General features: G+C 29.6%; 95 protein-coding genes, 2 rRNA genes and 1 other annotated feature (2 of these 98 only partly in view). Of the genes, 30 read left to right on the top strand and 67 right to left on the bottom strand.

What is annotated here, in order from left to right:
* The 3 genes from AACK87_RS02125 to AACK87_RS02135 form a co-directional block, all read left to right on the top strand.
* A protein-coding gene (locus AACK87_RS02125; RefSeq protein ID WP_338973009.1) for a lipoprotein crosses the window boundary here: on the top strand, positions 1–557 show its 3' portion. It extends 496 nt beyond the left edge of the window; the window shows 557 of its 1,053 coding nt (coding positions 497–1,053); its start codon lies beyond the left edge, outside the window; the stop codon is at positions 555–557.
* A gap of 125 nt (positions 558–682) precedes the next feature.
* A complete protein-coding gene (locus tag AACK87_RS02130; protein WP_338973011.1) occupies positions 683–1,660 on the top strand; it encodes a hypothetical protein in 978 nt (325 codons plus the stop codon).
* 143 nt (positions 1,661–1,803) lie between these two features.
* Positions 1,804–3,582 carry a PTS transporter subunit EIIC gene (locus AACK87_RS02135; RefSeq protein WP_338973013.1) on the top strand — a complete coding sequence of 593 codons (1,779 nt, stop codon included), beginning with the start codon at positions 1,804–1,806 and terminating at the stop codon, positions 3,580–3,582.
* Positions 3,583–3,647: 65 nt separating this feature from the next.
* On the opposite strand, the gene AACK87_RS02140 is transcribed toward AACK87_RS02135, so the two are convergent.
* Positions 3,648–4,331 (bottom strand): lipoprotein, encoded by a 684-nt coding sequence (locus tag AACK87_RS02140; protein WP_338973015.1) that lies wholly within the window; start codon positions 4,329–4,331, stop codon positions 3,648–3,650.
* A gap of 337 nt (positions 4,332–4,668) precedes the next feature.
* Between AACK87_RS02140 and AACK87_RS02145 the strand changes: the two genes are divergently transcribed.
* From AACK87_RS02145 to AACK87_RS02200, 12 genes are all read left to right on the top strand, one after another.
* Complete coding sequence (locus AACK87_RS02145; RefSeq protein WP_338973016.1) at positions 4,669–5,523, top strand: hypothetical protein; 855 nt, start codon at positions 4,669–4,671, stop codon at positions 5,521–5,523.
* A gap of 274 nt (positions 5,524–5,797) precedes the next feature.
* Positions 5,798–7,264 (top strand): CoA-acylating methylmalonate-semialdehyde dehydrogenase, encoded by a 1,467-nt coding sequence (locus AACK87_RS02150; protein ID WP_338973018.1) that lies wholly within the window; start codon positions 5,798–5,800, stop codon positions 7,262–7,264.
* The gene (iolB, locus tag AACK87_RS02155) at positions 7,264–8,079 is read left to right on the top strand and encodes a 5-deoxy-glucuronate isomerase (RefSeq protein WP_338973019.1); all 816 of its coding nucleotides are present in this window, start codon (positions 7,264–7,266) and stop codon (positions 8,077–8,079) included. The genes AACK87_RS02150 and iolB overlap by 1 nt, the downstream gene beginning before the upstream one ends.
* Positions 8,080–8,095: 16 nt before the next feature.
* A complete protein-coding gene (gene iolC, locus AACK87_RS02160) occupies positions 8,096–9,073 on the top strand; it encodes a 5-dehydro-2-deoxygluconokinase (protein WP_338973020.1) in 978 nt (325 codons plus the stop codon).
* On the top strand, positions 9,057–10,967 hold the full coding sequence (gene iolD / locus AACK87_RS02165) for a 3D-(3,5/4)-trihydroxycyclohexane-1,2-dione acylhydrolase (decyclizing) (protein WP_422397199.1): 1,911 nt from the start codon (positions 9,057–9,059) through the stop codon (positions 10,965–10,967). The genes iolC and iolD overlap by 17 nt, the downstream gene beginning before the upstream one ends.
* A gap of 22 nt (positions 10,968–10,989) precedes the next feature.
* The gene (gene iolE, locus AACK87_RS02170) at positions 10,990–11,886 is read left to right on the top strand and encodes a myo-inosose-2 dehydratase (protein ID WP_338973023.1); all 897 of its coding nucleotides are present in this window, start codon (positions 10,990–10,992) and stop codon (positions 11,884–11,886) included.
* Positions 11,887–11,907: 21 nt separating this feature from the next.
* A complete protein-coding gene (gene iolG / locus AACK87_RS02175; RefSeq protein ID WP_338973024.1) occupies positions 11,908–12,918 on the top strand; it encodes an inositol 2-dehydrogenase in 1,011 nt (336 codons plus the stop codon).
* 64 nt (positions 12,919–12,982) lie between these two features.
* A complete protein-coding gene (locus tag AACK87_RS02180; RefSeq protein WP_338973026.1) occupies positions 12,983–14,548 on the top strand; it encodes a PTS ascorbate transporter subunit IIC in 1,566 nt (521 codons plus the stop codon).
* A 217-nt stretch (positions 14,549–14,765) separates the two neighbouring features.
* Positions 14,766–16,070 carry a hypothetical protein gene (locus AACK87_RS02185; protein ID WP_338973028.1) on the top strand — a complete coding sequence of 435 codons (1,305 nt, stop codon included), beginning with the start codon at positions 14,766–14,768 and terminating at the stop codon, positions 16,068–16,070.
* Between the two features lie 64 nt (positions 16,071–16,134).
* Positions 16,135–17,460, top strand: coding sequence for a hypothetical protein (locus AACK87_RS02190; RefSeq protein ID WP_338973030.1), 1,326 nt, complete (start codon positions 16,135–16,137; stop codon positions 17,458–17,460).
* Between the two features lie 14 nt (positions 17,461–17,474).
* Complete coding sequence (locus tag AACK87_RS02195; protein ID WP_338973032.1) at positions 17,475–18,071, top strand: hypothetical protein; 597 nt, start codon at positions 17,475–17,477, stop codon at positions 18,069–18,071.
* Positions 18,072–18,073: 2 nt separating this feature from the next.
* Positions 18,074–18,613 (top strand): hypothetical protein, encoded by a 540-nt coding sequence (locus tag AACK87_RS02200; protein ID WP_338973034.1) that lies wholly within the window; start codon positions 18,074–18,076, stop codon positions 18,611–18,613.
* A 22-nt stretch (positions 18,614–18,635) separates the two neighbouring features.
* Here AACK87_RS02200 and AACK87_RS02205 read toward each other — a convergent pair whose 3' ends face one another.
* Positions 18,636–20,924: an MOLPALP family lipoprotein gene (locus tag AACK87_RS02205; protein WP_338973036.1), complete on the bottom strand. Its 2,289-nt coding sequence runs from the start codon at positions 20,922–20,924 to the stop codon at positions 18,636–18,638.
* Between the two features lie 67 nt (positions 20,925–20,991).
* A complete protein-coding gene (locus AACK87_RS02210) occupies positions 20,992–23,229 on the bottom strand; it encodes an MOLPALP family lipoprotein (RefSeq protein WP_338973037.1) in 2,238 nt (745 codons plus the stop codon).
* 108 nt (positions 23,230–23,337) lie between these two features.
* Here AACK87_RS02210 and AACK87_RS02215 point away from each other — a divergent pair, with 108 nt between their 5' ends.
* From AACK87_RS02215 to AACK87_RS02240, 6 genes are all read left to right on the top strand, one after another.
* Positions 23,338–28,485: an ABC transporter permease gene (locus AACK87_RS02215; protein WP_338973039.1), complete on the top strand. Its 5,148-nt coding sequence runs from the start codon at positions 23,338–23,340 to the stop codon at positions 28,483–28,485.
* A 67-nt stretch (positions 28,486–28,552) separates the two neighbouring features.
* The gene (gene yihA / locus AACK87_RS02220) at positions 28,553–29,146 is read left to right on the top strand and encodes a ribosome biogenesis GTP-binding protein YihA/YsxC (protein ID WP_338973041.1); all 594 of its coding nucleotides are present in this window, start codon (positions 28,553–28,555) and stop codon (positions 29,144–29,146) included.
* A 71-nt stretch (positions 29,147–29,217) separates the two neighbouring features.
* A complete protein-coding gene (locus AACK87_RS02225; protein WP_338973043.1) occupies positions 29,218–32,100 on the top strand; it encodes a cation-translocating P-type ATPase in 2,883 nt (960 codons plus the stop codon).
* A 19-nt stretch (positions 32,101–32,119) separates the two neighbouring features.
* Positions 32,120–32,291: a binding site (T-box leader), on the top strand.
* 33 nt (positions 32,292–32,324) lie between these two features.
* Complete coding sequence (locus tag AACK87_RS02230; protein WP_338973045.1) at positions 32,325–34,958, top strand: valine--tRNA ligase; 2,634 nt, start codon at positions 32,325–32,327, stop codon at positions 34,956–34,958.
* 42 nt (positions 34,959–35,000) lie between these two features.
* Positions 35,001–35,549, top strand: coding sequence for a hypothetical protein (locus AACK87_RS02235; protein ID WP_338973047.1), 549 nt, complete (start codon positions 35,001–35,003; stop codon positions 35,547–35,549).
* The gene (locus AACK87_RS02240) at positions 35,518–37,575 is read left to right on the top strand and encodes a ComEC/Rec2 family competence protein (protein WP_338973049.1); all 2,058 of its coding nucleotides are present in this window, start codon (positions 35,518–35,520) and stop codon (positions 37,573–37,575) included. Before AACK87_RS02235 ends, AACK87_RS02240 begins: the two co-directional genes overlap by 32 nt.
* A gap of 36 nt (positions 37,576–37,611) precedes the next feature.
* On the opposite strand, the gene rpsT is transcribed toward AACK87_RS02240, so the two are convergent.
* Entirely contained in the window at positions 37,612–37,857 is a 246-nt protein-coding gene (gene rpsT, locus AACK87_RS02245; RefSeq protein ID WP_338973051.1) for a 30S ribosomal protein S20, read from the bottom strand.
* A gap of 117 nt (positions 37,858–37,974) precedes the next feature.
* Here rpsT and holA point away from each other — a divergent pair, with 117 nt between their 5' ends.
* The 4 genes from holA (at position 37,975) to AACK87_RS02265 (ending at position 42,109) form a co-directional block, all read left to right on the top strand.
* Positions 37,975–38,928, top strand: a complete 954-nt coding sequence (gene holA, locus AACK87_RS02250; protein ID WP_338973053.1) for a DNA polymerase III subunit delta — start codon at positions 37,975–37,977, stop codon at positions 38,926–38,928.
* A gap of 21 nt (positions 38,929–38,949) precedes the next feature.
* The gene (locus AACK87_RS02255; RefSeq protein ID WP_338973056.1) at positions 38,950–40,386 is read left to right on the top strand and encodes a hypothetical protein; all 1,437 of its coding nucleotides are present in this window, start codon (positions 38,950–38,952) and stop codon (positions 40,384–40,386) included.
* A gap of 82 nt (positions 40,387–40,468) precedes the next feature.
* The gene (locus AACK87_RS02260; protein WP_338973058.1) at positions 40,469–41,116 is read left to right on the top strand and encodes a SprT-like domain-containing protein; all 648 of its coding nucleotides are present in this window, start codon (positions 40,469–40,471) and stop codon (positions 41,114–41,116) included.
* A 90-nt stretch (positions 41,117–41,206) separates the two neighbouring features.
* Positions 41,207–42,109 (top strand): hypothetical protein, encoded by a 903-nt coding sequence (locus tag AACK87_RS02265; RefSeq protein ID WP_338973059.1) that lies wholly within the window; start codon positions 41,207–41,209, stop codon positions 42,107–42,109.
* A 154-nt stretch (positions 42,110–42,263) separates the two neighbouring features.
* On the opposite strand, the gene coaE is transcribed toward AACK87_RS02265, so the two are convergent.
* The 20 genes from coaE to AACK87_RS02365 all read right to left on the bottom strand — a co-directional run bounded on the left by coaE (position 42,264) and on the right by AACK87_RS02365 (position 60,766).
* Entirely contained in the window at positions 42,264–42,845 is a 582-nt protein-coding gene (gene coaE / locus AACK87_RS02270; protein ID WP_338973062.1) for a dephospho-CoA kinase, read from the bottom strand.
* 26 nt (positions 42,846–42,871) lie between these two features.
* Positions 42,872–44,314 carry a hypothetical protein gene (locus AACK87_RS02275; RefSeq protein WP_338973064.1) on the bottom strand — a complete coding sequence of 481 codons (1,443 nt, stop codon included), beginning with the start codon at positions 44,312–44,314 and terminating at the stop codon, positions 42,872–42,874.
* A 33-nt stretch (positions 44,315–44,347) separates the two neighbouring features.
* On the bottom strand, positions 44,348–45,388 hold the full coding sequence (locus AACK87_RS02280) for a hypothetical protein (protein WP_338973066.1): 1,041 nt from the start codon (positions 45,386–45,388) through the stop codon (positions 44,348–44,350).
* 22 nt (positions 45,389–45,410) lie between these two features.
* Positions 45,411–45,692 carry a hypothetical protein gene (locus AACK87_RS02285; RefSeq protein WP_338973067.1) on the bottom strand — a complete coding sequence of 94 codons (282 nt, stop codon included), beginning with the start codon at positions 45,690–45,692 and terminating at the stop codon, positions 45,411–45,413.
* A gap of 79 nt (positions 45,693–45,771) precedes the next feature.
* Positions 45,772–47,238, bottom strand: coding sequence for a polysialyltransferase family glycosyltransferase (locus tag AACK87_RS02290; RefSeq protein WP_338973068.1), 1,467 nt, complete (start codon positions 47,236–47,238; stop codon positions 45,772–45,774).
* A 7-nt stretch (positions 47,239–47,245) separates the two neighbouring features.
* The gene (locus AACK87_RS02295) at positions 47,246–48,544 is read right to left on the bottom strand and encodes a DNA polymerase IV (protein WP_338973071.1); all 1,299 of its coding nucleotides are present in this window, start codon (positions 48,542–48,544) and stop codon (positions 47,246–47,248) included.
* The gene (locus AACK87_RS02300) at positions 48,537–49,367 is read right to left on the bottom strand and encodes a TlyA family RNA methyltransferase (RefSeq protein WP_338973073.1); all 831 of its coding nucleotides are present in this window, start codon (positions 49,365–49,367) and stop codon (positions 48,537–48,539) included. Before AACK87_RS02300 ends, AACK87_RS02295 begins: the two co-directional genes overlap by 8 nt.
* Positions 49,368–49,376: 9 nt before the next feature.
* Positions 49,377–49,970 carry a hypothetical protein gene (locus tag AACK87_RS02305; protein WP_338973075.1) on the bottom strand — a complete coding sequence of 198 codons (594 nt, stop codon included), beginning with the start codon at positions 49,968–49,970 and terminating at the stop codon, positions 49,377–49,379.
* Positions 49,971–49,979: 9 nt separating this feature from the next.
* Positions 49,980–51,617 carry a 1-deoxy-D-xylulose-5-phosphate synthase N-terminal domain-containing protein gene (locus tag AACK87_RS02310; protein ID WP_338973078.1) on the bottom strand — a complete coding sequence of 546 codons (1,638 nt, stop codon included), beginning with the start codon at positions 51,615–51,617 and terminating at the stop codon, positions 49,980–49,982.
* A gap of 18 nt (positions 51,618–51,635) precedes the next feature.
* Positions 51,636–51,854: an exodeoxyribonuclease VII small subunit gene (gene xseB / locus AACK87_RS02315; protein WP_338973081.1), complete on the bottom strand. Its 219-nt coding sequence runs from the start codon at positions 51,852–51,854 to the stop codon at positions 51,636–51,638.
* A gap of 6 nt (positions 51,855–51,860) precedes the next feature.
* On the bottom strand, positions 51,861–53,132 hold the full coding sequence (gene xseA / locus AACK87_RS02320; RefSeq protein WP_338973084.1) for an exodeoxyribonuclease VII large subunit: 1,272 nt from the start codon (positions 53,130–53,132) through the stop codon (positions 51,861–51,863).
* Positions 53,133–55,460, bottom strand: a complete 2,328-nt coding sequence (locus AACK87_RS02325) for a hypothetical protein (protein WP_338973087.1) — start codon at positions 55,458–55,460, stop codon at positions 53,133–53,135.
* An 11-nt stretch (positions 55,461–55,471) separates the two neighbouring features.
* A complete protein-coding gene (locus tag AACK87_RS02330; protein ID WP_338973090.1) occupies positions 55,472–55,870 on the bottom strand; it encodes a transcription antitermination protein NusB in 399 nt (132 codons plus the stop codon).
* A gap of 20 nt (positions 55,871–55,890) precedes the next feature.
* Positions 55,891–56,814 (bottom strand): lipoprotein, encoded by a 924-nt coding sequence (locus tag AACK87_RS02335; protein ID WP_338973093.1) that lies wholly within the window; start codon positions 56,812–56,814, stop codon positions 55,891–55,893.
* Positions 56,815–56,934: 120 nt separating this feature from the next.
* A complete protein-coding gene (locus AACK87_RS02340; protein ID WP_422397201.1) occupies positions 56,935–57,813 on the bottom strand; it encodes a deoxyribonuclease IV in 879 nt (292 codons plus the stop codon).
* A 66-nt stretch (positions 57,814–57,879) separates the two neighbouring features.
* Complete coding sequence (locus AACK87_RS02345; protein WP_338973098.1) at positions 57,880–58,776, bottom strand: riboflavin kinase; 897 nt, start codon at positions 58,774–58,776, stop codon at positions 57,880–57,882.
* Positions 58,777–58,793: 17 nt separating this feature from the next.
* Positions 58,794–59,036 (bottom strand): hypothetical protein, encoded by a 243-nt coding sequence (locus AACK87_RS02350; RefSeq protein ID WP_338973100.1) that lies wholly within the window; start codon positions 59,034–59,036, stop codon positions 58,794–58,796.
* A 12-nt stretch (positions 59,037–59,048) separates the two neighbouring features.
* Positions 59,049–59,786 (bottom strand): SDR family oxidoreductase, encoded by a 738-nt coding sequence (locus AACK87_RS02355; RefSeq protein WP_338973103.1) that lies wholly within the window; start codon positions 59,784–59,786, stop codon positions 59,049–59,051.
* A complete protein-coding gene (locus tag AACK87_RS02360) occupies positions 59,779–60,069 on the bottom strand; it encodes a hypothetical protein (protein ID WP_338973106.1) in 291 nt (96 codons plus the stop codon). Before AACK87_RS02360 ends, AACK87_RS02355 begins: the two co-directional genes overlap by 8 nt.
* Positions 60,062–60,766, bottom strand: a complete 705-nt coding sequence (locus AACK87_RS02365; protein ID WP_338973108.1) for a hypothetical protein — start codon at positions 60,764–60,766, stop codon at positions 60,062–60,064. The genes AACK87_RS02360 and AACK87_RS02365 overlap by 8 nt, the downstream gene beginning before the upstream one ends.
* Before the next feature lie 95 nt (positions 60,767–60,861).
* On the opposite strand from AACK87_RS02365, the gene plsY reads away from it, so the two are divergent.
* On the top strand, positions 60,862–61,728 hold the full coding sequence (gene plsY / locus AACK87_RS02370; protein ID WP_338973111.1) for a glycerol-3-phosphate 1-O-acyltransferase PlsY: 867 nt from the start codon (positions 60,862–60,864) through the stop codon (positions 61,726–61,728).
* A gap of 23 nt (positions 61,729–61,751) precedes the next feature.
* Here the strand turns inward: plsY and AACK87_RS02375 are convergent, their stop codons facing one another.
* From AACK87_RS02375 to AACK87_RS02405, 7 genes are all read right to left on the bottom strand, one after another.
* Positions 61,752–61,970: a YneF family protein gene (locus AACK87_RS02375; RefSeq protein WP_338973113.1), complete on the bottom strand. Its 219-nt coding sequence runs from the start codon at positions 61,968–61,970 to the stop codon at positions 61,752–61,754.
* 49 nt (positions 61,971–62,019) lie between these two features.
* A complete protein-coding gene (tkt, locus tag AACK87_RS02380) occupies positions 62,020–63,996 on the bottom strand; it encodes a transketolase (RefSeq protein WP_338973114.1) in 1,977 nt (658 codons plus the stop codon).
* Between the two features lie 86 nt (positions 63,997–64,082).
* Entirely contained in the window at positions 64,083–64,301 is a 219-nt protein-coding gene (locus tag AACK87_RS02385) for a DUF896 domain-containing protein (protein WP_338973117.1), read from the bottom strand.
* Between the two features lies 1 nt (position 64,302).
* The gene (locus tag AACK87_RS02390) at positions 64,303–65,259 is read right to left on the bottom strand and encodes an ROK family protein (protein WP_338973119.1); all 957 of its coding nucleotides are present in this window, start codon (positions 65,257–65,259) and stop codon (positions 64,303–64,305) included.
* 12 nt (positions 65,260–65,271) lie between these two features.
* The gene (gene yqeH / locus AACK87_RS02395) at positions 65,272–66,453 is read right to left on the bottom strand and encodes a ribosome biogenesis GTPase YqeH (RefSeq protein ID WP_338973121.1); all 1,182 of its coding nucleotides are present in this window, start codon (positions 66,451–66,453) and stop codon (positions 65,272–65,274) included.
* Entirely contained in the window at positions 66,440–67,027 is a 588-nt protein-coding gene (locus tag AACK87_RS02400) for a YqeG family HAD IIIA-type phosphatase (RefSeq protein ID WP_338971112.1), read from the bottom strand. Before AACK87_RS02400 ends, yqeH begins: the two co-directional genes overlap by 14 nt.
* A gap of 62 nt (positions 67,028–67,089) precedes the next feature.
* Positions 67,090–68,013, bottom strand: a complete 924-nt coding sequence (locus tag AACK87_RS02405; RefSeq protein WP_338971114.1) for a hypothetical protein — start codon at positions 68,011–68,013, stop codon at positions 67,090–67,092.
* Positions 68,014–68,108: 95 nt separating this feature from the next.
* Here AACK87_RS02405 and AACK87_RS02410 point away from each other — a divergent pair, with 95 nt between their 5' ends.
* Together AACK87_RS02410 and AACK87_RS02415 are read left to right on the top strand one after the other, a co-directional pair.
* Positions 68,109–68,960 (top strand): hypothetical protein, encoded by an 852-nt coding sequence (locus tag AACK87_RS02410; protein ID WP_338971117.1) that lies wholly within the window; start codon positions 68,109–68,111, stop codon positions 68,958–68,960.
* 14 nt (positions 68,961–68,974) lie between these two features.
* Positions 68,975–69,472 carry an isochorismatase family protein gene (locus tag AACK87_RS02415; RefSeq protein ID WP_338971119.1) on the top strand — a complete coding sequence of 166 codons (498 nt, stop codon included), beginning with the start codon at positions 68,975–68,977 and terminating at the stop codon, positions 69,470–69,472.
* 34 nt (positions 69,473–69,506) lie between these two features.
* Here the strand turns inward: AACK87_RS02415 and arcC are convergent, their stop codons facing one another.
* The 7 genes from arcC to rpsU form a co-directional block, all read right to left on the bottom strand.
* Positions 69,507–70,439: a carbamate kinase gene (gene arcC, locus AACK87_RS02420; protein ID WP_338971121.1), complete on the bottom strand. Its 933-nt coding sequence runs from the start codon at positions 70,437–70,439 to the stop codon at positions 69,507–69,509.
* 60 nt (positions 70,440–70,499) lie between these two features.
* On the bottom strand, positions 70,500–72,086 hold the full coding sequence (locus tag AACK87_RS02425) for a YfcC family protein (RefSeq protein ID WP_338971124.1): 1,587 nt from the start codon (positions 72,084–72,086) through the stop codon (positions 70,500–70,502).
* An 83-nt stretch (positions 72,087–72,169) separates the two neighbouring features.
* Complete coding sequence (argF, locus tag AACK87_RS02430; RefSeq protein WP_338971126.1) at positions 72,170–73,165, bottom strand: ornithine carbamoyltransferase; 996 nt, start codon at positions 73,163–73,165, stop codon at positions 72,170–72,172.
* 28 nt (positions 73,166–73,193) lie between these two features.
* On the bottom strand, positions 73,194–74,381 hold the full coding sequence (locus AACK87_RS02435; RefSeq protein WP_338971129.1) for an arginine deiminase: 1,188 nt from the start codon (positions 74,379–74,381) through the stop codon (positions 73,194–73,196).
* A gap of 121 nt (positions 74,382–74,502) precedes the next feature.
* A complete protein-coding gene (gene ruvB / locus AACK87_RS02440) occupies positions 74,503–75,459 on the bottom strand; it encodes a Holliday junction branch migration DNA helicase RuvB (protein WP_338971132.1) in 957 nt (318 codons plus the stop codon).
* Positions 75,440–76,015, bottom strand: a complete 576-nt coding sequence (ruvA, locus tag AACK87_RS02445) for a Holliday junction branch migration protein RuvA (protein ID WP_338971135.1) — start codon at positions 76,013–76,015, stop codon at positions 75,440–75,442. Before ruvA ends, ruvB begins: the two co-directional genes overlap by 20 nt.
* Before the next feature lie 70 nt (positions 76,016–76,085).
* The gene (gene rpsU, locus AACK87_RS02450) at positions 76,086–76,250 is read right to left on the bottom strand and encodes a 30S ribosomal protein S21 (protein ID WP_025251067.1); all 165 of its coding nucleotides are present in this window, start codon (positions 76,248–76,250) and stop codon (positions 76,086–76,088) included.
* 154 nt (positions 76,251–76,404) lie between these two features.
* Here rpsU and coaBC point away from each other — a divergent pair, with 154 nt between their 5' ends.
* Positions 76,405–77,577 (top strand): bifunctional phosphopantothenoylcysteine decarboxylase/phosphopantothenate--cysteine ligase CoaBC, encoded by a 1,173-nt coding sequence (coaBC, locus tag AACK87_RS02455; protein WP_338971144.1) that lies wholly within the window; start codon positions 76,405–76,407, stop codon positions 77,575–77,577.
* Between the two features lie 9 nt (positions 77,578–77,586).
* On the opposite strand, the gene AACK87_RS02460 is transcribed toward coaBC, so the two are convergent.
* From AACK87_RS02460 to udk, 18 genes are all read right to left on the bottom strand, one after another.
* Positions 77,587–79,470, bottom strand: a complete 1,884-nt coding sequence (locus AACK87_RS02460) for a PTS transporter subunit EIIC (protein ID WP_338971147.1) — start codon at positions 79,468–79,470, stop codon at positions 77,587–77,589.
* Between the two features lie 77 nt (positions 79,471–79,547).
* Entirely contained in the window at positions 79,548–79,685 is a 138-nt protein-coding gene (locus AACK87_RS02465) for a hypothetical protein (protein ID WP_338971150.1), read from the bottom strand.
* Positions 79,686–79,816: 131 nt separating this feature from the next.
* Positions 79,817–80,776, bottom strand: coding sequence for an L-lactate dehydrogenase (locus tag AACK87_RS02470; RefSeq protein ID WP_338971153.1), 960 nt, complete (start codon positions 80,774–80,776; stop codon positions 79,817–79,819).
* Positions 80,777–80,900: 124 nt separating this feature from the next.
* Positions 80,901–81,560 (bottom strand): deoxyribose-phosphate aldolase, encoded by a 660-nt coding sequence (gene deoC / locus AACK87_RS02475; RefSeq protein ID WP_338971156.1) that lies wholly within the window; start codon positions 81,558–81,560, stop codon positions 80,901–80,903.
* Position 81,561: 1 nt separating this feature from the next.
* Positions 81,562–82,542 (bottom strand): Gfo/Idh/MocA family oxidoreductase, encoded by a 981-nt coding sequence (locus tag AACK87_RS02480; RefSeq protein ID WP_338971159.1) that lies wholly within the window; start codon positions 82,540–82,542, stop codon positions 81,562–81,564.
* The gene (locus AACK87_RS02485; protein WP_338971162.1) at positions 82,535–83,152 is read right to left on the bottom strand and encodes a hypothetical protein; all 618 of its coding nucleotides are present in this window, start codon (positions 83,150–83,152) and stop codon (positions 82,535–82,537) included. Before AACK87_RS02485 ends, AACK87_RS02480 begins: the two co-directional genes overlap by 8 nt.
* Positions 83,115–84,269, bottom strand: a complete 1,155-nt coding sequence (gene nagA, locus AACK87_RS02490) for an N-acetylglucosamine-6-phosphate deacetylase (RefSeq protein WP_338971164.1) — start codon at positions 84,267–84,269, stop codon at positions 83,115–83,117. The genes AACK87_RS02485 and nagA overlap by 38 nt, the downstream gene beginning before the upstream one ends.
* Before the next feature lie 98 nt (positions 84,270–84,367).
* The gene (locus AACK87_RS02495) at positions 84,368–85,114 is read right to left on the bottom strand and encodes an ABC transporter ATP-binding protein (RefSeq protein WP_338971167.1); all 747 of its coding nucleotides are present in this window, start codon (positions 85,112–85,114) and stop codon (positions 84,368–84,370) included.
* Positions 85,115–85,130: 16 nt separating this feature from the next.
* Positions 85,131–86,789 carry a hypothetical protein gene (locus AACK87_RS02500; protein ID WP_338971170.1) on the bottom strand — a complete coding sequence of 553 codons (1,659 nt, stop codon included), beginning with the start codon at positions 86,787–86,789 and terminating at the stop codon, positions 85,131–85,133.
* 22 nt (positions 86,790–86,811) lie between these two features.
* Positions 86,812–87,315, bottom strand: coding sequence for a hypothetical protein (locus AACK87_RS02505; protein WP_338971173.1), 504 nt, complete (start codon positions 87,313–87,315; stop codon positions 86,812–86,814).
* A gap of 161 nt (positions 87,316–87,476) precedes the next feature.
* Positions 87,477–89,102: a hypothetical protein gene (locus AACK87_RS02510; protein ID WP_338971175.1), complete on the bottom strand. Its 1,626-nt coding sequence runs from the start codon at positions 89,100–89,102 to the stop codon at positions 87,477–87,479.
* Positions 89,103–89,195: 93 nt separating this feature from the next.
* On the bottom strand, positions 89,196–90,446 hold the full coding sequence (gene scm1, locus AACK87_RS02515) for a motility-associated protein Scm1 (protein WP_338971178.1): 1,251 nt from the start codon (positions 90,444–90,446) through the stop codon (positions 89,196–89,198).
* Between the two features lie 13 nt (positions 90,447–90,459).
* A complete protein-coding gene (locus AACK87_RS02520) occupies positions 90,460–92,655 on the bottom strand; it encodes an AAA family ATPase (protein WP_338971181.1) in 2,196 nt (731 codons plus the stop codon).
* Positions 92,656–92,982: 327 nt separating this feature from the next.
* Positions 92,983–95,475 carry a DNA topoisomerase IV subunit A gene (gene parC, locus AACK87_RS02525; protein WP_338971183.1) on the bottom strand — a complete coding sequence of 831 codons (2,493 nt, stop codon included), beginning with the start codon at positions 95,473–95,475 and terminating at the stop codon, positions 92,983–92,985.
* A 14-nt stretch (positions 95,476–95,489) separates the two neighbouring features.
* Positions 95,490–96,479 (bottom strand): hypothetical protein, encoded by a 990-nt coding sequence (locus AACK87_RS02530; RefSeq protein ID WP_338971185.1) that lies wholly within the window; start codon positions 96,477–96,479, stop codon positions 95,490–95,492.
* 22 nt (positions 96,480–96,501) lie between these two features.
* The gene (gene parE / locus AACK87_RS02535; protein ID WP_338971186.1) at positions 96,502–98,442 is read right to left on the bottom strand and encodes a DNA topoisomerase IV subunit B; all 1,941 of its coding nucleotides are present in this window, start codon (positions 98,440–98,442) and stop codon (positions 96,502–96,504) included.
* 83 nt (positions 98,443–98,525) lie between these two features.
* Positions 98,526–98,993 (bottom strand): hypothetical protein, encoded by a 468-nt coding sequence (locus AACK87_RS02540; protein ID WP_338971187.1) that lies wholly within the window; start codon positions 98,991–98,993, stop codon positions 98,526–98,528.
* Complete coding sequence (gene udk, locus AACK87_RS02545) at positions 98,993–99,631, bottom strand: uridine kinase (RefSeq protein ID WP_338971189.1); 639 nt, start codon at positions 99,629–99,631, stop codon at positions 98,993–98,995. The genes AACK87_RS02540 and udk overlap by 1 nt, the downstream gene beginning before the upstream one ends.
* Before the next feature lie 92 nt (positions 99,632–99,723).
* On the opposite strand from udk, the gene AACK87_RS02550 reads away from it, so the two are divergent.
* Positions 99,724–100,731 (top strand): hypothetical protein, encoded by a 1,008-nt coding sequence (locus tag AACK87_RS02550; RefSeq protein WP_338971191.1) that lies wholly within the window; start codon positions 99,724–99,726, stop codon positions 100,729–100,731.
* A 27-nt stretch (positions 100,732–100,758) separates the two neighbouring features.
* Here the strand turns inward: AACK87_RS02550 and AACK87_RS02555 are convergent, their stop codons facing one another.
* The 11 genes from AACK87_RS02555 to AACK87_RS02605 form a co-directional block, all read right to left on the bottom strand.
* Positions 100,759–103,419 carry an HAD-IC family P-type ATPase gene (locus AACK87_RS02555; RefSeq protein WP_338971193.1) on the bottom strand — a complete coding sequence of 887 codons (2,661 nt, stop codon included), beginning with the start codon at positions 103,417–103,419 and terminating at the stop codon, positions 100,759–100,761.
* A gap of 116 nt (positions 103,420–103,535) precedes the next feature.
* Positions 103,536–105,035 (bottom strand): lipoprotein, encoded by a 1,500-nt coding sequence (locus AACK87_RS02560; protein WP_338971196.1) that lies wholly within the window; start codon positions 105,033–105,035, stop codon positions 103,536–103,538.
* A 125-nt stretch (positions 105,036–105,160) separates the two neighbouring features.
* Complete coding sequence (locus tag AACK87_RS02565; protein ID WP_338971198.1) at positions 105,161–105,730, bottom strand: lipoprotein; 570 nt, start codon at positions 105,728–105,730, stop codon at positions 105,161–105,163.
* A gap of 144 nt (positions 105,731–105,874) precedes the next feature.
* Positions 105,875–107,743 carry a hypothetical protein gene (locus tag AACK87_RS02570; RefSeq protein WP_338971200.1) on the bottom strand — a complete coding sequence of 623 codons (1,869 nt, stop codon included), beginning with the start codon at positions 107,741–107,743 and terminating at the stop codon, positions 105,875–105,877.
* A gap of 272 nt (positions 107,744–108,015) precedes the next feature.
* Positions 108,016–108,612, bottom strand: a complete 597-nt coding sequence (locus AACK87_RS02575) for a lipoprotein (protein ID WP_338971203.1) — start codon at positions 108,610–108,612, stop codon at positions 108,016–108,018.
* Positions 108,613–108,803: 191 nt separating this feature from the next.
* Entirely contained in the window at positions 108,804–109,385 is a 582-nt protein-coding gene (locus AACK87_RS02580; RefSeq protein WP_338971205.1) for a lipoprotein, read from the bottom strand.
* A gap of 194 nt (positions 109,386–109,579) precedes the next feature.
* Positions 109,580–110,170, bottom strand: a complete 591-nt coding sequence (locus tag AACK87_RS02585; protein ID WP_338971207.1) for a lipoprotein — start codon at positions 110,168–110,170, stop codon at positions 109,580–109,582.
* A gap of 262 nt (positions 110,171–110,432) precedes the next feature.
* Positions 110,433–112,259: an ABC transporter ATP-binding protein gene (locus AACK87_RS02590; RefSeq protein ID WP_338971209.1), complete on the bottom strand. Its 1,827-nt coding sequence runs from the start codon at positions 112,257–112,259 to the stop codon at positions 110,433–110,435.
* 75 nt (positions 112,260–112,334) lie between these two features.
* The gene (locus AACK87_RS02595) at positions 112,335–113,012 is read right to left on the bottom strand and encodes an HNH endonuclease (protein WP_338971211.1); all 678 of its coding nucleotides are present in this window, start codon (positions 113,010–113,012) and stop codon (positions 112,335–112,337) included.
* Positions 113,013–113,073: 61 nt separating this feature from the next.
* Positions 113,074–113,181: ribosomal RNA gene (gene rrf / locus AACK87_RS02600) — 5S ribosomal RNA — on the bottom strand.
* A 111-nt stretch (positions 113,182–113,292) separates the two neighbouring features.
* Positions 113,293–115,343: ribosomal RNA gene (locus AACK87_RS02605) — 23S ribosomal RNA — on the bottom strand; it runs 863 nt beyond the window's last position.

Below are 115,343 nucleotides of genomic sequence, written 5' to 3' on the forward strand. Positions count from 1 at the left end.
AAAAGGGATTGAATGTTTTACCAGCACTGACATTATTAATGGAATTTGTGGGGGACAGAAATCGTGCGCTTGAATTAGTTGTTGATGTTGTGGCTAAACTAAGTTTTAACATTGGTCTTGCGGGAATTATTCCTGGAAATCCGGCCACAAAATGAGTTACAATATCAGAAGATAACGCTTCTGTTAAGTTAGTTGAAAATGGTTTAATGGAAGGACAAATCATTTTTAAATATAAAAAAAATGTAGATAATCGTCCAGAAATTGCCGATTTGATAAAAGTAACTGATCTAGGAAAATTATCAACCAAAAGTGATGAAGATATCATTAAAGCTGTTTATAAAGCAAATGTTAAGACCCTTAAAAAATATGGTGAAGCAGAAATTCTAGATGCACTAGAGGTATTTAGTGAAAAGGACAAAACATATGTTCAATTTAAAGCTGGAAATAATAAATTTAGAGGTCACGATCCAGCATCATTTACAATTATAAACACAAATTTAGCTTCAGAAGATAAGTTTAGGGAAGAGGATTACCAACTTCCAATAACATTCTCATAGAAATTAGATACCAATTATATTAATCAAAAAATCTATTTATTAGCTAATAGGCTAAATAATAGTTTTTTTTAAAAACGTTAGAACACTTATTAGTTCAGAAACTTATAAGTTAGAGGAGAAAAAACATGAAAAAATTATTAGGAATATTAGCAACTTTGGGGCTAACAACTGCAACTGTAGGAACTACAATTGCATGTGGAAATAACAAAACAGAAGAGCCCGATAAAATATCATCAGGGGATTTAGGTGATGAAAAAGTAATTAGTGTTAGAAATGTTGTTGTTGATAGAAACGTAAGCAAACAAGAATTAATTGCCCAAGGAGCTGATAACTCAAAAATAACAAGTCAAGGAATAGTTGATGGAATTAACTATGCAAATAATACAGCTTTAACAGTTGATGATATTGAAATAGAATTCAACAACGAAGCCAAAACAATGGCTATAATTACTGCTAAATCTGACTCAAAATTTAGCGGAACAGTTAATATGTATTTAAACTTTGATGTAGATATTCAAAATATTATTAAAAAAACAGACATTGGTAATATTTATATTTCAAAAGAAGTTTGAGACGATAAAACCACAATCACCTTAGCAACTCTATTAGCTGAGTTTATTGGAGATCGAAATCCTATTTTAGAAGGATTAGCAGATCAAATGTTTAAATTATCAATGAGTTCGCTATGAACTCCTGGTTTGATAGAAATTGGTGAAGATGTAATCACTTTTAATTTTGACAAACTAGATGATGCCACTTGTTTTATCAAGGGTATTGTTAGTGTGAAATTTATTTACAATGATGATAATCGTTTAACAATCAAAGAAGCTGTTACTCAAACTGATTTAGGTAAAATTGCTAACAATCAAAAAGAGACTATTTTAAAAAGAGTTTATGAATTAAACAAATCAAATATGAAACAAATTACAGAAGCTGATTTTATTAAATACACAATTGTAGCAAAAGAAGAGGGTGAACCAAAAAACGACTATATCCAATTTTTAGCTGGTACAAGCTTATTTAAGGGTCATGATGACACAGCAGCCCAACTTATTGGTCTAGAATTAGAAGATATTCACTTACCAATAACTTACACAGTTTAATACCAAAATCACCCTTAAAGGGTGATTTTATTTAATTTTATATATTTAATATAAATAAATGCTGATAATTTTTTCTAATTAGGATAAATTTGTTGATAAAAATATCTTATATGGTATATTAAAAAAGAAAGGAAATATTATTTATGTCAAAAGCAGAAATTTTAACAGATGATAAGACCTTAGTAAGTGACAAAAAAGTTGCTGAAAAGAAATTATCATCAAAGTTGGCAAAAGCAAATTCAGGCCAATCAAGTTGAAATAAATTTTTAAGTCTTCTTCAAGAACTTGGTAAAGCACTACAATTCCCAATTGCTGTGCTACCATTTGCAGCGATTTTAAATCGTTTTGGAGCCTTAGGAATTCAATTTACAACAGATGCTGCTGGTGAAATCACAAACCAAGCAGGTTACTGAATTTCGTTCTTTTTCCAAGCACCGGGGGGGGTTGTGTTTGATAACCTACCGTTGCTATTCGCAATCGGGGTGGCTTTTGGTTTAGCCAAAGATCACCGTGGTGAGGTCGCCTTAATTAGTACTGTATTTTATCTAATTATTGTGGCAATGACAGGAGCAGAAAGAAGTCTTCCTGTGGCAATTTATAAAACTTTATTACCATTTGAAGCAGCAGATGGGACTAAGTTCTCTAGCCTATTCTTTGTACCAGTCTACAAAGAAGGCGCTATTGTTGGGGGAGCTTATGTTTTAAGTGTTGGAGTTCTTGGAGGAATAGTTGCTGGATGTTTATCAGCATATCTATATAACCGCCTAAAAGAAATCGAATTACCTCAAGCATTATCGTTCTTTTCAGGACGTCGTTTCGTACCAATGGTGGCTATGGTTGTTGCCATGGGGGTTGCATTGGCTTTCGCTATTGTATGACCATGAATTCAATTCGTATTAATGAAATTTGGTAATTTAGTTGCTGATCCAACTAAACCAGAAGTAGCGGTTCCTGGAACTGCAATGTTTGCAGCACTAAACCGTTTCCTATTACCATTTGGACTACACCAAATTTTAAACACATTCTTCTGATTCCAATTACCAATTAAAGGGGTTGTAATTGACCCAATTACTGGTAATGCTGGAACAAATGAAATTTGAGTAAGTGGGGATATTAATGCCTTCACCAAAGGAATTGAAGGATCTGGATTATTCCAAGGTGGTTGATTCCCAATTATGATGGGTGGAATGCCAATGGCAGCCGTGGCCATGATTATGGCTGCACCAAAAGAAAAACGTCAACAAGTGGCTGGTTTCTTGGGTGGGGTAGCAGCAGTTTCATTTATTAGTGGAATTACTGAACCAATTGAGTTCTCATTTGTATTTATTGCACCAGTTCTATTTGGAATTCACGTTGGATTAAGTGCGGTATTCTTTGCAGTATCAACTGCTATGAGAATTCAAATTGGATTTGGATTTAGTGCCGGATTAATCGACTACATTGTCTCGTTTGCTCAATCGTGAGGATTCTCACAACACAATACTGGAGCATTCAGAGTATTATCAAACCCATTAATGACTTTAGTATTAACAGCAGGAGCTGGAGCAACATACTACTTTATTTTCTACACTGTGATTGTTAAAATGAATATTCAAACACCAGGACGCGAAATCGAAGTTGATGGAGCAGCACCAGTTGCTTATGTAAAAGCTGAAAAAACTAAAGGTAAAAAAGACTTTACTGCAAAAGCAAATGCTATTATTGAAGCTTTAGGAAGAGATAACATTGAAATTGTTGATAACTGTACAACTCGTTTACGTTTAACTTTAAAAGATGTTAATGATCCAAAAATCAATGATGCAGCAATTAAAGCAGCAGGGGCCTTTGGTATTAAAAGACTTGGGGACAAATCAATGCAAATTGTTTTAGGACCCGATGTTCAACAAGTTTCAACAAAAATGAAAGAATTATTGGACAAATAAAAAAAGTGGTTTTTACCACTTTTTTTATTTAGAAGAGTTATTTATATTTTAGTTATTATTATTGTTTAGTGATGGGCATAGTCCCCATAGCTATTGTGAGTGTGGTAAGTTTCATATTTAACAACAACTTCACCAACAGCTAAATTAGCATCTAGGGCAATAATAGTTGATTGTTGATTATTATTTATAACTCCTTCACGAGTATCCACGAAGAAGTATTGGAAGCCTAAGTTTCCAATTGTGGTTGGATTTTTCTCGCGAATTTTTTCTCACAGTTCATGAATACGAGGAGCCTTATCAAATCCAGCTCCAAATCTTCCTAGTTCTTTATTAACAATAAGTTTTTGAATATCCAATTTTTCACTTTTATATGGTACAAGATTATAGGTTACTTTGATTTCTCCGGTAAAAGAGTGAGCTCCCGGCTCAGCAATCAGGGTTGCACTTTTTGTTGTACTATCAACATTAGGTTTAAATTTCAAATCTTGAATTGATAAAAATCTTTTAGTGTAACCTTCTTTTTCAGGTTCTAAATCCGGATTCAATTTTTTGATTCCAATGAAAATTGAATATAGTTCCGGGGGAGCGTAAGTGTGTTTAACTTCTAAATCTCCTAGATCTAAAGTTTTAACCGCATCACTTAATTGTGTTTTACCTCTACCCTCAACCTTTGTTTGACAAGCTGTTACAGTTAATACTGGAGTTACTGTCAAAGACAGAGCTCCAAACATTGCTAATAACTTTTTCAAATTAGCCTCCTTCTTTTAAAAAATATTCAGTAGTAAAACTTTCTCCATCTTGTCATTACTGGTTAACAGTTATGCTAACTCAAATATATTAACATCTTTATTTCAAAAGGGAATAACTATATGAAACTTTTTGAATTTTTTTTGAAATATTTTTTAAATTATATTTAGTTATCAAATTATTTTTATCTTTTTTATTCTAATTTTTTAAAAAAATATTTTTTAAAATTAAAGAATATTTCTCAAAATATACTTAAAAAATATTTTTAGGTTAGTAGTTGTAATTTATCTTTTTTTAATAGTGTATAATATACTTGTATATAAAAAAAGGAAAGCGACTATGAATAAAAAAGTACATTTTAAAGAGTATCAAAAATTTATTAAACAATTCCAAAAAATTAGTTTTACCAACTTAATCTTATTTATTTGTGACTTGATCATATTTTCTGTTATTTTTACAGGATTCATTTTAGAAGTGAGTAGTATTTTAGATTCTAGTAATGGGGAAAAAACTGTGGCTTACGTAGTTTTAGTTTTATCATTTTATATTTTAATCAAGTTCACGATTACTAATTTCTTTTACAATAATATTTATTTTGTGAAACTGCACATCTATAATAAAGAAATTGTGATTGACGATGTCAAAATCGAGAAGAATGAAAATATTTGCATGACTCCATTTTGATTTTTAACAATTTTAATTTTAATAAATATTTTTTCAACTATAATAATAAATTATCAAGCAGATACTGCTTTTGAAAATAAACCAATTATTTCTGCTTGTGTTTCGACAATGGCTAGCATTTTACTAATTCCATCTTTTTCTGCAATTCTAAATAAGGTGACTGAAATCAAAAAACCAGTAGTTAACAATTATACAAACCTAGTCAAGCAACAATTCGTTAGCTTTGAAAAAATATTTGAAAATTATGAAGAATCAGAAAATTTTGAATTTATTAATTTTAAAGAGCTTTCGCTGCAAAGTAAAAAGGGTATTTTCCTAATAACTAAAGATAAAAAAAATAAATCAGAATTTGAAAAATTTAATAAAGAAATTATTGAAATCTATGATATCATCTGAAAGAAATATTATCAGCTTCTGTACTCAACTAGAAATATTAACTCCAAAAGCAAAACACAATATTTGATTGAGAGACAATTTGATAGTATTTTTATAAATTTCTTAGAATGATAAAAAACGTTATTTTCTTTAAATAATAACTTGTTTATAATGAGTTATTATTTTTTTTACTTGGTAAATTAAGGTAATATATTTCTGCCTTTAGAATTTAATTTAGAAATAATTTTTAATTTCATTGACTTTAAATTTTAAGGTGTTATTCTATTTGTAAGGATGAATCCGGTATGAATATCAACCTAATGTTGTTATTTAAAAGATTCTTCTAAAGATTTCAGATTAGAAGAAATAAGATTAGTAAAGTTATTTATTGATTGAATCGAGGTTTTCTATGAAGGATTTTACCATTGTTGATAATTATATTAATGGTAATTTAGTAAAAAATAATAAGGATAATAAATATTTAGATTTGATTAATCCTGCCAATAAAAAAATTATTGGAAAAGTTATCTTATCTGATAAAGATGATATAGAAGAAATTATTTCTTTTGCAAAAAAAGGTTTTAAAGTTTGAAGTAACTATTCAACCCCGAAAAGAGTTGAAGTAGTTTTAAATTTTTTAGAACTAGTTAGAAAAAGTAAGCAAGAACTAGCTGAAATAATAACTATTGAAAATGGCAAACCAATTTTTGAGTCATTGGGTGAAGTTCAAAGAGGAATTGAAAGCATACAACACGCAGTTACTACAATGAATTTAGCAATGGGGGATTCGTTAGGAAATATTGCGACGGGAGTTGAGGCTACTAGCTATAATTACCCAATAGGGATAGTAGCGGGTATTTGTCCTTTCAATTTCCCAATGATGGTCCCTTGCTGGATGTTTCCACTAGCAATAGCTTTAGGTAATTGTTTTGTATTAAAACCTTCTGAGAAAACTCCACAACTTAGTTTAGAGTTGGCTCGACTATTTACTAAAGCTGGTTTACCTGAGGGAGTTTTAAGTATTCTAAATGGTGGCAAAGAAGCTGTGGATGCAATCATTGAAAATAAAAATATTAAAGGTATTTCTTTTGTTGGAAGTAAAAGAGTTGGACAATACATTTATCAAAAAGGATCTGAAAATTTTAAAAGAGTGCAAGCTTTAACAGGAGCTAAAAATCATTCTATTATTTTAAAAGATGCTAATATAGACCATGCTGTTGATCAAATTCTTAAATCAGCATTTGGTTCTGCGGGTCAAAGATGTATGGCTTGTTCGGTTGTAGTTATTGAAAATCAAGTTGCTGATGAATTTTGTCAAAAATTAGTTACCAAAGCTAAGATGCTTAAAATCGGAGATGGTTTGGTAAAGGATACAACTTTGGGTCCTATAATTAGTGAGCAAAGTTTGAACAATATTTTGAAATATATCGAAGAAGGAATTGCTCAAAAAGCGAAACTGATCTTGGATGGTAGAGAAGTTATGGATGATAGTGGATACTTCATTGGGGCAACTATTTTTGATGAAGTCACAAGTGAAATGAGTATTTGAAAAGAAGAAATATTTGGTCCGTTACTATCTATTGTTAGAGTTGATAATTTACAAGAGGCCATTGCAATCACAAATGAATCAGATTTCGGTAATGGTGCTTGCTTATTTACAAATAATGCTGCTTCAATTAGAACTTTTCGTGAAAATATTGATGCTGGTATGCTTGGAATCAATTTAGGAGTTCCTGCACCGATTGCTAGTTTCCCGTTTTCTGGATGAAAAGATTCATTCTTTGGAACTTCGCACACAAATGGTAAAGATGGGGTAGCTTTCTATACCAGAAGAAAAGTTGTCACAGCACTTTTGAATATTGGTAAAGCCAAATAATGAAAAAAAATTTAATTCACAGGAAACCGAATCAATCTGAGTCAAGTTTTTTAGAATTACATAACATAGATATGGAAAATTCAAATTTAAAATATATTGAGTTTAAAGTCATCAAGATGAGAAAGGGACAAAAATGATCTTTTTCAAACTACAGTAATGAAGTTTGCGTAGTTATTTTAGAAGGGCAATTGAAAATCAGAAGTTCAAAAGCTAATAAAGTATTTTCCTTATCACGAGCAAAAGGGGTTTTTACAAAAATTCCAAGTGATAGTTTGTATGCCGGAGATAATGATGAATTAAATTTTGATTCGAAAAGCGATTGTGAATTTTTAATAGCAATTGCTAAGGCAATTAAAAGTCTTGAAACAGTATTAATAAAATCTAGTAGCGTCAGAATTGAAAAAAGAGGGAAACATGGTAATTATAGAACAGTTTTTAATATTTTAGATGATCAAAGTGAAGTTTCAAGTAGCCTAATAGTTGTTGAAGTTTATACAGATCACGGAAATTGAAGTAGTTACCCACCCCATAAACACGATACCTTTATCGAAAATCAAGAAAATATTTTAGAAGAAACCTATTTTCATAAAATAAGTTCTAAGAGCGGATTTGTGTTGCAAAGAATTTATGATAATGGTAAAAATGACAATACTTTTGTGGTTAAAGATGGGGATGTCGTTCTTGTAAAGAGTGGTTATCACCCAGTTTCTGTCCCACCAGGATACAATTCTTACTATCTAAATATTATGGCAGGACCAATTAAAAAATGAAATTTTACAAATGACCCTGACCATGAATGAATTATTTCAAAATAGAATTAAGAGGTTAAATATGAGTGAGTTAGATATAATAACTTTTGGTAGAGCTTGTATAGATTTAAATTCAATAGAAGTTAATGTACCCATGGAAGAAACAAAAACTTTCGCTAAATATGTGGGGGGATCACCTGCAAATATTGCCATTGGATGTGCTAATTTAGGATTGAGAACTGGTTTTATTGGAAAGCTCTCAAGTGATCAACACGGTCGCTTTATTAATAATTATTTAATGGAAAAAAACGTAAACACAAGCGGTGTTGTTTGAGATCGTGATAATCATAAGAGTGGTTTAACTTTTACAGAAATTTTAAGTCCTCAAGAATGTAGTATAATGATGTATCGTCAAAAGGTTGCTGATTTATTTATTAAACCCAGTGAATTGGATGAGGATTTTATCAAAAGCGCTGGGATAGTTTTAATTTCTGGCACCTCATTAAGTAGTAGTCCCTCAAGAGAAACTGCCTTAAAACTCTTAGAAATTTGTGAAACAAATTTTATTCAGGTTATTTTTGAATTAGATTATCGACCATATAGTTGAAAAAATGATATTGAAACTTCAATTTACTATAATTTAGTTGCTAATAGATCGCAAATAATTATTGGCACTAGAGATGAATTTGACAAAATATTTTCAAAAAATAAATTAACAGATTTACAGATTGCTGAAAATTATTTAAATCAAAATTCTCATTTAGTTGTAATTAAACACGGAGAGCAAGGATCAAAAGCCTTTCTAAAAGATGGCACAATTGTTCAAGCTGGAGTTTTTAAAACCAAGATATTGAAGACGTTTGGAGCGGGAGATTCTTTTGCATCAGGTTTTATTTATGGTTATATCAAAAATGAAACAATCAAAAAATCTTTATTAATGGGTAGTGCTGCAGCATCCATTGTTGTTGGCTCTCATAGTTCATCAGATGCATTACCAGATTTAAAAGCTATTAAGGAATTTATGATTTTGAATGAAGGTGAAATTAATGAAGTTAGTTAAATTAACAGTAGGACAAGCGATTATTAAATTCATCGATAACCAATATCTTTTATTTGATGGGGTAGAAACCAAATTTGTTGAAGGGGTTTTTAACATTTTTGGTCACGGTAATGTTTTAGGTTTAGGAATTGCTATGGAAGAATCAAATCATTCTTTAAAAGTAATTCAAGGAAAAAATGAACAAGGAATGGCAAATGCTGCAATTGCTTTTGCCAAGGAAAATTTACGTCGAAAAATATTTGCTGTGACAACTTCAATTGGACCAGGATCAACAAATCTAATAACAGCTGCGGCAACAGCTTTTGTAAATAATCTTCCGGTTTTATTATTTGTTGGTGAAACATTTTCATCTAGACAACCAGATCCTGTACTACAACAAATTGAAGTTGAACAAAGTAATTTGATCACGGTTAATGATTGTTTAAAACCGGTGTCAAGATATTTTGATAGAATCTATCAACCTCAACAATTAATGTCGGCTTTAATTAGAGCTTTTGAAGTTCTCACAGATCCAAAATCTCAAGGACCAGCAACTATTTGCTTACCCCAAGATGTGAGTAACAAATATTTTGAATTTGAAGAAAGTTTTTTCAAAAAACGAGTTCACTATATGAAACGTGTGATTCCTGATGATTTTGAAATAAATAAATTTGCACAAATAGTACAGAAATCACAAAGACCTGTAATTACTGTTGGTGGGGGAGTTAAGTATTCTGACGCCAGTGAAATTGTTATGCAAATTAGTGAAAAATTTAATATCCCTATTGTTGAAACCCAAGCGGGTAAATCCGCCGTCCCCTATAATTTTTTAAATATCTTAGGGGGAGTTGGGGTGACTGGTAACCAAATCGCCAATGAAGCAATTCACAAAGCAGACTTAGTCATAAATTTAGGAACGCGACTAACTGACTTTACAACTAACTCCAAAAAGTCATTTTCCAACACGAATGTTGAAGTAGTTAATGTGAATATCAACAGATTTCAATCCATGAAAATAGATGGTTTTAGCGTAGTTGGCGATATTAAAATAACCCTAGAAAAATTGCTAAACAAAATTCCGAATTATAAAAGTCAATATGATGATCAAATCTATAAATGAAGAGCTAATTGGGCTCAAGAAATAGAAAGAATTGAAAATTTAAAAGAAAATTTTCAAGAACTGATTCAAATTGAAAATCATTTTGACGAAGTTAAAATGAAGGATTATTCAAATAGTTTATCAACTATGTTATCTCAGGCACAAGTGATAGTTAAATTGAACAAGTTACTCCCTGACAATAGTATTGTTGTTGGTGCGGCCGGTAGTTTACCTGGAGATTTACAAAGATTATTTGAAACAAAAATGAAAAACGGATATCACATGGAGTATGGTTATTCTTGCATGGGCTATGAAATAGCTGCAGCCCTTGGGGTTAAGATTGCTAATCCAGATAAAGAAATTTTCGCTTTTGTTGGTGATGGTAGTTTTTTGATGCTGCATACTGAATTGGTGACAGCTTTACAATATAACTACAAGATAAATATTTTGCTATTTGATAACTCTGGTTTTGGATGTATAAATAATTTACAAATGGATATTGGTGGTAAAAGTTTTTGTACCGAATTTATCAATTTTGAAAATCAAATAATGAATATAGATTATTCAACAATTGGAAAAGGATACGGACTTGAAACTTTTAAAGTTAACAAAATTGATAATCTAGAAACCGTTATCAATCAAGCTTTGAATAGTTGCAAATCAACATTGATAGAAATTAAAGTACTTCCCAAAACAATGACCAAAAATTATGGGGGATGATGACATGTTGGAGTCCCTGAGACTAGTAACAATAAGGATGTTAGTTTAGCTAATAAAAAAATTAATGAAGAACTAGAAAAAATCCGTAAATATTAGTAAGGAAAGTAGAGGTTATTTTATGTTAAATAACTACGAAATTAAATTAGCTATTGCTCCAATCGCATGAACCAATGATGACATGCCTGAGTTAGGAGCGGAAAATACTTTTGAACAATGCATCAGTGAAATGGCTTTATCAGGTTTTCAAGGAACTGAAATAGGAAATAAATACCCAAAAGATCCTGAAGTTTTAAAAAGATTTTTAGAACAAAGAAACCTGAAGGTTGCTAGTGCCTGGTTTAGTGCCTTTTTAACAACCAAAACGTTTGAAGAGGTGAAGATGGACTTCATTAACCACCGAGACCACTTACATCAATTGGGTGCTAAAGTTATTGTTGTGTCTGAGCAAGGCCATAGTATTCAAGGAGATTTCACCAAAGCAATTTTTAACGATAAGCCAATTTTTTCAGAAAATGATTGAAAATTATTGACAACAGGACTTGAACTTTTAGGTGATTTAGCTCATGAAAAAAATATGGAAATAGTTTATCACCATCATATGGGTACAGGAGTGCAAACAACAAGTGAAATTGATCGCTTGATGCGTGAAACCAATGAGGATAAAGTTAAACTACTATTGGACACAGGACACTTGCTTTACTCGGGAGAAAATCCCTTTGAAATATTTGATAAGTACTCACATCGAATCAAACATATGCATTTTAAAGACATTCGTTCAGATAAATTAGCTCTGACAGTGGAGAAAAAACTGAGCTTTTTAGAATCAGTAAAGATTGGTGTTTTCACTGTTCCAGGAGATGGAATCTTTGATTACAAACCATTTGTGGAAAAAGTTAAGGCTGCTAATTATCGCGGTTGAATAGTGGTAGAAGCAGAACAAGATCCAGCCGTTGCCAATCCCTTTACGTATGCGCTTATAGCTAGAAAATATATGAAAGAAAATTGTGATATTTAATTTTCAAGAGGAGGAATTAAAATGAACAAAAATATTGTAGGAATCATTGGCTTAGGCCGAATTGGAAAACTTCATTTTGATAATATAATTAATTATCAAGGAGTCGAAATAAGATATGTTTTTGATGCTTTTGCAACTGATTTAAATGATTATCTAAAAGATTATCCTAACGTTAAAGTTGTTAAAGACTATGAAGAAATTCTAAATGATAAAGAAGTTAATGTGGTTTTTGTATGTACACCAACCACAACCCATTCAGAGATCATCATTAAAGCTGCTAACGCTGGTAAAAATATTTTCTGTGAAAAACCGATTAGTTTTTCAGAAGAGGAAACATTGTCAGCTTATGAAGCTGTTGAAAAAGCTAATGTAAAATTTCAAATTGGTTTTAATAGAAGATTTGATAAAAACTTTATGGATGCAAAAAAAGCAATTTTGGATAACAAAATTGGGGAACTACATATTTTGAACATTACTTCACGTGACCCTGAACCCCCAAATTTAGATTATGTTAAAAAATCTGGGGGAATTTTTATGGACATGTCAATTCATGACTTTGATATGATAAGATTTATCTCAAGCTCTGATGTTGAAGAGGTTTATGTAAATGGAGCTGCTCTGGTTAATCCCGACATTGCCAAAGTGGATGACATTGATACAGCACTAATTTCGCTGAAACTTAAAAATAAAGCAATTGGTTCAATTGATAATAGTCGTCAAGCAGTATATGGTTATGACCAAAGACTTGAAGCTTTTGGTAACTTAGGTAAAGTAAATGTTAAAAATAATTTACAAGATAACATTTGTATCGCCAATAGCGATAGTGTTATGTCAGCCAAGCCTCAATGATTCTTCTTGGAACGTTACAAAGAAGCTTATATCCTAGAAACAAAATTATTTTTTGAAGCTGTAAGTAACAATAAAGAAACTTGTCCTAATTTCTTAGATGGAATTAAGGCACAAAAAATTGCTAAAGCTGCAAAAGCATCACTAATTAGTGGTAAACCAGAAATAGTTGAGAATGTAGATTAATATTTTTCAAGTTAGTTGGTTATCACACAACTAACTTTTATTCGTCTCGGCGTAAAGGAGTTATATGAGTGAATTTACTTCGTTTCTAAAGGACTTCTTTGGGTTTCCTGCAATTTTAATAGGTATTTTTGCCTTATTGGGAAATCTGTTGCAAAGAAAATCTTTTACAAAATCGATTGTATCAACTCTAACAGCTGCTCTTGGATTTTTGATTCTACAAGCAGGTGGAGGTTTTATATCCGAAGTTCTGGTAAAATTTTCTTCGGGTTTTAAAGCGCTATTTGGGATAGAAGGGGTTTTACCAAACTCTGATCCTCTAGCAATTAGTATTTTAGCCACAGTAGCTGATGTAGCGACAATGGCATCATTTATGTTATTGATTTCGATCATTTTAAATGTTATCCTGGCTAGAGTAACAAAATTTAAATATATCTTTTTAACAGGTCATCATGCTTTGTATTCTTGTGTTGCCTTAGCGTTTTTATTTAAGGTAGCTAATATTAGTATTTCCACAGACTGGTGATATTACATAATTGTTGGTTCAGTTATTATTTCCCTTTATATGTTATTAACCCCAGCGATGACAAGCAAACAAATGCAATTCTTAACTAAGTCAGATAAAATTTTTATTGGACATAGTAACTCGCTTGGTTTTGCAATTGCTGGTCAAATTGGTAATTGGGTTGGAAAAATCAAAAAAGGAAATGTTAAATCAACAGAAAATATTAATTTTCCAAAATGGCTTTCTGTTTTTAAACATTCAGCTGTTTCGGTCACCATAACGATGTTTATTTTGTTCTCAATAATTTACTTTTCTCTATGAGCCACTCAGGGCCGTGCAGTCATGGAAAGTATTGGAATTTTACAAAAAGGAGAATCACCAATAGCGTTAGTATTCATCTTATCCCTAAAATTTACAGCTGGATTAGAAGTATTAATGTTTGGAATTCGATTAATGATAGGGGAGTTAATGCCGGCTCTGGAAGGAATTAGTAAAAGATTTATTCCAGGAGCTCGTATGGCAGTTGATTGTCCAGTAGTGTTTAATTACGCCCCCACAGCAGTTTTGATCGGCTTTCTAAGCAGTTTAGTCGGGGGCATTGTTGGATTTGGAATATCAGTTGGACTAAATAGTGCCGCTCCCGCTGTTATAAGTGCGGTAATTATTCCAGGAATCGTGCACCACTTTTTTACAGGTGGGACAGCAGCCACGTTTGCTAATGTAAATGGGGGAATAACTGGAGCTATTTTAGGATCCTTTACTAATGGTTTGATAACAACTTTTGTTCCAGTTATGTTTTTAGCAATGCAATCAAGTTTTAATTTCAATTTCCAAGAAGGAAATGCGCTATTATTTGCTGAAACCGATCATACAATATTTGCAACAATTGGTTCGTTTTTGCAATGAGCCCCCGCAAAATGAATTGTTTTGGTATTAGCCTTTATTGTTCTAATATATTTGGTGGTTGATGGAGTTATTCATGAAGTCAAAGATCGTAAGATCAACCCAGATAAATACTTAAAAATCAAAGAAGAACGTTTAGAGGAAAAAACTAAATTCCTAAATGAAAGAAAACTTCTCAGAGATGAAAAGAAAAAACTGCAGGAGTTAAAAAAAATTAAGAGATAGTTATTAACTCAAAAAATCTTTCACTTTTTGTGAAAAATTTTTGTAATTTCTTAAGATAATCATCAAATAGAAAAGAAGCCTCAAAATTGAATAATTTGGTTTTAATTTTATTTACTTATTTTGTTTAAGGTGTTATTCTTGTCAAATAGCAAGTTTGGAAAATGGACTTTTTATCGTTATTTTGGTATAATTATCAAAGATATTATGAGGTGACAAAATGTTAATAAATAAAATAATTGCAAGGAATTTCATAACTCCTGGTATAAAAGAATTAAAATTTAATCAAAATGGTCAGTTGGCCAATGCAACAGCTAAAAAAGACAAAAAGGATGTTGTTTCACAACTACTAGATATTGTAAACGGTGCTTGATATAGTTACACCATTTCTTTTGAAAGATTTTACCCAAAATTTTCTAAGATAACTAAGAATATGGATTTGGAAATTGATTGTTTAATTACTTTGGATGACACTGAAATGGAACAATTTAATATTCAATTGAAATCTGATGGTATGAAGCCAATTGAATCAACAGAATTCATGTTTAAGATCAAGGTTTATTGACCTTACATTTTCCCGGTTATAATCTTAGAACCACTAACATTTAAAAAGGAAAAACAAATAGTTTTTGGAAGTCACTATTCAAAATTTATTAAGACTAATTTAACAAAAAAAGAAATCCTTGCTGGAGCCGGTATCAATGCCGTGGCTCAATTTAGAAAAAAATACTTTAAATTAAAAGAACAACCAGTTTCTAAAATTTTAAGAGATCAACATTTAGAATTCTTAAAGTTAATTAGAGCAACGTTCACATATGATAATAAATTTATTGGCAAATTAGCCAGATTAGTTTACAATATCGATGATGGTGATATTTTAAACTATGCTGATAATCCTGAGTTTTACTTAAATCATAAAAACATTAGCAGCTGATTAAATTCTTTCCAATTGTTTATAGATTATCCTGAATTTAAAATGCATTTTTTTGAAATGGTTTATGAATTCTTCTTGGTTGATTTACAATGACTTTACTCAACTAGAACTATTAATAATGGTTATGAAATTCAGAAAATCTTATTAGACAATAATGCAGCCCATGCTATAGACTTTGTTAAATATGCTAAAATATTTAATGGAGAAATCCCTTTAAGCGAACGAAAATTGAGAGCTGAAAAATATGAGCAAAAACTATTAGAAGAAGCAATCGTTGATGTTGATTTTGATGAAAAATCAATTCAATTACTGATGAATTACAAGTTCTTAAGTCATCGCCAAGACAGGTTGCTAGAAAAGCAAGCACTTTTCAGTCCAAGAGGTAAGGGTGAAGTTTTAAATAACGCTATTGTTAATCAAGAAATTAAGGGTGATTGATTTGCCCAAAATAAATTATCAACAAAACTTGGAATTAATTATAAGGTGAATGAAACCGAATTATTATTTGCAAATAAAAATAAAAATAAAAATTCTTCACCAATTGTTGAAGAGGAAAAGGATTTTGTATTTGACTCAAAATTCTTTGATTAAAATTTTAGCAAATTTAAAGGCGATTAATTTCGCCTTTCTTAATTAATAGAAAGTTGAAAACTATATGAGTAATAAAAAAGATATAAACGAAAATGATTTACTACAAGACATTGATAGAGAAAAATTATTTAGTGAAATCAATGATAATAAAATGAAAGATTCGGATAAAAGTAGCTTTGTTGAAGCAATCATGGGCAATTATTTTTTAGATAACGACAACATTAACTTTTTAGAAGATTATGGTTATGGATTTTGAAAATATTTAGATAATGAAAAATGTATTTGCCTTAGTGATAAAAAATTTAAGGATTGCTGTAAGAAAAAGATGAAGAGACAAAAAGGATTTGAATTTGTCTCTTTAGTAGAGAGTCTTGATTCTGAAGAGACTTATAAAAAATATCTAAGTGATGCTAGTGTAAATTTAAATAAAATTATTGAAAAAAATATTCAAGAATCTAAATGTTCATTCCCAGATTGTGATAAAAAAGCTATTGAAAATTTCTTATACGATTTTAGCAATATAAAAAATAACTATCTTTCAGTGGTTAAAAAAAATATTTTAGATACAAGATTTACTATGGGAGAAAATTTCTTTCAACCAGTTGAGTCTGAGATGTTTAGTTTCTTTGGGTTTTGTGAAGAGCATGATAATTTAACATCATTGGAAAGTCTTAAACTAGATCTTAATTCAAGCCAGTTATCAATTGCGATGTTTAATTACAGAAATCTAGCATACAAAAAAAGTCGTCTTGAAAATTTTTATCAGACAATTTATGAGGAATTTATTGATAACTATTTAAATGTTTCAAAAGAGGGTTATCAAGCGATGATGGTATTCAAATTAAGAAGAACCATTAATTCAATCTTGGCAATCAGAAATATGTTTGAAAAATTAAAAGAAGCTATTAAAAATAATGATTTTAAAGAATTCAATTTCCAAAGTTTTGAGCTAAAGAAACAAGATAATTTTGTAGTCAGGGACCTGATTTATTTCCAAGTTACTCCAAAAAGTTACACAGTTATTAATTCAGTAAATAACCCCTTAATAAATGAGGATATCGCCTTAATTAGTTTATTTCAGGTTAAGAAAAGCTCGATTGTCCAATTTATGTATTTAAAAAGATCAAGCAAAATTGAAAGTTATTTTCAAGAATGAAAAGAAATTAACGAAGATAAGTTGAATAATTTAGAAAGTTGAGTTACCAACAATGCTCTAATTCTTACTGACAATATACTAATTTCTCAAAAAATGTGATCAAAGCTATCTCATGAGGACAAAATACTATATAGTGCATTAAATAAATTTAGATTTGAGAATCCAAAGCCTGGTCAGGAGTTTATTAAAATGAAATTCTTCGCTGGTTTTCAAAAGGGGAGTAATTTTTTCTAAGAGGGGACTTGTAAATGTCGTTTAAATGAATAACCTTAACAGTATTAATCGTTTTATATGTTTTTGCCTTGGTTATCACAGGAGTTTTAGCTTTAAGATACCAAAAAAAACATAAAAAATTTAAGACTGTAAATGAGCAAATGATAATTCTCCTAAAAGATGCAGAAAAAGAATTTTTAACCTCTAAAAACAGTTATAGTTGTAAATACCCGTTGCCAAAAAATGAGGATTTATTATTTCAAACAGAGAATGTTTGTGGCTTTAAAAAAAGTGTTAAAAAAAGGGAAGATGAAGATTTTTATATTAAAGCTGAGTTTTTTTTGGAAAAACAAACAATGAAAGAAAATTATTCTTTAAAGAATAACAAGTATAAGAATTTTGATTTTCAAGGAGAGTTAATACTTTCAAACTTTAGAATGCTGCTACAAAATGAGGATGGCTTTTTACAACTACCAATTCAAGATATTAAAGAAGTTAAACCAATGGTTTTTAATGTAAATTCAAATTATCAAATTGGAATATTTTTATTGACTGAGAAAACAGATTATAAAATCGTAACTGAAAATATGCAACTTTATTACTTTTTGAAAAAAATATCTAAGGAGGATTAATCTTGGATCAAAATCAATTGTTTGCCTTGAGTGGTTTAATACTTTCAATACTAATTTCTTTAGTATTTTTGTTTTTTTGAGTTAATTTATATATGAGATTATTACAAGTGAGAAAACTTAAAAATGAAAATGAATATTTCGTCAATGTTAATTTAAAAAGGATGGTTCTAATAATAGTGCCGGTCATCATGGTATTGCTATTAATTTTAATCACAGTTTTTTCAGTACTATTTTTGAGAAGTAAAACAATGATTTTCAGCTATTTATTTCAGTTTATTTTCCTAGGTTATGTTATCATTATGATTTGAGAGATTATTTTGATTTCTAAAAAGGGCAATTCGCTTGAGATTGTAAAGACTGCAAATTGATTAATTTTAGTTTCGGAGATAATTGAAATTAAAGATATTGTTAAGGTTGAATTTGATTTTCAACATAAGAATTTAATCTTTAAGATAAAAGTAAGCGAAACTATGAATAGGGAAGTTAAGGTTAGTTATATAGCAAATTTAAAAGATAGTTTTCATGCTGATTTAAGACAGTAAAAAAAGTACTCTATGAGTACTTTTATTGTTTATAAATACTTTTAATTGTTCAAAATGAAGAATTTTCAATTGATTCGGTTAGTGCATCTTTTTGAATAAATCCAAATTTATAATAAACATATTGCTTTGGAGCCAATCCTTTAGAATTATCATCAGATTTAGAGTATCTTAAAACCAATTCAATTTCTGGTTTCTGACCAACAATGTAATTCATTTCACTAATTTCAGTTATTTTAAATGATTTAGAAAATAATATTGGTAGATAGTGCTCTCTTTCCAAAATTGCTGAATATTCATTTGAATAAATAAACATTTTTTGTAAACCTTGAACAGTATTTTTTAAGGTTGTTCCGCTATATTCATTTTTAGATTTATCGTCTGACAACAAGTTTTCAAGTCCTTCGTAAAACGACCCCTTTTTAAAGTTTTCATTCTCCAAATTTGGCATTCCTAATAGTTCAGGGATCGATATCTTAGAACCAGGATTTGAAACACTTTTTAGATACCAACCTTTATTCATGTTTAATTTAATTAAAGCGGGTAGGGTTTGGATTTTAAAACTATTACTTTTTTGACCTTTATCATCAATTCTTTCATCCAAGGCGTTGTAAATCAAGTATTCTTCTTTTAAAGTTTCGATTAAATCCTTGATTTTTAAAACATTTAAAGTATTAAAATATTTTTTTCCTTCAGTGTCATAGTTATTTGCTACTTTCGCAAAAAGGTCAGTTATTTTCATCTGTTCGATGCTAATTAATTCTTTTGGTAAATTAAAGTTAAAAACTGTTGCAATTTGTGAAATTTTGTTATTTAATAAAGATCTAAGATTTGCAAAATTAGCTTTGCTTTCCGGGGGCAACTCTATTTTTAGTAATTGCAAAACCATTTCCAATAAATTTCCTGATCAAAGATTTTCAAAAACAAATTTAAGATTTTTGGCAGCAATATCTCCCATTCCCGGTGCTGAGCTATTGATAATTGCTACAACTCCTGAATTTATTGTAATCTGTGATTGCGATCCAAGTGCATCAAATACATAAGTAACAATCCTGTCAACAGGATTTTCAACTATTACTGTAGATTTAGATGCTGCAAATTTTGCGACTGAACTAGATAGGGCGTTTGTAATTGGTACAAAACCGTCCACTCGAGCTTGCCTTTTAAACAGGGCATTTAAAGTGGTTAATTTATATTCCTGCTTATTTTCGACTTGAAATAAAATCGAGAATAATCTTTGAATCCCATAACCATTGACATCTTTTTCAGGATCGGGAAAGAAGCTCTTAATTACTTTGGTTATCTTTTCCAAATCCAAAATTCCGCTAGCGTCAAAATCACTACTTCTAACTTTTTTCAAAATTATCAAATTTTTATCTTTGGCACTAAAAATGTGGTCTGAATCTGTTATATTTTCTACATTTAGATTGCAGTATTGATAATATGATTCCAAGTGTTTTAAAATAACCAGAATAGCATTTACTAATTTTGAAATTACATAAATTAAATCACCATCTGAAATACTAACTTTTTTTGATCCTCTAATTATTCCGTCAAAAATATTTGTTAAAATATTTGTTGCATTTGAACCTTTTATTTTGATCGGTGTTGTGGAAGTGAGTTCTTGACCGCCATCTAACATTATGCTTGTATTAGTCATTTTAGCTAGAGCTAGAGTAATTTGATTAATAGAGTAGTTAATGGCAAATTGTTGATTTTGACCCTCTAAAGCTTTAAAATCAAAAATTTCACCAATGGCATTTATGTTATTTGCTGTCATAATTTTACTAAAATTCTGGTACATTGATTCATTTAAAATCCCGCCTATAGCATCGCTTGTTAAAATCGTGGTAAGTGTGCTAGCGGTTTTTTGATTAAAACCACCACCAAAAACAACTAAAATAGTACTCATTAAGCCACTAATTGTATTAGCAAAAGCACTTTGAGGTGTTTTACCTTTTATATTTTGAACATTATTATTTTCATTGGTTTCATTTATAAAATTATTAAAGTTTGTATTTTTTCCGAATGTTGAATTTAGGACTTGTGAGAAGTTTGTACTTTTATTACCATTGTAGTTTTTTAATAAATCTCCAGCCTTTGAAGATTTATATTTACCCATTGTGTAGTCAAGATTAATATCTTCTTCTTGATTTAATATTAATGCGCGACCATAGTAGCTAAAAACTTCTGCTAATGATTTTACTTCCTTACTAACCTTACTAACCTTTGAAAAAGCTTGACATGCAATTACTGAAGTTGAAGTACTTGTTACAATTGCTAGCGTTCCTAAAATTGACAATAATTTCTTCATTAAAATTCTACCCCTTATTAAATTATTATAGCACTTAATTTTTATAAACTATTAAAAAAATAACATATTAGTGTTTATTTTTCATTCCAATCATTTCCCAAAATTTAGAAATATTATATTTTTCGTCTTTAATTTCGTGTGTCTTAAAGGCAAAGTGATATAGGTGGACTTTTTTAGTAACAGGTGAAGTATACTCAATATCATATTCAATAATCTCTTGATCTGTTTCAGAATTCAAAGAAATTAGGTTGAATTGTTTAAAATTACCCGAGTCTAAATAGGGGGTAAAGACTTTTTTATAAACATCCATCATTTCATAACTTACAAAATTTAGAATTTCAATTATTCCAGTTAATGTTTTTCTAAAAAATAGTCCCGAATAGTCGCCATTACCTGATTTATCATCTAAAATATTATGCAAGCTACCAAAAAGGGAATTATCAATAAGTGTCTGGTTTTGCTTATCAAACCCAAGAAATAAACTAATGTCCATCTTTTTGCCATCTTTTTGAACATATCATCCGGGATTGACTAATAGATTTAAAATTAGCGTAATACCACTTTGTTTTTGGTTGTTGAATTGCACCTCTCCTAGGGCGTTATAGGCATAATCCTCTTGACCTAGAACTGTAAAAATTTTCTTGATATCATTTAGGTTAATCTCAACTTTATCTAAACCTTCATAATTTTTTCTAAAAGCAATTACAGCATCTCTCAAAGAAATATTTATTAGAGATTCTAATACCAAAGGTAGTTCTAAGCCAAATAGACTCAAAAGCTTCTTCAAAGGAGTTTTAAATATTTGATTTAAATTTTTTATGCCATCTAGAACATTGCTGTCCATTGAGTCGGCAAATAGGCTTAATAAATCTTTGATTATTGTTCCTGAGTAAAGTTCGTTAAAAATGTTATTCATTTTTTTAACGATTTCTGGATTTGTTAGGGTTTCATGAATATCTGGTGCAGCGGCTTTGATCAAATTTAAAGTAATTTGATTGAAACCAAATTCTGCTCCATTTGTTGTGGCGATTACTATTTTGTAAATTAAATTATGAATTGCTCCTTTAATGATGCTTGGTATTCCTTCAATGTATTTTAAACCCTTTCCAATACCAACAATTAGTTGAGAATAACCTTTATTAACGATGGAATTCCCAATTAGTGAATATTCATGTCTATCTAAATTATCAACTTTAAACAACATTGTCAGTAATTTTTGAAATCCAAATCCATTTAAGTTAGTTGAATTATCATCGAAAACATCATGAAGTATATCAAGAAGATATCTGAAATTTATTGTACTGTTTGTATCAAAGTTTTTACCACGAACATCATTAACAATTGTTAAATCGCTAATTTCATTTCCAAAAAGATTTAAGTGAGATTGAGCTCCAACATTAACTGTATTATCATATTCTTCAAAAGCAGCGATATATTTAACCATAATAATTAAACTTTTAATTATGTAAGAAATTGCAGGTACAATATTGTTCATATCAACTTCAATTTTTGTTTCCCCAGAAATTATGCCACCAATTATTTTTTCCATAACATAAGTTGCATCTCCGGTGTTTTTTGAACCAGTTTCCGGGAAAGGTGTAAATAAAGTTAATTTTTCATTTGAATCAGGTTCTATTAAAGTGTCTTGACCCAATAATTGCGCTAATCCGATTGTTAGTGAATTAACTGAGTAGTCAATTGCTTGTTGATTAGTTTTCCCAACTAAGTCATCAAAATCAAAAGCTCACTCTAATTTACTCAAGGTTTCAGCATTCAAAAATTTACTAATTGTCTCAATTAATTCTGGAGTTAAAACACCTCTAATAGCTTCACTTTTTAATAACCCTTCAATAACTGTGGCTTCTTTGATTCCAAAACCATTTTTAATTGCCAACACCAGAACATTTAAAATTGAACTAATTTGATTAAAAGTATCATCTGTAAATGATCTTGAACCACTCAAATTTAACCCATTTGCGTTTAAATTTGAGAAAAATTCCGGGTTGGGATTGTTGCTGTTAAAGGTATTTTTAAAAAGAGTTTTCATTAATGAGTTATTATTGGCATTCAGGTTAGGCATTAATGTATTGATTTTTTGATTAGCATAATAATCCAAGCTATCATTAATATTTATATTTTCCGCATCACTTAATACATAAGATTGGCTAACAAATTTTGTCACTTGTGCTAAAGTAAATTTTGATGTATTTTTATTAATTTCACCAGTAAGTACGCTACAACTTGTAACAATAACTGAACTAGAAGCGATTGATGTGACTCCCAAAATTGATAATAATTTTTTCATTTTCTTGACCCTCCACTTTTAAGTGTTTTTAATATATTACACTAAATAGTTGTATTTTTTTGCTTATTATATTAAAATATTTTAGATTAAAAGAGGGTTCAATGGGCAATGAAAAACACGAGTAGAGGAAATAAAAAATTATTTTTTAAGCAAAGTTTTAAAAATATCTTCAAATTTAGAGTTCAATTCATAATTGTTATTGTTTTAACTTTCATGTCTACAATGATTTTGACTGTTTCAATGGGTATTACTTCAATTATTAGAAGTAATCACAATGAGATAGTTAATACAGGAAACAAATTTGATTACGAGTATCAGTATCAATTTCAACAGAAAAGAAGTGCTGAGGGGCCAAATGAAACAATCCCTTTAAACGACTACATAAATTCAGATTTTTCAACTTTTAATAATGATGTTGACGGTTTTGGAGAAAAAAAATCTGAAAACGCCTTTAATTTCCTTCTTAGTTCAGATCCAAAAGTTAAAGCAGAAGAAGAAAACTTTTTGATTCGATTTTATAAAAGTGAACATTTTCAAGAAGCAGTTTATAATCTTTTCTATTCGAATGCCAATGGTATTACTGATGACATTTTAAACTACGACTTCAATCCAAATAAAGGTACCCCCGAATATAACAATAAAAATATTTTTTACAAATTTGATAATAAATTTCTAAACGCTACTTTAGTTGGTTTAAAAGAAGAATATGCTAAAGATTTGGGATGTAATCCAAATCAAAAACCATTGGATTACACAAAATATACAGCAGCTGGAATGTATACGCAAAAATTTGGTTGTTCATGATTGGAAGAAATTGAAAGTGATAACGGAATGAAAGTATATATGAATTATGCTTTTCAAAACTTAATCAAAACTAATTTTGTTCATTTTTCAGACTATGCTAATTTCTACATGAATAAGATTTTAGATGAATTGGCACTAAGCGGTAAAACTCCTAGTTTTACTGCAGTAAATGATCTTTGAAAAATTGAAAATCCAGGTTTTGATTTAGTTCAAACTTCTTCGGCAAAACCTATTACAAAAGAGCAAGCAGTCAATCTAACCGAACTTTTCTTCGAATATATTTTAGGTTTTCAAACAACGATTGAAAAGACTAAAAGCATTCCAATTAAAAAAGAATTTTTAATTTCTGAACATGGATTATGAGTTAATGAATTATCGATTTCCTCATTTAATGAAGACAATAAGGTTGAAGCGGGTAAACAATTTTTATCTTCACAAGTTGATGTTTTTAAATTCGGAAGACGTGGGCAAGTGAACTTAATGGTAGTTTCTACTAAAGATAATATGCTTGTTTCTCATAGGTGACTAAATGACCACTCGACAATTACAGGTCTTAACGAGGATGATGTAAGTAACACAGCAGCAATGGACATTGATCACAATTTTTATAGTTACCCTAGACAATGGGATTTTGAAAATTATATTCAAGATTCAGCTCCGATTAAGAGTTCTATGTTTTTATTGCACCAAAAAAATACAGCCGAAATAGTTGATTTTGATGCCAATATTAGAACAGAATTGTTCTATTTTGACAATGAAAGTCAGAGTAAGTTTAGAGCTGTGGTCATAAATGAAAAAGAGCCTGACTCTAATTTAACAATAATTAAAGGTAAAATGCCTAGATCAAATAACGAAGTTGCAATATCACAACAGTATGCCAAAAGAAATAACTTGAGAATTGGAAATTTAATCTCAATTGGAGGAACTACTGTTATTATTTCTGGTTTTGCCACTGATAAATATTCGTTTTATCCAATGAGCGATAAGGATGTTCCACTTCCTGATAATAAAAATGGTGTGGTAATTTATGGTTTTAAAGGAACAATTGGACAGATTGGGACACAAGGATTTCAAAACTATATTTCAAATTACAACACAGTCTTTTTAACTAACAAGGGTAATGAAGCAACTAAAAAGGATCGCAGCAACTTATACAGTGCTTTACTATCAAATGAACCAAAGAGAATGGGGCAGTCATATAATTTTATTAAAAGCTATGCAGATTCTCCAATCAAAAACGCAGATAAAGGAATTGGTAGATACAGTTCTCTATACCCAATTCGTTCATTTGAAGATTCAAATTTTAGCTTAAATTGAACCCTTTATTCAAGTGTTATCAGATTGTTTAATATTTTTACCATCGCTTCAACTATGATTATTGCGGCTATTTCACTTGCTGCGATTGCTATTGGTATTAGTAAAACTATCAAATCTAATATGGGTCAAATAATAAATTTAAAAGCTTTGGGAGTTCGTTCTTCTGAAATTGGTTTCTCATACCTTGTTTATGGATTCTTGGTAATTGCAACAATTCCAGTTGCTTGATTTGTGAGTTCATTGCTACAAATCCCGCTATTTAATATTTTCGCCAATTACTTTTCTGCTCCGTATAATTCGGTTCACTTTTATTGATTACCATTATTGATTAGTGTCATTATTCTAGGGGGAGTAGCTTGCCTAGTATCTTACTTAAAAACAACTTCTTTAACTAAAGGCAGTGTTGTTGAGTTACAAGAAATGAAAGATGAAGTAAAGAGATCTAAAATTATTGATAAAATTAAAAATACTTGATTTAAAAATGCTTCATTTTCAAAACGATTTAGTATTGATATTGCCTCAACAGGTTCGCGTCAAACGTGAATGGTGGCTTCGACTATTTTTATTTCCTCATTCTTTATTGGTGGAACGCTAGCATTACCATCGATTGCCATTAATTTTAAAGAATCTTATTACAAAAGTATTAAGTACAGCAATGAATACTCAACTTATTTACCAGTAGGTAACTCGCCGTTTTCAAAAAGTACTTTGAATATTTGAGAAGGTCATGATGCCTTAGAAAAAGATTGAAAAGAAACTGATTTATTTAAAAATTGAGGAATGAATGGATATTATGCGGATAGAAATAATTATACTGCCACATCTCATAATGTTGGGGTTGTTCCAAACCTAATAAATTCAGGTACAAATGGTGATATTAATGTTGATTGAACAGTTGAATATATAGTAAAAAACCTACAAGATATGGTGCCAATCGTTTCAAGTATTTTTGGTACTAACTTTTATAATGTAATTGGTCAAGCATTCTCTGTTGGTGAGTTAGAACAGTTCCTTTCATGAATTACTCACACAACAAACCAACCAGGAACAAACAATCCGTGAGAAAACGACAAACAACGTGAAGAAAATCTAAGCAAACTTAGTGACACCTTGACTAAGGGATTGGGTCCAATTTTAAGTTTAGTAATGGGTTCGATTACTGATGATGGTCAAAAACCTAATTTAGATGATGATTGAAAAACCCAAATCCTAAATTCAATTATTGGATCAGTGCCTCCATACGTGAAAGCTTATGTAAACCAAAGTGAAAGTCGCAAAAACCAATTTGCCTTTGGTTATTCTTATGACCAGTTCATACCAAATAAGGAAACTCTAGCAACTAAAATTGATTTTAAAACTGCAGATAGTCGTAATATAAAAATAACTGGATTACCTCAAAATCAAGAAGCTTACTTATTGAATAAAAAAGAGTTTAGTAACACTAGGATTTCGAAAAGTACAAACGAAAAAATTGCTCAAATTTTAGAGGGAAATTATGAAGGTGGCGATATTGAGGAAAATGGAATAAAAATCTATAATAAAGAAAACAAAACTATCCTAATTCCTGTAATTGCCAATCGCCAAGCAGAATCAAATCTAGATTTTAGTAAAGATAAAATCATTTCAGATATTAGTCCTGAAAAATCTCAAATAACATACTTAAGCAAAAACGGCTATAAAAATTTACCAAAAGGTGCTTGAATCTATGATGATTTGGACTATAACGAATTAGTAAAATCACAGTCAAAAGAAGAAAAAGAAGCAGCAAGATTTTTAAATCCGTTTGCCTTAGATAACAATAAATTCACCTACAATCAATCAATTAACGATAAAAAATTAGCTGATGGAGCATTTATGTTTGTTGACTGAGACTACAACGATGCAGGACAAATTGTTGGTTCACACTTAAGACCTTACTATAACTATAATAATTTACAGTTGTGATTTCCTGAAGATGAAATTGATTCATCAGAATTAACCAATAATGTTGCTGGGGTAAATAAAAATGCCCAATGATTAGAATCAGCTATTAGCAGTGATAGAGTTCCAAATGAAGTTAAAAAAGCATGAAAGAAAACTGATGGCCAAACTACTTGAAGCAAAGTCTTACCATATGATTTATCATATGATAGTAATTGAACAAAACCTGTTAAAAATCTTCAAGGAGGAGAGTTGAATCACCTTTTAAATAAAGTTAAATACTTTATGCAAAGTCAACTAAGCGGTAGTGATGGCTACTTCTTGGGAGTTTCGAGAGGAATTAATTCAATTAAAAATAATCAATTAAATAAAGTTGAAATAATTAATGTGGGAGAATTGAATTCTTACAATGATAACATTATTATCGCAGATCAAGAAGTTGTTAATAATTTAGCAGGATTTTCAAATACTTATTTCTCACCATATGACTATAATCCAGTAGGTGAGCAGTCAGGTTCTTATAAAGGGATAAAAACCTATTCAACTGTTGATCCAAAAAATTTGGTTGATCGAGATTTATCAAACCAGTTTAGAAATGGTTTCAATTCAAAAATTAACTATTGGTGAAATACTAAATTAAGTAATGTTGATGAAACTATTGGAATTACCTCTTATGTTTCATTTAATAATAAAGAAAGAACTGGTAATTTTGCTGTTGGAGGATCAAATCATTTTCCAATTACAACATCCTATGAAACCCAGAACTTGCTAAGTGAAACTAAAGCTCTGGTAAACCAAATTTCTGGAATGGCTGCACTTATTGGAGTGTTGATAGTTTCAATAATTATAATTACATCATCTCTATTTGTAATTCTAATTTGTGACTTACTAGTCTCAAAAAATAGTCGTTTTATTGTTTTAATGAAATCGCTTGGATATTCAAAAATGCGTTTAGTTCGATATATTATAGGAACTGTAACTATATTTAGTATTATCGGTTTTGTAATAGGATTAGGGTTATCATATTTAGGATTATGAGCATTAATCGAGTATATTTCAAAAGTTGGAGGCGTCGCCATACCATTTGCCTTAACTTGGTGAGCTCCATTCTTGGCTGTTATACTAATTGGAGGTGCTTATTCATTAAGTATCTTTGCTGCTATGTATAAGGTTGTTAATACTTCGCCCCATATTTTAACCACAGTATCAGAATAATATTAATTAAAATCTTCAATTGCTATTGAGGATTTTTTTATCTATACTATTAAAAGAGGTATATATTATGCAAATTAAACAGGCTGTATTCATAAAATCGGCAGCAAAAAAAGAGGGTTGATTAATAGATGAAATTCCTGAAGTTTGCTTTGTGGGAAGAAGTAACGTTGGGAAATCTAGCTTCATTAATGCTTTAACAAACAATAATAAATTAGCCAAAATTTCTTCAACTCCAGGTAAAACTAGGTTGTTAAATTTTTTTGCAATTAATAATAATAAATTTCGCATCGTTGATGCTCCGGGTTATGGATTTGCTAAGGTAAATATCAGTTTGAAAATACAATTTGCCGAGATGATGGAAGAATATTTAACTCAACGAGATAATTTGAAATTTGTTTGTCAGTTGGTAGACTTACGTCATGATCCAAGTAAGGATGATATTGAAATGTATCAATTCTTCAAAGAATTTGATATTAAAGTCTTTATTATTGCCACAAAGCTTGATAAAGTTAAAAAAAATGACATTGCTAAAAATGAGAAAAATATTAAGAAACTTTTAAATTTCAAGGAGGGAGATTACTTTATTAAATTTTCAAATAAAGATCGCAAAAATCTTCATGAGATCACAGATATAATGAGTCAGATTTTTGAATTTGACTAAATAATAAATTTATCAAAAATAGATAAAATTATTATTTGTGATATAATTTTTTAAAAGTAGGTAATTATTTAATGAAAGAGAACTGTACTAAGACCAAAAAAGAATTAGCAAATATGTTTGAAACTAATATTGAAACCGGATTAGAAGTCCAAGAAGCCAAGGAACGCCTTTTAAAAAATGGATTAAATGAGATTCCAAAAGGTAAGGTAACTCACTGATTAGTAATTTTCTTAAAAACTTTAATGGAACCTTTGCAATTAATTTTAATTGCAGCGGCGATTATTTCGGTATTCACTTCTTTGGTTGCCAGTGGCTGAGAGGTTTCAGCAGATAACTTTATTGACTTTATAGTTATTATTTGTATTGTAATAATAGATGGTGTTTTAGAAACTGTCCAAGAAGTAAAAGCCCGCAAGTCAATGGAGTCGCTAAAATCATTTACTAAGCCAAAAGCGGTTGTAATCAGATCTGGTCACCAACAAGAAATTGACGCAAGTGATATTGTAGTTGGTGATTTAATTGTCCTAGAGGCCGGTAAGTACGTCCCAGCGGACTTAATTTTAGTTGAAACCAGTGAGCTAATGGTAGATGAATCTATTCTTAGTGGAGAATCTGTACCGGTTTTTAAAACCAGTAAACCTTTGGAAAAAGAAACTAGTATTTTAGGGGATATGAAAAATGCTGTTTTCATGTCAACTTTTACCACTGCTGGTAGAGGTATTGGCTTAGTTGTTAAAACAGGTAGTCAAACAGAAATAGGCAAAATTGCTCAATCAATTAATGAAAATGATGAGTCAAAAACTCCTTTAGAAAAGAAATTAATAAAATTTAGTTATTGAATTGCATTATTGGCCTTTTCAATTGGTATTCTGGTATTCTTAACAATGTATCTAAAAGGTAAACCAGAGTTTTGACCAAGTTATTTAATGGTTTCGATCACTCTAGCAATTGGGGTTATTCCTGAATGTTTAGCGGCGGTTGTATCAATTTCGCTTTCATTTTCAACAAAACGAATGGCGCGAGAAAACGTTATTGTTAAGAAATTAGCGAGTGTTGAAACACTGGGTAGCGTTAATGTTATTTGTACAGATAAAACCGGAACTTTGACAGTTAACCGTATGACAATAAAAAAAATTATGCATGATAATAAAGTATCATCAAGTGATGATTATTTAAATGCAAAAAAAACCGATCAAGATAAATTGTTTATTCAATCATTGGTTTTACCAAATGATAGTGTGACTGAAGGTAAAGAACGTATTGGTGATCCAACTGAACTGGCTTTAGTTGATTTTGCTGAATTAGCTGGAATTGATGAACAAGAAGCTCGTGAAAAGTTTTTAAGAATTGATGAGATTCCATTTGACTCTGAAAGAAAATTAATGACAACGGTAAATAAAATTAATGATAAACCAACAACCTTTACCAAGGGAGCGGTAGATCAAATTTTAAAAGTCTGTGATCGAATATACATTGATAATAAAATTAGAAAGATAACCGAAAATGATATTGAGGTTATTTTAAAACAAGCTGATGAATTATCACAACAAGCATTAAGAATCTTGGGGTTTGCTTATAATCAAAATTATGATCAAATTAAAAACAAAAATCAGTTAGAAACTAATCTAATTTACTTGGGAGCTGTTGCTATGATAGATCCTGTGCGTCAATCAGCAATCGATGCAGTGCGTGAAGCTCATGAAGCTGGAATCAACGTGGTAATGATAACAGGTGATCACGCAACAACAGCTCTAGCAATTGCTAAGGATTTAAATTTAGCTTTCTCTGAATATGAGGTTATGTCATCTGATCGTTTAGAATTAATGTCAGATTTAGAACTTTCAAGAGTTATTAGTCAAATAAAAGTATTCGCCCGAGTTAATCCCGAACATAAAGTAAGGATTGTTAAAGCGCTACAAGAGAAGGGGAACATTGTTTCAATGACGGGGGATGGTGTTAATGATGCCCCAAGTTTAAGTCGTGCTGATATTGGAGTTGCCATGGGTATTACTGGAACTGATGTTGCTAAGCAAGCAAGTGATGTAATTCTAACAGATGATAACTTTAAAACAATTATTAAGGGTGTTGGTGAAGGTCGAAATGTTTATCAAAAAATTCGTCGAGCAATTACCTTTGTAATTAGTGTTAATATTGCAAACGTTTTGGCTATATTTATCTTGTCTTTAATAAATGATATTTCCCCAGTGGAAGCAACAAATATTTTGTGAATCAATTTAATCATTGAATCAGTATTGGCAATTACAATTGGAATGGGTCCTAATGATAATTCACTTATGAAAATAAAACCAAAGTTGGGTAAAAGCAGTTTATTTGACGGGGTTTGAAAACCAATGTTTAAAATTTGCTTATTTTCAACTTCAGCAGCAATCGCTGGATTCTATCTAGGAATGGCATTTACTCCAAGTGAATTATATTCTGATCGTTATGCAAGCTGATATGAATTACTAAAATCAACAGACGCTTCATTACAAGAAAGAGTTCAGGTAATGACTTTTGGAAGAACATCAATGTTCTTAGTAATGACTATAAGTCCTTGTTTCTATGTTAACTTTATTAAATTAAGTAACTGAAAATCTAGTAAAAAAATTCAGTTTAATCCTAACTTACCACTAGTTTTTGCAAGTATTTTTGCTGGCTGCTTAAATATTATAGTTTTATTTATCCCGGGATTGAACAGTGTTGTTTTACTGTTAAACCCAATTAGTAGTTGAAATGCCCACAACTGGTACTTGATCCCCGCAGCAGTTGGAATATCAATAATTCCTGGTATTTTGATATTAACAACAGACGCAATAGTTTTCTTCTCATATCATTTATTACCAAAAAGTTGAGAACGAAATCGACGTATCGCAATAGAGTTTGTTGAAAATGATAAAAAGAAAACAGTTAAAAAAGTTAATTCAGTAGTAGAAAAAGATAAAAAAAATATTTAATTTATTAATTAATAATGTAAAATTAGATTAGTTTAAGAGGAGTATTTTAAAATTATTTTCAGAGAGTTAGTGGTCGGTGTGAACTAATAATTTATTTTAAAAGAAGGTTGCTTAATATTTTAAATAACAAATAATTAAGTGGACTACTAGTAGTCAATTTGGATGGTACCGCGGAGAAATTCGTTCCTTTTAGGAGCGAATTTTTTATTTAAAGGAGAGATAAAATGAAAAAATTAAACGATAAATATGATTTTAAGAATGTTGAAAAAGATAAAAATAGTTTTTGAATTAAGAATAAATACTTCGAATTAGATTTGAAATCAAATAAAAAATCATTCTCAATTGTAATGCCCCCACCAAATGTTACGGGAAAATTACATTTAGGTCATGCCTGAGATGGCAGTATTCAAGATTTCTTAATTCGATATAAAAAGCTTCATGGGTTTAATACTTTGTGAATTCCGGGAATGGATCACGCCGGAATTGCTACACAAGCAAAAGTTGAAGCAAGACTACAAGAGCAATCAATTTCTAGATATGATTTAGGACGAGAAAAATTTATTGAGCAAGTCTGAAATTGAAAAGAAGAATACGCAAGTAACATAAGAGAACAATGAGGTAAACTTGGTTTAGGTCTAGCTTATGAAAATGAAAAATTTACTTATTCTTCAGAATTAAATAAAATTGTTAACACAGTTTTTGTCAAAATGTATCAAGATAAATTAATTTACAAAGGTAAAAAAATCATTAATTGAGATCCAAAATTAAAAACAGCTTTAAGTAATATCGAAGTTATTTATAAAGATACAATTGGGGCGATGTATCACTTCAAATACCAACTAGAAAATAGTAAGGATTACCTTGAAGTTGCAACAACAAGACCTGAAACAATGTTTGCAGATCAAGCTGTGGTTGTTAACCCAAATGATAAAAGATACAAAAAGTATATTGGTAAAAATGTTGTTAATCCTGTTAACGATCAAATAATTCCAGTAATTGGTGATGAATATGTTGAGTTAGAATTTGGAACTGGTGTTATGAAATGTACTCCAGCACATGATATTAACGATTTTGAAATAGGGGTACGTCACAACCTGGCAATGCCTTTATGCATGAATGAAAATGGAACTATGAATGAGTTGGCTTTGGAATTCAATGGTCTTGATAGATTTGATGTAAGAAAAAAATTAGTTGAAAAAATGAAAAAACTTAACTTGTTAATAAAAATTGAAGAATTAAACCATCAAGTAGGATATTCAGAACGAAGTGATGTAATAGTAGAACCTTATCTATCAAGCCAATGATTTGTTAATATGAAACCTTTGGCAGAATCAGTATTGCAATTACAAAATAGCTCAGATGCTGTAAAGTTTTATCCAGAACGCTTTAGCAAAACTTTAAATACTTGAATGACAGATACTTTAGATTGAACAATCTCAAGACAAATTTGGTGAGGTCACCAAATCCCGGCTTGATACCATAATGAAACTAAAGAAATTTATGTCGGACTAGAGCCACCATTGGATATTAAAAATTGAACACAAGAAGAAGATGTGCTAGATACTTGATTTTCTTCAGCACTTTGACCGTTTGCTGTCATGAATTGATCTGAGGATAAGAAATCAGAATTATTTAAAAAGTTTTTCCCAGTTCAAACTTTGGTTACTGGATATGATATTATCTTTTTCTGAGTTGCTAGAATGATTTTTCAAACAAAAAATATCGTAAACGAAAAACCATTTAATGATGTCTTAATTCATGGATTGATAAGAGATGAAAATGGTAAGAAGATGTCAAAATCATTGGGAAATGGTATTGACCCGATGAGTGTTATAGAGGAATTTGGAGCTGATAGCTTAAGATTTTTCCTACTAACAAATTCATCACCAGGATCTGATTTAAGATTTTCAGTAGATAAAATAAAATCAAGTTGGAATTTTATCAACAAAATTTATAATGCTGCTAGATTTGTCGAACTAAGTAAATCAAAATTTGATAAAATAAATATTTCAATAAAAGACGTGATCAAAAATAATAATTTTGAAAACAATTTAAATAAATGGATATTGTCAGAATTATTTAAAGTTGAAAATGAAGTTGAAAAACATGTTAGCAATTACGATTTTAATTTGGCAGGAAAAGAAATTTACAATTATGTATGAGATAATTATTGCTCTTGATTTATTGAACTTTCAAAAGCTAACTTAGAAAATACTTTAGTAGCTCAAGAATCGATTGTAACATTGACTTATGTCTTGAAAAAGATTTTAATAATGTTACATCCTTACGTACCATTTGTTACCGAAGAAATTTATGAGTCATTAAATCTAAATAAATCAATTTTAGAAGAAAACTGAGAGCAGTTTGAAATTAAATATGAAGATAAATATCTAGTCTATGTATTTGAAATAATAACTGCTATTCGTGAATTTAGATTGAAAAATAATTTAAAAAAATCAGATGATTTGAAAATAAATCTTAACAAGTTCAAAAATAAAATTATTGAAAAAAATATTTTTGACAATAAGGATAATATAAATTCTATTTTAACCAAAATGATAAATACTCAAATAGTTTTTGATGCTTCAAATTCAGAGAAAAAAACAATTATTCCACAATCAGATTTTATTATCGAGATTGAGAGCGAAAAACTTTTTGATGTCGAAAAAATTAAAGAAGAACTAAATAAAAATTTAGAAAAGATAAATAATGAAATTCAAAGATCAAAAAATATCTTGAATAATGAGAAATTTTTATCAAAGGCTAGCCCAGAAAAAATCGCTGAAGAAAAAAACAAATATGAAAATTATTTATCACAACTAAATAATATAAAATCTGAAATTGATAACTACAATTAATTGTAGTTATCAATTTTTTTTAACGAAATATTGATGGGATACATGAACAAAAAAACTGCTTTAGCTATTTCTATAATAATACTTATTTCTGGAACAGGTGCTTTGATTTATAATTTTCAAAATAAAAGCCGGGAATCCTACAATGTTGTGAGTAATGACAATAAAATAAAAATATATTTAAATTTTAAATTACTCTACAATTACAAACTGAATAATAAAATATATTTGCCCGATAGGGTATTGGTTAATGATCCAAATACAACTATTCTTGAAGAATTAACAGATCAGAAAATATCTTTGGATTTGTTCAAAAGTATTAATACTTTGACTCTAAACAAGTTGGTTAATGAAAGTCAAACCATTGAACTAATTCCTAAGTCTGCTTTAATTACAAAGATTAATCATCTAGATTGTCAAATTGAAGATTTCACAGGAAACGGAATCAGCCAAGAACTGGCTAGTAAAACTATGAAAATAATGTCTGATAGAACTTTGAAAATGAATGAAATTTTGAACAGAGTAAAAAAAATATATAAAACGGCTGAAGAAAAGAAATTTTTTGAAAAATTTATTAAAGAAGTTTACATTTAACTTTAATCTGTTATTATTTTTACTGTTGATGATTTTAATGTTGAGTTTAGTCAACAAAATAATGTGATTACTAATTTTATCAGCTTTATTATCTATAGTATTATCTATCTACTTGATTTCAATCAATTATCGTTACTTGGCAATTATCGCTATAATGCTATTTGCGGTGCTTCACTGCGTTTTTGTCAATAGCGAAGTTAAATTTGATTTGGTATCTACAAAATTTGATGTTTTTTCAGGTAACAAAAATTATTCAATTTTATCAAGTAAAGGCCGCAAATATCTTTTAAAGGAATTTGAAAATGAGAAAATCTTTTGTCAAAAATACGAGATGCAATGTGACGTCAGATTGATAAAAAATGAAAACAATAAATATCAGTTCAGTTTTCAAGAATTAATGCTTTCCAAAAATGTTTTATATGAATTGAAAAATTGCCATAATACAAAATTGGTTTCTGAAAACTTTAAGACAAAATTATCTTTTAAAGGAAATACTAAATCTGATTGAATAAAATCAATAAATAATTTAGAGGACAACGAATTAACAGATTCGTTTAAAAATCTAGGAATGTCCTTTCTATTGAACTCAAACGGATTCTTAATTCTAACTGGTTACTACTTGATTGATAAAGTTTTTATGAGATGGAAAAAGTATCATAAAATAAAGGTGATTTTGTATTTGCCGCTGATTCTAAATTTGGTTTTGCTTAATTTTTCAACAGAGCTTCTAAGAGTTGTAATGATATTGTGTATTCGGTACTTAGCTTGAATATTAAAAATAAAGATTAATCGTTGAAACAATTATATTTTCATTTGATCAATAATTCTTTGTGTTAGTCCAAATTGATTTATTTCTCCAGGTTTTATCTATAGTTTTGTGATAACTTTTTTCAGTATGATATATTTGAAAATGAATAGTAGAAAAAACTTTTTCAAAAATCTGCTAAATTGAAGTTTACTAATAATACCATTGCAAGCAATGTTTAATTACAACTTGTTATTTTTGCAAAATTTTAATCAGTTATTTTGGCAACCTATTTTAAGTATCTTTTATATTTTTACATTATTCACAAATTGAATACCAAAAATAGATCTTATTTATAATCTATTTTTTCATTTCTGCTTAATTCTATCTAGAATTGGAGAAATGTTTAATCTTAGTTGAAATATTGGTCATCTTGATTTTATCTACTATGCAACCTATTATTTCATTTATTACATTATATGCGTTAATCAAGTTAATTTAAGGCCCTATAGAGTTTATACCTTTCTGTTGATGGTTTTTAGCATTGTCTGTTTAAACGTCAATAATGTTAAGAATCAGTATGATTTTATTGCGATGATAAACGTTGGTAATGGCAATAGTTTTTTGTTGCATGAAAGGGGAGGAAAGAATATATTCTTTGATATAGGTTCGGGTATCGGCAAGTCAAAATCGACGGACCAGGATTTTTTAAAGTACTATGGTTTAAATAATATTGAAGCGGTATTTATTTCGCACACGGACCAAGACCACAATAACAATATAAATGCGGTTTCTAAATCAACTATAATAAAAAAAATATATAAAAATGACTTTTATTTCAGAAATATGAAAATAAAGGATATAAATATAAAAAATTTTGAGTATTATAACGAAAAGGATCCAAACGATAGTTCACAAGTTCTGCTATTGAATTGAAAAAATAAGCAGTTTTTGTTCACTGGTGACTTACCTAAAAGGATTGAGTTGCAGTTAATAAGAGATGTTGAATTTACTAAATCTATTAATATTAAAGGAATTGATTTTTTACAAGTTCCACATCATGGTAGTAAAACTTCATCTTCACATGAATTTATTGAGTTATTAAAGCCTAAAATATGTTTTATTTCAGGCGAAAATAAGGGCAGATTACACTTTCCAGACCCATTAACGCTTAGTACCTTAAGTAATAATAAATGTGAGACTTATTCAACCCTGGGAAAATATACTTATTTTTACAAACCTTTCTTATTATCGAAAAATAACATTGTATTAGTAAAATAAAAAAAGCGAGTTTAAACTCGCTTTTTATAATCTTAATTAAGCACTCATTAGACGTGATTTCTCACGAGCTGCTTTATTTGCTTTGAAAATACCTTTGGTAACACCTTTATCAACTAAACTTACTGCTTCGTTAACTAATTTGTCTTTATCGGCACTATTTGCTTTTTTTGCAATCAGCGCTTTTTTAATCGATGTTTTAACAGATGATTTAAAGCTTTTATTAGCTAATCTGCTTTTTTCATTAGTTAAAATACGTTTCTCTTGTGATTTAATATTTGCCATTCTTTCAACTCCTTTTAAAGTTCACACACTAAGTAATTATAGCAAAAATCTATTTTTTTTTGAATAAAATTAACATTTTTTATTAAATTATGTTTAAATCATAAAAGTAGGTGTTTTATGTATTTATTTTTAGGTAATGATGATTTCTTAGTCCGTAAAGAAGCAGAAAAAGCTGTTCACAAACTAAATTCAAAGGGTGAATTTGAAGTATTTAAATTTGATCTAATTAATGATGATTTCAATGCAATTATTAATGAATTTTATTCTTTTAATCTTTTTGCAAAGCAAAAAATAATCATAATTGAGGAGGCTTGATTTCTAACAGAGAAAAAAGTATCATTAAATAAAAATTTTAGTTGAGACAAATTAAAAACTTATCTAGATAATCCTAACCCTGATAATAAGATTATCTTCATACTAAAAAATGATAAAATAAGCAAGAAACTGAAGATTTCCAAGTATTTCGAAGAAAAATTTAAAGTTATAATGGTCCCAGAACTTAGTCAAATTACAGCCAAGAAATTAATTTCCAATAAGCTAGATAATGAAAAAATTGAATATGAAGAAGGAACCTTAGAATTTTTATTGTCAAAAATACCACTAGAATCAAGAGTGATAATAAATGAAACAAACAAATTGGTTAATTTAGGTAAAAGGGTAACAAAATCACAAATTTCAAGCATTCTATCAGAATATTTTTTCTATGATATTTTTGAAATTAGTAATCATTTTTTAAACGGAGATTTAATCAACTTTCTTACAAATTACAGGAAATATCGTAGTCAAAATAAAGAGGTTTTTTCTTTCATCATACTTGTAACCAATACTCTTATTTTGATGAGAAACATCAGGCTTCTAAAAAATAATTCTTTAAGCAATAGTGAAATCGCTGAAAAATTAAGCGTTAATCCTTACAGAATTTCTAAAATTTTAGAAATTAATTTTAGAAATTTTAAACAAATTAATGATAAAATAAAAGAAATGTATGTTTTAATTTCAAACATTTTTGAGGGTAATTTTGATGACGAAGTGATCCCGGAATTATTTTTTATAAAGACTTTATTAATTTAGAATGGGGGACTTAAGATGGACATGAAGGTAAAACAATATCAAGAAATTGTTAATTTATTAAATAATATTATTCAAAATGAAAAGACTCGTGCCAATCTTTTTTCAGATGAAAAATTGAGAGATATGTTTATTAATCAAGTTAATAATTTACTATCTCTAGAAATCGATAGCAACATACTATTTTTAGATAAAAAATGAGCGGCAATTTTTGGTAAGTCATTAGTTAATATATCTAAACAAAAATTAAAATTTGCAAAGACAGATAATAATACTGATGATAATATTTTTGCAGATTACACCTTGTTAGTTAATTATGTATCAAAAGAATTTGATTTGGCTAAGGAAGAATTAATTAAGGAAAACGAAGTTAGTGAAGAAATAATAAAAAGAAATTCTGTGTTGAACGATGAAATTAAAAGTAAATACATTTCAGTTGATAAAATAGTTGTCGAACCTGAAGTGGTTAATAAAGATAAGGAAAAACCTAACACTGAAAATTGACAAAACACAAATAATGGAGGTCAAAATTTAGTTGCACCACCGTTACATCCAAGACAAGATCCAAGATTTTATCCATTTAAAACTAAACCAAATAGCATTAGAATGATAAAATATTTAATTGGTGCTTCGATGATTTTATTAGCTTCAGTCGTGTTGATTTTTTTCATTCTAGGAGTTTCAAAATCTTATAATTTTGGAAAAGACAACAGTGCTATATCAAAACTTTTTAACAACATGAGCGTTTGAAATAAAGAGACAAAACACTATGATGAACCATTTGCTGGTGGTAAAGGTATAAATCTTTCAAATTTATTCATTCTAAGTATTACACCTTTTGGAAGCTCACACTGAATAAGTCCTGGTTTCTTTTTATTTATAACATTATTTTTCATATTTTATATGGGATTAAATTTATTTACCCCAGCAAAAAATAGAACTGAAGAATATACAATTAGCGGTTGAACAATGTTATTTTTAGTATTTTTATGTGTAATGTTTATATCGATGTATTCCCAATATTTATCTGAAAGTTGAATTGAAAATTCTTACAGAAATCACTTTCACTTAATATTCTTTAGTGATGAAGGAAAGGATTTTTACACTGCTGAACAGTTTAATGCCGATTTTGATGTTTTTTGAAAAGATTTTGCAGGTAAATCTCTATTTGGACCAATGAGAGTTTTAGCCATAGTTGCTGTTATAATTACATCACTTATAGGGTTGTTCATTTTAGCTTTATTTGCTTCTAAACCAAAACTAGATATTGAAAAACTAAAAAGAGCTGATTTCGAATATCAAAAAATGCTTTCTGAACTAATGCAAGGAAGAAAGTATGAAATGTCAAGTTCTCTTTACGAAAGTGAAGAATTTGTTCCAAAGACACTATTTAAAAAAAGAGACAAAAAAGAAGATAATAACGAAGATAATAACGAAGATAATAACGAAGATAAAAAATAAGTATTTAAATTTCTATATTCTTAATTGATTATTATAGAATCTAAATATTTTTTTTATTTAACCAGAAAGAGAATGATAATATTTGAAAAATTTTGACTTAATGATTCCTGATGTATTAAATGAAATTTACTTGGCTCACGATTATTTAAATAATATTTTCTTTAATAATGAACTTCAAAAAATTCAAATAACGATCACATCAAATAATAAAAAAAGCAGAAAGAATACCACGCTTGGTTACTTTAATCCAAAAAAAACTTGAGAAGGGGATTTTAACGAAATAGTGCTACTAGACTCAGTTTTTACAGGAGATGAAAATGATGTTTTTCAGACTTTAGCTCATGAGATGGTTCATCAGTATTGTTTTGAAAACAATATTAAAGATTGCGAAAGTAACGGAAGACATAATAAGAATTTCAAGAACTTTGCCGAGCAAATTGGCTTAACAGTCAATAAACCAAAAAGTAAAAACAGTGGATACACAACATCCTTAAATTCCCATCTCAAAGACGTATTTAAGAAAATGCCTTTAAATCACCAAGTGATCAGAGATTTTGTCGGTATTAGAAATTTCAAGAACACTCAAAAAGATGAGATTGAGAATAGGGAATTCAAACAGTTATCATATAAATATCTCTGTCAAGGATGTGAGATAAGTTTTAGATCAAAAATTGATATGGATTTATCTTGTAATAAATGTGAACTTAATTTAATAAAAAGTGTAAATTAAAATACACTTTTTATTAAATTAAGTATTTATATTTATATTTTAAAGTGATAATATTATATAAGTTAATGAAAATAGAAATGGAAAATTACTATGGCCCTACCTAAATATCCCAAGTTTTGTAATATTCATCAAGTAATTCACATTTGTGAAAATATGGATCCAATGTTTAAAGTTAAAGAAGAAGAAGCTAAACTAGCATCTAAAGTAAGACGTCTACATGGTAAACAAACTGAAGAAGAAATAGAAGCTGAAAGACAAAAGTCTATGCCTCAAAAAGGGTCTCTTGCCGCCATTTTAGCTAGTGCTAAGGAGAATATCCAAAAAGAAAAATCTAAGTTAAATGGGGGCCAAAATAATTCAAATAGCGACAATACTGGTGAAGGAAAAGTGGATGAAGGACTCCTTTCTGAAAGAATGATGGCTTTAAGGGCTAAGACATTAGGAACTTCAAGCGAAGAAACAGTAAAAATAAATAATAACAGTGATAACAACTCCCCTATCGCTAAGAGAAACCCCCCTATTCAAAAGAATGTCACTATAAATGACGATTATTTAAGCGATATTAAAGAGCGTCATGACAGTATGTATTCTGCTGTTAGAATGACTGATTTAAAGAAGCGACCAACAGCCGCTATTCACCTTCCTAAGAAAAAACCAACAACCCCAAAGCTAGTAAAAGACGATAAAACTATTGCAGATCAAAAAAAGACAACTGCAACTAAACCAATTTCTTCAAAAACTAAGTCTCAGGCTACTAATAAAGTAGATGACAAGAAAAAACTAACATCTTCAACCACTAAGGTAATTAAAACTAGTGCAAATGATAAAGTAACTAGCAAGACTCAAGCGGTGAAGCCTAAGACAACCAAAAATACGTCAGAAAGCAAAACTGGATTAAATAAAGATAAACCTGTATTTACTAAAGCTGAAACTAAGAAACTTATCGAAGAGGCGGTTAAATTAGCTTTAAAAAAGGTTGGTAAAATAGATTAGAATTTTGGATGAGAAGCTCATTGATTTAAACTAATAAAAGTATCCAATTAATAAAAAAAATCCCTGAGGGGGATTTTTTTTATTAATAAAGATAACTTACTGATTCTTTTTAAAACACCTAGTCTAATTCTCTTTTGGTAGATAAAATGATGTCTTATAAATTCTTATATATGTTATCAATCACACGATCAATTTTTTGATATAAACTTTCCTTATCGGCACTGTTATCAATGATATAGTCAATGCTACTTTCACGATGCATTGTCTCTTGAATTTTTAATATTTTTCTAATTTCTTTATTATCCCTTTTATCTCGCTCATCAATTCTATTGACGTGACTACTATAATTCTTGTTTATCAAATAAATATATTTATCGATTGGTAGCTTTAAAAGGGGTAATAAAGCAGCCTCTACAGCAATTCTTTCTTCACCACACTTTGAAATGTCAAATCTGATTAACTTACTTATATGTGGTCACATGATTTTTCCAAGTTCTATATTTAAAGACTTTTTAGTAAAAATGACACTTCGTAACTTTGAACGAAAAACTTGATCATTTTCAAAATCATAGGCATCGGGAATCTTTTTTTTAACAAATTCCTTGACCTCGGGATAATTTAATACTATTTTACTTTTTTTATCAGCGTCAATTATATAAAAATTATGCTTTTTATTTAAATAATCTAATGCAGTACTCTTACCAGTACCGATGTATCCAAAAACACCTAAAATCAAAACATCACCCTCTTTTTAAACTACAATTAAGATAAATCCCCAATAAATTTTTTCAATTTCTCTTTAATTGGAGACATTAATATTATTGCCTCTTCACAAATAAGTTTATAGCTGCTAAATTTTTTATTATCTCTTGCAAAATCAAGTTTTGTTATTAAATTGTTATCCTTCTCGATTGAATCAAAATTATTAACAAGTCTGTGCTTAATACAGAAACCAACTTTAGCAATTAAATTTTGATAATTTAAAGCAATTGCAAAAATTTGTTCTATAGCTACTTCAGCCTCTAAAATTTCTCAATTTTTAATCGCAGTCTTAAATTTTGAAATCAATGTTATTAATATATCAGAAAAATCTACAAAAAAACCAGGATTATTTTTCATTAGGTCTTCAATTTTTCCAACAAATTTTAAGTCTGATTCGCTTGTGAAGTTAATATAATCCTCAATGCTTTTTTCAACCTGATCCAATTTATGATCAAGTGAATTGTCCAATAAGGCACTATAAGTAACTCTAAATTTCTTATACATATCATTATTTGTATTTTCGCCCTTTTCAAAAACTTGGATTGCCTTTTTAAAGAATTTTTCACAACTTTTTTTCAAAGTTAGATCTACTGATTCCATTTCAACAATATCTTTTCCAAGATTTACATCAATTCCATCGACTTTAGTCAAATCATCTCAGTGATTTTTTTCGTCTGCCATTCTTTGATTAAAGTTTTTAAAATCACTTATCTTGGTATTATTTGAATTTGGATAATCAGATTTTTCTTCTCCTGAAGTCTTTTGAATATTTGACTTATTGATAATATCTTCATTCGACATGACTTTTTTATTTGTTTTAATAAAGTCAGATTTAAAAACTTCAAATGGATCTTTTTTTATTTCCAGTAATACCTTACTTGAAATTGAAATAATAAGTATTGGTAATATCAAGAAAGGTAGAATTGTCATAAAATTGATTAAAATTTTAATAGCTATGGAAATGTCTGAATTTTTTAAAATATTTGCCCCTCACAAGACTACATTTGCATTATAATAATCATTAGATTGAAAATAAGTATCAATTACTAGTAATTGTAAGAATCAAATAATGATGAATATAATACTAATTACAGAGGTAAAAATTATAGCTGTTAAAGTTGAACTAGCTCTAGTTGATGTTATAGGTAGTTCTTCTTTTAAATTTGCGTCCATGTCTTCTAAAAACTGGTCTTTGACATTAATTTTTTTTAAATTGCTGATAAAAATAATCAAACAAATAGCCAATCCAAGTGGCATTAAACAAAATAGTAATAAATTTAAAAACAAAAAAGTAGCTTCAATAGCCGAATTTACTTGAAACAAATAAGGTTTTCCTAAAAAAGTGATTGAAATTAAAATTAGAAAAATAGCTTGAATCATCGAAACAATATAAATTGTTTTAACTTTCTTGTTTTGGAAAGCTCATATATATTTATTATTCAATTTAAACACCTCTTTTCTTAATTATAAACTATTTTATTCATTTTTTTTAGTTAAATCTTCTAAGGCAATCTTAATTCCTTTAATACTAATTGCAAAATTAATCAATCCGATTTGCTCTTTGTTTAAAATAAGAGGTTTAAAAATGAATTTATTCTTTTCGCCCCTATTATCTGCATCTAAAATAACTTTATGGTTAGGATGCAAAATACTTGGAATTTTTTCAACATTTATTGAGTTATTTTGAATATAGTCAAATAAAGGTCTAAATTCACCCTTTCCAGGTCCTAGATTAACAAATCCAATAGCTAAATCAGGATTAACTATCATGACTGAAAGTAGTGTTATTTGAGACTCTTTATCAAGGAAATTTCCGATCATTTGATTATTTAAAATAAAGCTTTTCTTTTCAAATTCTGTAATCTTAAATATTTTCATAAAGTTATTATTTACTAAATGATGGAAGTAAATTTCTATATAAGTGAAATCTTGTTCTTCAAAATCCTCTTTTCTGACTTTGATTATTTTGTCTTCTTCGCTACCTAAATTTTCACCATCATATCGATCCACATAGTTTTTCAAATTTGCAAATAGCCTTTTAGTGAATAAAAGATCATAAAGTTCGAAAAGAATATAATTTAAAATTAGTAATAAATTATGTCTAGTTTCCTCGTCCATTTCACTTTCTAGAGTGTCTAAAAAGCAATAACTTTCTTCTTCATCCTCTTTTTGGAATTTATAATCACCATTTAATATGCTAATTAAAAAGAAAAAATATCTTAAAAATAAGACGTCAAAACCATTTAACTCAGGATTTTTTATACCCATTATTTTCACATCAATGATAAAACGAGCTTCTTGAGAAATCTTATTAAACTGATTAATAACCTCTTCAATATCAAAACTGTCATCTTGTTCAAAAATAAGCTTTATTAGAGGGTTGTTGTCTAAATTTATTCTATACTTTTTATTAGTGTGAAAATCCAAATAAGTAAAGCTATCATCATTAATTCATTGTTTGATAAATTCATCTGAATAAATTAGAGCCGAGTTTATTTTCTTTATTTTCTTTTCCATAATAAACCCCCTTTTTAATTAGCTAAAGATTTTTTTCAATTACTTCAAGTTGCTTTGAAACTGACATTTGAGTAACTGTTATTATTAGGTTATTAGTTTTATTAACCACAAAAAATAATTCTGTTTTTGCAATTTTTATATAAATATGATTACTAGTTTCAAACTCGTAAGTTGATTTGTCTATAAGTTTCATACAATGTTCTTTCGCTTCGAAAGTGTTTTCTCTGTTAAGTTTTAATCTTTCACAAGCTCTTTGCAAGCCATGATCTGAAAATACATAATTGTGCTTGAAATAGTAACTCATAAATAACCTCTACTTATTATAACATAAAAAGAGACTATCGGTTAAGCAATACCTGGGATTAAAGTTGAGTAAAAAATTATTAAATAAATAGTACATTTTTAAAGCCATTATAAAGCAAACTATTCACACCATACTGATTTTTGTAAGTATTTAGTTGTTCTTCAGAATCAAAAAGATATGTTTCAGTTATATTATCAATCTTTGAGTCATATAAAGCCATTACAACTGTTGAAGTAGCGGTTGGAATAATCCTGAATTCCTTATCGTCCACTTTATTAAAAGCGCCTGCATAGAGATAAATTTCAAGAGGGATTTCTTGTTTCATGATTTTAATATTATTTACCCCAACATTTTCAGCTGCTTTAATGAAATCTTTTATATTTTTATCTGACTCTCTTGGATGAGGCTTAAATCAAATTGTATAATCGTTTGAAGAATGTTTTTCTTTCAAGTAGTTATCAATACTTTTCACAGCTTCAGCACTTTTTTTGACAGTTATTCCTTCCCCCATTTTGTTACCACTATATACAAAATTCAGTTCAGATTCGGCCTTAGGCATTTTATCATCAGTTAGTTGAAAAACATCTTTAAAAATTTGTAACCCGTCTTTTTCATAATCCTCATTTTTTCACTGCATTATTGCATCGTTTATACCCGCTCCAACAGATGAATATGTATTTCTCTCTCTTCAGTAGTTTGACTCATCATAAAATTGAACATCATTAATTGCTCAAGAATTAATATAGCGAACCCCGTAACTATTTCTACTAGTTACTAGCGGAAAGAAGGTATTTATATATTTCTTCATGTTAGTTTTTTTATCAAAATCTCCAGAAAAAAGTGAAACAACCTCTGATGACAATTTTTCGAAATTTTTGCTTGATAAATATTTAAGATCATCATATAAGTTTAAAGAAAATGTGTTATGAGCTGTACCATCAGTCATTAAAGTTAATATTTCAACTTGATTCATAACACTTGATAAATTAGTCAATGACTTTGAAGATACCTTAGAACTCATTGAATAATCATCTGTAAATAAATTTACTTTTTTAATATTTGGATCTTTTTTATTTAAAACTTTAATCCCCTCTTGAATTATAAAAGGTTTTAATTCTTGATTAGAACCCTTCAAATATTCAACATGAATATTTGAGAAGTTTTTTGAAAGAGCATCAATGTTTGTTGTGTTTTTACCAAGCGGACCATCGGGATTCATGTCGTTGCTTAAATAAATAACGATTTGTCTTTCTGGGAACATTAAAGCTTCGCTTATTGCTGATACAAATGCTTGAACTCCAATTGCAGCTCCAGCACGAGAAACATAGTATAGTGTACCAGTATTTAAGCCTAATTCATTTTGTTTTTTAACTGTCTGAAGATAATTATTAATACCTTCGTGTTCATCATCCTTGATTTCATTTGGAGTAAAATTATATCTTGAGTCAATATCAACCAATTTTAAATTCAATTGACAAGAAACTACTCCTAAAGATGTTGAAGATACAAGTGATATTGATGCTAGAATGGTTAGTAATTTTTTCATTTTTAATCTACTTCTTTCATTTTTGTTTTACTTGTTCATTTGAAATGTGAACATCATCATTTTTAATAAATTTTGATTGCGAAATATTTTTATCAATTTTTTTATTGAGCTTTTCTGCGGTAAAAATAACCTCTGAGTTCATTGAAAAATTTATGTCAAAGGTAACTTGATCTAATTCATTTTTATTGTTTCTTTCTTCTAAAATTTCAAATGAAATTTGTTTGAATCCATCAATATTAGAAATCAAGTTTGAAGAGCGAACTCCAATTAAGGAGATTGCTTCACCCTTTCATAAGTAATCAAAACAGCTTTGCGCCACAACTAAAATATCTTCAAAGTTATTACTAGTTTTAGATAGCGTCTCTTGTCTTCTGATAGTTTTTTTGTGAATTCTTTTATTATATTTTTCTTCACTTGATCTTTCATATCTCAAAACTATTGAAACACAATTGGCTTCTAGTGATCTTTTCTTAAGTCTTTCACTGATGTTTTTGCAAATTCAATAAATTATAGTTCTTATTTCTTCTTCGTTTGAAGTTGAAAATTCTAAGGTCATTTCATTTCCGATGCTTTTCATCTCGTTGCTTTTTGATATGACATCATCATCTCCGATGCCCATTGCGTTTAATTTCAATTTTCTTCCGTTTTTACCAAGCAAAGTTTCTAAAAATTCGATATTTGTGTTAGCTAAATCACCAATTGTAAATATCTGATTATTTTTTAATAACTCCGCTGTTGAAATTCCCACTCCAAACATAGTCTCTATTTTTAGAGGTCATATTAAATTGGGAACATTTTTTGGGAGTATTATCATAGTACCATAAGGTTTTTTAAAATCAACCGCTGTTTTTGCTAAAAATTTATTAGTACTAATACCGATTGAACAACTAACGTTTAAATCGGCCATTATTTTTTTCTTAATAGACTCAGCCATGTTTGTTACGGTTTTAAATTTTTTATATTCATTCGTGACATCAATATAACATTCATCGATAGAAGCTACTTCCATTTTTTTTGAGAAATTATTATATATGATATCAAAAATTTTGCTTGAGAATTCAATATATGTTTTAAAGTCAGAAGGTAAAACAATCAACTCTTTACATATTTCCTTCGCTTTAAAAACTGGAATCCCAGCTTTAATCCCTAAACCTCTTGCAGCATAAGAAGCTGCAGTAACAATGGCACGACTATTTGGTGAAGCAACTACAACAATAGAATCTTTTGGTAAATTATGTTTAGCCATTGAGCAAGAAGCAAAAAAAGCATCCAGGTCAATTAAGAAAATAATCTTTTCATTACTCATTATTTGCTTCTTTCTTTAACAAATTTTTATCCGCTAAATTGACAACATCTAATACTTCCTGATCTGAAACTTTAATTTTGGGATCATTATTATAGCTTAAAAGACATATATACTCAATGTTACTTTTTTTATTTCCCAGTATAGGAGAATAGTCTAATTTATCAACAGAAAAGTTATTCTCCAAAGCATATTTAAAAACATTTTTAATTGCTGTAATATGATTTTCAACACCATTAACTCGACCATTTTTCACAATATCTCTTTCTGATTCAAATTGAGGCTTTATCAGAATAACTCCTTTTACATTAATTTGTAATATTTTTGAAAGTGCTGGTAATATTTTTTCAACCGAAATAAAACTAACATCACAGCAAAAAAAATCAATATCGCCATGATTGAAATTGTCTTTGGTAACATACCTAAAATTAGTTTTTTCCATTGAGATGACTTTTGGGTTGCTTCTAATTTTTCAGTCTAATTGATTTGTGCCAACATCAACAGCATATACCAATTTTGCATTATTTCTTAAGCAGCAATCTGTAAATCCTCCTGTTGAAGATCCGATATCAAGACAAATTAAATCGTTCAAATCCAACTTTCAATTTTCCACAGCTTTTTGTAATTTCTCCCCTGCTCTTGAAACGAAATTTTTATCATTGTTTATTATTGTAATATTGTTGATGTTTTCGTCAAATAAAGTTCCAGGCTTAGTTTCCTTAATGTTGTTTACTAGAACTTTACCATCAACAATCAGTCCTCTAGCCTTGCTTCTGTTTTCTACTAAAGAATTATCCAATAGTATCTGATCTAATCGTTTTTTCACTACGCACTCCTATTTATTAGAATATAATTCTTCTTCTTGTTTTATTCACTCGGCTACTTTTGCCAAAAAATTAACTCCATAACTATTTTCTAATCCCTTAGTGAAAGCTTCAATTTTTTTAAAAAAAATTCTTTCTTTATCATTTAACTTTCTAGTTAAATTTAAGGTTTCAAGACCCATATCTAAAAAAGTTTCACTTTCTGAATCCTCTTTTTTGTCTACTAGTTTGATGTTATTTTTTCTCTCTTCTTCTTTAAAATTTAATTCATCTTTTGCCAATGACTCTTCAGTTTTAATTGGAAAACTTTCAATAAAATCATCTTTTCATTTCTTAACTAATTCAGGTTCTTTATATTTATAGCCATAATTTTTAAGATTAAAATCTTCCAATTCTTGAATCAAATTATCTTCACTATCTTCAACTATGTTCTTCTTCTTTATCTTTTCATTTTTGAAATTTTTATTAAATTCTTCTTTCATATGCAACATCTTTTTTAATTCATTGACATCTTCATAAATTTTTTGAAAAATTTCTTCGCTATTAATATTTGAAAAGTCTTCAAAATTTTTAATTTTATTTTTTAAAAAATCATCGTTATTCATAGCAACCTCTTAATTTAATATCTTATCTATAATATCATTATATCAAATATTGTTTTCTTTGAGCAGACTTTCTAATTTGCCGTGGCCTATGTGATTACTTTTCAAATTAAAAGATTTGATCTCGATGTTATTTTCTCTAAATAAGCTTGACAGGCTACCATTATTAATAACGTGTTCATATATAAAGATTTTTGTATTTTTAATTTTATCAACTATATTAAAATCTATGCAGTGTAATCATCTAGCATTAATTAAATTTATTGGTAAATTATTTTCCTCGATAATTTTTTCAAAAATATTGCAATTCTGACCATAAGATATTAAAGTGTTTAGATTCTTAGAATCAAAATTGACCACTTCATACTCTCCTATTTTAAAACTTTTATTCTCAAAATTATGAGGGTTAGTTTTATTTTCCACTCTAATGAAAAATGGTTCATTTTTGTTATCATAACTTAACTCTAACATTTTTTCTAATTCAAAGGAATTTCTTGGATGAGCTATTTTTTTGTTATTAATATTGTTACACATTGATAAGTCATAAATACCGTGATGTGAAACTCCGTTGTCACAGCTTAAACCAACTTTTTCAATAATAAAAGTCACGGGTAAATCATTTCTCGCAACATCATGAATTATCTGATCAAAAGTTCTTTGAAAAAATGTTGAATAAATTGATACAACTGCTTTTAGTTTGTTAATGGCAAAGCCAGTTGCTAACAGTACTGCGTGCTCTTCGTTAATTCCTACATCAATTACATTATTAGGGAATGTTGCTTTTAAATCAAAAAGTAAATTTGACTCAATCATTCCCGGAGAAATTAACTTGATATCTTTGTCTATTGAAATTTTGTCATGATAAAATTTAGCAATAATTTTATCTGAAACTATTAAGCGGTTACTTTTATTTAAACTAATATTGTGATTCAAAGTTCTTGAATTTGAAATTAGATACCCATTACTTTTTTTGGTTTTAAAATGAATAACGGTGCTGTTTTTAGTTTTTTGAGCAAACTCTAAAGAAGCTATTACGCTTTCAAGGTTATTACCTTCATTGCATAAAACATAATCGAGCCCCATGCTCATAAAAAAACTTTTGGGATTTTTAATTTTTAAATTATTATCTCCAATCCCATGTTCATTATCGTTATAAATAATTATTATTTTTTCATTTTGATTTGCAATATTAGTAATTCCCTCAAGAGAAACTCCATTTAAAAATGCAGCATCACCAACTACAACAATAATCTCATCTTCAGGATTAGAAATTTTGTGAGCTAGACCAATTGATAAACCTGTTGAGGAATGACCATTTGAAATATGATCTAAATTATTTTCTGCTATTTCTTGAAAAGCACTAATTCCTTGATATTTTCTGATTGAATCAAAATTGCTTATTCTATTTGTTAATAATTTATAAAAATGCGATTGATGCCCAGTGTCGAAAATAATTTTACTGTCCTGTAAACTGAACTTATTTAAAATTGCTACTGTTATTTCTAGAACACCCAAATTACTACCTAGGTGTCCTCCAAATTTATTATTATGACTTATTAAAAAAAATCTCAAATCATTAATTAAATCTTCAAGTTCTTTAACCTCTTTATTATAAATATCTTTTCAATCTCTATAATCTTTTAATTTCATGAATTAAGATTCACCCCTTTAATTTTCAAAATCTACAACTTTATTATCAGCCATAACCTTCTTAACTTCTCCCTTAATATTTTCCAATTTATCTTTTGCTTCTTTTATTATTTCTAAGCTCTCCTTAAAAATTTTAATTGAGTCTTCCATATTTATTTGTGAAGAATCTAACTTCTCTATTTTATCTTTAATTTCTGTTAGTAATTCATCAAAACCCTTATCTTTATAATTGCTCATCTATATTTATTTCTCCATTTCGTCTATTTTTGTTTTAAAAATTCCGTCTTTCATTTCTATTGATATGCTTTTGTTATTTTTTAAAGAAGTAGTATTCTTGATTAAATTATTATTAAAGTCTCTTATTATGGCAAAACCATTGTCTAAAGGTTTTAGTGGATTTAACAATAATATCTTCTCATTAAAATGACTTAAATTAATTTCGCTAATCTCGATTTTTTTTAATATCATTGACTTCTGCTTAGTTAAAGCGTTATTTAAAAAATCATCGATATTTTTAATTTTTGAATTAACCACTTGAATAAGATTGTTTGAAATCAAATTAAAATTATTTTCTGAATTAATAACTTTATTTTTAAAAGTTTTCTTGATCAAATTATAATACATCTGAAGTTCTCTTTTAAAATCATTGTGCTTCTTAATTATGCTTTTAGTAATTTGAGATTCAAAGCTAATAAAAGCCCTTCTTAATTCATCAATGCTTGGTGTTGCGACTTCACCAGCAGCTGTTGGTGTTGCAGCTCGCATATCAGCCACATAATCTGATAGAGTAAAATCTGGTTCATGACCTACCGCTGAAATTGTTGGTATTTTAGATTCTCTAATTGCTTCAAGGACTGGCATTTCATTAAAAGTCCATAAGTCCTCATAACTACCTCCACCTCTACCAATTATTAATGTGTCAAGTTTGGTTGAAAATGAATTAGCTTGTTTTATTTTTTGAGCAATATCAAATTGAGCTTGCTCACCTTGTACTAGTGCAGGAAATACAAAAATATTTACCTGAGGAAATCTTCTAGAAACAGCTCTAATAAGATCTTGGACCGCTGCCCCTGTGCTTGCTGTTATAATTCCTAAGTTTTTTGGAAATCTGGGAATTTGTTTTTTTATTGATTTGTCAAACCAACCAAGATTTTCTAACTGATTTTTTCTCTCATTGAAAATTAGGTGCAATTTTCCCAAACCATCAAGTTTAACATCAACTACTTCAAAATTCGTTTTCCCTCCAGGAACATAGTAAGTAACTCTTCCTGTAACGGTTAATTTCATCCCATCCTTCGGATCAAGAGATTTAAAAATATTTGATTTATCTTTTCAAATCATGCAAGAAATTGCGGCGCCTTCGTCTTTAATTGAAAAATAAATATGCCCAGATTTATTGAAAGTTAAATTGCTAAGTTCACCTGTTACATTAATATTTTTCAGGTATTCGTTTGATTCTAGATTTTTTTTAATAAAACTATTCAATTGAGTTACTGAAAAAGTTTTCTCTTCCATTTACTTTTGACCTCTTTTTCAATTTGTTATTAAAGTTTGTGATTCCTCAAACTTACTTTGAACGTGTAGGAAAAGAGTATACACCCTTAGTGCAAAAAGACTGTCCACTTCACGGTTGTAAATTTTGTTAAATATCATTGAACTATTCTCTTTTAAAAATTCATAAGTTTCTTCGATATTCATATATCTAAGGTTTTCTTCGAATTTCTTGAATTTATTTTTATCGTATTTTTTTGAGTTAACTATTAGATTATCTTTTTGAATTTGAAATTGATCCATAAAATACTCAAAATAAACCGCTCAACGCATTACTTCAGGAAGAGATTTGTTATTTTTCAAGTAAACAAAATCCTCTGTAACCTCAGTTGTTAAGGTATTTTCAAACACCATTTCAAAAGTATTGTTTATAAAATCATCATTAATTTCTTCAACGTTTTTATCATGATTATCCAAAACTTTATCGTAGAATTCTTTGCTAATATCCTCTTTTATTGATTCTTTTTTAGCTCGTTTTTTCTTGGTATTTTTCTTTACAACAACTGATTCTTCAACAACTGATTCTTCCACAACTGATTCTTCAACAACTGATTCTTCCACAACTGATTCTTCCACAACTGGTGCTTCAACAACTGGTGCTTCAACAACTGGTGCTTCAACAACTGGTGCTTCCACAACTGGTTCTTCCACAACTGGTTCTTCCACAACTGGTTCTTCCATAACTGGTGCTTCCACAACTGGTTCTTCCATAACTGGTGCTTCTTCAACTGATTCTTCCACAACTGGTGCTTCTTCAACTGGTTCTTCCACAACTGGTTCTTTTAAATCTTCTTCTAAAATATTCTTTAAAATTAAATCTTCTTCTAATTCAATTGTCATTTCCTCAATTGATGTTTCATCATTATCAATTTCATTCGATTCGCTATTATCATTTACTTCGAAATACTCGCCCTCTTGAACCTCTTTAACTTTTTCAATAGGTATTACTTCTTTTCAAATATCAAGTAGATAATCACCACTTAGCCCAAAAATTTCTTCCTTTTCCTTGAACTCAATTGTTTTAATTTCATTATTCTCATCAACAAACTCAATTGTTGGATCAAATGCAATGAACTCCTCTAAAATTATAGTCTCTTCCACAACTGGCTCTTCCACAACTGGTTCTTCCACAACTGGTTCTTCCATAACTGGTTCTTCCACAACTGGTGCTTCCATAACTGGTTCTTCCACAACTGGTTCTTCCATATCTGGTGCTTCCACAACTGGTTCTTCCACAACTGGCTCTTCAACTACGATTTCAGGAAATGCTATTTCTTCATCCAATTTTAAGTTACCCAAGGGGATGCTTGAATCTAAAATGGAAGTATTATCAAATGTGACTTTTTCCTCAAATTCAGGAAAAGTGATGTCCTCAACATTTTCTTTATCATCTTTATTTTTTGAATGAACTTTATCTTTAAAAAATAAATCGTCAATCTTGCTAATTTTTTTGTAATAAAAACAACTTGTCAGCGAGTGAAAAAAATTATTTTTAGGATTAAACTCAACAATTGGGAGATTATTTTCTAGAAGATTTGTGTTAATAAATTCAAAGTTATTTTCTAGTAGGTCATCCTTTATTTCTAAATTTGTTGAGTTTGTATTGTAAATTACTATTAAAGAGTTTTTGAACAGCAGTTCTTTTAGATTATTAATTGATAAAAATGATTTGCTTTGGTTTGAAAAAAAGTTATTTAGCATTGGCTTAACAGCCTCTTTAATAAATTGTGAATATAATTTTGAATAATCATAATTTTCTTTAATATTAATTAAGTTCTCATTTATGATTTTAAACTGATTAAAATCAAAAATTATAAAATCAGCCAATTGTAGGTTAACTTCACTTTCAATATCTATTTTCTTGCTCTTATACGCCAAATTTTTAATTTCAGCTTTTTTAAATTTGGTCTTACGATTTCATTCTTTTTTTATTAAGTTTTGAATTTCTCTTTTTTCAACTTCAGTCAATTCACCGTTATTCTCAATAATGCAGACATCTTTAAATTGCTTATTTTCAAATACCTTTTTTGCCTCATTCAAATAATTTTCTAAAAAATCATCTTCTTGATATATTAATTTTTCAAAGTCCTTCTCCAAATTATGTAGGATGAATTTATTTTTAAAAACCTCATTTAGCATTTCCTTTTTAGAGGTTTTTGATTCGTTATTTTCTAGTTTCTTTTCATAGTTAAAAATAGCATTAATAAAAATTCTTAACAAAATATTTTTGTCAATATTGTTTTTAATTACTTTTAAGTTATGAAATTGATCAAAGAATTTAACTTTATTCATTACTACCTCTTCTATGCTACCTTATCTAAAATAGCATTAATAAATTTTGAGTCAAGATCTGGTTGATAAGTTCTTGCCAGTTCCACCATTTCATTAATAATTATTGCCTTAGCAACTTTTAAAAATTTTATTTCATAAATACCGACAACTATAATTGCCTTGAAAATATTTGGAATTCTATTTCATGACCATTCTTTTGAAAGATGCAAACTAGCTACCTCTTCAATCGCTTCAATTTCTTTAACCAAATCAAGAGCTACTTGAATTGCGTTATCATCAAATTCAAGCTGAAAGTTATCTAAAATTTCTTGCAATATTTTTTGTTTGTCACAGTTTAAAATGTAATATCGATAAATTATTTGAACTAACCCTTTTCGTCTTGCTGTCAAACTGGTATTTTGAATCTCCATAGTTTGTTCCCTCTGTTCTATTATTTATCTAAGAAAATAGAGAATCACAAACCAGCTATTTGAATTGGTTTTGAGATTTCCTCAACATTTTTACTTTGGAAATTTGAAAGCAATGTTTGCATTTCTATATTTAATTTTTCAGTTGCTTCTTTATTTTCTTTTGTATACAGAAAACTAACAAACTCATCAAAATTTTTGTTAAATGCTTCTCCATTTTTGCTAAAGCTTTCGATAAGATATTGTTTTTGAAGATTATTGCTTATTTCTGAGGTAACTCCATTTTTAAAGCGTTTAAGTTGTAGACTTTCATTATCAGCTGAAGTGTTTCAATCAGAAGGTTTTGAAGAATTAAATGAATTGAAAAAATTTGAAGTAAAACCAACTGGATATGGGTTTTCTTCAGTAAATGTACCCATTGGAAAACTTAAACTATCTTGGTTATCGCTAACTGAAATCTTATCTCTATTAACTAAAAATATTTGTAAAAAACCTGTTGTATCTTCATCAGTGGCTCCTACAAATTTTACAAAGAAATTGCTTTCTTTGTTAACTAGAGGGCCATCTTTTACGTTTTGATCAAATAATCCCATTGGACCAATAAAATGGCCATCTAGAATTTTTGACTGTTCCCTGTTGGTTCTATAAAAAACTATTTTATATTTAGAAATTATTTCAACAATTTTACTTGATGAGTTATTATTAGAAAATTTAATTGCAGTTTGGTTAAAAATCTCTTCTTCAATCTCTTCTAAAGCTTTTTTTTCATCATTGGCCTCGATGCTTACGTTACCTACAATAACATTTCGACTAATATTTCAAGCTTTATCTATTGATCTAGCATTTTCATATTCAACAAATGTAAGATGTTCTGCACAAGCTATTACACTCATTCCTCCAGCTGCTGTTAAACTAAAAACTGATAAAATACTTAATAATTTTTTCATTTTTCCTCCTAATAAATATATATAAATATTTACTCTCTATTTAAATATACACTATTTCGCTCTTTTTTTGTAGTTGCAATAGATAATTTTAAAACAAAAAATAGTCAATTTAAGACTATTTTAGACTAATAATTCTGGGAAATTATCTTCAAATTTCCTATTTCTCAACATTTTTATCTCCAAATTATATGGGTTTTTATTTCCAACTCATGGAGTTTCAAGAACAATTGGAATCGCGCTTAATTTCGGGTGTTCAATTACTTTCAACAAGGAATCAAAGCCGATTTTACCATAACCAATATTGGCATGACGATCTTTGTGACTTTCTATATCATTTAAAGAATCATTTAAGTGTACAGCAAAAAGTTTATTCATTCCAACAATTTTATCAAATTCATCCACGACTTGATTAAAGTTATCTCTAACCTTGTATCCTGCATCATGTAAATGGCAAGTATCAAAACAAACTCCCACCAATTCAGGATTGTTTACTCTATCAATGACATACTTAAAATCTTCAAATTTAGTGCAAACTTCATTTCCTTTACCAGCCATTGTTTCAAGAGCTATTCTTACTCCTTGATCGGGAGTTATAACCTCATTGAGACCTTTAATTAACTGATCTAACGCCTGATTTAATGGAGCTCCTAACGAACTTCCGGGATGAAGAACCAGAGTTTTAATTCCAATTGCAGATACCCTTTTAATTTCTTCTTTTAATGATTTAACCCCAAAATTATAGGTCTCTTCCTTTAAGGAATTAGCTAAATTAATTGTATACGGTCCGTGAACAATTAAATTATTGATGTCGATATCGTTTTTTTTCAGAGATTCTTGAAATTCTGGGATATTCAATTCCTCAACCGGAGTTCTTCTTGTGTTTTGGGGAGCTCCTGTGAATATCATAAAAGTGTTGGCATTAGCATCAATTGCTTCTTGCAAAGAACCTAACAGATATTTCCCTGGTTTGTTCATACTAACATGACAGCCCAATAACAAATTTTTATTTTCTATAGACATTTAATTTCTAACTCCTTTTTGTAAAAATTTTATTAACTAATAAGATTAGTTTATTTTTTTGATTAACTCTTTAGCGGTTTTTAAGTCCTCGCCGATTAATTCCTTCAATTGATCTAAATTATCAACTTTCTGGTTTGGTCTAATATAAGCTAGTGGAACGATTCTTACCTGTCAACCATAGATATCTTGATCAAAGTCAAGAATAAAGGTTTCAAACATTGTCTTACCATCACTATTATCTCAGTGATCGCTAATTCCGTAGAAACTTTTATCTTCAATTCCTCTTACAAAAACCTTTGATAAAAATACTCCTTTTTCTAGTGGTAATTTATCATCAACTTCTTGATTGATTGTTGGAAATCCAATTTTTCGACCAACTTGCTTACCTTTTTTAATGAATTCACTAAATTCATATTGCATTCCAGTTTCATCTTCAAACTCTTTGAATTTACCAGATTTTAATAAATTATTTAATCTTAGGATATCGGGATTTTCTCGACCCTTTAAATATTTAAAATTTCCTTCCAAACAATCAAATTTAGATTCATCTAAAACCCCATGATTATAAAATTTGAAACTATCATCGTACAAAACAGCTTGTGTATTTAAATTTAACTTCATTGCATAAAAAATACTTTTAACAGGGTCGCTATTAAACAATTCTGTTGGATAATAGCAATAAAAAATTAGGTGATCAACATCATAGTCTGAAAATTTTTTAATAATATTGTGTTCTGCTCAAATTCTATTGTGTTCCAAAGTTTGAGTCAAAAAAACTGTTATAGAAGTTTTTAGCTTTTTTTCCTTACCATAATCAACTAATTCCTTAATTTTTTCATCGTGATAATTTGTCCAGTTTGCAAAATCTGCCACCAAAGTAACATTGGGGTCAAGATGGTGCAACATTCTGTTATATGGATTAAAATACGTTACTCTACTCATAAATTTCTCCTTAAAAATTATTTAATATTTTTAACAACTATTCGGTGTCTAAATTTATTGAACCTAATTCTTCCGTTCAAATCGAATTTGACATCACATTTTAAGCAACCATAAATTGCCGGTGGTCCCACCAATCTAATATTTTCATGAGCACATTTTGGCATACCTGCTCCAACGCTATATTTACTAATGGAACTTGAACTAATTTCAGATAAGCTTTTATTTGTTGGTTGACGATAATCTTTTGATGTTTTTTTCATTTATACCTCCGATTATATTTTTTGATTTACATGAGATATAACTAATTCTTTTATTGCTATGTGCTGAGGCAGACTATAGATATAATTAATTTGTTGAGCAATTTCTTCGCTTGACAAACCGTTATTAATTTTTTTCTTCATTGTTTTGTATTTTTCAACAATTTCTAAATTGGTGCTTGTATTTAAAAGGTTTGTATCAACTATCGCTGGTGCAATTAGACTAATTCTAACTCCTGAATCACTAACTTCTCTTCTTACGGCCTCTGTTAGAGCGTGAACTCCAAATTTTGAAGCGTTATAAACAGCTCTTCAATCGCTAGTTCATCTACCTGCAACCGATCCAACATTTATTATTGTTCCGTGTTTGCGTTTAGTCATATTTTCAAGAACACAGTCCATTCCATTGATTACACCTTTTAAATTAATGTCTATCATATCCATTTTCTCGCTATGATCTTGACTTATAAATCAATCAACAGGCATAACTCCCGCATTATTTATTAGCAAATCAACTGGACCGTATGTTTTTTCTCCGATTTGAATTGCTTTTTTGAATTCTCCAAAGTCTCTGACATCTAATTTAACAGCAATTGAGTTTTTTAGATCCAATTCTTCGATTAATTCCACTCTACGAGCCATTAAAAGTAAGGGGTAACCTTGACTTTCAAAAATTTTTGCACAAGCTAAACCAATACCGCTGCTGGCACCAGTTATTGCAATTAAAGGTTTGTTATTTTTTTCTTTACTCACTTGAAGCAACTCCTTCATTTTGATGTTTTTTGTAAAAAAGCATTTGTAACTCTAAAAGTGCAATTTCTTCTTTGATTTTTCTTATAGGAACTGAAAATTCTGGATTTTCATTTCTTCTTTGAATCGCAAAATAATAAATTAATAGTCCAATTATAGGAATCATGAATCAAAGTCATAATTTACCACGCTTAATTTTCTCTAATTGCTTCTCATTTTTATATAATTCATTTAATCTATCCTGAATTTCTTTTAGTTCCTTGGCTGATAAATCTTTTTTAATCATTTGCAACTTCAACCACTTTCTTCAAAACTCTTTCGACCAATATATCAACTGATTGTAAAACAATTTTTAATTCGTTAAGTTGTGTTAAAAAAACCTGTTGTTCGCTATCAAGATTAACGTTTGGTGACTTTGAATCAACAAAGGAATTTGATTGTAATCATAACACAAATTCTTCAACTCTGGCGATTTTTTCGATAAAATCTTTTTCTGTTAGTGCAACTGATATTTTATCGTTTAACTTTTGATTGAATTCTTCATTTCAAACACTTAATTTAGTATCTCTCATGATTTCTAAGAAATTCTCAAAATAAAAATCTATTTGCTTGCTAAAAAATGGCATATAAATTGTCTCAAAAGTTGCAGATGGATTTGTGATTGTTTCTGCTGAAATCGGATCTGTAAAATTATTATAATTTACATATGTTTGATAAAAATAGTGATATCTTTGAATAAATTGAGAAATCACCATTGCTTCATTAAAACTCTCCTGTTTCGCTAATTTTTCAAATAAGTTCTCAAGTCCAGTTAAAAAATCCTTTGGTTCTTCTTTGCTGGTAATCTTTTTGAAATCTTCAACAACACTTTTATTAATTAAAAAATCGTTGCTCTTATTATTTTTAAGTGACTTAAAATCATCTAAAATTATTTCCTTGATGATGGGTTTGAAATTAATTACTTCGTTTATTTTTTGACTCATGATAAATCTCGCTTTCAATATATATTATTTTAACTCATTTATTCAATTATCTTGAAATTTATTGTAAAATTATGTTTATATGAAGGAGTTAAAATATGATATTAGGTACGTTTTTAGCAAGTTTGCTAGCTTATCTTATTGGAAGCATTAGTTTTTCTATTGTTTTTGTTAGATTTAAGACTGGTGGAGATGTCAGAAGACATGGTAGCAACAATGCGGGGGCAACGAACGCAAGTAGAATCTTGGGGAAAAAATGAGGATTATTTATTGTTTTCCTAGATTTAGTTAAGGTGGTTGTGGCAGCTTTTGTTGCATTAGGTATTAGCGCTATTCCTCACCCGCTATTTTCAAAAACTTCATTATTTATACCAGCACTTTTTGCACTAATAGGACATTGCTACCCTATTTACTATAAATTTAAGGGTGGTAAGGCTGTTAGTTGTTTTATTGGATTAATTCTGGTTGCCAATGGATTTTATGCAGTAATATTCACAATTATTTGATGAACAACAATTTTTGTATTTCGTAAAATTAGCATTTCATCATTAGCAGCAACGATCGGGGTTTTAATATTAGCTTGAGTTCCTCAAATTTCGAGCTTATCAAATTTTAGTATTAATGGGGATGATTTTATAAAAATTTATTTCCAAGATGATTTTGTAAGCAGACAAACTTGAATGAACTACTTCCACAATTTAGTTAATTCACAAGGAGAACCTTTCTTTGAAAGTTGATTAATGATTAACATAACAGTTACAATCGGTGGAGTTATTTTAATTACTAAGCATCGTTCAAACATTCAAAGATTATTTAAAGGTACTGAACCATATTACTTTAAATATGGTCAAAAAACAAAAAGAATTAATGTTAATGCAGATACTAATCAAGATTCAAAAGTAGATCAAGCCGATCTAAAACAAAATAAAAAAGTTCAAATCAAAAAAGGTAATTCACCATTCTAATGAATTACCTTTTTATTTTATTTTTACGCGCCTTTTTTAACAGCGTTCATTGTTCTTTTTATGTCACTTTCACTAGGTTTTCTACCCATACTCATGTACATTGCACGAATTTGTGCTTCATTGATTGGCGGGTTTTCCTTTAGTTGTTTTTTTACAATTTTTTTTGTAATTAAGAAACCAATAAAACCACCAATTACTAGTGCTAAGATTATTAAAATTAATACTCAATATCACTCCAGCATTACAAGTCTCCTTTCAAATTAATTTTCTTTAATAAGAATAACATATTTTTTAATTATTTACTTTTTTAATTATTTCTTTGCAAAGATTTTCAACAGTAAATCCAAATTCCTTGATTACTAAGTCACCAGGAGCTGAATGCCCAAATTCATCAATTCCAAAACTATAACCATTATCACCTAAATATTTACCTCAACCAAAAGTTGAACCCATTTCAATTGAGAATCTTTGAGTATTTTTATTAATTATTTTTTGTTTATATGAATTGGGTTGTTTATCAAATAAATTCATACTTGGCATTGAAACAACGTTAACCCCAATTTTTTGAGTTTTTTCAATTTGTTCTCTAACTTTAATAGCTAAATTAACTTCACTACCAGTTGCGATCAAAGTAATTTTAGGATCTTTTGATTCTCTGATTAGGTAAGCGCCCTTTTTAACATTTTCCAAAACATTTGAATTTTCAATTTCTTCTAAATCTTGTCTTGTCAAAATAAATGCACTTGGATGTTTTTTATCCTCTAAGGCAGTTAAATACGAAGCGTAAGTTTCTTTAAAGTCAGCTGGTCTAAATACATTAAGACCTGGAATACTACGAAGCATTGCTAATTGTTCTACTGGTTCGTGTGTTGGACCATCTTCTCCAACGGCAACTGAATCGTGGGTAAAAATATAAAAACTTTGTAAATTCATTAAAGCTGCAAGACGAATTGCTGGTTTCATATAGTCAGAAAAGACAAAGAATCCTCCTGCAAATGGCAACAATCCACCATGGGCAGCTATCCCGTTGTTAAAAGCTGTCATTCCAAATTCTCTAACCCCATACATAATGTTTCTTCCAGTTAGATTTTTATTTTCAAAATTACCATCTAATCCTTTTGCTTTTGTTGATGTGGTTAAATCTGCACTTCCACCAATAAATGATGGTACTAATTGTGAAATTTTGTCTAAAATTTGACCCGAAGAAACTCTGGTTGCTTGTGGTTTTGTAGGAATCATTGCAACAAAATCTTTTTCACCAACTTGATAATTTTTGCTTAAGGCGTTTTTAAATTCCCTGAATTCATTTGGGAAAGATTTTTCATAATCTTTTAGTAATTGATTTCATTTTTCTTGAGTTTTAGCCCCTCTTAGAGCGACTGTCTCATTATAGTGTTCATAGATATCTTTGTCAATGTGAAAAGCATCATTTTCTCAGTTATAGTATTTTTTAACATTAACCAAGTCATCTCTAACGGGCTCACCATGAACTGCACTAGTCCCTTGTTTGGTAGCTCCCAGACCAATAATAGTTTTCACTTCAATATAAGTTGGTTTATTTGATTTCTTAGCTTTTATGATTGCTTGACTTATTTGAGCTAAGTCTTCACCATCTGTTACTAAAATTGTTTCTCAGTTTGCGGCTTTAAAACGATCTTGCATTTTTTCAGATTGAGCAATGTTAACCGGACCATCTAGTTGAATATCATTTGAATCGTGAAAGACAATTAGCTTATTCAAACCATAGTTTCCAGCAAAAGAAATTGCTTCCTGTGAAATACCCTCTTGTAAATCACCATCTCCAACTAGTACATATGTAAAGTGATCAACAATGTCAAACTTAGGTTTGTTAAATTTTCCAGCTAAATGTTTTTCACTAATAGCCATTCCCACAGCACTAGCTAAACCTTGACCTAAAGGACCTGTTGTAACCTCAACCCCATCAGTCATTCCATATTCTGGGTGACCTGGTGTTAGTGAGTGTAGTTGTCTAAAATTTTTCATATCTTCGATTGAAAGATTATGACCTGTTAAATGTAGTATCGAGTACAACAAACCACTTCCGTGACCTGCTGAAAGAACAAAACGATCGCGATTAAATCATTTTGAATCTTTTGGGTTTATGTTAATATGTCTTGTATACAATTCATATACTATTGGTGCTGAACCAAGGATAATTCCAGGGTGTCCAGAATTAGCTTTGTTAACTGCCTCAACTCCTAAAATTCTTAAACTGTTTAAAAATTTGTTACTCTTATTGTTTACCATTAAATAAATCTCCTGACAATATTATTATATAACTAATTTTATAGAATATAAAAAAATTTGGAATTTTTACCAGCCAAATTATTTTTTTATTCTTTATTAATGTTTTTACTCTTATGCTTTGGGGTTATATCATTACCATCAGCATCAACAATTTTTAAGTTATCAAGTTTTTGTTTGAATCCTTCTCGAAAATTAATTATGTAAGCTTCTCTTAATTGCTTTCGTTCATTAGTTTCTTCATTAGTCAAATCTCTTGATTTACTTATTGCACTTAGTTCATTAATTCTTTTAATTAACTTCTCCATCTTATTTGTCCTTATTTTGAATTGCGTAATATGATGCTCCAATTATTCCAGCATCGTTACCCAATTGTGCAGTTTGGATTTTTAAATCAGCTGAATAAACTGGAAGTAGCAAGGGTTTTAAACCACTTTTGATAATATCAACTAAAGGGTCGCCCATCTTGCTACCTCCTCCACCAATTAAAATTGCTTCTGGATCTAGAGCTTTTGTCATTATCGCCATATGATTTAGAAGTGGTTTATAAATGGTGATAATTAAATTTTTTAAGTCTTGTGGAAATTTATTTTCTTGATACACCTTAGCGATATCTTTCATTTCAACTTCATCAAGATTCTTGAAATATTTAATGGTACTATGGTCAGGATTTTCTTTTCAAAATTTCTTAATTGCTTTACTTAAACCCACAGCACTAGTTGTTGGTTCTAGACAATGTTTCAATCCGCAATTACAATCAATCTCATGTTGCATATCTCCACCATGACCAAATTCTCCTGCATACCCGTGCTGGCCTTGAATTAATTGACCATTAATGATAATAGAACCCCCGATCCCGGTTCCAAGAGTATAAAAAATTACAGAATTATATTTTTTACCTGAACCAATTCAAAACTCACCTAATGCAGCAGCGTTGGCATCATTAAGAACCAGCACCTTTTTTTTGAAAATTTTCTCAGCTTCAGTTTTTAAATCAAAATCGAATCAGTTTAAATTACCAGCTATTCTAACAATTCCTTCACCATGATCTATAAAACCAGCTGTTGAAAAACCTATTAATTCTAAATCTTCATATTTAAATTTGTCTTCTTTTAAAGTCTTAATAATTTTTTGATACAAATTATCTAAAATGTTATTCATATCATTTTCAACAATAAAATTTAAAAGAACCTCGCCCTTTTGATTAACGACTCCGACCTTGGCACTAGTTCCCCCAAGATCAATTGATAATATATTACTTTGCATTTTTTTATCTCCTTAAATTAGTGCTGGTAACAAATGTATTTTAACACCCATATTTGTTTTTGGAACAGTTATTGAAATTTTTAGTCCCGGATAAGTTTTGAAATTAACTCATCCTAATCCAGAAATGTGTAAATCCACATTCTCAGAATTTGTGAATTTGAATTCTTTGGTTTCGAATTCAGCATCATTATCTGATAATCTTGGAGCTAAATAATGGCGATTTTTCCTAAAGTAGTTTTGCGCATTTAAAGCTTTGGTTCGGTGTAATGGTAAATTACGATTTACATAAAAGTGAAAATTTGTTGCGTTTCTTGATCTATGATTATTTAAAGGATTAATACCTTCTTGAAATGTTATTCAAGCGATCCCACCATAAAAAATTGTTTGCCCCGCTTCTAATTGGTAAGTCTTTTGGTAAATTTCTTTGGTGAAGAAAAAGAAATCTCAATAAGTAGTAGGAGTTGCATTGGCAATATGGTGATGCTTAACTAATCCTGGTGTATCAAAAATAGTGTTTTTTTCATTGAACTCAATTTTAATGCGATCAAGAGTTGTATTAACGTAGCGACTCGCAACGATTGATGAAATCTGATTATTAGACTTTAACATTGCGTTTATTAAACTTGATTTACCCGCATTGGAAATTCCAACAACATACTGATCATAATCAACTTTTTTAATTTCGTTAAATAATTCTTCAACATAAGCTGGTTTTAGTGAGCTTGATAAAATAATTTTTGAATCCTTCAAGGCAGTTCCTGAGAATAAATTTTTTATATAAGTTAATATTTTTTCTCTTTTTACAGATTTTGGCATCAAATCAATTTTATTGATAACAATAACAACCTCTTTGCTAGCTATCAAAGATTCCAATCAAGTAATTCTACTTCCAGGCAAGTCAAAAATATCAATCACGTAGTAGTAACGAATTTTTTTGGATTCTTTATTTATGTTATCTAAAATTTCAATAAAGTCCTTATCGTTAATTTCTTGTTCAACTAAACTATTATAGTATTTAATTTTAAAGCAACGTAAACAATAATCTTGAATCTTAATATCTTTAACATATCCTGGTTTTTTAGAATCCTCAACATGTAAAAAGTGGCCACAACCAATACATTTTTTACCATTTGAATTTGAAGTAACGGCTTTATTTTCATTTAAATTTTCAATATTTTTACTAGAGAATTTCATAGTTACCTCCTATTTCACCTTCTGTATAGAATCCTTCTTGAAGGATGTTTTTTTGAGATAAGCTTTTGTAAATAAAGTTCTCAAGGAATTTTACAAGTTTGCTATCTTCGTTAATTTTACTAATTGGTGAAACCAAAATACTTTTAATGTGCGCTCGGTTTGCTACTAAAATATCTGTTATTAATTGATCACCAATCATAATCATTTCAGAATCATCAAATGGTAAAAGTTTTTTTACAACTTTCATTTTACCTAAAAGTGGTTTTTTGCAATCTCAAAAGTAATTTTCAATTCCAGCTTTTTTGGCAAAATTTTGAACACGACTTCGAATATTATTTGAAAACAAAACAAATTCTAAACCGTTTTCCTTAACGTTTTTAATGAAATTCATTATATCAGCATTGGGAACTCTTTGATTTCAACCAATTAAAGTATTATCTAAGTCACATAAAATTACCTTAATTCCACTTTTTTTCAAACTGCTAAGATTTATTTTTTTGTAACTTCTAAGATAAATTGAGGGCTTAAAGTAGTTCAAAAGTAAAAAATTTCGATTATTATTTTTATTTTTCACTTTAAGTTCCCCCTTTAAGTCATAGATATATTATATTTGAAATTATTGATAAAGTGCTAAAATTACCCATTTTTTATATATTTATTATCTTTATATGGAAGAAACGAGAACGAATATAAAAAATCAATTAACAATAGTAACTTTAAAACATCGTTGTAACAGTGTTTTCTAATTTGTTTGATATCGTTATTTAAAGATTTATATTTTTCTAAGCTAATCTTCTTATAACTATAGAACTCCAAAGCTTTACAAGAAAGTTGGTAAACATCCTTTTCCTCGTGAAAGTCATGATTATTTATGTCTTCAAAATAATCAAAAAATTTCTTTAAGCCCGGAATTGAAATCATATCTTCTCCACATCACCCTGGTTTTAGATATTTTTGAACGTGGAATTCAGACCCTTTGTTATTAAAATTGGAAAAAGCCAAAGCCTCTTCCAGTGGCTTATAGATATCAAATGAGTTGATATCTGGTAATGGTGATTTTGTACTAAAATTAAATAAATCTATTTTCTTATTTTTAAATAAAGTATGGTATTTTGCAGCTCAATCTTGGATAATTTTATTGTCGTTAGTTCCTCCAGCAACAATCATTGTGCGGATTCTCTTCTTAATGCAATTGCTTAAAAAACTTTTAACCATCTTCTCGTATTGAGCTTCAAAATCATACCTGCTATCATTGTAACCTCTTTTTAAGGAAACTGATTGAATCGCTTTCGTGTTATCTCTAGTAGTGATTTCTTTTAGATTACTTATAAATGAGTACTGAAAAACTACAACTACGTCTTTGCGATTCTCATTATAAAGTTTTTCATTATTTGGATCGTTTCGATCATGAGAATGGTTAAAAAATTCTGTATCAATTACAATAGCTGGGAACTTAATTTGATTCAAATATGAATTTAACTTAGGACGGTCAATTTTGAAAAATTGATGATTGTTTAAATAGAACATCCCCTCCTTGGGAGTTATACAATATTTCTTCATGTTATCACTCTCTCTAATTAAATAATATCAAATTAATGCTACTTTTTAAAAGTATTATGTTATAACATTTAAGTAAGGAAGTTTTGGAGATTTAAATGAAAAAAACTAACAATGATAAGAATTTTGGAGAGTTTCTTAACGAAATTGGTATAACATGATTTAGGGATAATTTAGGGATAAAAATTGAAAAACTTAAAAAGGATTTTCTAGAATTAACAAATGGAGAAAACAATGAAAATAATCCTTTAATTGATAATGCGAGTGCAATTATGATTAAACCTCAAGCGATCGATTCAGTATATAAAAAATTTCAGGACGTATCACAAAGTTGAGATACTATACAAGATATTAAAAATTATACTATCAGCAATAACAATATCTTTGATTTGACAAAAATATTTTCAGAGCAAAACTCAATCAACAATAGTGACCTGATTAGCGAAATGATTGATGGAGATTTGGATATAAGTGAAGTGATAGTTAAAGTTCAAATTGAAACTATCATAAAAATGTTATCAAATAGCTTAGACTTAATTGATGATATTTTGAGCAAATTAGGCCCAAATACCCAACTAAAAGAAATTGACACTGAAGACTTGGAATATGTCTTAGATGTAAGCATCAAAAAATCAATAGATAATTTTGAGAAATGAATTGAGATGAACTATCGTGAATTTGAAAATTTCAAGGAAGAGTTTTTGATTTTAAAAGATGAGAAAGTCACTTTGGAAAAAAGACTTGAAAAAGCTGATGTAATTAGCCTCTTCTTTAAACAGTTCAAAAGCAAAGAAATCGCTAAAGATATCGAAGAAATTGATCTAAATAATGATCAAGGATTTACTAAAAATACCGCTGAGAAGTTCATTAATTTCACCAATGGAGCTCAAATAGTTGGAGACATTAAAAGCAGAATAAAAATAGCTATTTTAATCAAAAATAAATTTTAGAAAGAGAAATTAAAATGAAAAAAGCCTTACTAATAGTAGATTACCAATTTGATTTTGTAAATCCAAAAGGGAGTCTTTATGTTAAAAATGCAGAAAAACTAGCAGATTATATAAATCAACTGATAAATAGTTTTAAAGCAGATAATCAATTTGTTTTTGCCTCAAAAGATTGACACCCAGAAAATCACTATTCATTTGAAAAATGAGGAAAACATTGTCAAAAAAATACAAATGGTGCAGAACTTTGCATTCCAACTAAAGATATCGACTTTACAATTTTAAAAGGACAAAATCAAGATGCAGAAAGTTATAGCGCCTTCTTTGATGAAAAAGGAAATAGCAATGGACTTGATGAAAAAATGAAAGAGTTAGAGATTGCTGAAATTATAGTAGTTGGAGTTGCCACTGATATTTGTGTAGCTAAAACTGTCGGTGATGCCATAAAATTAGGCTATAAAACCACTTTAGACTTACAAGGTTGTGCTGGTTTTAGTGATAAAATAACTTTTTAGTAATTAAAAAGAATCCATTATTTGGATTCTTTTTTTATATCTTAATTTTAGTTCCTGATTTTCCGGCTAAAACTTCTTTAACTTTTTCTAAACTACCAATGATGGCTAGATTATTTTTACCCTTTTCTGCAAAACTAATAGCTGCCTCAACTTTAGGCAACATACTACCTGGAGCAAACTGGTTATCCTTAATATGTTCAAGTAATTCATCTTTTGTTACTTCGCTTAAAGCTTTTTGTTCAGGTTTTTTATAATTGATCATAATACTTTCAACGGCAGTTAATATTATTAATTGATCGGCTTCAATAATTTCAGCAACCTTAGCAGCAGCAAAATCTTTATCGATTACAGCTGCAATACCAATTAAATCTTCCCCTTGTTTAAAGACAGGGATTCCTCCGCCTCCGGCAACAATAGGAACAATACCGCTTTCAATCATTGATATAATAATATTTTTCTCAATGATATCAATTGGTTTAGGTGAAGCAATCACCCTTCTTCAACCCCTACCTGAATCCTCTTTAATAGACCAGTTATTTTTTCTGGCTAAATCTTTTGCAGTATTTGCATCATAGAAAGAACCAATGGGTTTGGTTGCGTTACTAAAAGCTTGATCATTTTTATCAACAACTGTTTGAGTAATTAAACTACCAACTTCTTTGTTGATTTTCATTTTATTAAGCTCGTTTTTTAGAGCTTGTTGTAAATGATAACCAATGTAACCTTGACTCATGCTTCCGCATTCAGGAAAATCAACAATTGGTGATTTAGCATCGCTTTTATGAGCTAAATCAAAACCTAAATTAATCATTCCAACTTGAGGACCGTTTCCATGAACGATAACAAGTTGATTGCCTGAAGCAATAATGTTCGCTAAATGCTTAGCTGTATTTTTAACTATTTGTTTTTGCTCATCAGGACTATCACCAAGTGCGTTTCCTCCGATTGCTACAACAATTTTACTCATATGAAAATGTCTCCTTTATTAAAAATATCACACACAGTAGTGTGTGATATTTAATTTATTCTAAAATATTGGTGAAGGTAATAATGTACCTAACGATAATAATACAATTGAAATTAATACAGTTCCTAGAATGTAAATTCATGCACCTTTAAATAGTTTTGAGTATTCTATTTTAGCAATTCCTAATGCTCCCATTACAACTCCTGAAGTTGGAGTAAATAAATTTAAAGTTCCAGAAGCAAACGAGAATGCAGTGATCGAACCACTAGCAGCTGATGCACTAATTCCTCCAGCTACTGGTCCTCATAGAGGGAATATTGCAGTTGCAAATCCAGATGTTGATGGAATCAAGAATGATAATGGTAAGAATATAAGGAATGAAACTATAACAAAAGGAAGTGTTCCAAGTCCACCAAGTCCACTTGAAAGTCCTGTAATAATTAAAGTTTGAATACCACTTGAGCTCATAATGAAACCAAGTCCAGCAGCAACAGCGATAACTAAACAAACTCCTAACATATCTCTACTTCCGGCAATGAAACCGTCAACATAATCTTCTTCGCCTTTTCAATCAATCAAAGCAACAATTAAAGAACTGATTATGAAGAAACAAGCAACTTCTGCAAGTCCACCTTCTCCAAATCCTGGAATTAATCCAGATAAGAAGAATACGTATTTGTTAAATCATTCTCCTGCTTCAGCAGCTCCGGTCCCACCAATAATGCTATCTCAACCAACTAGGTATAAAATCATAATCAAGAATGTGATCAAGAAAACTACAAGTGTTCCTATTCTTTTTTTAGTGAAATTCACTTCCTCAACTGATTCACCAAGGAAGAAAATTTTATCTTTTTCTGCAGTTTCAAAAACTACAGATTTTTGTGGATTATTTTTTACACGATTAGCATATCACATAATAAATCCTATTGTGAATAATGTGAAAATAACTCAACTGATTCAACGGAATGCCATTCCTGTACTAGTTGTTATATTTTCTAGTCCTGAAGATTCAACAGCTAGACCGATTAGGAATGGGTTAACAGTTGATGCAACCACCCCTGTTCCAGCTCCAAATAAAACAATCATTAGAGCTGTAAAACTATCAAATCCTGCTGCAATCATTAAAGGAATAACAATCATATAAAATCCTAATGTTTCTTCGGCCATACCATAAGTTGAACCACAGAAACTAAAGAAAGTAACTAATACTGGGATTACTCAAATTGCGTTTTTCCCTAATTTTCTAGTTATTGATTGGGTAAAAGCTTCTAAAGCTTTTGTTTTCATAATTATACTTAAGAATCCTCCCAAACAGATTATGAAAATATTAATTTCAGCCTTGTCAACAAACCCTTTGGTCATTGCCAAGAAAATATCTAATATACCGGTTCCTTTTACAGTTTGACTTACTGTTTCTCATTCATTTGGAATTGGATTACCCGAACCGTCAGATTCTCATGCGATGGGTCTTCTTAAATTATAAGTTCACCCAGATAGACTACCAATTCACGTAAATATAACAACAACAAATATTATGAAAAACAATATCGTAAACGACGTGGGCATTTTAAATTTCTTTTTTTTACCCGATCTGGAATTTGAACTTGTTTCAAATTGTCCAGAACTTTTCTTTTCTTTTTTTGTCATAAAAAACCTTTCTATCTTAAATAGATATAATGTTTATTTTAAACAATAATCATTTAAATTAATAGTTTTTTACTATTTTTTTGTTAATTTCCAATCATTGCAACCATTACAGCTTTTATTGAATGAACACGGTTTTCAGCTTCTTCGAAAACAACTGAATTTTTTGAACGGAACACTTCATCAGTTACTTCCATCTCTTTTAAACCAAATTTTTTGTTAATATCTATCCCTACTTCAGTATTTAGGTCATGGAAGGCAGGCAAACAGTGCATAAATAATGCATCAGATTTAGCTTGTTTCAATAAATCCATATTTACTTGGTAAGGTTTTAGTTCTTTAACTCTTGATTCTCAAACTTCTGCAGGTTCTCCCATTGAAACTCAAACATCAGTATATAGAACATCAGCATCTTTTGCTGCAGCTTTTGGATCTTCGTTAAATTCAATTTTAGCTCCAGTTTCTTTTGCGATTGCTTGACACTCTTTTACTAAGCTATCTTCGGGTCAATATTTTTTAGGAGCAGCTGCCACAAAATGCATACCCATTTTAGCGGCCCCGATCATCAATGAATTTCCCATGTTATTTTTGGCATCACCAAAGTAAACTAATTTTTTACCTTTTAATTCTCCGCGTTCTTCAATGATTGTCATAAAGTCGGCTAGAATTTGGGTTGGGTGATATTTATCGGTTAAACCGTTAAATACTGGAACGCCTGAATGATTTATCAGAATTTCAACATCTTCTTGTTTGTAACCTCTAAATTCAATTCCATCATACATTCTACCAAGAACTTTGGCAGTATCTTCAACAGATTCTTTTTTACCCATTTGCGAACCACTAGGTCCTAAATACGTAACTCTAGCCCCTTGATCTAATGCAGCTACTTCAAACGCACATCTTGTTCTTGTTGAGTCTTTTTGAAATAACAGACAAATGTTTTTACCAACTAATTTTGGAATTTCATTTCCTGCGTATTTAGCTCTTTTTAAATCTCTTGCTAAATCCAATAAATATCTAATTTCTCTTGGTGAGAAATCTAGTAAAGTTCTAAGACTTTTTCCTCTTAAATTTAAGGCCATATTTTTTCTTTCTCCAAACTAATAATTTCTATTTTAAATCTTCTCTTACTAAAGGCATTGTCATACAACGAGGACCACCTCTACCACGAGAAAGTTCGCTACTTGGAGTTACAATTACTTCAACCCCAGCCTTTTTTAGTAAGTCAATTGTTACTCAATTTCTTTCATAAGCAATTACTTTACCTGGAGCAATTGTTATAACATTTGTTCCATCATTTCATTGTTCTCTTCCTGCAGCAATTTCATCTGAACCACCACATTTGATTAGTTGAACTTCTTTTCCAACTATTGAACTTAAAAATTCAATTAAAGGTTTCTTAATTTCTGTTTTTCCTTCTTTTGTTATTTCAAATATTTTAAATTCACTAATTGCATCGAAAATTAATGGATGCACAATAAATTTATCAAAATCAATATTTGTGAAAACTGTATCTAGGTGCATGTAGCTTCTAGTTTTTGGTAAATCTAATACTATAATTTTTTTAAATGTTTCTTCTCCTTTGAACAAGTTCTCGGCAAGTTTATCAACCGCTTGGTGACTTGTTCTTTGAGAAACTCCAATTATTAAAGTTTCCTTATTCAATACCAAGATGTCACCACCTTCGATAAAGTCTTTATATTCTCTTTGATAAACTTTTTCTACATTATTTTTATAATCTTTGTGATTATCAAAAACAAAGTCTGGAAAAAGAGTTTCACGATTTCTTGTTTCACTTCACATTTTGTGAATTGTAACTTTATTACCAACTGATGCAAATGGATCTCTTTGGAATAAAACGTTTGGTAATGGATCGGCTATAAATGGATATTCTGTTTTATCTTTTTCATCCAATTCTATTTTTTTAGTTCCACCAATCATTTGTCTTACCATGTCGATATTTGACATTTTTGATAAAAAGTCTTTAAAATCTTTAGCGTATTCTTTTTTAACTTTTGCTTCTTCAATAAATTTGTTAATAAAACCATCTCTTAAATCTGGGTTTTGGTCAAGTGTTTCTGCCACTAAATTCTCTATATATTTAACAACAACACCATTTTCTGTTAGCAACTTGGTAAACCTATCATGTTCAAATTGTGCTACTTTTAAGAATGGTATGTCATCAAATAATAAACGATCCAGTAAATCTGGTGTTAAGTTTTCTAGTTCATTTCCTGGACGGTGTACTAAAACTTCTTTTAATTTTCCTATTTCAGAAAATACATTAATTTTGCTCATATTGACAAATCCTCCTTCATGTTTTTTACTACTACTCTAGGAACCACCCCCAAATTCAACTCACCCCTATTATCACACTTTAAAAATAAAAATCAATACTTTTTAGAAATATTACCAGATATTATTCTTTCTTTTGGTGAAAATTATTTTTAAATAAAACCGTTAATCCCGAATCAGTCAACATCCGACCTTTTGATGTTCTTTTAATTAGATTTTGAATAAGTAATGGTGGCTCAATAACTGATAAAATGACAGAAATCGGAGTTGAAGCAATGTGTGAAATTGTTTCAATTCCGATCGGTTGATATTCTTTTAAAATAAGTAGATAATTTATGTCTATATCAGTTAATCCATAATCATAGATATTCATTTTAGCCAAAATATTTTTTAAGCGTTCTTCGGTTATTACCTCATTTTCTTCATAAATTATATAGTCATAGATACGCTTTAAAATATTAATAGCAACTCTTGGAACTTGTTTACAATGATTAGCTAGAAAAACTGCTAGTTTATCGGTTAATTTTAATCCGATTTTTTCACTAGCATTAAGAATTATTTGGCTTATTTCAATTACATTATAATTTTTTAAATGTAAATTTATCGCAAATCGATTTGAAAAAGGAAAAGGCAATTTATTTAATTCTGTGGTTGCCACGATTATTGTGATATCAGGTATTTTTAAATTTATAACCTTTGAGTTATAATCCTTACCAATTATTACACTCAATTTATTTTCTTCTAAAACGGGATAAAGTATTTCTAGAACTTCTTTAGTAACGGCATGAATTTCATCGATAAAAAGAATTTCTTTTTCTTTAATAGAAGTTAATGTTGATATAAGATCACTTGGTTTTTGCAAACTTGGTCCATTTAAAATATGAATTTTTTGTCCCATAACTTTTGATATAAGATAAGCTAACGAAGTTTTCCCCATTCCACTCGGACCATGAATTAAAATATTATCCAGTGACTTACCTTGAATTTTAGCAGAACTTACATAAACTTTTAAATTATTAATAATATTTTCTTGACCAAAATATTCCTTTCAATTTCTGGGTCTAAAAGCTTGACTGCTCATTTTCAACCACTCTTCCTAAAACTTTTTGAAACATTTCTTCAATTTTTAAATTGTTATCAATTTTACTGACTGCTTGATAAATTCTTTTTTGGTTATATCCAAGCTTTTGCAAACTTTCAATAACACTTAGTTGCTTAGAGTTATAAGTAATTTTAAAGTAAACCTTTTGTAACTCGTTAATAATAACCTTTGCGGTAAAAGAACCAATATTTTTCAAATCTTCAAGTTTCTCGTATTCATTATTTCTAACAATTTCTAAAAAATCCTCATATCTAAAATTCTTCATTATTAGTTTGGCGGTTTTGGTTCCAACAGTTTTGATTTTATTAAGCTCTAAAAAGAGGCTTTGACTTTGCTCGTTTCTGAAACAATAAATAAATGATTCAAAATCTGATTTTACTTCAGCTAAATAAACCCTGTCTTTTGGATGATCCTGGTTAAAATCTTCGTCACCTAAAACCTTAAAATGATTAAATTTATATCCGATATTTTGTTCTGTTTGAATTATTAGATATTTTCTTGTTATTTCTTGAATTTTACCAATTACATAATGCATAAAAATGTTCCCCAAATGCTAATCGGGATATTTTTCAGAATATTAACCTTAAAAATAAAAAAAATTTGGACTAGCCAAATTTGCGGTTTTGTTTTTGTTTGTAAATACGTTTTTCTTTTTTACTTAAGTGATATTCGCGTTTACGAGCTTCTGCTTTATTTGCTGAAGCAACTTTTTGAAAACGTTTTAATGCTTTTTCGATTGGTTCACCTTCGTGTAAAGTAACACTAGCCATCTTTTTCAACTCCAATTCATTTAAATTTTATAAAATTTCAACAAATATTTCAACTAAAAACTTGATAAAGTTTAAAAAAGTTTATCTTTATCGCATCATTTTAACAATTTTAACACTAATTTTAGTAAAATTAAACTTAGAACGAGGTATTTTCATGAAAAAAATCAATTTAATTGTAACTGGTGGGATCGGTGCTAGCAAGAGTTATGAGTTGTATCTCTTACTAAAGAAAAAATACGATGTAAGTGTAATGTTATCGAAAAACGCGAAATATTTTGTTGATTTTAAAGATACCCCTATTCATAGTGATATTTTTCAAAAAGATTTTTATGATCCTCACAGTACTGGTGAACATATTGCTAAAACTTATGAATCAGACTTTAATATCGTCTATCCTGCAACCTATAACTTTATTGGTAAAATAGCATCAGGGATTTGTGATGATTTACCATCTTTAATTTTTGCAGCAAGTAGTTCGCATAGTTGGTTATTCCCAAGCATGAATTCAAGAATGTATTTGAACCCCATCTTCGAAAGAAATAAAGACCTACTTAAAGCTGATAATAAAATTCATTGAATTGAGCCAAAGACCGGAAGATTAGCCAGTGGTGAAATCGGAATCGGAAGATCATTAGAACCCAAAGAAGCTTTTGAAATTATTGAATCTTATAATAATAAGTACTTAAAATTAAGGAATAAAAAAGTTCTAATTAATTTTGGTCGCACTCGAACTTATCTTGATAAAATCCGCTATTTAACTAATGAAAGTTCTGGTCAAATGGGATTGGAAATATTAAATGTATTAAAAGAATTTTCAGTTCCAACACAAGCAATAGTTGGTGATTGCGACTTTGACATCAAAAGCATTTCTAATTTGAAGAGAGTCAAAACTAATCAAGAAATGCTAGAAGCTATGGTTGATAATTTTTCTCAATCACAAATAGTTATTTGTGCTGCCGCCTTAAATGATTTTGAGTTTTCAAATTATTATGATAAAAAATTAGATAAGCGAAGCATTGATATTCAAAACTATAAAATTGATTTAAAAGAGAGTGTTGATGTATTAAGAGAGCTTGGCAAGATTAAAACGAATCAAATTCTGGTTGGCTTTTCACTAGCAAACGATTTTGATCTGCAAAAATCTTGAATTAAAATGGCTGAAAAAAATCTGGACATCCTAATTTTAAATCTAACTTCAGCTATGAGCAATAATCAAACAGAGATTAAAATACTAATTTCTAAATCTAAAAAAGTTATTAATTTTTTACCAAAATCAAAAGCCGAGACTTCTTTAGATATTTTGAATATAATAGAGGATTATATTTAACTGAAGAACTTAAGTTAATTTTCTTAACTTAAGTTCTTTTTTGTATTCTTTGTATGCAATTTTATAATCATTAGAATTAGAAATAGATTCATTAAATGAATAGATTCACAAATCAGTTCCATAACTTGAGAAGTTTTTATTAATTTTTACTATAATAGCTTTTGAGTCTAAATTGATATATTCAATGAATTGATTTTTCTTAGCCATTTTAAAGTCAATTATAGTATCTTGTAAAGCTATTTTAAACAATTCAGAATCAACTATTTCAAGCTTTAGGATATTTTTTTTGCCACCAAAAGTCTGGTTTAACTCCTGAAAAATCACCTTTTCTTTTAAAAACTCATTTTTCATTTTCAAGGTTTCAAGATTTTGATTTAATGTTAACTTGATACTCGTTTTTTTATATGCCAGTCAAAAAGTTACAAAGCAAATAACACCAGCTACTATTCCAACTACAAATATTAATCAGATTCTCATGTCTTGATTTTGATTTGTTAAACTTGGCAGAATCCCGTTGGTAACAAAATCTAAAAGTCCTGTTGAAAATGTAGATCCTATTTTGATTTCAAGTAAATTAGCAACCATTGCTTGCAATCCTGCCATCGGGGCATAAAATCCAAAATAAATTAATGGATTAGAATATAAAAATAGAAATTCGATTGGCTCAGTAATTCCTAACATCGAAGACATTAAGGCTGCTACAATAAAATAACCCCTTCTCTCTTTTTGGCTATTTTTATCCAAGTTCAAAAACATTCCAAAAGCTATTGCTGGAAGAACTATCATCGAATTACTAAACCCACCACTTGTAAATCGCGTTAATTTAAGCCCCACAGCTCAAAAATCTTGAATATTTACATAATTATTATTCAACACTAAAACAGAAGCAATTTGGTCTCCTTGAGTATTTCAAAAATCAGGTCCAGTAGAATATCATCAAGCCTGCACTTGTGGAATGAAACTAGCATATTCTTGGATCTTCATTTCATTAATAACTGCATCAATTAAATCTTGATTTCGCAAGCCATCACTAATTCCTCATTGTAAAAATAAATTCCCGCTATTTTGACCAATTAAATCAGCCACATAATTTTGAAGAACTAAATATTGATAGTCAATTAGAGAACCTCCAACACTTGTTCATCAAAATGGCCCATGCCATATAACTTGACCTTGAAAAATTACTAAAACTCTTTGCACAAACTTAAAAATAAAACTATCAATTCCTCAAGGTAGTTTTGTCGTTCAAGAACCAAATATATTTAAAGCGATTATAACAAGTGGTCAGACTAAAATAAAAATTGCCGCTAAACCAATCGCGATTATAGGACTAATTAGGAGAATGAAACTTTCCCTACGAATGAAACTCAAGTAACTTGGCGCTTTAATATTCCTAAAATAGTTATTAAATAAAATTATGACTAAGCCTATGATCATTCCTCCCAATACTCCTGTTTGTAGAGTTGGGATTCCAAAGAAACTATCTATCATCAAACTTTTAGATTGATTTTTATAAAATCACAAATTGATTGTTCCATCACTATTTTCTCTAATAAAAGAACTTATAAAAATGATAAATATTATATAACTGATTGCCCCAGCGATAATTGCCAAGCTCTTATTTTTTGTAAAACCAAAAATTAACGCCAAGCAAAAAAAGAATCCTAAATTTTTAAATAAAATTCCCCCAATTGTGGTGAAAACTTTTGAAGCCTGATTAACACTACCATTAGCTGTTGCTATAATATTTCCTATTGATAGTGCTAATCCAAAAAAAGGCATTAGTATTATTATAACAAAGAGACTTGATCCAATTTTTTTTAAAACCCCAGAGATTATGACAGCATTAAAGTCTTTAATGGCAAAGCTTGACATTTTTTTTGAATCTGACATTTTAATTCCCCGCTCATTTAAATTACTATACACTAATAATACAAAAAAACTTCCCTAATGAGAAGTTTTTTCATCAATTATTTAATTGGATTTTTACAATTTATAGTTGCAACTAGTTCTATAATATTTTCAAAACTTTTTTCAAACTTATTCTTAATGGTATTATGTAATGCGGCCACTTTAAAATCTCTTGCACCACAACATATTATTTTCATATTTTAAATTTCCCATTAAAAATTAATTTTATAATACAATTTCTTACACTTAGGCCTTAATTCTTATGTTGTATTAATAAAGAAAAAAACCCAAAGAGTAAAAGCGCTTTGAGTTTTTCTAATTAATTTAACTATTTTTTAATAGCTTCTCTTGCTTTTGCAATTGAATTTGTTAAAGTTGCACATGATTCATTAAACATTTTTTGTTCTGCATCAGTTAAATTTCATTCGATAATTTTTTCTCATCCATTTTCACCAATGATTGCAGGAACTCCTGTATATAAATCTTTGTTTTTATATTCACCATTTAATTTAGCACCAACCATTAAAGTTGTACGTTCGTTTCTTAGAACCGCTTTAACAATTCTGCTTAAACAAACACCAATTCCGTAGAATGTTGCGCGTTTTAGTTCAATAATTTTATAAGCCATGTGAACAGCTTCGTCTCTAATTTTATCCAAATCAGCTTGAGTAATTACTTTATCAGCGATATATTTGCTAATTGGTTGTCCCATTACTGAGGCGTGTGATCAAACAGCCACAGAAGAATCACCATGTTCTCCAGCTAAAAAGGCATTTACAGATTCAGCTCCAACATTTAATTTTTCAGCTACTAATCTTCTTAAACGAGCTGAATCTAAAGTAGTTCCTGATCCAATAACTTTATGTTGATCATATCCAGTTACTTCTTGATAAATTTGAGTTAATACATCCACTGGATTTGATGCAATTACAGTAATCCCATCAAAACCTGATTTTTTAATTTCTTGAGCAATAGATTTCATGATTACTGCATTACCTGCAACCATGTCTAGTCTAGTTTCTCCGTCTTTTTGAGGTCTACCAGCAGTTATTACAATAACATCAGCATCTTTACAATCTGAATAATCTCCGGCCTTAATTGATGTAAAAGGCACTGGTAAAACAGCCATTGTGTCGGCTAAATCCAAAGCATTACCTTGGGCAGCTTGTGGAAAGGCATCTATTAGCACATAATCAGACGCAATTCCTTGGTTAATTGCAGAATACATAAAAGATGTTCCAACCGCACCTGCTCCAACTAATACAACTTTATTAGATTTCTTCTTCATTTTCTTCTCCTCTTACCTATTCATTAGGTTATTCTTCTTTATAAACAAACACAGATTGCTTACCAAAAAATTATAACACTTTAATAATTAAAAAAATATCGAAATGATAAAAATCTCCTAATTTTTAGTAACCTTCGTTGGTTTGACCTTGAATTATAGCAACTCCTCCGCTTGTTCCCAAACGGTCTGCCCCAGCTTTGATCATTTCTTGAGCATCTTGTAAATTTCTCACTCCTCCAGCTGCTTTTACCAAGGCTTTTCCAGCAACGGTCTTTTTCATTAAAGTGACATTTTCAATTGTAGCACCTTGAGTTGAAAATCCAGTTGAGGTTTTAACAAAATCCAATTTTGCTTCAACCGCTAATTCACAAGCTTTGATAATTTCTTCTTTTGTTAAAAGTGCTGTTTCAAAAATTACTTTGACAATATTTGAACCCGCTGCTTTTTTAACTTTTTTCATATCTTCTAAAACTACATCATATTGTTGACTTTTTAAAGCTCCAATATTTATAACCATGTCAATTTCAGTTGCCCCATCCTTTAAAGCTTGATTTGTTTCACAGGCTTTCACATCACTGTGATTTGCTCCCAATGGGAAACCAATTACAGTTGTAATTCCTACTTGACTTCCTTGTAAGTTTTTCTTAGCAAGTTTTATTCAATATGGATTAACACAAACTGTGGCAAAATCAAATTCCTTAGCCTCTTCACATAATTTGATAATTTGCGATTCTGTAGCATCTGCTTTTAATAAAGTGTGGTCTATATATTTATTTAAATTCATATTAGTTTTCTCCGATTCTTTCTTGATTTTTTTCAATCATATTTAATACTCTAATTGATTCAATTGATAATTCTAAAAGATAATCTCTTAAATCGAATTCTTGATTTAATACCATTTCTACAAAAGTTTGAATTTCATAGTCAAAAGCTTCTTGTTTTTGATCTGCGACAAAAACCTTTTTAAGCTCCCCATTTCCCTGAGAAATAAAAATTTTACTAATCCTTGTTAGTCCTTCAAAAACCAAAGTTTCTTCATCTGATAGAAATTCTGACCCTATTTTACCATAACTTGCCTTTGAATTTGTAATGTTAACTAGGGTATCATTTTGATGCTTAAGAATAACTGAGTTGTTTAAAGCAACATTATTGGGTAAAAAATGAGCCATCGCCTTTACTTCTTTAACAGGACCAAATAAACTAATGGCCAATTCCACTGGATAAATTAAAGTATCATATGTTGAACCTTTACCCAAATTGATATCAAAGACTGACTCATAAATCCCTTTTTTGATATCTTTCATTCGACTAGAATATTGATTAAAAGATAAGTTGGCAATAAAGGGATTGTTATTTTGTACTCAATCAGATAATTGTTTATATTGGGGTAAATGAATAGTTTTCATAGCTTCCATCAAAATCACATTATTCTTACTAGCAATCTGACTTAATTCGATTGCTTCATTGAATGAAAGTGTTAGTGGTTTTTCAACAAAAACATGTTTTTGTTGAAGTAAAAAGTATTTAGCTTGTTCGTAGTGCAAACCATTTGGAGATGCAATATAAACCGCATCAATTTCATCAACTAAGACATCGAATTTATCAACTGCTTTAGCCGTTTTGATTTCGCACTCTGCAATAAAATCCTTGGCTTTTTGCAAGTTTCTAGAATAAACACAAGCAATTTTTAAAGCAACATTTTTTTTAGCAGCATTTACAAATTGTTTACATACATCACTTGTTCCAATTGTAGCTATTTTAATCATTGATTTCTTCCTCCTCAATGGCAAATGGATTGTCTTTGTTATTAATTTGAGTTTCTTTTATTTTAGATACCTCAACTTTTTTAGACATTTTTTTTGGCTCTGGTGTTTCTGTTTTAGAAGCTAAAGTCTGTTGACGATTTCAAGCTACAGTTTCATTAATCCTACTAAAAGTTTCTAAAATTGAGGTAATAACACTAATTAAAATTGTTAGAGAAAGTAAAACAATTGCTGGAATTTTTATTTGATCTAACTTCAAATTGATTACAAAATAACTAGTGAAAAATATTTGCAAAATAATGGTTAAAATAATTAATCCTAAAACCATTCACAAGTAAATTTTGTCACTTCGATTTAGCGTGTAAGAAGAGGTTTTTTTTAAGTAAAGTAAAATAATAACATAAATTGTTCCTAGCAAAATTGTTAGACCCATGAAAATGTAAATCGTCTTACGAACATTTTGCAAATAAATTTCTGTTATTTCCGCTTTGCTACTTATTATTATCCCTAAAACATAAGTTAGTAAATTTAAAACAAAGAATAAAGTTAAGATAAATTTAGCGTAAATATAATTTCTAGGATTCATTATTTTGGTAAACGACTTTCCCTTCACTAATTGTCATACTTACTTCAAATTTTTCATTCAAAATTACTAAATCAGCTAATTTATTATTAGCAATACTTCCAGTATTTTTATAAATATTTAATTGTTTGGCAGCATTAATTGATGTCATCTTGATCAAATCTGTCATCTCAATATCACAAACACTTCTAAAATATCTCACATTATAATCATAGTTGGCTCCAGCTCCAGCCAAGGTATTTGTTCCTTTAAGGACAACTTTCATTCCGGTTTTCTCAACTTCTAAAGTTCCCAATTTATAATTCCCATCTTTTAAACCTTTAGCATTCATAGCATCAGTTATTATCGAGATTCCACCAGGTCCTTTTATTTTATAAATCAATTGCAAAGTTTCTGGTTGAATGTGAATCCCATCACTAATTACTTCAGCAACAACGTCATCTCTTAAAAGTGCAGCTGTAGCTAATCCCGGTTCGTGTTGACTAACTCCACTCATTCCGTTAAATAAATGTGTCACATGTTTTAGTCCTAATTGATAATCTTTTTCAAATTCATTAGCATGCATATTACTATGTCCTGCGCTTGGAATCACATTGTTTTTTAACAAGAATTTAGTGAAATCACCATTTTGTAGATCACTTGCATAAGTTAGCATTCTAATATTGTTTTTTGATAAATCAATTAGATTTTTCATTATTTCTATATCAGGATTAACTAAAAGGTTTTCTGCATGAGCACCTTTTCTTAGTGGAGAAATAAATGGTCCTTCCAAATGAGCTCCAAGACATTGTGACTGAGATAGTTGTTTTTGTTGTTCAACAAAAATTGCAAATTCCTTAAGAATTCTTTTATTATCATCCAAACTATTCGTCACAGCTGCTTGCAAATATTTAGTTATTCCTTCGCGACTAACATTTTGAGCAAATTTGTTAAATCCTTCAACTGTTCCAGTTTCAAAATCTACACCATATCCTCCGTGAACGTGAACATCAATAAATCCGGGCAAAATTCATTGACCTTTTAGGTCTACCCCCTCAGATTTGCAACTCCCCTCTTGGATATTTACTATTTTATTGTCCTTGATTTCGATAAAACCATTGTTAATTACTTTGTCTTCCAAAACAATTTTGGCATTTTTTAATATCATCCTACACCTCTTCTAATTTGCTATTATACATCATAATTTTAACTCTTTTTTTGAAACAATTTCTATCGAATTTAAAAATACTTAATCCAAGTATTGAATTAAGTATTACTTTTATTACCATAAAAATCGTCAATTTGATTCAAATCAGGATTTTCTTTGCCGATTAATTTGTTATGAATATCAATTATTTTCTGTGTTTCATTATCAAATTCTGCATTATAAATGATTTTTCCAGCATCGATAATAACCAGTCAATTTGAAATCAGTTGCAATTCATCAATTAAATGACTAGTTATCATTATTGTAATACCTTGGTCATGTAATTTTTTAATAATTGTAAGGAATTCGTTTTTTGATTTAACATCTAAATTTGCTGTTGGCTCATCAAAAATAATTAACTCAGGTTTGTAAACTAAAGTAGCAGCCATTATTGCTTTTTTCTTCTCCCCAGCAGATAAATCCTTTAATTTTGATTCACCAAGGTCTGTAATTTTTAGCATATTAAGTAACTTAATACGAGCGTTTTCTATATCTGAACTTTTAATTCCATAAAGTAACCCGACAAATTCGATGTATTCATTAACTTTTAAGTCCAAAGGAATATTATTGGAATCTGGAAAAAAAGCCATTTTACGCAAATCTTTTTTTTCTATCAAATGATTATCGTATTTAATTGATCCAGAATCACTTTTTATTTCCTTAAAAATAGTTTTAATAGTCGTTGTTTTTCCTGCACCATTAGCGCCAACAAAGGCAACTAAATCACCTTTTCTAATTTTGAAAGAAACATCTTTTATTCCAGAACCATTCTTATAAACTTTTCACAATCTTTTAATTTCTAACATTTTTTTCACACCCCTTTTAATTGTATGTTGCTTTTCTAAAAACAAAGTAACTAGCAATTCCAATTCCAATAATCATTAAAAAATTAAATATGTAGACCGACCAAAAAGGGACCACTGAAACAGATTTAATGTTTTCAATAAGTTCATAATAGGATTTAATTCCTTGATCATTACTTTCAAAATCTAATTGAAATTTTGATTTACCGAAATCTTCTTCTTCAATTGGTTTTAAAATTTCATTTACCAAATCCAAATGCTCATTTAAATAATTTGTTTTAATAAAATTATTGTTTAACGAATAGTTTAAGACATTTACTTGATATCCGTTAATCAAACTATCAATCTCAAGATTTTTATGTTGGCCTTGACTCATAATTTTTAAAGAAGCTAGCGGGTTAAAAATTAAATCATATTTCAAATTTTTATTGATTTCATTTTTGTATTGTTTCATATAACTGATAAGATTCTCAGAAATATTAAAAATATTATTTGTTAAATTTAAAATCAATCACGTTGCAAAGACAGCGCCATAATTGTTATTAAAATATTCTCATAGATCTGAATCAAAATAATATTCCTTATAAAAAGATGATCTAATGAAAATTAAATCATTTTGATTGTTAAATAGTAAAACTTTTTCAAGTTCCTCAATACGTTCATTTATAAAAATCAACAATCTCAATTCACTTTCACTTCCCTGATAATTTTCAACTAGAAAATTAAAGCTTTTCTTAAAATCTTGTTCTAAATAATTATTGTAGTTAAAATATCTATTGTTGTTAAAAGGTAAAGCACTTGATTTATTATCACTATTTCAAATAAATTTTTGGTCTGATTTGAAAGTTTTATTAATATTTTGAATCATCTCTGGATAATTTGAATCTAGTTTTTGCATTGAAAAAATATCATTTAAATCTTTTTCATCATTTTTAAAAACTTCTGAAAAATAATCAAAATATGAATCAAACTCTGAAGTATTTTTTAAAATATTAAAATAATCTCACGCAAGACTTATTTCAATGTTGGCTTTTTTAGATTTTTCACTAAACTCAAGTTTGTTATCGCTTCCTAAAAAAGCATAAGTAAATCCAGATATTTGAGAAAATCCAATTATAACTGTTAGTGTCATTGAAATTATTAAAGCATTAATATACTTGAATAGCATTGTGGATAAGATTGCAACAACACTAATTAATAGTATTACATAAAAATAAAATAAATATGAAAAAAGATTATGAAAATATATTGAATTATAACTGCTTCAATAAAATATCGACAAATCAATTGCGAAAATAATAAAGAATAAAATTAAACTTAATAAAATTATCAATATGATTTTTTCAAGAAAAATATTAATCTGACTTTTACCAGAACGCATTTCTAAATTAATTTTCTTATTTAAAATCTGATAATGGAATAACTCAATAACCAATACTATTTGAAAAATACCAAATAAAATAACTTGAATAAAATTTTTGATCGCCAAAATGTTCAAAGCCAATTCAATTGAATTATTTTCACCCCTGCTTTGATTATTTAATAACAGCAAAAATAAAACGGAGATAATTAAACTTGAAAGAATAATTTGCCCCGCAATAATTATTATTAGTGGCTTTTTAAATGTAATTTTAAAATTATGTCAAAACATTTTAAAATATAAATTACTTTCCTTCATAATTACCTCCCTCTAATTTTTTTTAATAAATAAAATCAATTCTTTTAATTTTTGCGTCTAGATAAACATTACTTACTGAACCTGTCGAATAAGCTCTTGTATAACAAGAAAAGTAAATATTTCCAGAAGCCTTATAAACATACACTTCTGGTTTTAATTCAACTTTTTGAGAAGCTCAACCTTTTTTTCGTTTAAATGTTCTTGTGTCATAAAATTGAACATAATCGCTTGTTACTCTTTTTTGATTTATACCCATACCATCGAGATTTTCGCGCTTTTTACCATTTTCAAATTCGGCTCACATGTCACCTCTGAGAGCAAGCCCTCTATACTTGGAAATGCATTCAAAGCTTTCATCATAATCACTTATATTACCAATTTTTTTATTGTTAACTTTAGTCCCTTCTTTTCAACCGCTACTTCAACCACTAGATGCGCTCAAAACAGCAATATTTCCACCATTTGGTTCAGTAACACCAAAGTTACCATTACATAGCTCTCTTACATTTTCCTCATTTTGATCCAATTAAGAATTTAATTTGTTGTTAATTTCTATTTCTTGGTAGTTTAAAACAGAGTTTGCCACGTTTGGTGTAACTATACTCGTTGAAAAAAGTATTGTTAGTAAATATTTCATATATACTCCTTATTTTGGTATTATTTCCATACCTAATTTTATTATACTACTTATCTTAAATATTTTTTATTATATATTAAATAGCTTAAAGACATAATAAAAATACCAAATAGAATATCTGTTGTAAATACCAATCAAATAGCTATATCTCTGGAATACTTAAAATTATCGATTAAATCATAAAAGCTTTGATAATTTTTATTGCTAATATTTTTAAAATCTGGCTCAAAACCATTTTTGATTTTCATCTTGTTTTCGCTTTTGATAATTTCATCCAAAATATCTTCGTATCCAGGTTTAAATTCAAAATTTATATGACCGTTAACTTTGCCCCCATAACCAGAAAAACTTAATGACTGAAAAATATTGTCTAAATAAATATTTTGATCGTTTAAGATTATCATCTGTGGTAGTCTTGATCAAGGATTGATCAAAAAGTTAATTTTGTTGATTGAAGTAGAATTATCCAACAGGTACTCAATTAATTGATCTGAAACAGAAAAGACACTTTTAGTAAAATTCATTACTAACCAACTTGCATACATTGAACCATAATTATAGTCATAATACTCAAACACTTCTTGGCTAATAAAACGTCCTCTTTGCAAAAGATTTAATTCATTGTCTGTTTCCAAATAAAGTGAATAGATTAAATCTTTTTCATGTTCTTTGAGAAAATAAAAAATTGGTAAATATCTTCGGGATTTTTCATCATTTGATTTTTCAATTGAGGAAATTAACTGCGGTAAAACCTTTTGAAAGTCATAAATTTTATAAAATTCAAGATAATTAAAATTTTTAATATCTATAAATGGAAGTCCTTTTGAATCACTATCGTTGACTTTAAATTCAGCAGCAGAATAATTCTTAATTGTTTTAATAAATTCAAATTCGATTTTTGGCAATTGGGTAAGACTGAAATAATTTGAGTATCAATCATTACTATCATCTTCATTATAAAGCTGCTCTACAGATTCCTTCATTTCATCATACAAGTTATTTTGTTTTAATATTTTGTAGTACTGCATAGAATTATAAACTTCCCATTCAGCACTAACTTGTGTTGATTGAATGTCTTTTTGCTTTTGAGATGTGAATAACGAATAATTCATTGAGGAAAACGAAAGACTGAATACAATTAAAATTAAAAAAACAAATGAGTAAGTAACTTTGAATAATAATATGATCAGCAATGAAAAACTAATAAATGTAAAACTAAAGACAATATATGCTAAATAAGAACCAATGGATTTTGAGATAAAGTATTTAAAGGGATTAAACATACTTATTGTCAAATCTAAAATAAAAGTAAATATTATTAAACTTCAAATAATTACCAAACTAGCCAGTATGCTTTGTAGAAATACTGAGATAGATTTTCTTCCAGAACGTAACTGTAAATTTAATATACCATTTTCAACGTCATGAACGAACATTCTAATAGCCACCATTAAAACTATTAATCCTAATGATATTATTTGAAAAAAGTTTTTTACTGAAAGTCAAATATACCAATTCGTTGATAATTGATCAACTGTCTTAATATTTAAAGAATTTATCATTAATAAAAGCGAAAACAAAATACTAATTAGAACAAAAAAACCCATTGCTATTAAAGTAGACTTTAACATTAATGTTTTTTTTATTTTAAGTCAAAATAAATAGATATGATTCATCAGAATTACCTTTATCTCCCTTTATATTTATTCTATCACTTAATCAAAATTTTATAATAAAAAAATAACGTATCTCACGTTATTTTTTTAAATCTATATTTTTGTTTTTATGAAAAATGTTAGCGAGATCAATCCAATTGTAATTGATGTTATTGGGATGAACACTGCGAAAGTCTCTGGATAATTAAAAATATCTTTAAAACCAATTCATAAAACTAATTGAATAATGATTCCTACAACTATTAATAATAGCTGTTGATAAAACATAATCTTGTGCTGAGATAACTTAAATATTTTATTTATCAAAATCTTTTGTACTATTGTTGGAATGAAAGTCAGAAAAGCAATCACTAAGACAACAACTGTGACAATGTAACCACTCGGGTTTGAGTAGCTATGAATAACTCCTGGGGCTAGTACTGAAATTCCGAATCCAGCTACTGCCACTCAGAATCAAACATTGTGAAAAATCATTTCTCTAAATTCTCGGCGAGTATAAATTCCACGATAATCAAGTCAATTATGAAAGTGTTCAATCTCTTGATAACTTTTATTTGAGTACATCGCCCCAAATCTAAATACGATTGCATTGATTGCTAAAATTGAAGAAATTGGAGTTAGAATAATTAGAAACACCAATCCAGCGATCATTTGCGATTCATTAATATTTGAATTAGCAAACGCTCCCCCAATTTCATGAAGTTGATCATTAATTCCTGGACTTAAAATTCCAGTCATTGTTGATCCAAACATAAATTTTAATGCGGTAATGAACTCAAAGACGTGAACCAAGTTTGTGTTAACAATTACTTTATCATTGTGAGTTCCATCTCAAGCTGTTAGTAGTCCCGATTCTTTCAAGTTACTTTCCATTGGTAGAAAAATTAGAAAACCAATTAGTAAGAAAACTATGGCGCTGATTCCAGCAATATAAATTATAAAGCGATTAATGTTACGAATTTCGTCATAGCGATATTGTTTAGTTCTATCAATTAATATTTTGTAACAAAAGATTCCTCCAAAAAAGAAGATAAAGATTGAACTAATTGGTAACAAAATTACTAAGAATAATACAAAAGCTCCAAAAACAGAGGAAACACCAATTTTTATCATTCCATTAAATGAGAAGAATCCTAGCGAGAAATATGCCAAAGAGAACGGATCATCAACATTTTTTTCGATTAGATTCCAATAATCATTATTTATCTGCCCCCCATTTGGCTTTAATTGTGCAATTATCTCATCAACATTAATTGCTGGAGCTAAGGAAAAAGTTACAATCAAACAAAGCAAAAAAGCAGAACCCGATATTATTGTGGCTATTGTTAAGGCTTTATTACGCATACATATCTCTCCTTTATTTTATTATTTTCTCAACTAAAGTTGTATTTCTTGGTTTGGTTGTTTTGTTCAATCCACTTCAAAAAGCATCTTCTCCACCAATTATATACAAATGCTCTTTAGCTCTTGTTATAGCGGTATAAATTATTTTTTTACTTAAAAAGTGATTGTTCGCTGCGGGATCTAACACTAATATCACATTATTGTATTCACTTCCCTGGCTTTTATGAACACTAACACCATAACCCAAGGTTATCTCTGAAAAATTTGATAGTTTTAAGCTGACATCACGTCCATTGAACTCACCAGTGGCATCGATTAGTTTTGAATTTTCAAATTTCATATCACCAATTTTACCGATATCCCCATTTGAAAGTTCTAGAACAGAGTCGTTTTTTAAGTACATAACTTTATCGTTTTTTGTTATTTTTGTCTCTCCCTTTTTAAAAATTTTACCATTATTTTTAATGTTTTTGTTAAATTTTTCTTGAATTATATTATTTATCATGTTTATCCCTAATTCCCCTCTATAGAAAGGAGATAAAACTTGAACATGATTAAAATTATTGACTTCTTGAGTTGCCAAAAGCTTTTGGTAAGTATCTATTAAGTTTCTAACATTTTCTTCGTTATTATTACTGAATAAAAAATCAATATTATTTAGATTCTTATTTTTAAACTCTTCTGCTTGATTACTAGTAATTCGGGCAGCTAACTCGATAATATCGTTTTGTTCAGCTTGACGAAAAATTTTACTTAAAGTGATTGTGGCAAATTGTTTTGAAATTATTAAATCTTCAAATAAATTTCCATAACCAACGCTTGGCAGTTGATCTACATCTCCAACCAAAACCATTTTTCTAGCAAAATCAGTTCCTCTTAAAAAATCGGAAAATAAATGATTTGACAACATGCTTGACTCATCTAAAATAATTAAATCTAAGAAAATTGGATTGGCTTCATTTACCTCAAAAGCATCATCCCCACTCGCTTTAAGAAGTTTGTGAATTGTGGTTGCTTTATAGCCGCTAGTTTCTTGAATACGACTAGCAGCTCTTCCAGTTGGGGCTGCTAGAGCAAAATTACTAGAACCATAAACTTTTTCAAACATTCTAACCATACCATTTATTACCATGGTTTTTCCCGTTCCAGGTCCCCCTGTTAAAATAACGATATTATTTTCTAGAAACGCTTTTAAAGCTTTTTTTTGAGAATCATCATATTTAAAGTCTAAAATTTTAAAGTTGTATCCAATTTCAGTTTCAACCTCTTTTATTAGAACTTCAAATTCAATTGGATTAATTATTGGTAAAGCCGCTTGGCTTTGAATTTTGGATAAACTATTGACAATAAGTTCTTCGTCATTTCAACTTTCTGCAGAATATATTCTATGATTATTGAATACCAAAATTTTTTGTTCTTTGCAATAAATTAACGCTTGCATAACAACATCCAAAGAAACCGCTAGTCTTTTTTGAATTTCTTCAACCAAAATATTTTTGGTTGTATAAGTGTCACCACTAGTGAACAATATATTATTAATAGTTTCATAAGCTCAAGCGCCCACTCTTTGAGGTCCATATTGGGGGGTGTTAAAATATAAGGCAATTTTATCAACTTCTAAAAATGGTTGAAAATTATTTTTTCTTGCATAATCATAAAAATCTGAATTTAAAATTTCACTAATTTCATTTTTATCTTCATGTCATTTTAACATTAACTGCAAAAAGCTTATTTTTAAACCATTCATTGTGAAAATCTCAACCAACTCTTGTTCTGTATCAACTTTGCTAACAACATCTATAATTATTTGACAAGCTTTTTCAGATATCCCAGGAACGGTTTTAATTAATTCTGGGTCTTTACGAATTTTAATAATAGCATCAATTCCTAAGTGTTCAACAATTAGTTGAGCAGTCTTAATTCCGATTGTGGGAAAAATTCCTGAAGATCAAAAACCAACTGCTTGTTTAATCGTGTTACTATCAGCCACCTTAAAATTTTGGACTTCAAAAGATTGACCATATTTGGGGTGTTCATCTAAAAAACCACTAACCTCGTAAATGACCTTTAATCGCATTTGACCGATTTGACCCTTGATTTTCATTTGTTGGTTTTTATTGTTCTCATCTATAAACAGACCAATTCCTCAACCCATTTCGTTAATGAACAGAAACTTTACTAACAATCCTCTAAAAACCTTTGTACTCATAATTGCCTCCTTGATTATTATAAATAAAATAAACCGCATTTATGAAAATAAATGCGGTTTATTAGTTTAATTAATCATCGTCTTCGAATCAATCTTCAAAATCATCTTCTTGGGAATCTTCTGAATTTGTCTTAAATTTGTCTAAATTAATTTTATTTAAATTATTTATTGAGAAAACAAGAGTTTTAACCTCTTTTTTAGGCTCATTTAAGGGCTTTTGAGGGTTATTAATACTCTCAGTGGTCGAGTCGTGATTTATTTCGTTTAAGTATTCTTTTTCACGAATTTTATCAGCTTTTTTAATAACTACCTGCTCAATTGGGGTAGTTACTTTTTTTCTACTTCACCATCGGTTTCACTTTCATTTTCAGAAGTGCGAGGTAATTTAGGAATATCGTTATTTTGAATAATGTAATTTTTTTCAATAATAGCTGTATCAATTTCACCCATATCTAAGTCATTGTTAATTTCTTCTAAATCTGAGTATTTTATTGAATTGATATTTAGTTGAATGATATTATCATTTTCATCTAAAAGGTTAATAATTTCATTATTTAAGGCTGGGAATAAGTCTTTAACAAACTCATCGCGTTTTTTATTTCAAGGATATAAACGAACCCCTTTTTTAGGACGGTTCATCAGCGGAATCAATTCAGCCTTGATTTTTTTGATATTACCTTTATTGGTAATGATCACAACATCTTCATTATCAAAGGCTTTACCAGCAATAATTTTTTCATCTTTGGCTGAAAATGATTTAACACCTTTGGCAGTTACACTAGCTGAAGGGATTTCTTCAATGTCATAGCGAACTGAGAATCCATTTTCACTAACCATCGTTACAAACTTGGTTTTTGAAGTAACCAGAGAAGCTGAAACTAGTTCATCTCCTTCTGAAAGTTTCATAATTTTAAATGCTTTTGAAGACATTTTAGTTTGCATTCCCTCAATTGGAGTACGTTTGATTAAAGCGTTTCTTGAGGCAACTAAAATTTCTTGTTTGGCGTCTGTGAAACTATTTACTACAAAAGCCGCCACAATTTTATCATTTCCATTCATGGTTGCAATTTGGTTTAAGTGCATTCCGGTTTCTTTTCACTTACTTGGATTAATTTTGAAAACTGGGATTGAATAATATACTCCAGCTGATGATAGCAAGATTAAGTGATCTAAAGTTGTTGCCGGAACACATGAGATTCATAAATCGTTTGGTCTTCTTTTGAAATCTTCAAAACCAAATTTCCCAATTTGACCTGCTTCAAGTGCTTTTAAATATCCATCTCGTGAAATTCAAATAGTAAATTCTTTTGAAACAATTGTTTGTTTTATTTCTACATCTAATGTTTCAATATCATCAATAATTTGTGTTCGACGAGGCACACCAAACTCTTCTTTAATTTTTTTAAGGTTTTCAATGATTTCTTTGTTCATTGCATTAACATCACTTAATATTAAATTAAAGTTGGCAATTTGAGCGTTTAAACTTGCTTGCTCTTCTTGCAATTTCACAATGTCTGTTGAAGTTAAACGGTATAAACGTAAGTCTACAATAGCTCCAGCTTGCACATCAGAAAATTGGAAGCGAGCTACTAAGTTTGTAATAGCTTCGCCACGATTACTTGAACCACGAATTATCGCGATAACCTCATCAAGGACAGAAATTGCTTTGATAAGACCTTCAATGATTTCTAATCTTTTTAAAGCTTTTGCTAATTCAAAATCAGTACGTTTAGTGTAAGTAACTCTATGGTGTTCAATGTAAGCTTTTAGAATTGCTACAATTCCCAATTGCATTGGTTGTTTGTTAACTATCACAACATTATTGTAGTTATAAGAAACTTGCAGTGGAGTATTTTTGAATAAGAATTTACGTGTAACTTCAAATTCTGCATCTTCACCAAGCTCAATTACAATTCTTAGTCCAGTACGATCAGTTTCGTCTCTAACCTCTTTTACCCCAATACCAGGGTTGGCATCAACAACTTCTCCAATTTTTCTTACTAAATCTTGTTTAACAACTTCATAAGGAATTTCAGTAATTACTAAGTGACCATTTTCTTCGTGATATTTTGATTGAATAAATAGTCGACCTTTTCCTGAATCAAATGCACTTTGAATCCCTTCAATTCCACGAGCAGTTCCCCCAGTTGGGAAATCTGGCCCTTTAACTATTTTTAAAATTTCACTTAAAGTTAAATTAGGTTTATTTATCAAAGCGACAGTCGCATCAATAATTTCTCCTAAATTGTGGGGTGGCATATTTGTAGCATAACCCGCAGCAATTCCACTAGCACCATTGGCTAGAATATTTGGAAAGTAGGCTGGTAAAACTGTTGGTTCTTTTTCTGAATCATCAAAGTTGGGTGCAAAAAGCACAGTGTTTTTTTCTAAGTCTTTTAAAAGTAATCCTGAAAGTTTTGCCAATCGAGTTTCAGTATAACGCATCGCTGCTGCTGAATCACCATCAATTGAACCATTATTCCCTTGCATATCAATTAAGGGACTTCCTAATTTTCAACTTTGACTCATTCTTACTAAAGCATCGTAAACCGATCCATCACCGTGGGGGTGATATTTACCAATAACTTCCCCAACAATACGAGCTGATTTTTTGTGTTGCTTATCACTTGTAATTCCAAGTTCATTCATGGCATAAAGAATTCTTCTTTGTACTGGCTTTAGACCATCCCTTACATCCGGTAATGCTCTTTCTTGAATGATGTATTTTGCATAACGACCAAATCTCTCACCAATGATGGTTTCTAGTGGATAATCAAGAATTCCTTGCTCACTTAATAAATTATTTTCTTCTTTTGACATTTTCATATCTCCTTTTAATTAATATCCATTGATAGTAAATCGTTAACAGTTTCAAAATTTAAGAAATCCAATAAGTTAAAGTCTTCTAAAATTTTCTCACCCAATTTTGTTAACCATCATTCCTTGGTTTTTTCATTTTGATAATAGAATGGGAATTCATTTCTCACAATTAATTTTTTGGCAAATTCTAGAAAAACAATATTGCACTCTTCGTAATTGCGTAAATGATTGTAAAGTTCAACCAGTTGTGACCTTTGAGATAAATTTGCTTTTATAACATTGCTCATTTGAACTTGATCACTATTATTGTTGGAAGCTGTTATGATAATTTCTTTACAATTTAAAACCACTTCGTTTTTATTGCTTTGATCTAGTTTGACTTCCCAGTGAGGAACCCCTTCCACTCGATCTAATAACTCAAAGTTTTTTTCAAAGCGTTGGGTTATTGATTCAACTAGCATAATTATTTGTTTAGTATCCAAATCAACAATTTCTTGATCAAATTTTTTAGAACGAACGAAATTTTTCAAAAAGTAAATGATTGCTAGAATGTCAACCTTGGTTAAATAAATTTCATTTTGAAAATCTTTATTTAATTGCAAAATTGATTCTATCTTGGGATTTGGCACATAACAATTTTTAACCGGATTATAAGTCATTAAACCTGCATCTGGTTTTGAAAATTCTTTTGCTTTTTTCAAATTACTTTCACTTCTTTTAATTAAACACTTACTTGTATAAATACCTCAAATGACTTCATCGTTTTTACTCAGGTCAATCATCAAGGACTCATCATTGTTGGTTTGATCTAAGACTTTTTTCTCAGCTCCAACTTGACCCTCACAAATTTCGATGTAAACTAAGTTTCCTTCACGAAAACTTGTGTGATAATAAAAATTAAATATCGGATATTTTGACAATTTTAAATTTACTTCATCATATTCTTTGAAACGTTTCATTAATAAATTATATTTTTTGTCCAAACTATCTAAATTTGAATCCATAATTTCACACTCCCTTTTAAAGTTAGTTGCTAATTAGTTCGGTTTGATCATCTTCTAAAGTGAATTTAACGTTTTCCTCAATTCACTCTTTTCTGATTTCAGCATCATCACCCATTAAGGTTCTAAATGCTTTTTCTGCTGCCAGGGCATCTTCGATTGTTAATAAAATTAATTTTCTTTTAGTTGGATCCATGGTTGTTTCTCAAAGTTGATCTGCATTCATTTCTCCAAGTCCTTTATATCTTTGAATTTCATATTTTGATTTTGAAGTTTTAAGAATTTTTGCTAGTTCTTCTTCATCTCAAACGTAGTAAAAATCACTTTTCTTGCTTGTTGAAGTTAATTTATAAAGTGGTGGTAAAGCTAAGTAAACCTTGTGATTTTGAATTAGCTCTTTCATGTATCTAAAGAAGAATGTTAATAGTAGAACTTGAATATGCGCTCCATCAGTATCAGCATCCGTCATAATAACAACTTTACCATAATTTACATCATTGATATCAAAATCCGAACCAATTCCAGCGCCGATTGCTGTAATGATTGTACTAATCTCTTCGTTTTTTAGTAAGTCAATTAGTTTGGTTTTTTCAGCGTTAATTACTTTTCCTCGTAGTGGCAATATCGCTTGGAATGTTCTATCTCTTCCAGATTTAGCACTACCTCCCGCTGAATCTCCTTCGACTAAGAACAATTCATTTTTATCTTTGTTTTTTCCTTGAGCTGGAGTAAGTTTTCCCAACATTCCCCTAGTCTTAGATTTGTTTTTTGAATCACGAATTGCTTGACGAGCTTTTCGAGCTTCATCACGAGCTTTTCGAGCAAGTAGTGCTTTTTCAATAATAATCACAGCGACTGTTTTATTTTCTTGTAATCAAAAACTAAAGTGTTGATTAGTAATTGTCTCAGTGGCGCTCTTAGCCTCACTAGTTCCTAATTTACCTTTGGTTTGTCCTTCGTATTGAATTAAGTTTTCAGGAATTTTTACAGTAACAACAGCATTCAAACCTTCTTTTATATCTGTGGAATCAAGTTTTCGATCTTTTTCTTTAATCAAGTTAGCTGATTTACCATATTCATTTAAAGCTTTAATTAGTCCAGTTCTAAAACCAGATACATGAGTTCCCCCATCAGCAGTTTTAACGTTGTTGGCAAAACCAAGCACTGTTTCATTATAATCTTCTGTGTATCGTAAACAAATTTCAACTTCAATTTCTTCTGCAGCCCCCTTGATTAGAATTGGACCAGTAATTGGTTTTTGATTTGTGGTCAATTCTTTGACGAATTCCACTAAACCATCTTCAAAGAAATATTCAACTTGTTTGTCACTTCTTTCATCACGTAGTTTGATTTTTAATCCTGAATTAAGTAATGCTGATTCTTTTAAGCGCTCTGAAATAGTTGAAAAACTAAATTTAGTTGTTGAAAATATTTCCTCATCTGGTAGGAAATTAACCTTTGTTCCAGTAGTTTTAGTTTGACCAATTACAGTTAATGGTTCTGCTAATTTTCCACCTTTTTCAAATTTAATTGAATAAATTTGTCCATCACGGTTAATTTGTACTTTGAACTTTTTACTCAAAGCATTAACAACTGATGATCCAACTCCGTGCAGTCCACCCGAAGTTTTATAACCACTTCCTCCAAATTTACCTCCAGCATGTAAAACTGAAAAAATAATTTCTGGAGTTGATTGGTTTGTATCGCGATATTTACCCGTTGGAACTCCACGACCATTATCAGTTACAGTAACTGAACCATTTTTTTCTAAGACAACTTGAATTTCTGTTGCATATCCTGCAAGAGCCTCATCGATTGAGTTATCAACGATTTCTCAAACTAAATGGTGCAAACCCCTTACATCAGTTGAACCGATGTACATTCCTGGTCTTTTTCGAACCGCATCTAGGCCTTCTAAGACCTGAATACTATCTTCGTTATATGATAAGTCCTTTTTTTCTGACATTTATAATCCACCTCTTAAACTTTTTTTAGTATAAATAGATTTTGACAAAATAGCAAATTTTTTAACTATTTTATTTATTAATTTTAATTATCTAGGATTAAATCCCTTAAAACAACGCTATTATCCTTAAAAATTGGGTAATAATCGTTATTTTTATCTATTCTACTGACCACAGCTTCAAGCAAATCGCTGAGCTGGTAATTTGTAATATATCTTGCTAGTTTGAAATCTTGTGCCTTTTTCCTTGATAATTTCAATATTGTATTAATTTCCCAACTTTGATCTAGTAAAGCAGTTTCATCTTTAATAGTTATCACTTCTAGTTCTGATAAATCAAATAAACAGTTAGAAACCATTTTATCTCAGTACCAATTTTGTTCATCATTTTTTAATTCAAAAATATCAGATTTAAAGTAGTTTAAATAGTCGGGTTCACCTTTACCTAATTTTTTCAAATTTAATAAGTAATAGAAATTATCATCAGCCCCAAGTAATGTTGTACCAATAATGTATGTTGAAGTCTCCAGAATATTTATTTCATTTAAGTACATTATTTATCCCTACTTTTTAACAGACTTTCAATTTTTGTTGCTATTAAATCAACAGCTACCTCATTACCCTCGTAGTATGGGATGATAATATCTGCATATTTAATACTTGGTTCAACAAAATATTCGTGCATCGGTCTAACTGTTTGCAAGTATTTATTAACAATGTCGTCAAATTTACGACCATAATCTTTCATGTCCCTGGTTAATCTTCTAATTAATCGAATATCATCATGGGTTCTAATGAAAATTTTAATATCTCCTAGTTCTCGAATCTTTTCCACGTGTAAAGCTAAAATACCATCTAAGATAATTACATCTGCTGGTTCAATATGATTTTTATGTTTCAATCTTGAACTAGTTGTAAAATCATAAACTGGAGAATCAATAGCTTCGCGATTTTGAAGTTTTTTCAAATCTGAAACTAATAATTCTACATCAATAGAGTCAGGATGATCAAAGTTGATATCCTCGGTTTCAATCTTTCCATCTTTTTTAAAATCACGATAATAACTATCCATTGATAAATTTATCACCGATTTTCCTTTGAGAATATCATTCGCTATTCTTTTTGCTACAGTAGTTTTACCACTAGCACTTCCTCCGGAAATGATAATAATACTTGTTTTTTTATTTTCCATTTGACTCCTTTAAACTATTAATCATTTTAACATTAATTTGAAAAATAAAAAATTTTTGTAAATTTTGATAAAATATTATTAAGTTGGTGCCTATGAAAAAAGACGAAAATCAAAAAATAATCAAGGAATTAAAAGAATTCTTTACAATTCACAATTTTTATAAACTTGTCTCAGATTTTGATGGGATTCAAAATTTGTATGATCCCTTGGAAATTAAAGTAAATGAGCACGAAGATCCAGAAAATGCCAAATTATTGAATAATTCTGAATTATTAAGACTTTCCACAGAAGAAAGAAACAAGTATTTTTCTCAAGTGAAAGCTGATTATATAAATAAAGTTGTTAATGAGCCAGTCAGAAAGTCTATCCCCTTTTTAGCGATGATACACAAAAAGATGAGTTTCATTACTTATGAATTTTTGCAAAAACTTGGAACTAAGGAAATTGGATTTAAAAATATTTCTGACTATGATTTTGATTTTACAGCCATTGTTGAATTTCAAAAAGAGTTTGAAAATTATTTGAAAATTTTTAGAAAGCAATTAAAAAAGAGTAAATCAAATTCAGCATTGGGAATTTTAAAAGATTTTGAAATAATTTATGATAATTTCAAAAGTATGAATCATGATTTGGAAAAATATTTTTTAGAACAAGGATTTTCTGAACTTATTTTGTATAATAATTATTCCTTCTTTGTTCTCTATAAATTTAGCGCTCAATTATTAGAGCAATTTTGAAATGAAAATTTTGAGAATAAAAATGGTGAATTTATTTTTGACAAGACCGACAAGTACTTTATAACTTTTTATTTGGAATACCTTGAAATTAAGAAAAATAGAGAAAACGAGTATTTTAAGGTTAAGGACTCTACAAGAAATCTTTTGAAAGCGATGGAATTGGTTAATGATTTTAAAGAGAAGATGCAAAGCAACTTAATTCGCCTAAGTTATCGTAAATTAATCGATTCTTTTGATGGTTGAATGATTAAGTTTTACTTTCTGTATTTAATTCATTTAAGCATTTATGAATTCAACAAAATTATTGACATGGAAAAAATTTACAATTTTTTTAAATTAGATATTTGGCCTACTCGTTTTTAGAACCACAAAGTAAATACTAACAGAACTTTATATTCATTTCTTAAAAATTTGAATATAAAGTTTTTTATTTATTTCACCAAGAGATCAAGCCGCTATCATTAATCCTGAAATGATAGCTAATCAATATGCTGGAGGAGCTTTGAAACCTAAACTATTATTTAAATTTGGAATAAAAACCATTCCAAAAACAATAATTGTGAAACCAGAAATTATGAATAAAATTATTCAGTTAACATTACTTTGTCAAATTGAAATTTTTTCAGTTCGATATACAATTGAGATAATCATATGAGTTAAAAAGCTCTCTATGAAAAAAGCTGCTTGAAACATTTTTAAGGCTTCGGTGTCTCCCGCATTAATTTGTCCTACTAGTCCAAATCCATAACCAATAATTAAAAAATTAATAATCGAAACCGTTGTAGCTGCAATCGCATTAAAAATAGCAAATGGTAAAATTGATTTAGTTGATCATTTTTTGGGTTTGACAATTAATTCTTTATCAACATTATCTCAAACAAAAATTAGATTAGTGAAATCATATAATAGATTTTGCATTAATAAGTGCAACGGCAACATTGGTTTAAAATCAAATCACAACAATGCGATTATTAAAGTTAGCATTAACGAAAAGTTGTTTGTAACTGAAATCTTAATATATTTAATTGCATTAGTAAAAATATGGCGACCTTGCAGAAACGCCTTCTCCAAAACAAGCAAATCTTTTTCTAACATAATAGCATCCGCACTAGCTTTCGCAATTGGAGAACCTGTATTAACACTTATACCCACATCACTTTGTCTCAAAGCCTTAGCGTCATTTACTCCGTCCCCTAAAAATCCAACGCAGTGACCTTCATCTTGTAAAGTCTTGATAATTTCAGATTTTTGAAACGGGGTTAGTTTACAAAAAACATTATAGTTCAAAGCAACTTCTTTAAGTTCATTTTGTTTTAAGCCTTCTAAATCTTTTCCCAAAATTGCTTGAGGATTATTTAGCCCGACATTTTTGGCTACCAATAATGAATTGTCGACAGAATCACCGGTTAAAATTTTTAAGTCAACATTGTTTTTATAAATCAATTCTACGACTTTGTCAACATCTTTTTTAATATTATCGGTAAAAATTAAGAAACCTAAAAATGTCAAACCAATCTCGCTAACTTCAAATTTATTTAAACTTTCACGGAATGCTAAACCAACAACACGATAACCTTGATCTGAAAAAACCTTAGCTTTTTTTAAAATTAAATCCTTATCTGGGTTTTTTATGGCTCCAGATTTTTTTTCATTTTCTAAAAAACCTAAAGTTTGAATAATCTCGTCGATTCCCCCTTTAGTGATTTGTAAGTATTTTTTATCTTTAAGCAATAAAGTCGAGACCATTCTTCTTTCGTGATTAAAGGGAATTTCGTCTATCAAAATAGTTTCCTCTATTTTTTTTTCATCAAAAGGGTTTTGTTCTAAAATAGCTTTATCAATTGCGTTTGATATATTTGATTGAAAGTAAGAATTTAAAAATGAAAATTCTAAAAGTTCATTACTTTTATTTAAATCTAAATCTAAATAGCTATGCAAGCTAATTTGTGAGTCTGTCAAAGTTCCGGTTTTATCTGTACATAAAATATCAATCGCCCCTAAAGTTTGGGTTGTTGAGTTATTCTTAACAACAATCTTTGCATCCTTAAGTCTTTTAGCACCTTCGTGTAAATTCAAAGTCATGATAGCTGGGAGAGATTCTGGGGTTATTGAAACAATTAAACTGATCGCAAATACTAATGACCCAATAATTAATCCGGTTTTGAAAAACAATATTAAAAATACCACAGGAAAAACAATTAGTAAAGTTAAAAGTAAAATTTTAGTGACTTTTTTTAGTCCCAATTCATATTCGGTTACATCATCTTCGACCCCTTCCTCACTCATTAAATTTGCATAAGTATTTTTACCAATTGAAAAAATTACTGCATAGCAACTACCTGAAGTTATTTTGGAGTTCTGAAAAATAATGTTTGAAAGTTCAAAAACGTTATCACTGGATTCGTTAATTTGAGATGTTGATTTTTGGATTCATTCACTTTCACCAGTGAAATCTGATTGATCGGCTGTGAGATTGTTACTTCAAAGAATTCTAGCATCTGCCGGAACCTTATCACCCGCTGATAGATAAACAACATCTCCCACTGTTAAATATTTTTCATTAATCATTTTTAAATTATTCATCATTTTTGGGTTGTTATTATCAAAAAAAACTTCAACTTTTTCTCTCAACACAAAAACGTTATTATCAATCAGTTGTGTTAACTTTTGATTCATCTTATAAGCTTTAAAATCCTGGATATAATCAACAGAAGCTGAAAGAACCACCATAAATATAATTATACTAAATGAAATAATATCAATTTTTTCATAACCCTGGGTAAAGTAAATGAAGATTTGGATTATAGCAATAAACCAAAGCAGTAAGTTAAAAGGAGCAAAAAGCGCTGTAATAATTTTTTGAAAATGATTAAAAGTCTTGTTGATGGGCACATTCTCCCCTTGTATTCTTCTTCTTGTAAATACTTCCTCTTCATCTAAACCTCAATCAACCACATCTATGTCTTTTTTTAAATCGTTAATATCCATTTTTGAAGCTGTTAAAATCTTATCTGTAATATCGCTTTTTGAAAATTTACTATTTTTTTTCATAGAACTACCTCATTTAAATATAATTTTATATTAAAAACCATTTAAATTAAAATAACTTGAAAAAAATAAAACCCGAGATTATGAAAATCTCGAGAATAATTAATCAATGAATTTAATTACGATTTTAAAGTGGTACTTGGATTTGTTATATTTTCAGTTGGTTGACTAGCAATAACTGCGGGTTTACTTTCAGGTTTACTTTCAGGTTTATTTTCCGGTTTATTTTCCGGTTTACTTTCAGGTTTGCTTTCCGGTTCTGGTTTATCAGTTACTAATTTAAAAAATATTTTAATACTATCAAAAATTGATAGCTTTTCTGAAGTTGGTATTACAGTAATGTCAACGCTTCCAAATGAAGTATTCATTTTCATTTTAAGATCATTCATGTATTCTGCAATTTCAGGATTTTTTTCAATAAAGATCACTTTAAAATCATCAATTGTAAATTCTTCTTCAGTTTTTTGAATTATGCCAACCTTGTCTACTTTTATTAAACTTTTCAAAGTTGGTAATTTTGATTCAACCACATAAGTTACAGTAATACTTGAATCTGGAATTAAAATTACTGAATCAGATTTAACCGATATGGTCGCACTTGTCAGATTTAGATTTCCTAAAATTGTTAAGCTACTTTTAAAATTGCCAATATTCGGATTCTTTTCAATTAATCTGTCAATAACTTCTTCTTTAGTTGGCAGTGATTTTTCAACTAAAAATTTTCCTAAATTGTTTTCAATAACTATGTCTTCTAATTTATTTCTTAAAATAAAATTAACTTCAACACTACCACCTTGAACCAATTCGTTTGAATTGCTTTTTACTTTAATGGTAGCTTTTGTTGATTGAATGTCTGTTACTTCTAATTGAGATTTGTATCTAACCAGATCACTATTACTTAAAATTAGTTTTTCCATAACTTCATCAGCTCTGGGTTTTTCGCGACTTATTTTAAATTCTCCAATATTTTTATTTTTTAAAAGAGTTTCCAATTTAATTTTTTCTGTTGCTGTAGATTTTAAAGTATATTTAAAATCAATTTTTTCATTTTCAACTAAGTATTTTGATTCCTTGCTTATAGTTAAAGTAAAGCTATCATTTTTAACATTATCAAAAGAAAATCCTTCAGTTTGGCTGAAAACGTTATTTATTAATGAATGAAAATTGCTTTTTTTAATAGCGTTTATTAGTTCTTGACTGTTTGGGACAGTATTTTTAGTACTGACTTCTCCCAATGACATTTCAGTAATAATATTTTTTACATTTTTTTTAACATATTCAACAACTTTAATTTCAAGATTTTTAATGCTTCCGCTCACTGTTTTGGAATTTTCCAATGAAACAATATCAACTGTGATTGTTTTTTTAACCTCATCGTTTTTAAAGTTCTCAAATTTAATCTCAGAAGGATTAATTTTTTCAAGTCCAGTTATTAAATTTTTGTTGGCTTTTAAATATTCTAGATCAATTGATTTTTGATCTGCAAATTTTTCTATTGAAGGTGATTTTAGATTGCCAAGATTGACAACCCCAGATTTTGTAAATTCACAAGAAACAACAGTTCCACCAACGGAAGCTGTTATACCAAGAGAACCTAAGATAATTAGTAATTTTTTCATACTTACCTCTTTTCCAAGGATTTGTTTCTGAAATCTTCTAGTCCCAAAAGTATTATAGTACTAATTTGAAAAAAGTGGGGAAAAATAAAAAAAACGAAACTTTAAGTTTCGTTTTTTAAAAGATATTAAACTGTTTCTGCTACTGTGAAAGTTACATTGATTGTACCATCAAGTAATTCAGAATCAGATTTAGCAGTAATTGTTGCTGAAGTAGCTGTAATTGCTGTAACATCAACTCCTGAGTGCATTTCTGATGTAAATTCAACATTCAATTCAGTTACTTTAGTTAAAATGTCAGCTGCTTGAGGAGCTGCTTCAAATTCACCTAAAGCTAAAACTTTAATTAAATCTGTTAAAAGAGTTTTTTCAACTTCTTTAACTTCTGTTAATAAAACATGTAAAGTAATTTCTTTAGTAGCTTCTCCATCAGCGATAGTTAGGACAAGTTCAAAAGTTCCTTCTCCTGCTTCTGCTTTAATTTCAACATTAACTGTTGCAGTTGCTAAAGCAATAACAGCAGCTTCTGCTAATTCTTGAGTTGCAAATGGTTCTGCTTTTGAAGAAGCAGTTAAAGCAACGATGCTTTCTTTTACTTTTTCAACTTCAGTTTTATCTGCTTTTTCACAAGCGATAACAACTGATCCAGCAGATGCAGTTAAACCGAAAGCTGCTAATAAACCTAATAATTTTTTCATTCTCTATTCTCCTTAAAATTATTTATTTTGTTAATATCCTAATTTCATTTATCTATTAAGATATACAAAATTAATTCTTGGTATTCCATACCAAAATTATTATAACAAAATTACACTAATAAGTTTAAAGTTTTTTAAAGAATTTTAATGAAAATCGTTAATTTTATCTGAACGCGCTGGTTTTTGGGAAATTATACTAAAAGTTAAGGCTAAAGTCGCCAAGATACTAATAACACCCACAACAATCATGATCATAACATTTGTAATTGCTACAAAAGCAAAAATCATTGTAATAATAAATCCGATAATAAGCGAGTATAGACCACGACCTAAAACGTGATCAAAGATCATAGCTAAATTATTATGGCGACCATTAATTTGGGTTAAAGTATTTTTCTTAGTTCGTGACATGATAGCTAAACCTACTCCTAACATTACTTCATTGATTAAGAATGTTATAAAGTAAAGATATCAGTATTGCGGAAATAAGAATAGTAATGTTGAACCGATAAATAAAACTATCAATCCAGTAACAACTAAAATATATGAAATAATATTAACTTGGTAAACCTTTTCAACACTAACTTTTAAATTAACAACTAACAAAGCTCCGATTTTGCGAGTTAGAAATCCAGTTACTAGCAATCCGATTAAGATTAGTTCACTCAATGGTCAGTGTAAATTTTTAGCTAAAATATAAATAAAAGCGATGGCAGTATAAGTGAAAGCCTCTCCCAGAGCGTAAAAGAAACTATTAGAAAAGATAAATAAAAAGTATTTCTTGTGAGCTTTTAAATTAGCCATATCATCAGGTTCGGTTTTGAATGTCACCTCTTCAATTTGAGTTTTGCGATTGAAGTTGATCAAACAAGTTAATAATAACCCTAAACCAGAAAATAGTCCAATTAAACAAAACAACATTATTTTTTCATTATCAATAAAAGCATAAATTAAATACGGAATCGGAATTAAAACCAAACTAAACAAAATTTGAATTAACTCAAATCGATATTTTTTATTAAAGTTTTTTCCGTGACTTCTCAAGATTTCCATAGTAAAAGGCACAATCCCAGCAACAAATGAACCTGTAAAAAACAGTAAGACTGCTAAGCCCATTGTGAAGTTATCACTACCCTTTTGTAATCCTCAAGCTATTAATAAAGTTAGCATTAAAAATAATCCAATACTCGTCATTTTAATAGTACTGTGGTTTCCAATCACCGCTTTTAATTTTCTCCACATTGGGGTGAATAAGAACATTCCCAAGGGAATTAGTAAAATTAAACTTAAACCTTGAATTCCCACTAAATGATAAATAAAGAATGGTAGAAAACTAAAGACCACCACCACTAGACCAGTTTCGATCCCAAAAGCGATTTTTCAAGTTCTAATCGAACTTGGTGATAAGTCTTTGATATTGTTTTTACTATATTTGTTAAAAGCAATTTTGTCATTTTGACAACTTAAAAAATCCTTATTGAAGACAAATGGCATACGATTCTTAAGATTACTAAATAATTCCCAAATTAACGGAGTTATTAGTAATGGCAAGATTAGATAGGCTGTAAATAAGACATCATTTCTTAATACTCTGCTTAAGTATAAAACTTTAGCTTTTTCTCAACTTTGAGTAATTGCTAATTCAAATAGCATATTATTCAATTCTAATAGACAAGATAAAATTGGGGCAACAATTAGAATTATTCATCAACGCTTAATTATTGATTTACGTAGTAAGAAAACCACTAATCAAATAATATTTAAACTGATCCAGTAAGGTATGAAGAAAATTGCTGAAAACGAAGATAATATTTTCAAGATTCCTAAAATATTGGTAAAAATGGCTGATAGTGATGTTGATAAAAATGTTGTTATTAAAATAACCATGAAAAAACCAATTTCTAGTTCATATAGAAATTGTGTTAGCATGTCAATTGTTATTGTAAAAGCTAAAAGTATCCCGATTAGGGTAAATGAGTACGTTGTGGCTAGACGCTTCGGTGGATTATTCATAATTTCAGTACCCATCCTTAATTATTAATTGATTCATTAGATTAGTTCCTTTCATTTTAATTAAATTGAAATTCACCAATAAAAATTGCATTGACTTTTAAATAGAAAATTAATCATGGTAAAAGTCCTCCGTAAAATAATTTTAACACAATATTTATTGATAAATAAAATTAAATTCTCAATAAAAATTCTAACTAACTAAAAAATAAAAAAATTAGGACAGCAACTTCCTAATTTTATGATTAATATTTAGTTTGATAATTAGTTAATAATTAAGCTTCTTCTCCAGTAGAAAATGAAACTTCAACTGAACCCTTAACTAAAGTAGCTCCATCAACTGCTGAAATAGTTTTTTTACCATCTACAACTGCTTTTTCTACTTCTTTAATTTCTAATTCTTTAGCTTCTGCTTCTGATAAGTTGTTTGTTTTTACAAACGCAGCAATAACTGTTGCGTCTTTATCATCAGCTAATTTACCTAATTCTTTAGTCATTCCTGATAAATCTTTTACAGATGCTTTTTCAGTAAATAATACATTTACTTTAACTTCGATATCTTTTGCTTCAACTTCTTTTGTTTCAGCTGCTTTAACTACAGCTTTAGTAACTCCTTTAACTGTTTTAACAGCTGCGATTGCTGCTGCATCAGAAACTGATTGTTTTTCTTCTTTAGTTCCTTCAGCTTTGATTTCTAATTTTTCAATTGCTTCTTTAACTTCAGCTTCTTTAGTTCCATCTTCGATTGAAACTGTTAATGCAACTTCAACTGTTTCAGTTTTAGCTTCGGCTGTGTCACCACAAGCAACAACAACTGATCCAGCAGATGCAGTTAAACCGAATGCTGCTAATAAACCTAATAATTTTTTCATATTGTGTTTCTCCTATTTTCTTTCTTTTTTATATTGATACATGGTAAATAAACATTACCTTTAGATATTATAATACAAAAATTAGAAAAAAATGCTTTTTTATAAACACTTCAAACATTTAAAAATAAAAAAATTAGGACAGCAACTTCCTAATTTTATGGTTAGTATTTAGTTTGATAATTGGTTAGTAATTATTCTGCAACTTTTACAGTAAATGTTACTTCAGCTGTTCCACTTACTAATTTTGCATCTTTTGAAGCAGTAATAGTTGCTTTAGTATCAGTAATATCTGAAACTGCGATTTCAGCAACTTCTTCATCTGATAATGAATTTTTTGCTTTAAGTGCAGCTAAAATAGTTGCATTTTCTTTATCAGCAATTTCTTCTAAATCTAGAGTTAATTTTGATAAATCTTTAGCTTCAACTTTGATATCTTTTACTAAAGCATGAATTTCAATTTCTTCAGTTTTAACTTCTTCGTCTTTAACTTCGTCTGCTTTTACAATTGTAACTTTAACTGTTACATTTGCTTCTTCTGCTTTTTCTTTTATTTCAACTGATACTTTATCAGTTGCAGTACCTTTAACAGCTTCTTCAGCTGCTGCTTTATCTGTTAATGGTTTTGCTTTTGATTCTTCACCAATTTTGTTAATTGCTGCAATAACTGCTGCTACTTCAGCGCTTTCTTTGGCTGTGTCACCACAAGCAACAACAACTGATCCAGCAGATGCAGTTAAACCGAATGCTGCTAATAAACCTAATAATTTTTTCATATTGTGTTTCTCCTATTTTCTTTCTTTTTTATATTGATATATGGTAAATAAACATTACCTCTAAATATTATAATACAAAAAACTTAAAAAAATGTTTTTTTATAAACACTTTAAAGATTTAAATATAAAAAAATTAGGACAGCAACTTCCTAATTTTATGGTTAGTATTTAGTTTGATAATTGGTTAGTAATTATTATTCACCTTTTGCTACAGTAAATGTAACTTCAGCTGAACCACTTACTAATTTTGCATTTTTTGAAGCAGTAATAGTTGCTCCAGTTTCACTAGCTTTTGAAACTTCAATTTCAGCAACTTCTTCATCTGATAATGAATTTTTTGCTTTAAGTGCAGCTAAAATAGTTGCATTTTCTTTATCAGCAATTTCTTCTAAATCTAGAGTTAATTTTGATAAATCTTTAGCTTCAACTACGATGTCTTTTACTAAAGCATAAATTGTAACTTCTTCAGTTTCAACTTCACCTTCTCTAGTTGAATCAACAGCTTCTGCTTTTAAAATTGTAACTTTAACTGTTACATTTGCTTCTTCTGCTTTTTCTTTTATTTCAACTGACACTTTATCAGTTGCAGTACCTTTAACAGCTGCTTCAGCTGCTGCTTTATCTGCTAATGGTGTTGTTTTTGAATTTTCAGCAATTTCGTTAATTTTTGCAATAACTGCCGCTACTTCAGCACTTTCTTTGGCTGTGTCACCACAAGCAACAACAACTGATCCAGCAGATGCAGTTAAACCGAATGCTGCTAATAAACCTAATAATTTTTTCATATTGTGTTTCTCCTATTTTCTTTCTTTTTTGTATTGATACATGGTAAATAAATATTACCTCTAAATATTATAATACAAAAAACAGAATTTTTTAAAATAACTTTGTTATTTTAAATCAAAACTTCTTATAAAGAAGAACAAGTTTCAACAAAATTATTTACAAAGTTAAAAGCAATTTTTAGCTTAAATTATAAAAAATTTATAAAAAAAGCAAAAAATTAGCCTTTTTGCTTAAAATTTTGGTTTTAATGGATTTTGACGATTATTCCATCAGTCCAGCTTCATAAAGATTCTTGAAATGACCAGGTTCTGATTTTAGTTGGTTAAATGTTCCAGTTTGCACAATTCCAGCTCCATCAGGGCCTAAAACAACGATTTGATCGGCATTTTTAATGGTACTCAAGCGATGGGCAATTGAGACGGTTGTACGGCCCTTCATTAGTGATTCAAGTTTTTCTTGGATCTCTTTTTCCACAATATTATCTAAAGCACTTGTGGCTTCATCTAAAATTAAAATGGTTGGATCTTTTAAGAACATTCTAGCAATTACTAGACGTTGTTTTTGACCCCCAGATAACAAGAATCCTCTTTCCCCTAAAATGGTGTCATAACCATCTGGTCAAGTTTGAATTAAATCATGTAATTCTGCTTTTTTACAAGCCTCGATTACTTGTTCATTGGATGCCTCAAAACTTCCATATTTGATATTTTCATAAACATCTCCAAATAGAATTTGGGGTTCTTGTTCAACATAACCCACATGGCTTAAATAACTAGATAAATTCACATCTTTTAAGTTTATGTCTTGGTTAATAATGATTTTACCCTCTGTGGGGTCGTAAAACCTTAATAATAGCCTTGAAATCGTTGATTTACCACTTCCAGTGGCCCCTACAAAAGCATAGCTCTTCCCCTCTTTAAAGGTGAAATCAAATTTTGGTAATACTGTTTTAGTTGGTTTCTCAGGATAAGCGAAACGAATTCCTTCAAACTTAATATCACCACTAATTTTGTCAATAACTTTACCATCAAAATAATGTGGTTCCATAATTGATGGTGATTTTAAAGTTTTATCAATTCTTTGAGCTGCCACAGTGGCCATTGCTAGTCCAAAAGCACAGTTCATTATATTAAATAAGGGTCCGATTATCATACCTTGAGCTAAGGTGAACGAAGCAAAAGTTTGAGAAAAGAATGTTTGTACAGCTTCATCACTATTGGAATTACCAAATAACAACATTGCTGAGATGATTGTTGAAAATTGAAGCATCGAAACTCCACCAAATAAAATGGTTAGCATTGAAGCTTGCATTTTACCAACAGGACGACTTCTTTTATAGTATTCTTCATGAACATTTTTGAATCTTTGAGTTTCGTAGTTTTCAGTTCCCGAAGATTTAATTAAACGTACTGTCACAATTCGATCTGTAACATTACCATTTATTTCAGTTAGTACTTGACGAACTTTGTAATATCTTTTAGTAGTGATCACAAAGCAAAGTCCCATAGAAACTAAGATAATTAAGAAAGTTGAAAATGCCACTAAAGCGATTTGTCATTGGAAAATAAACATCATTGAAAGTGATGCAACAATTTGGAAAAACGAAATCCCTACTTGCATTGGGATATTAACAGCTCAATCTCCAAATAACTGGGTATCTGAAACAACATTAGTTAAAATTTCTCCAATTTTTTTATCTGAGTAATATGAAATATCTTGACGAACTAATCGTTCTAAACAGCGATTTCTTAAATCAATTTCGATTTTTTTACCCATTAAATAACCTAAGTAGTTAAAGGTAAAAGAAGCAAGAGAGTTGGTAATAACAATTCCAATTCCCACATAAATCAATTTGTCTCAAGGAACTCCTCAGTACATTGGATTTGGTTGACCAATATTTCGTTCACTTAAAATTGAAATGGTCATTTGATTTGTTAAAATTGGTATCATAATTTGACAACTAACAATGATCATCATTAAAAATAGCATGCGAATTGAGATTTTTCATTCTCTAACATAATATCCTGCAATCATTTTAAAAAACATGCTATTTTTTGGACCTGCTGGTTGGTTTTTATTTGTTTTCAATTATACCCCTCATTTCTATTTAAGAAAGTTTCTAAAAAAGATTATACATAAAAAAATGCGAGTTTTTAATAAAATTTAAAACTTTCGCTTTTTTAACATCTTGTCAATTTTTTTATCCATTCGCTCTTGAATATTTGAACTTTCAAAATTTCGATTAACACGACTAGCAAAAATCGATTCGCTTTGCGTAGATTCATTTACCTTATTGTCAACCTTTTTATTTTTTGGTTTCCAAAATTCCTTAGATTCTTTTTCTGGTTTAGCTTCCCTTTTGGGTTTTTCTGGTTTTATGGGTTTTATTTTTTTAGGCTTTTCGAATTTGATTTCATCAACAACTTCAATTCCCAAGTCAGGATCAAAATCAAATTCTTGTGATTCTTCAACGACTGGTTCTTCAACTACAACGACTGGTTCAATTGGTTCTTCAACTTTTTCAACCACAATTGATTCTAGAACTGTTAAATCATCAATTTTGATTATATCTTTTTCTTGATCCTTAAGATTTTTTTCTCCATTACAAGAGATATGGATTGGTTGTCAATTTTTATAATGGAGGTCACCGTTTTTCTCTAAGGGAATAATAAAGCCAATTTCTCAACTATTAGAATTTTTAAAATCATAAGCTTCATAGAAATTCATCATTTTATTGCATCAAGGACATTTTAATTCTAAGGGGAAAATTGGACCAGGAAGACCTAATTTAGTCGCATAATTAATTCATAATTTATGTAATTCAATTTTAGTAAATTCCATCGTCTAACCCCCAATTAAAATCCGTTTAAATAGGAAAAAAACAGTCTTTCGACTGTTTATGAACTGGCACCGTGCTATTTTGCACTTTCGTACTATCGTCGCCGCAGTAGAGCTTAACTTCTGTGTTCGGCATGGGAACAGGTGTGACCTCTACGCTATGGGCACCAGATCGGTTTTTTTGAAACAATAATATCCTTCAATAAATATTCAAGGGGATTATTCTTTCAAAACTGAACATTAGATTTAACATAAATTTGCAACTTTTTAGATTTTTCTTAATTCTAAAAAGACTCTCGATCTATTAGTACTGGTAAGCTAAACACGTCACCGTGCGTACACACCCAGCCTATCAACCATGTGGTCTACATGGGATCTTACTTGCTAAACAATGGGAAAACTCATCTTGAAGGAGGCTTCTCGCTTAGATGCCTTCAGCGATTATCCGTTCCGCATATAGCTACCCTGCTATGCTCTTGGCAGAACAACAGGTGCACCAGGGATGCGTCCAACCCGGTCCTCTCGTACTAGGGTCAGCTCTTCTCAATTTTCCTACGCCCACAACAGATAGGGACCAAACTGTCTCACGACGTTCTGAACCCAGCTCGCGTACCGCTTTAATGGGCGAACAGCCCAACCCTTGGAACCGACTTCAGCTCCAGGATGCGATGAGCCGACATCGAGGTGCCAAACCTCCCCGTCGATGTGAACTCTTGGGGGAGATCAGCCTGTTATCCCCGGGGTAACTTTTATCCGTTGAGCGACGGCCCTTCCACACGGGACCGCCGGATCACTAAGTCCTGCTTTCGCATCTGTTCGACTTGTAAGTCTCGCAGTTAAGCATTCTTCTACCTTTGCGCTCTATGTATGATTTCCAACCATACTGAGAATACCTTTGAGCGCCTCCGTTACATTTTAGGAGGCGACCGCCCCAGTCAAACTACCCACCAGACACTGTCCCTGATCCGGATAACGGACCGAGGTTAGAACCTCAATGTAACAAGGGTGGTATTCCAAGGATGACTCCACAACCACTAGCGTGATTGCTTCATAGTCTCCCACCTATCCTCTACATGTTACACCAAGATTCAATATCAAGTTATAGTAAAGCTCCACGGGGTCTTTCCGTCTAGTTGCGGGTAACCAGCATCTTCACTGGTACTAAAATTTCACCGAGTCTGTAGCCGAGACAGCGAAGGGATCATTACGCCTTTCGTGCGGGTCAGAACTTACCTGACAAGGAATTTCGCTACCTTAGGACCGTTATAGTTACGGCCGCCGTTCACCGGGGCTTCAATTCATGGCTTCGTCGAAACTAACCACTCCTCTTAACCTTCCGGCACTGGGCAGGCGTCACCCCCTATACTTCGTCTTACGACTTTGCAGAGAGCTGTGTTTTTGCTAAACAGTTGCCCCTTCCTCTTCACTGCGGCTCACATAAAGTGAGCACCCCTTCTCGCGAACTTACGGGGTGATTTTGCAGAGTTCCTTAGCTACAGTTTTCTCGCTTGCCTTAGGATTCTCTCCTTGACCACGTGTGTTCGTTCTAGGTACAGGTACCATGTAGATTAGCGCTAGAAGCTTTTCTTGGAAGCATGGAGTCATGGACTTCGCTACTTGCCGAAGCGTTCACTCCCCATCACACTTCAGAGTTAAAGTACGCGGATTTGCCTACGTACACCCCTTTGTGCTTAGACCAGCATATCCAACAGCTGGCTTCCACTATCCTTCTCCGTCACTCCATCACTCTACATAGTAGTACAGGAATATCAACCTGTTGTCCATCGACTACGCCTTTCGGCCTCGCCTTAGGTCCTGACTAACCCTGGGTGGACGAACCTTGCCCAGGAAACCTTGGTCAAACGGCATGGGGGATTCTCACCCCCAAACGTTACTCATGCCGGCATAATCACTTCTAAGCGCTCCACCAGTCCTCACGGTCTGACTTCATCGCCCTTAGAACGCTCCCCTACCACTGACGCTTACGCGCCAATCCATAGTTTCGGTAGTATACTTAAGCCCCGGTACATTTTCGGCGCAGAATCACTCGACTAGTGAGCTGTTACGCACTCTTTAAATGATGGCTGCTTCTGAGCCAACATCCTAGCTGTCTGTGCAATTCCACATCCTTACACACTTAGTATACATTTAGGGACCTTAACTGATGATCTGGGCTGTTTCCCTCACGTGCATGGACCTTATCACCCATGTACTGACTGCCGAGTATGAAACAATGGCATTCGGAGTTTAATTGCATTCAGTACCCCTAGGTGGGGCCATCATACATTCAGTGCTCTACCTCCATTGTCCTAAACCTCGACGCTAGCCTTAAAG

This window comes from Spiroplasma endosymbiont of Panorpa germanica (genome assembly GCF_964019765.1).
GTDB lineage: Bacteria > Bacillota_I > Bacilli_A > Mycoplasmatales > Mycoplasmataceae > Spiroplasma_B.